The 109,225-nt window shown below is 75.0% G+C and carries 125 protein-coding genes, 1 other RNA gene and 1 pseudogene (2 of these 127 running past the window's edge); 49 read left to right on the forward strand and 78 right to left on the reverse strand.

Going from position 1 to position 109,225, the window contains the following annotated elements; translation table 11 throughout:
• Both ACI798_RS00920 and ACI798_RS00925 read left to right on the forward strand, forming a co-directional pair.
• Nucleotides 1-885 carry the 3' portion of an anion permease gene (locus tag ACI798_RS00920; RefSeq protein WP_456941331.1) on the forward strand. Its footprint begins 117 nt before the window's first position, so 885 of the gene's 1,002 nt are visible here — the last part of the coding sequence; its start codon lies beyond the left edge, outside the window; it ends in the stop codon at nt 883-885.
• Nucleotides 886-1,187: 302 nt separating this feature from the next.
• On the forward strand, nt 1,188-2,201 hold the full coding sequence (locus ACI798_RS00925) for a sulfite exporter TauE/SafE family protein (protein WP_457046941.1): 1,014 nt from the start codon (nt 1,188-1,190) through the stop codon (nt 2,199-2,201).
• Between the two features lie 55 nt (nt 2,202-2,256).
• On the opposite strand, the gene ACI798_RS00930 is transcribed toward ACI798_RS00925, so the two are convergent.
• Both ACI798_RS00930 and ACI798_RS00935 read right to left on the reverse strand, forming a co-directional pair.
• A complete protein-coding gene (locus tag ACI798_RS00930; RefSeq protein WP_457046942.1) occupies nt 2,257-3,234 on the reverse strand; it encodes an NAD-dependent epimerase/dehydratase family protein in 978 nt (325 codons plus the stop codon).
• A 62-nt stretch (nt 3,235-3,296) separates the two neighbouring features.
• Nucleotides 3,297-3,797, reverse strand: coding sequence for a DUF5994 family protein (locus tag ACI798_RS00935; protein WP_456941328.1), 501 nt, complete (start codon nt 3,795-3,797; stop codon nt 3,297-3,299).
• Between the two features lie 214 nt (nt 3,798-4,011).
• On the opposite strand from ACI798_RS00935, the gene ACI798_RS00940 reads away from it, so the two are divergent.
• Nucleotides 4,012-4,479, forward strand: a complete 468-nt coding sequence (locus ACI798_RS00940; RefSeq protein ID WP_456941327.1) for a YdeI/OmpD-associated family protein — start codon at nt 4,012-4,014, stop codon at nt 4,477-4,479.
• A gap of 73 nt (nt 4,480-4,552) precedes the next feature.
• Here ACI798_RS00940 and typA read toward each other — a convergent pair whose 3' ends face one another.
• The 3 genes from typA to ACI798_RS00955 form a co-directional block, all read right to left on the reverse strand.
• Nucleotides 4,553-6,442: a translational GTPase TypA gene (typA, locus tag ACI798_RS00945; protein WP_457046943.1), complete on the reverse strand. Its 1,890-nt coding sequence runs from the start codon at nt 6,440-6,442 to the stop codon at nt 4,553-4,555.
• A 107-nt stretch (nt 6,443-6,549) separates the two neighbouring features.
• The gene (locus tag ACI798_RS00950) at nt 6,550-6,903 is read right to left on the reverse strand and encodes a hypothetical protein (protein ID WP_456941325.1); all 354 of its coding nucleotides are present in this window, start codon (nt 6,901-6,903) and stop codon (nt 6,550-6,552) included.
• A gap of 67 nt (nt 6,904-6,970) precedes the next feature.
• Nucleotides 6,971-7,534 (reverse strand): YceI family protein, encoded by a 564-nt coding sequence (locus ACI798_RS00955; protein ID WP_456941324.1) that lies wholly within the window; start codon nt 7,532-7,534, stop codon nt 6,971-6,973.
• Nucleotides 7,535-7,624: 90 nt separating this feature from the next.
• On the opposite strand from ACI798_RS00955, the gene ACI798_RS00960 reads away from it, so the two are divergent.
• From ACI798_RS00960 to ACI798_RS00980, 5 genes are all read left to right on the forward strand, one after another.
• Nucleotides 7,625-8,131: a MarR family winged helix-turn-helix transcriptional regulator gene (locus tag ACI798_RS00960; protein WP_456941323.1), complete on the forward strand. Its 507-nt coding sequence runs from the start codon at nt 7,625-7,627 to the stop codon at nt 8,129-8,131.
• A gap of 149 nt (nt 8,132-8,280) precedes the next feature.
• The gene (locus tag ACI798_RS00965; RefSeq protein WP_457046944.1) at nt 8,281-9,459 is read left to right on the forward strand and encodes a sensor histidine kinase; all 1,179 of its coding nucleotides are present in this window, start codon (nt 8,281-8,283) and stop codon (nt 9,457-9,459) included.
• Complete coding sequence (locus ACI798_RS00970) at nt 9,456-10,136, forward strand: response regulator (RefSeq protein ID WP_457046945.1); 681 nt, start codon at nt 9,456-9,458, stop codon at nt 10,134-10,136. The genes ACI798_RS00965 and ACI798_RS00970 overlap by 4 nt, the downstream gene beginning before the upstream one ends.
• Before the next feature lie 529 nt (nt 10,137-10,665).
• Nucleotides 10,666-11,439: an ABC transporter ATP-binding protein gene (locus tag ACI798_RS00975; protein ID WP_457046946.1), complete on the forward strand. Its 774-nt coding sequence runs from the start codon at nt 10,666-10,668 to the stop codon at nt 11,437-11,439.
• Nucleotides 11,440-11,442: 3 nt separating this feature from the next.
• Nucleotides 11,443-13,911: an FtsX-like permease family protein gene (locus tag ACI798_RS00980; RefSeq protein ID WP_457046947.1), complete on the forward strand. Its 2,469-nt coding sequence runs from the start codon at nt 11,443-11,445 to the stop codon at nt 13,909-13,911.
• 75 nt (nt 13,912-13,986) lie between these two features.
• Here ACI798_RS00980 and ACI798_RS00985 read toward each other — a convergent pair whose 3' ends face one another.
• Genes ACI798_RS00985 through ACI798_RS00995 form a run of 3 tightly spaced genes read right to left on the reverse strand, consistent with a single transcriptional unit; the run spans nt 13,987 to nt 17,074 of the window.
• The gene (locus ACI798_RS00985; protein WP_456941318.1) at nt 13,987-14,871 is read right to left on the reverse strand and encodes an enoyl-CoA hydratase-related protein; all 885 of its coding nucleotides are present in this window, start codon (nt 14,869-14,871) and stop codon (nt 13,987-13,989) included.
• Nucleotides 14,868-15,860, reverse strand: a complete 993-nt coding sequence (locus ACI798_RS00990) for an acyl-CoA dehydrogenase family protein (protein WP_457046948.1) — start codon at nt 15,858-15,860, stop codon at nt 14,868-14,870. Before ACI798_RS00990 ends, ACI798_RS00985 begins: the two co-directional genes overlap by 4 nt.
• Nucleotides 15,857-17,074: an acyl-CoA dehydrogenase family protein gene (locus ACI798_RS00995; protein WP_457046949.1), complete on the reverse strand. Its 1,218-nt coding sequence runs from the start codon at nt 17,072-17,074 to the stop codon at nt 15,857-15,859. The genes ACI798_RS00990 and ACI798_RS00995 overlap by 4 nt, the downstream gene beginning before the upstream one ends.
• 108 nt (nt 17,075-17,182) lie before the next feature.
• On the opposite strand from ACI798_RS00995, the gene ACI798_RS01000 reads away from it, so the two are divergent.
• The 5 genes from ACI798_RS01000 to ACI798_RS01020 all read left to right on the forward strand — a co-directional run bounded on the left by ACI798_RS01000 (nt 17,183) and on the right by ACI798_RS01020 (nt 23,356).
• On the forward strand, nt 17,183-17,827 hold the full coding sequence (locus tag ACI798_RS01000; protein ID WP_456941315.1) for a TetR/AcrR family transcriptional regulator: 645 nt from the start codon (nt 17,183-17,185) through the stop codon (nt 17,825-17,827).
• Nucleotides 17,828-17,860: 33 nt separating this feature from the next.
• Nucleotides 17,861-18,697 carry a class I SAM-dependent methyltransferase gene (locus ACI798_RS01005; RefSeq protein WP_456941314.1) on the forward strand — a complete coding sequence of 279 codons (837 nt, stop codon included), beginning with the start codon at nt 17,861-17,863 and terminating at the stop codon, nt 18,695-18,697.
• Nucleotides 18,698-18,773: 76 nt separating this feature from the next.
• Nucleotides 18,774-20,345: a long-chain-fatty-acid--CoA ligase gene (locus ACI798_RS01010; RefSeq protein ID WP_456941313.1), complete on the forward strand. Its 1,572-nt coding sequence runs from the start codon at nt 18,774-18,776 to the stop codon at nt 20,343-20,345.
• Between the two features lie 106 nt (nt 20,346-20,451).
• The gene (locus ACI798_RS01015) at nt 20,452-22,227 is read left to right on the forward strand and encodes a class I adenylate-forming enzyme family protein (RefSeq protein WP_457046950.1); all 1,776 of its coding nucleotides are present in this window, start codon (nt 20,452-20,454) and stop codon (nt 22,225-22,227) included.
• A gap of 70 nt (nt 22,228-22,297) precedes the next feature.
• On the forward strand, nt 22,298-23,356 hold the full coding sequence (locus ACI798_RS01020) for a potassium channel family protein (RefSeq protein WP_456941362.1): 1,059 nt from the start codon (nt 22,298-22,300) through the stop codon (nt 23,354-23,356).
• On the opposite strand, the gene ACI798_RS01025 is transcribed toward ACI798_RS01020, so the two are convergent.
• The 9 genes from ACI798_RS01025 to ACI798_RS01065 all read right to left on the reverse strand — a co-directional run bounded on the left by ACI798_RS01025 (nt 23,329) and on the right by ACI798_RS01065 (nt 31,465).
• Nucleotides 23,329-23,943: a hypothetical protein gene (locus tag ACI798_RS01025; protein ID WP_457046951.1), complete on the reverse strand. Its 615-nt coding sequence runs from the start codon at nt 23,941-23,943 to the stop codon at nt 23,329-23,331. The two genes, ACI798_RS01020 and ACI798_RS01025, sit on opposite strands and share 28 nt — an antisense overlap.
• Nucleotides 23,944-23,951: 8 nt before the next feature.
• Nucleotides 23,952-24,908: a hypothetical protein gene (locus tag ACI798_RS01030; RefSeq protein WP_456941310.1), complete on the reverse strand. Its 957-nt coding sequence runs from the start codon at nt 24,906-24,908 to the stop codon at nt 23,952-23,954.
• Entirely contained in the window at nt 24,905-25,768 is an 864-nt protein-coding gene (locus ACI798_RS01035; protein ID WP_456941309.1) for an ATP-binding cassette domain-containing protein, read from the reverse strand. The genes ACI798_RS01030 and ACI798_RS01035 overlap by 4 nt, the downstream gene beginning before the upstream one ends.
• A complete protein-coding gene (locus tag ACI798_RS01040) occupies nt 25,765-26,619 on the reverse strand; it encodes a hypothetical protein (RefSeq protein WP_456941308.1) in 855 nt (284 codons plus the stop codon). The genes ACI798_RS01035 and ACI798_RS01040 overlap by 4 nt, the downstream gene beginning before the upstream one ends.
• The gene (locus ACI798_RS01045; protein WP_456941307.1) at nt 26,616-27,158 is read right to left on the reverse strand and encodes an RNA polymerase sigma factor; all 543 of its coding nucleotides are present in this window, start codon (nt 27,156-27,158) and stop codon (nt 26,616-26,618) included. Before ACI798_RS01045 ends, ACI798_RS01040 begins: the two co-directional genes overlap by 4 nt.
• 104 nt (nt 27,159-27,262) lie before the next feature.
• Nucleotides 27,263-28,783, reverse strand: coding sequence for an adenylate/guanylate cyclase domain-containing protein (locus ACI798_RS01050; RefSeq protein ID WP_457046952.1), 1,521 nt, complete (start codon nt 28,781-28,783; stop codon nt 27,263-27,265).
• Between the two features lie 66 nt (nt 28,784-28,849).
• Nucleotides 28,850-29,737 carry an alpha/beta fold hydrolase gene (locus ACI798_RS01055; RefSeq protein WP_456941305.1) on the reverse strand — a complete coding sequence of 296 codons (888 nt, stop codon included), beginning with the start codon at nt 29,735-29,737 and terminating at the stop codon, nt 28,850-28,852.
• 9 nt (nt 29,738-29,746) lie between these two features.
• Nucleotides 29,747-31,198, reverse strand: coding sequence for an FAD-dependent oxidoreductase (locus ACI798_RS01060; RefSeq protein ID WP_457046953.1), 1,452 nt, complete (start codon nt 31,196-31,198; stop codon nt 29,747-29,749).
• 90 nt (nt 31,199-31,288) lie between these two features.
• Nucleotides 31,289-31,465, reverse strand: coding sequence for a hypothetical protein (locus tag ACI798_RS01065; RefSeq protein ID WP_456941303.1), 177 nt, complete (start codon nt 31,463-31,465; stop codon nt 31,289-31,291).
• Between the two features lie 95 nt (nt 31,466-31,560).
• Between ACI798_RS01065 and ACI798_RS01070 the strand changes: the two genes are divergently transcribed.
• A complete protein-coding gene (locus tag ACI798_RS01070; protein WP_457046954.1) occupies nt 31,561-31,938 on the forward strand; it encodes a YybH family protein in 378 nt (125 codons plus the stop codon).
• Between the two features lie 62 nt (nt 31,939-32,000).
• Here the strand turns inward: ACI798_RS01070 and ACI798_RS01075 are convergent, their stop codons facing one another.
• Nucleotides 32,001-32,858 carry an SDR family oxidoreductase gene (locus tag ACI798_RS01075; RefSeq protein WP_457046955.1) on the reverse strand — a complete coding sequence of 286 codons (858 nt, stop codon included), beginning with the start codon at nt 32,856-32,858 and terminating at the stop codon, nt 32,001-32,003.
• Nucleotides 32,859-33,129: 271 nt separating this feature from the next.
• On the opposite strand from ACI798_RS01075, the gene ACI798_RS01080 reads away from it, so the two are divergent.
• From ACI798_RS01080 to ACI798_RS01095, 4 genes are all read left to right on the forward strand, one after another.
• Complete coding sequence (locus ACI798_RS01080; RefSeq protein WP_456941300.1) at nt 33,130-34,965, forward strand: BCCT family transporter; 1,836 nt, start codon at nt 33,130-33,132, stop codon at nt 34,963-34,965.
• A 10-nt stretch (nt 34,966-34,975) separates the two neighbouring features.
• Nucleotides 34,976-36,070 carry an FUSC family protein gene (locus tag ACI798_RS01085; RefSeq protein ID WP_456941299.1) on the forward strand — a complete coding sequence of 365 codons (1,095 nt, stop codon included), beginning with the start codon at nt 34,976-34,978 and terminating at the stop codon, nt 36,068-36,070.
• Between the two features lie 137 nt (nt 36,071-36,207).
• On the forward strand, nt 36,208-37,332 hold the full coding sequence (locus tag ACI798_RS01090) for a hypothetical protein (RefSeq protein ID WP_457046956.1): 1,125 nt from the start codon (nt 36,208-36,210) through the stop codon (nt 37,330-37,332).
• Between the two features lie 65 nt (nt 37,333-37,397).
• Nucleotides 37,398-39,053: an FAD-dependent oxidoreductase gene (locus ACI798_RS01095; protein WP_456941297.1), complete on the forward strand. Its 1,656-nt coding sequence runs from the start codon at nt 37,398-37,400 to the stop codon at nt 39,051-39,053.
• Between the two features lie 15 nt (nt 39,054-39,068).
• On the opposite strand, the gene ACI798_RS01100 is transcribed toward ACI798_RS01095, so the two are convergent.
• On the reverse strand, nt 39,069-39,755 hold the full coding sequence (locus tag ACI798_RS01100) for a TetR/AcrR family transcriptional regulator (protein ID WP_456941296.1): 687 nt from the start codon (nt 39,753-39,755) through the stop codon (nt 39,069-39,071).
• Between the two features lie 93 nt (nt 39,756-39,848).
• On the opposite strand from ACI798_RS01100, the gene ACI798_RS01105 reads away from it, so the two are divergent.
• Nucleotides 39,849-40,550, forward strand: coding sequence for a DUF4386 domain-containing protein (locus ACI798_RS01105; protein WP_456941295.1), 702 nt, complete (start codon nt 39,849-39,851; stop codon nt 40,548-40,550).
• Between the two features lie 6 nt (nt 40,551-40,556).
• Here ACI798_RS01105 and ACI798_RS01110 read toward each other — a convergent pair whose 3' ends face one another.
• From ACI798_RS01110 to ACI798_RS01130, 5 genes are all read right to left on the reverse strand, one after another.
• Nucleotides 40,557-41,003: an SRPBCC family protein gene (locus ACI798_RS01110; RefSeq protein WP_457046957.1), complete on the reverse strand. Its 447-nt coding sequence runs from the start codon at nt 41,001-41,003 to the stop codon at nt 40,557-40,559.
• Nucleotides 41,004-41,103: 100 nt separating this feature from the next.
• Nucleotides 41,104-42,021: an oxygen-binding di-iron domain-containing protein gene (locus tag ACI798_RS01115; RefSeq protein ID WP_456941293.1), complete on the reverse strand. Its 918-nt coding sequence runs from the start codon at nt 42,019-42,021 to the stop codon at nt 41,104-41,106.
• Nucleotides 42,022-42,138: 117 nt separating this feature from the next.
• Complete coding sequence (locus ACI798_RS01120; protein WP_457046958.1) at nt 42,139-43,317, reverse strand: anti-sigma factor RsbA family regulatory protein; 1,179 nt, start codon at nt 43,315-43,317, stop codon at nt 42,139-42,141.
• Nucleotides 43,314-44,162: an MEDS domain-containing protein gene (locus ACI798_RS01125; protein ID WP_456941291.1), complete on the reverse strand. Its 849-nt coding sequence runs from the start codon at nt 44,160-44,162 to the stop codon at nt 43,314-43,316. Before ACI798_RS01125 ends, ACI798_RS01120 begins: the two co-directional genes overlap by 4 nt.
• A 75-nt stretch (nt 44,163-44,237) precedes the next feature.
• Nucleotides 44,238-44,858 (reverse strand): hypothetical protein, encoded by a 621-nt coding sequence (locus ACI798_RS01130; protein ID WP_457046959.1) that lies wholly within the window; start codon nt 44,856-44,858, stop codon nt 44,238-44,240.
• A 345-nt stretch (nt 44,859-45,203) separates the two neighbouring features.
• Here ACI798_RS01130 and ACI798_RS01135 point away from each other — a divergent pair, with 345 nt between their 5' ends.
• The 4 genes from ACI798_RS01135 to ACI798_RS01150 all read left to right on the forward strand — a co-directional run bounded on the left by ACI798_RS01135 (nt 45,204) and on the right by ACI798_RS01150 (nt 48,541).
• Nucleotides 45,204-45,683, forward strand: a complete 480-nt coding sequence (locus ACI798_RS01135; protein WP_457046960.1) for a hypothetical protein — start codon at nt 45,204-45,206, stop codon at nt 45,681-45,683.
• A 104-nt stretch (nt 45,684-45,787) separates the two neighbouring features.
• The gene (locus ACI798_RS01140; protein WP_457046961.1) at nt 45,788-47,191 is read left to right on the forward strand and encodes an MFS transporter; all 1,404 of its coding nucleotides are present in this window, start codon (nt 45,788-45,790) and stop codon (nt 47,189-47,191) included.
• A gap of 52 nt (nt 47,192-47,243) precedes the next feature.
• Nucleotides 47,244-47,993 carry a hypothetical protein gene (locus ACI798_RS01145; RefSeq protein ID WP_457046962.1) on the forward strand — a complete coding sequence of 250 codons (750 nt, stop codon included), beginning with the start codon at nt 47,244-47,246 and terminating at the stop codon, nt 47,991-47,993.
• Nucleotides 47,994-48,040: 47 nt separating this feature from the next.
• A complete protein-coding gene (locus tag ACI798_RS01150; protein WP_457046963.1) occupies nt 48,041-48,541 on the forward strand; it encodes a methyltransferase family protein in 501 nt (166 codons plus the stop codon).
• A gap of 113 nt (nt 48,542-48,654) precedes the next feature.
• On the opposite strand, the gene ssrA is transcribed toward ACI798_RS01150, so the two are convergent.
• The 12 genes from ssrA to smpB form a co-directional block, all read right to left on the reverse strand.
• Nucleotides 48,655-49,030: a transfer-messenger RNA gene (gene ssrA, locus ACI798_RS01155) on the reverse strand.
• 89 nt (nt 49,031-49,119) lie between these two features.
• Nucleotides 49,120-50,262 (reverse strand): magnesium and cobalt transport protein CorA, encoded by a 1,143-nt coding sequence (locus ACI798_RS01160; RefSeq protein ID WP_456941285.1) that lies wholly within the window; start codon nt 50,260-50,262, stop codon nt 49,120-49,122.
• 327 nt (nt 50,263-50,589) lie between these two features.
• Nucleotides 50,590-52,194 carry an SLC13 family permease gene (locus ACI798_RS01165; RefSeq protein WP_456941284.1) on the reverse strand — a complete coding sequence of 535 codons (1,605 nt, stop codon included), beginning with the start codon at nt 52,192-52,194 and terminating at the stop codon, nt 50,590-50,592.
• 49 nt (nt 52,195-52,243) lie between these two features.
• The gene (locus ACI798_RS01170; RefSeq protein ID WP_456941283.1) at nt 52,244-52,777 is read right to left on the reverse strand and encodes a carboxymuconolactone decarboxylase family protein; all 534 of its coding nucleotides are present in this window, start codon (nt 52,775-52,777) and stop codon (nt 52,244-52,246) included.
• A complete protein-coding gene (locus ACI798_RS01175) occupies nt 52,774-53,652 on the reverse strand; it encodes an SCO6745 family protein (RefSeq protein ID WP_457046964.1) in 879 nt (292 codons plus the stop codon). The genes ACI798_RS01170 and ACI798_RS01175 overlap by 4 nt, the downstream gene beginning before the upstream one ends.
• Before the next feature lie 10 nt (nt 53,653-53,662).
• On the reverse strand, nt 53,663-54,106 hold the full coding sequence (locus ACI798_RS01180) for a GNAT family N-acetyltransferase (RefSeq protein ID WP_456941281.1): 444 nt from the start codon (nt 54,104-54,106) through the stop codon (nt 53,663-53,665).
• Nucleotides 54,103-55,119 carry a GNAT family N-acetyltransferase gene (locus ACI798_RS01185; RefSeq protein WP_457046965.1) on the reverse strand — a complete coding sequence of 339 codons (1,017 nt, stop codon included), beginning with the start codon at nt 55,117-55,119 and terminating at the stop codon, nt 54,103-54,105. The genes ACI798_RS01180 and ACI798_RS01185 overlap by 4 nt, the downstream gene beginning before the upstream one ends.
• 11 nt (nt 55,120-55,130) lie before the next feature.
• Nucleotides 55,131-55,535 (reverse strand): VOC family protein, encoded by a 405-nt coding sequence (locus ACI798_RS01190; RefSeq protein ID WP_456941279.1) that lies wholly within the window; start codon nt 55,533-55,535, stop codon nt 55,131-55,133.
• The gene (locus ACI798_RS01195) at nt 55,532-56,428 is read right to left on the reverse strand and encodes an amidohydrolase family protein (RefSeq protein ID WP_456941278.1); all 897 of its coding nucleotides are present in this window, start codon (nt 56,426-56,428) and stop codon (nt 55,532-55,534) included. The genes ACI798_RS01190 and ACI798_RS01195 overlap by 4 nt, the downstream gene beginning before the upstream one ends.
• A gap of 34 nt (nt 56,429-56,462) precedes the next feature.
• The gene (locus ACI798_RS01200; RefSeq protein ID WP_456941277.1) at nt 56,463-57,626 is read right to left on the reverse strand and encodes a serine hydrolase domain-containing protein; all 1,164 of its coding nucleotides are present in this window, start codon (nt 57,624-57,626) and stop codon (nt 56,463-56,465) included.
• A gap of 75 nt (nt 57,627-57,701) precedes the next feature.
• Entirely contained in the window at nt 57,702-58,625 is a 924-nt protein-coding gene (locus ACI798_RS01205; RefSeq protein ID WP_456941276.1) for an NADP-dependent oxidoreductase, read from the reverse strand.
• A gap of 24 nt (nt 58,626-58,649) precedes the next feature.
• Nucleotides 58,650-59,126 carry an SsrA-binding protein SmpB gene (smpB, locus tag ACI798_RS01210; protein ID WP_456888337.1) on the reverse strand — a complete coding sequence of 159 codons (477 nt, stop codon included), beginning with the start codon at nt 59,124-59,126 and terminating at the stop codon, nt 58,650-58,652.
• Nucleotides 59,127-59,257: 131 nt separating this feature from the next.
• Here smpB and ACI798_RS01215 point away from each other — a divergent pair.
• Nucleotides 59,258-59,620 (forward strand): annotated as a pseudogene (locus tag ACI798_RS01215) (MBL fold metallo-hydrolase); the annotation flags it as partial.
• A gap of 183 nt (nt 59,621-59,803) precedes the next feature.
• The gene (locus ACI798_RS01220) at nt 59,804-60,499 is read left to right on the forward strand and encodes a hypothetical protein (RefSeq protein WP_457047036.1); all 696 of its coding nucleotides are present in this window, start codon (nt 59,804-59,806) and stop codon (nt 60,497-60,499) included.
• A gap of 84 nt (nt 60,500-60,583) precedes the next feature.
• On the opposite strand, the gene ACI798_RS01225 is transcribed toward ACI798_RS01220, so the two are convergent.
• From ACI798_RS01225 to ACI798_RS01245, 5 genes are all read right to left on the reverse strand, one after another.
• The gene (locus ACI798_RS01225) at nt 60,584-61,606 is read right to left on the reverse strand and encodes a hypothetical protein (protein ID WP_457046966.1); all 1,023 of its coding nucleotides are present in this window, start codon (nt 61,604-61,606) and stop codon (nt 60,584-60,586) included.
• Between the two features lie 110 nt (nt 61,607-61,716).
• Nucleotides 61,717-62,601 (reverse strand): permease-like cell division protein FtsX, encoded by an 885-nt coding sequence (gene ftsX / locus ACI798_RS01230; RefSeq protein WP_456941274.1) that lies wholly within the window; start codon nt 62,599-62,601, stop codon nt 61,717-61,719.
• A 46-nt stretch (nt 62,602-62,647) separates the two neighbouring features.
• Nucleotides 62,648-63,337 carry a cell division ATP-binding protein FtsE gene (ftsE, locus tag ACI798_RS01235; RefSeq protein ID WP_456938721.1) on the reverse strand — a complete coding sequence of 230 codons (690 nt, stop codon included), beginning with the start codon at nt 63,335-63,337 and terminating at the stop codon, nt 62,648-62,650.
• Between the two features lie 137 nt (nt 63,338-63,474).
• Entirely contained in the window at nt 63,475-64,587 is a 1,113-nt protein-coding gene (gene prfB / locus ACI798_RS01240; RefSeq protein WP_456941273.1) for a peptide chain release factor 2, read from the reverse strand.
• Nucleotides 64,588-64,633: 46 nt separating this feature from the next.
• Complete coding sequence (locus ACI798_RS01245) at nt 64,634-65,053, reverse strand: hypothetical protein (RefSeq protein ID WP_457046967.1); 420 nt, start codon at nt 65,051-65,053, stop codon at nt 64,634-64,636.
• A gap of 60 nt (nt 65,054-65,113) precedes the next feature.
• On the opposite strand from ACI798_RS01245, the gene ACI798_RS01250 reads away from it, so the two are divergent.
• Both ACI798_RS01250 and ACI798_RS01255 read left to right on the forward strand, forming a co-directional pair.
• Nucleotides 65,114-65,401, forward strand: a complete 288-nt coding sequence (locus ACI798_RS01250; protein WP_456941271.1) for a DUF6343 family protein — start codon at nt 65,114-65,116, stop codon at nt 65,399-65,401.
• Between the two features lie 69 nt (nt 65,402-65,470).
• Nucleotides 65,471-66,370 (forward strand): NADP-dependent oxidoreductase, encoded by a 900-nt coding sequence (locus ACI798_RS01255; protein WP_456941270.1) that lies wholly within the window; start codon nt 65,471-65,473, stop codon nt 66,368-66,370.
• Here ACI798_RS01255 and cutA read toward each other — a convergent pair.
• Entirely contained in the window at nt 66,367-66,687 is a 321-nt protein-coding gene (cutA, locus tag ACI798_RS01260; protein ID WP_456941269.1) for a divalent-cation tolerance protein CutA, read from the reverse strand. The two genes, ACI798_RS01255 and cutA, sit on opposite strands and share 4 nt — an antisense overlap.
• 52 nt (nt 66,688-66,739) lie before the next feature.
• Here cutA and ACI798_RS01265 point away from each other — a divergent pair, with 52 nt between their 5' ends.
• Nucleotides 66,740-66,976 (forward strand): hypothetical protein, encoded by a 237-nt coding sequence (locus tag ACI798_RS01265; protein WP_456941268.1) that lies wholly within the window; start codon nt 66,740-66,742, stop codon nt 66,974-66,976.
• Nucleotides 66,977-67,017: 41 nt separating this feature from the next.
• Here the strand turns inward: ACI798_RS01265 and ACI798_RS01270 are convergent, their stop codons facing one another.
• Nucleotides 67,018-68,046, reverse strand: coding sequence for a lipase family alpha/beta hydrolase (locus ACI798_RS01270; RefSeq protein ID WP_457046968.1), 1,029 nt, complete (start codon nt 68,044-68,046; stop codon nt 67,018-67,020).
• Nucleotides 68,047-68,270: 224 nt separating this feature from the next.
• Between ACI798_RS01270 and ACI798_RS01275 the strand changes: the two genes are divergently transcribed.
• Nucleotides 68,271-68,522, forward strand: a complete 252-nt coding sequence (locus ACI798_RS01275; protein ID WP_456941266.1) for a hypothetical protein — start codon at nt 68,271-68,273, stop codon at nt 68,520-68,522.
• Nucleotides 68,523-68,534: 12 nt separating this feature from the next.
• On the opposite strand, the gene ACI798_RS01280 is transcribed toward ACI798_RS01275, so the two are convergent.
• Nucleotides 68,535-69,008, reverse strand: a complete 474-nt coding sequence (locus ACI798_RS01280) for a MarR family winged helix-turn-helix transcriptional regulator (protein ID WP_457046969.1) — start codon at nt 69,006-69,008, stop codon at nt 68,535-68,537.
• A gap of 28 nt (nt 69,009-69,036) precedes the next feature.
• On the opposite strand from ACI798_RS01280, the gene ACI798_RS01285 reads away from it, so the two are divergent.
• The gene (locus tag ACI798_RS01285; protein ID WP_457046970.1) at nt 69,037-69,456 is read left to right on the forward strand and encodes a nuclear transport factor 2 family protein; all 420 of its coding nucleotides are present in this window, start codon (nt 69,037-69,039) and stop codon (nt 69,454-69,456) included.
• Nucleotides 69,457-69,461: 5 nt separating this feature from the next.
• Here ACI798_RS01285 and ACI798_RS01290 read toward each other — a convergent pair whose 3' ends face one another.
• The 3 genes from ACI798_RS01290 to ACI798_RS01300 form a co-directional block, all read right to left on the reverse strand.
• The gene (locus ACI798_RS01290) at nt 69,462-69,749 is read right to left on the reverse strand and encodes a hypothetical protein (protein WP_457046971.1); all 288 of its coding nucleotides are present in this window, start codon (nt 69,747-69,749) and stop codon (nt 69,462-69,464) included.
• Nucleotides 69,746-69,961, reverse strand: a complete 216-nt coding sequence (locus ACI798_RS01295) for a hypothetical protein (RefSeq protein ID WP_457046972.1) — start codon at nt 69,959-69,961, stop codon at nt 69,746-69,748. Before ACI798_RS01295 ends, ACI798_RS01290 begins: the two co-directional genes overlap by 4 nt.
• Before the next feature lie 128 nt (nt 69,962-70,089).
• A complete protein-coding gene (locus tag ACI798_RS01300) occupies nt 70,090-70,272 on the reverse strand; it encodes a hypothetical protein (protein WP_456926199.1) in 183 nt (60 codons plus the stop codon).
• Between the two features lie 160 nt (nt 70,273-70,432).
• Here ACI798_RS01300 and ACI798_RS01305 point away from each other — a divergent pair, with 160 nt between their 5' ends.
• The 3 genes from ACI798_RS01305 to ACI798_RS01315 all read left to right on the forward strand — a co-directional run bounded on the left by ACI798_RS01305 (nt 70,433) and on the right by ACI798_RS01315 (nt 73,203).
• On the forward strand, nt 70,433-70,945 hold the full coding sequence (locus ACI798_RS01305; protein ID WP_457046973.1) for a DinB family protein: 513 nt from the start codon (nt 70,433-70,435) through the stop codon (nt 70,943-70,945).
• 1,047 nt (nt 70,946-71,992) lie between these two features.
• A complete protein-coding gene (locus tag ACI798_RS01310) occupies nt 71,993-72,523 on the forward strand; it encodes a hypothetical protein (RefSeq protein ID WP_457046974.1) in 531 nt (176 codons plus the stop codon).
• A 338-nt stretch (nt 72,524-72,861) separates the two neighbouring features.
• Nucleotides 72,862-73,203, forward strand: coding sequence for a hypothetical protein (locus ACI798_RS01315; protein ID WP_457046975.1), 342 nt, complete (start codon nt 72,862-72,864; stop codon nt 73,201-73,203).
• A 200-nt stretch (nt 73,204-73,403) separates the two neighbouring features.
• Here the strand turns inward: ACI798_RS01315 and ACI798_RS01320 are convergent, their stop codons facing one another.
• The 10 genes from ACI798_RS01320 to ACI798_RS01365 form a co-directional block, all read right to left on the reverse strand.
• Nucleotides 73,404-73,700, reverse strand: coding sequence for a hypothetical protein (locus ACI798_RS01320; RefSeq protein WP_457046976.1), 297 nt, complete (start codon nt 73,698-73,700; stop codon nt 73,404-73,406).
• A gap of 136 nt (nt 73,701-73,836) precedes the next feature.
• Nucleotides 73,837-74,295, reverse strand: coding sequence for a hypothetical protein (locus ACI798_RS01325; protein WP_456941261.1), 459 nt, complete (start codon nt 74,293-74,295; stop codon nt 73,837-73,839).
• The gene (locus ACI798_RS01330; protein ID WP_456941260.1) at nt 74,292-74,705 is read right to left on the reverse strand and encodes a TadE/TadG family type IV pilus assembly protein; all 414 of its coding nucleotides are present in this window, start codon (nt 74,703-74,705) and stop codon (nt 74,292-74,294) included. The genes ACI798_RS01325 and ACI798_RS01330 overlap by 4 nt, the downstream gene beginning before the upstream one ends.
• Nucleotides 74,695-74,901 (reverse strand): hypothetical protein, encoded by a 207-nt coding sequence (locus ACI798_RS01335; RefSeq protein ID WP_456941259.1) that lies wholly within the window; start codon nt 74,899-74,901, stop codon nt 74,695-74,697. The genes ACI798_RS01330 and ACI798_RS01335 overlap by 11 nt, the downstream gene beginning before the upstream one ends.
• Before the next feature lie 30 nt (nt 74,902-74,931).
• On the reverse strand, nt 74,932-75,867 hold the full coding sequence (locus tag ACI798_RS01340) for a type II secretion system F family protein (protein WP_456941258.1): 936 nt from the start codon (nt 75,865-75,867) through the stop codon (nt 74,932-74,934).
• Nucleotides 75,868-75,937: 70 nt separating this feature from the next.
• Nucleotides 75,938-76,801, reverse strand: coding sequence for a type II secretion system F family protein (locus ACI798_RS01345; RefSeq protein ID WP_457046977.1), 864 nt, complete (start codon nt 76,799-76,801; stop codon nt 75,938-75,940).
• The gene (locus tag ACI798_RS01350) at nt 76,792-77,775 is read right to left on the reverse strand and encodes a CpaF family protein (RefSeq protein ID WP_457047033.1); all 984 of its coding nucleotides are present in this window, start codon (nt 77,773-77,775) and stop codon (nt 76,792-76,794) included. Before ACI798_RS01350 ends, ACI798_RS01345 begins: the two co-directional genes overlap by 10 nt.
• A 934-nt stretch (nt 77,776-78,709) precedes the next feature.
• Nucleotides 78,710-79,630 (reverse strand): class F sortase, encoded by a 921-nt coding sequence (locus ACI798_RS01355; RefSeq protein WP_457046978.1) that lies wholly within the window; start codon nt 79,628-79,630, stop codon nt 78,710-78,712.
• On the reverse strand, nt 79,584-80,027 hold the full coding sequence (locus tag ACI798_RS01360) for a hypothetical protein (protein WP_457046979.1): 444 nt from the start codon (nt 80,025-80,027) through the stop codon (nt 79,584-79,586). Before ACI798_RS01360 ends, ACI798_RS01355 begins: the two co-directional genes overlap by 47 nt.
• Nucleotides 80,028-80,206: 179 nt before the next feature.
• The gene (locus ACI798_RS01365) at nt 80,207-80,428 is read right to left on the reverse strand and encodes a hypothetical protein (protein ID WP_457046980.1); all 222 of its coding nucleotides are present in this window, start codon (nt 80,426-80,428) and stop codon (nt 80,207-80,209) included.
• A 107-nt stretch (nt 80,429-80,535) separates the two neighbouring features.
• On the opposite strand from ACI798_RS01365, the gene ACI798_RS01370 reads away from it, so the two are divergent.
• From ACI798_RS01370 to ACI798_RS01380, 3 genes are all read left to right on the forward strand, one after another.
• Nucleotides 80,536-80,748, forward strand: a complete 213-nt coding sequence (locus ACI798_RS01370; protein WP_457046981.1) for a hypothetical protein — start codon at nt 80,536-80,538, stop codon at nt 80,746-80,748.
• Between the two features lie 497 nt (nt 80,749-81,245).
• On the forward strand, nt 81,246-81,884 hold the full coding sequence (locus tag ACI798_RS01375; RefSeq protein ID WP_457046982.1) for a hypothetical protein: 639 nt from the start codon (nt 81,246-81,248) through the stop codon (nt 81,882-81,884).
• Between the two features lie 189 nt (nt 81,885-82,073).
• A complete protein-coding gene (locus ACI798_RS01380; RefSeq protein ID WP_457046983.1) occupies nt 82,074-82,328 on the forward strand; it encodes a hypothetical protein in 255 nt (84 codons plus the stop codon).
• On the opposite strand, the gene ACI798_RS01385 is transcribed toward ACI798_RS01380, so the two are convergent.
• The 8 genes from ACI798_RS01385 to ACI798_RS01420 form a co-directional block, all read right to left on the reverse strand.
• Nucleotides 82,310-82,654, reverse strand: coding sequence for a hypothetical protein (locus tag ACI798_RS01385; RefSeq protein WP_457046984.1), 345 nt, complete (start codon nt 82,652-82,654; stop codon nt 82,310-82,312). The genes ACI798_RS01380 and ACI798_RS01385 overlap by 19 nt on opposite strands.
• Nucleotides 82,654-83,016, reverse strand: a complete 363-nt coding sequence (locus ACI798_RS01390) for a P27 family phage terminase small subunit (RefSeq protein ID WP_457046985.1) — start codon at nt 83,014-83,016, stop codon at nt 82,654-82,656. Before ACI798_RS01390 ends, ACI798_RS01385 begins: the two co-directional genes overlap by 1 nt.
• Nucleotides 83,017-83,128: 112 nt before the next feature.
• Nucleotides 83,129-84,010: a hypothetical protein gene (locus ACI798_RS01395; protein ID WP_457046986.1), complete on the reverse strand. Its 882-nt coding sequence runs from the start codon at nt 84,008-84,010 to the stop codon at nt 83,129-83,131.
• Nucleotides 84,011-84,170: 160 nt separating this feature from the next.
• Nucleotides 84,171-84,365 (reverse strand): hypothetical protein, encoded by a 195-nt coding sequence (locus ACI798_RS01400; RefSeq protein WP_457046987.1) that lies wholly within the window; start codon nt 84,363-84,365, stop codon nt 84,171-84,173.
• Complete coding sequence (locus ACI798_RS01405) at nt 84,362-84,922, reverse strand: hypothetical protein (RefSeq protein ID WP_457046988.1); 561 nt, start codon at nt 84,920-84,922, stop codon at nt 84,362-84,364. The genes ACI798_RS01400 and ACI798_RS01405 overlap by 4 nt, the downstream gene beginning before the upstream one ends.
• The gene (locus ACI798_RS01410) at nt 84,919-85,179 is read right to left on the reverse strand and encodes a hypothetical protein (protein WP_457046989.1); all 261 of its coding nucleotides are present in this window, start codon (nt 85,177-85,179) and stop codon (nt 84,919-84,921) included. The genes ACI798_RS01405 and ACI798_RS01410 overlap by 4 nt, the downstream gene beginning before the upstream one ends.
• Nucleotides 85,179-85,568, reverse strand: a complete 390-nt coding sequence (locus ACI798_RS01415) for a hypothetical protein (protein WP_457046990.1) — start codon at nt 85,566-85,568, stop codon at nt 85,179-85,181. Before ACI798_RS01415 ends, ACI798_RS01410 begins: the two co-directional genes overlap by 1 nt.
• Before the next feature lie 139 nt (nt 85,569-85,707).
• Nucleotides 85,708-85,908 (reverse strand): helix-turn-helix transcriptional regulator, encoded by a 201-nt coding sequence (locus ACI798_RS01420; protein ID WP_457046991.1) that lies wholly within the window; start codon nt 85,906-85,908, stop codon nt 85,708-85,710.
• A 108-nt stretch (nt 85,909-86,016) separates the two neighbouring features.
• Between ACI798_RS01420 and ACI798_RS01425 the strand changes: the two genes are divergently transcribed.
• Nucleotides 86,017-86,610 (forward strand): helix-turn-helix domain-containing protein, encoded by a 594-nt coding sequence (locus ACI798_RS01425; RefSeq protein ID WP_457046992.1) that lies wholly within the window; start codon nt 86,017-86,019, stop codon nt 86,608-86,610.
• A gap of 1 nt (nt 86,611) precedes the next feature.
• Complete coding sequence (locus ACI798_RS01430) at nt 86,612-87,724, forward strand: tyrosine-type recombinase/integrase (RefSeq protein WP_457046993.1); 1,113 nt, start codon at nt 86,612-86,614, stop codon at nt 87,722-87,724.
• A gap of 30 nt (nt 87,725-87,754) precedes the next feature.
• On the opposite strand, the gene ACI798_RS01435 is transcribed toward ACI798_RS01430, so the two are convergent.
• Entirely contained in the window at nt 87,755-88,030 is a 276-nt protein-coding gene (locus tag ACI798_RS01435; protein ID WP_457046994.1) for a hypothetical protein, read from the reverse strand.
• A gap of 400 nt (nt 88,031-88,430) precedes the next feature.
• On the opposite strand from ACI798_RS01435, the gene ACI798_RS01440 reads away from it, so the two are divergent.
• Nucleotides 88,431-89,012 (forward strand): DUF4230 domain-containing protein, encoded by a 582-nt coding sequence (locus ACI798_RS01440; protein ID WP_456941254.1) that lies wholly within the window; start codon nt 88,431-88,433, stop codon nt 89,010-89,012.
• Between the two features lie 11 nt (nt 89,013-89,023).
• On the opposite strand, the gene ACI798_RS01445 is transcribed toward ACI798_RS01440, so the two are convergent.
• The 5 genes from ACI798_RS01445 to ACI798_RS01465 all read right to left on the reverse strand — a co-directional run bounded on the left by ACI798_RS01445 (nt 89,024) and on the right by ACI798_RS01465 (nt 95,816).
• A complete protein-coding gene (locus ACI798_RS01445; protein ID WP_457046995.1) occupies nt 89,024-91,729 on the reverse strand; it encodes a putative bifunctional diguanylate cyclase/phosphodiesterase in 2,706 nt (901 codons plus the stop codon).
• Between the two features lie 83 nt (nt 91,730-91,812).
• Entirely contained in the window at nt 91,813-93,363 is a 1,551-nt protein-coding gene (locus ACI798_RS01450; RefSeq protein WP_457046996.1) for an acetolactate synthase large subunit, read from the reverse strand.
• Complete coding sequence (locus ACI798_RS01455) at nt 93,360-93,680, reverse strand: EthD family reductase (RefSeq protein WP_457046997.1); 321 nt, start codon at nt 93,678-93,680, stop codon at nt 93,360-93,362. The genes ACI798_RS01450 and ACI798_RS01455 overlap by 4 nt, the downstream gene beginning before the upstream one ends.
• Before the next feature lie 80 nt (nt 93,681-93,760).
• On the reverse strand, nt 93,761-94,696 hold the full coding sequence (locus tag ACI798_RS01460; protein ID WP_457046998.1) for an NADP-dependent oxidoreductase: 936 nt from the start codon (nt 94,694-94,696) through the stop codon (nt 93,761-93,763).
• Nucleotides 94,697-94,760: 64 nt separating this feature from the next.
• Complete coding sequence (locus ACI798_RS01465) at nt 94,761-95,816, reverse strand: LacI family DNA-binding transcriptional regulator (protein WP_457046999.1); 1,056 nt, start codon at nt 95,814-95,816, stop codon at nt 94,761-94,763.
• 15 nt (nt 95,817-95,831) lie between these two features.
• Between ACI798_RS01465 and ACI798_RS01470 the strand changes: the two genes are divergently transcribed.
• The 5 genes from ACI798_RS01470 to ACI798_RS01490 all read left to right on the forward strand — a co-directional run bounded on the left by ACI798_RS01470 (nt 95,832) and on the right by ACI798_RS01490 (nt 100,210).
• Nucleotides 95,832-97,034: an MFS transporter gene (locus tag ACI798_RS01470; protein ID WP_457047000.1), complete on the forward strand. Its 1,203-nt coding sequence runs from the start codon at nt 95,832-95,834 to the stop codon at nt 97,032-97,034.
• Between the two features lie 47 nt (nt 97,035-97,081).
• Complete coding sequence (locus ACI798_RS01475; RefSeq protein WP_456941247.1) at nt 97,082-97,591, forward strand: hypothetical protein; 510 nt, start codon at nt 97,082-97,084, stop codon at nt 97,589-97,591.
• Nucleotides 97,592-97,679: 88 nt separating this feature from the next.
• Nucleotides 97,680-98,471, forward strand: coding sequence for a DUF4097 family beta strand repeat-containing protein (locus ACI798_RS01480; RefSeq protein ID WP_456941246.1), 792 nt, complete (start codon nt 97,680-97,682; stop codon nt 98,469-98,471).
• Between the two features lie 12 nt (nt 98,472-98,483).
• Complete coding sequence (locus tag ACI798_RS01485) at nt 98,484-99,425, forward strand: ATP-binding cassette domain-containing protein (RefSeq protein ID WP_456941245.1); 942 nt, start codon at nt 98,484-98,486, stop codon at nt 99,423-99,425.
• Nucleotides 99,422-100,210 (forward strand): ABC transporter permease, encoded by a 789-nt coding sequence (locus ACI798_RS01490; RefSeq protein ID WP_457047001.1) that lies wholly within the window; start codon nt 99,422-99,424, stop codon nt 100,208-100,210. Before ACI798_RS01485 ends, ACI798_RS01490 begins: the two co-directional genes overlap by 4 nt.
• Before the next feature lie 54 nt (nt 100,211-100,264).
• On the opposite strand, the gene ACI798_RS01495 is transcribed toward ACI798_RS01490, so the two are convergent.
• The 4 genes from ACI798_RS01495 to ACI798_RS01510 all read right to left on the reverse strand — a co-directional run bounded on the left by ACI798_RS01495 (nt 100,265) and on the right by ACI798_RS01510 (nt 104,448).
• The gene (locus ACI798_RS01495; protein ID WP_457047002.1) at nt 100,265-101,461 is read right to left on the reverse strand and encodes an acyl-CoA dehydrogenase family protein; all 1,197 of its coding nucleotides are present in this window, start codon (nt 101,459-101,461) and stop codon (nt 100,265-100,267) included.
• A gap of 146 nt (nt 101,462-101,607) precedes the next feature.
• The gene (locus tag ACI798_RS01500) at nt 101,608-102,564 is read right to left on the reverse strand and encodes an HpcH/HpaI aldolase/citrate lyase family protein (RefSeq protein ID WP_456941242.1); all 957 of its coding nucleotides are present in this window, start codon (nt 102,562-102,564) and stop codon (nt 101,608-101,610) included.
• 76 nt (nt 102,565-102,640) lie between these two features.
• Nucleotides 102,641-103,573, reverse strand: coding sequence for a DMT family transporter (locus ACI798_RS01505; RefSeq protein WP_456941241.1), 933 nt, complete (start codon nt 103,571-103,573; stop codon nt 102,641-102,643).
• Nucleotides 103,570-104,448: a PhzF family phenazine biosynthesis protein gene (locus ACI798_RS01510; RefSeq protein ID WP_457047003.1), complete on the reverse strand. Its 879-nt coding sequence runs from the start codon at nt 104,446-104,448 to the stop codon at nt 103,570-103,572. The genes ACI798_RS01505 and ACI798_RS01510 overlap by 4 nt, the downstream gene beginning before the upstream one ends.
• 25 nt (nt 104,449-104,473) lie before the next feature.
• On the opposite strand from ACI798_RS01510, the gene ACI798_RS01515 reads away from it, so the two are divergent.
• From ACI798_RS01515 to ACI798_RS01525, 3 genes are read left to right on the forward strand one after another with little or no spacing between them, the layout of a single operon-like run.
• Nucleotides 104,474-105,712, forward strand: a complete 1,239-nt coding sequence (locus tag ACI798_RS01515; protein ID WP_456941239.1) for a magnesium transporter MgtE N-terminal domain-containing protein — start codon at nt 104,474-104,476, stop codon at nt 105,710-105,712.
• Entirely contained in the window at nt 105,705-106,244 is a 540-nt protein-coding gene (locus ACI798_RS01520; RefSeq protein WP_456941238.1) for a DUF1003 domain-containing protein, read from the forward strand. Before ACI798_RS01515 ends, ACI798_RS01520 begins: the two co-directional genes overlap by 8 nt.
• A gap of 48 nt (nt 106,245-106,292) precedes the next feature.
• Entirely contained in the window at nt 106,293-106,769 is a 477-nt protein-coding gene (locus ACI798_RS01525) for a methylated-DNA--[protein]-cysteine S-methyltransferase (protein WP_457047004.1), read from the forward strand.
• Between the two features lie 26 nt (nt 106,770-106,795).
• On the opposite strand, the gene ACI798_RS01530 is transcribed toward ACI798_RS01525, so the two are convergent.
• From ACI798_RS01530 to ACI798_RS01540, 3 genes are read right to left on the reverse strand one after another with little or no spacing between them, the layout of a single operon-like run.
• Entirely contained in the window at nt 106,796-107,383 is a 588-nt protein-coding gene (locus tag ACI798_RS01530) for a hypothetical protein (RefSeq protein ID WP_457047005.1), read from the reverse strand.
• Nucleotides 107,380-107,697 (reverse strand): AzlD domain-containing protein, encoded by a 318-nt coding sequence (locus ACI798_RS01535; protein WP_456941235.1) that lies wholly within the window; start codon nt 107,695-107,697, stop codon nt 107,380-107,382. The genes ACI798_RS01530 and ACI798_RS01535 overlap by 4 nt, the downstream gene beginning before the upstream one ends.
• Nucleotides 107,694-108,383: an AzlC family ABC transporter permease gene (locus ACI798_RS01540; protein ID WP_457047006.1), complete on the reverse strand. Its 690-nt coding sequence runs from the start codon at nt 108,381-108,383 to the stop codon at nt 107,694-107,696. The genes ACI798_RS01535 and ACI798_RS01540 overlap by 4 nt, the downstream gene beginning before the upstream one ends.
• 40 nt (nt 108,384-108,423) lie before the next feature.
• Between ACI798_RS01540 and ACI798_RS01545 the strand changes: the two genes are divergently transcribed.
• Together ACI798_RS01545 and ACI798_RS01550 are read left to right on the forward strand one after the other, a co-directional pair.
• The gene (locus ACI798_RS01545; protein ID WP_457047007.1) at nt 108,424-108,765 is read left to right on the forward strand and encodes a hypothetical protein; all 342 of its coding nucleotides are present in this window, start codon (nt 108,424-108,426) and stop codon (nt 108,763-108,765) included.
• Between the two features lie 157 nt (nt 108,766-108,922).
• Nucleotides 108,923-109,225, forward strand: partial view of an Mrp/NBP35 family ATP-binding protein gene (locus ACI798_RS01550; protein ID WP_457047008.1) — the beginning only. 858 nt of this gene lie beyond the right edge of the window; the window shows 303 of its 1,161 coding nt (coding positions 1-303); it begins with the start codon at nt 108,923-108,925; the stop codon falls past the right edge of the window.

Genomic DNA, 109,225 nt, shown 5'->3' on the forward strand with positions numbered 1-109,225 from the left:
CTGACGCCGCGGGTGGCGCTGGCGCTGGCGGCGGTGATGAACCTGGTCGGCGCCCTGCTGTCCACCGAGGTCGCCAAGACCGTCGGCGCCGGGATCATCGAGGCGCCGACCGGGACCGGCGGGCTGGAGATCGTCTTCGCCGCGCTGGTCGGCGCGATCGCCTGGAACCTGATCACCTGGTACTTCGGGCTGCCGTCGTCGTCCTCGCACGCGCTGATCGGCGGCCTGGTGGGCGCCGCGCTGGCCGCGGCCCACGACGTCCAGTGGCTGGGCGTCGTCGACAAGGTCGTCATCCCGATGGTCGTGTCGCCGCTGGTCGGCTTCGGCCTCGGCTACCTGTTCATGCTGGCCCTCCTGTGGACCTTCCGGAGCGCCAACGTCACCCGCGCCAACCGCGGGTTCCGCTACGCGCAGATCGTCAGCTCCGCGACCATGGCGCTCGGCCACGGCCTGCAGGACGCCCAGAAGACGATGGGGATCATCACGCTGGCGCTGTTCACCGCCGGGGAGATCGACGGCTTCGAGGTGCCGCTGTGGGTCGTGCTCGCCGCGGCCCTCGCGATCAGCGCGGGCACCTACGCCGGCGGGTTCCGCATCATGCGCACGATGGGCCGGCGGATCATCCAGCTCACCCCGGCCGGCGGCTTCGCCGCCCAGACCGTGGCCTCCGGCGTCATGGTGACGACGGCGACCGTGTTCGCCGTGCCGGTCTCGACCACCCACATCACGACGACGTCGATCATGGGCGTCGGGTCGACGCGGCGGCTGTCGGCGGTCCGCTGGGGCGTGGCCGGCAACATCGTCGTCGCGTGGATCGTCACCCTGCCGGCCGCCGGTGCGGTGGCCGCGCTGGCGTACTTCCTCACCGGCCTCGTCGTCGGCTGACGCCGCCGCTCCCCTGACCGGGGAGGTCACCCCGCGAGGCGCTCGCGGGGTGACCTCCGTCTCGTCGACCCCCCTGCTGGCATATCCCGATCGATCTGGTAGACATAGTCCTCGTGGCGGCGACGGCGGTGCTCCTGGTGGGGCGGATCCACGTCGACCTGCTGCGCGTCTGCACGGCCACCTGTCCGGGCCGCTGACGCCCGCGCCCTCCTGGGCGCCCCTCTCCTCGCACGACCCGCGTCGAGTCGCGCCCTGACGCGCGCCCGCGGCCCGTCTCCCAGCCGGACAGGAGCCCCACCCCCGTGAAGACCTTGATCGTGCTCGCCCTCGCCGGGCTGGGCGCCCAGCTCGTCGACGGCAGCCTGGGCATGGCCTACGGCGTCACCTCGACGACGCTGCTGCTCGCCTTCGGCACCAACCCCGCCGCCGCGTCGGCGACCGTGCACTTCGCCGAGATCGGCACCAGCCTGATGTCGGGCGTCGCCCACTGGAAGTTCGGCAACGTCGACTGGAAGGTGGTCGCCAAGGTCGGCGTCCCCGGCGCCGTCGGCGCCTTCGTCGGCGCGAACGTCCTCTCCAGCCTCTCCACCGAGGTCGCCGCCCCGGTGATGTCGCTCATCCTGCTGTCCCTGGGCGTCTACCTGCTCGTCCGCTTCACCCTGCGCGGCATCGACCGCCGCAACATCGGCCGGCCGGTGCGCAAGCGCTTCCTCGCCCCGCTCGGTCTGGTGGCCGGCTTCGTCGATGCCACCGGCGGTGGCGGCTGGGGCCCGGTCGGCACCCCGGCGCTGCTGGCCAGCGGCCGCATGGAGCCGCGCAAGGTCATCGGCTCGATCGACACCTCCGAGTTCCTCGTCGCGCTGGCCGCCAGCCTGGGCTTCCTCCTCGCGCTCGGGTCGCAGGGCATCGACTTCGTGTGGGCGCTGGGCCTGCTCGCCGGCGGCCTGGTCGCCGCGCCGATCGCCGCCTGGCTGGTCCGGCACGTGCCGCCGCGGCTGCTCGGCTCCCTGGTCGGCGGCATGATCATCCTGACCAACACCCGCACGCTGCTGCGGAGCGACTGGATCGACGCCTCCGACCCGGTCCGCTACTCGGTCTACGCGGTCATCTACCTGGTCTGGGCCGCCGCCGTCGCCCACTCCTTCCGCCAGTACCGCAAGGACCGCGTGCAGGAGTCGGCCGACGCCCTCGCCGCCGAGGCCGCCCTGCTGGCCGAGGAGGAGCACCTGCACACGCCGGACGCGGCGGACGCCGCGGACGCCGCGGACCTCGAGCGCAGCCTCCGCGCCGGCCGCCCCGCCGACCCGCGCGACTAGGGGCACCTCACGGGAGGCCCCGTCCGGCACCTGCTGGGCGGGGCCTCCCGTCGTCTCAGCGGCGGCCCAGCAGCGTCGCCTCGAGCTCCTCGGGGAGGCCGGGCTCGGGCAGGCCGTGCGGGGTGGGCAGCCGCTCGGGGTCCTGCTGCAGCCAGGCCCAGGTGTCGGCGACGGTCTCGCGCACCGGCCGGCTGGGCAGCCCCAGCGCCCGCGCGCGGGCCGTGTCGACGTCCCACGCCGTCGCCGCCGTCTCCCGCGGCAGCCAGAACGGCAGGTGCAGCCAGGGCTCGACGCCTGCGGCCAGCAGGTCCTCCTCCGGCACCGGGACGAGCTCCGCGTCGCTGCCGGTGACCTCCCGGCACGTCTCCAGCAGCCCGCCCAGGGTCGTCATCCCGGCCGGGCCGGTGGCGTTGACCGGACCGTCCTGCCCGCGCTCGGCCATCCCGACCAGCCAGTCGACCAGGTCACGGACGTCGACCAGCGCGATCGGCTGCTCCAGCGCGTCGGGGACGACGACCCGGCCGCCGCGGGCGATCCGCGCCAGCCACCACGGCAGCCGGCGGACGTTGTCGTGCGGGCCGAGGACGAGGCCGGCGCGGGCGGTGAGGAACCGCCCCGGCAGCGCCGCGCCGAGCACCCGCTCGGCGTACGCCTTGTTCGGGCCGTAGTCGTCGTCGGGGGTGTCCCAGGTGGGGTCGTCCTCGCCGCGGACCGGGCCCGGCGGCCAGGTCGAGTAGGCGTTGAGGCTGCTGACGAACGCGTAGGCCCGCACGCCGGCCAGGGCGGCCGCGGCGTGGCCGGCGGCGGCGCGGGTCTGGCAGGAGGTGTCGACGACGGCCTCCGGCGTCCAGCCGTCCAGCGCGCGCGGGAGGGCGGCGGGGTCGTCGCGGTCGCCGTGCAGCGGGCGGACGCCGTCCGGCGGCGCCCCGGTGAGGCCGCGGCTGAACGTGGCCACCTCGTGGCCGCGGTCGAGGGCCGCCGTCGCCACGTGCCGGCCGAGGAAGTGGGTGCCGCCGAGGACGAGGAGTCGCACGGGCCCACCCCAGCCGAGGCGCTCCCCCGCCGTCCACCCGGTTCGCGGACGGCGGAAGCGCGCTACACCGCGCGGGTGACCACCGGGAGGTCGGGGACCTGCGGCAGCGGCTGGGAGCGGGCCGCGGCGAGCACCATCTGCGGCGAGCGCGGCAGGCCCCGCCGGGTGCACAGCCGCAGCGCGCGCACGCCGGTGATGACGTCGGTCTCCGGCGGGACGACCAGCAGGTCCGCCCGCCGGTTGCCGCCCGCCCAGCTCAGGCACACGACACCGGGGTCCATGCTGCGGAACCCGCCGGTGCGCACCACCCGGCCGTCGACGACGACCTTGCGCGGCGCCGGCAGCCACGAGTCCAGCGCGTAGGTGAAGCGCTCGACGCGCACGCCGCGGCGGTCGAGCGCGGCGATCAGCTCGGGCACCTCGACGGCGAGGTCGCGGGTCCGCGGGAACCAGGCCCCGTCGAAGGCGTTCTCCCCCGACCCGGCGTCGGCCCGCAGGCTCACGCGGACGTCGATGCCCCCGCGGAAGCCCCCCGTGGTCCCCGTCGCCTCCGTCGTCGTCATCAGCAGTCCCGCCTCCCGCTCAGCGCGCTGCGGACCCGCGTCCGGGCCCACCGGGCGACGGTAGGTCGGCGCACCGCGCGATCCCCGCGCGCCACGGGTGGGCCTGTCGCGCCCACACGGCTCGCCGTCACGCGAGGTCACGATGCCGTCACGAGGCATCCGCCCGGGCAGCGTCCCACGAAGCTCCCGTGAGGAACGTGCCGGAGGAGGCCCCATGACCCGCGAGTTCGTGTTCGACGGCGTCCTCGAGCCCCTGCCGTGGGGACGGAACGTCTACGTGGTCATCCGGGTCCCGGCCGGGCTGGAGGAGGCGGCCCGGGCGTGGCCGACCCGGCGGGTCGAGGGCCGCATCGACGACGTCGCGGTCAACCTGGGTCTGAACCGGGCCCAGCCGGCCGTGCTGGCCGACGCCTTCGTCTACGCGGGACCGGGCCTGCGGCGCCGGCTGGGGCTCGACCCCGGGGACGCGGCGGCGTGCCGGCTGCGCCCGGCCGGCCCCGACGCCGTCCTGGTCCCGGATGACGTGCGTACGGCGCTGGAGGACGGCGGGCGCCTGCCCGCCTTCGAGCGGCTGACGCCCGGCCGGCGCAGGCGACTGCTCACGCCCGTCGAGAACGCCGTCCGCGAGGCGACCCGCGCGCAGCGGATCGCCGCCCTCGTGCGGGAACTGGCGGCCGGATAGCACGGGAGCCCCCGCCCGGCGGACCGGACGGGGGCTCCCGAGGCGTGCACCTCCGCGGAAGTGCACGGGTGGCTCACGCCTTGGGCTTGCGGTTCTTCGCCTTGCCGCGCTCGTTCTGGTCGAGGATGACCTTGCGCACCCGGACGGCGGCCGGCGTCACCTCGACGCACTCGTCCTCGGCACAGAACTCCAGCGCCTGCTCGAGGTTGAGCACCTTCGGCGGCACCAGGCGCTCGAGCTCCTCCGCGGTCGAGGACCGCATGTTGGTGAGCTTCTTCTCCTTGGTGATGTTGACGTCCATGTCGTCGGGCCGGGAGTTCTCCCCGACGATCATGCCCTCGTACACCTCGGTGCCCGGGGCGACCATCATCTGGCCGCGCTCCTGCAGCGAGAACATCGCGTACGACGTCGCCACGCCCTGCCGGTCGGCGACCAGCGAGCCGGTCGGCCGGGCGCGCATGTCGCCCATCCAGGGCTCGTAGCCCTCGAGGTTGTGGTTGAGGACGCCGGTGCCGCGGGTCTCGGTGAGGAACTCGGTGCGGAACCCGATGAGGCCGCGCGAGGGGACGACGTACTCCATCCGCGCCCAGCCGGTGTCGTGGTGCACCAGGTTCTCCATGCGCCCGCGGCGGGAGGCCAGCGCCTGGGTCAGCGTGCCGACGTACTCGCCCGGGGTGTCGATGGTGACCCGCTCGACCGGCTCGTGCAGCTTGCCGTCGATCTCCTTGGTGACCACCTGCGGTCGGCCGACGGTGAGCTCGAACTCCTCGCGGCGCAGCTGCTCGACGAGGATGGCCAGCGCCAGCTCGCCGCGGCCCTGCATCTCCCAGGTGTCGGGGCGCTCGGTGGGCAGCATGCGCACCGACACGTTGCCGACCAGCTCCTGGTCGAGGCGGTTCTTGATCAGCCGGGCGGTGAGCTTCTTGCCGCTCTTGCCCGAGATCGGCGAGGTGTTGATGCCGATGGTGATCGAGATCGACGGCTCGTCGACGGTCAGCGGCGGCAGCGGGCGCGGGTCGTTCGGGTCGGCGAGGGTGTCGCCGATCATGACGTCCTCGATGCCGGCGATGGCGACCAGGTCGCCGGGGCCGGCGCTGTCGGCCGGGGTGCGGGTGAGGCCCTCGGTGACCAGCAGCTCGGTGATCTTGACGTTCTTGACGCTGCCGTCGGTGCGGCACCAGGCGACGGTCTGGCCGTTCTTCATCGTGCCGGAGTGGATGCGCAGCAGCGCCAGCCGGCCGAGGTAGGGCGAGGCATCGAGGTTGGTGACCTGCGCGCGCAGCGGCTCCTCGGCGTCGTAGGTCGGCGCCGGGATGGTCTCCAGCAGCGTCGTGACCAGCGGCGCGAGGTCGGGGCTGTCCGGCGAGGTGCCGTCGGCAGGACGGGTGAGCGACGCCCGCCCCTCCTTGCCGTTGCAGTAGACGATCGGGAACTCGAGGGCGTCGGTGTCCAGGCCGTTGTCCTCGAGCAGCTCCATGAACAGCTCGTAGGTCTCGTCGACGACCTCGGCGATGCGCGCGTCGGACCGGTCGGTCTTGTTGACCACGAGGATGACCGGCATCCCCTTGCCGAGCGCCTTGCGGAGCACGAAGCGGGTCTGCGGCAGCGGACCCTCGGAGGAGTCCACGAGCAGCACGACGCCGTCGACCATCGACAGGCCGCGCTCGACCTCGCCACCGAAGTCGGCGTGGCCGGGGGTGTCGACGATGTTCACCGTCACCGGGTTGCCGTTCTCGTCGGCCAGCCGGATGGCGGTGTTCTTGGCCAGGATGGTGATGCCGCGCTCGCGCTCGAGGTCCATCGAGTCCATGACGCGGTCCTGCGTCGTGTCGGCGTCGGTGCCCTCGCCCTTGGCGCGGCCGAGTGCACCGGCCTGGCGGAGGAGGGCGTCGACCAGGGTGGTCTTGCCGTGGTCGACGTGGGCGATGATCGCCACGTTGCGCAGGTCGTCGCGGGTGGGCATGCGGAAGGGCACCTCGGGGAGAGTCAGGGGGATCCCGCGGCGGCAGCGCTCGCGGTGCTCCGTACAACGGCCGCCGGGGTCGCGACCTTCCCACCCAGCTTAGGGGCTCAGCGCGCGGTGACCTGCGCCTGCGGCCGGTCCGCCACCGCGTACGTCACTCCTGCGGCGGCGATCGTGACCAGACTCACCGCCAGCCAGGCCGGCAGGCCGGCACCGAGGGCCAGCACGTGCGCCAGGACGAACGCGCCGACGTAGAGCGCGCCGAGGCCGAGGGCGACCGCCACGCCGCGGCGCTGCACCCACAGCCAGGCCGCGCCCAGCCCGCCGGCGAGGAACACCGCCCCGCCCAGGGCCCGGATGCCGGTGCCCTGCGCGACGCCGAAGCCGGCCGCCAGCCCGGCGGCGACGAGGACGGCGGAGGACAGCCGGGTGCGGGCGCGGGTGAGCACGGACGTCGTCATGACCCCAGTGTCCCCGGACGCGCGAGGGCCCCGGACGCAGCGCACGTCCGGGGCCCTCGCGAGTGGATCAGGCGGTGCGGAGCACGGCCTCGATCTCGAGCTCGACGTCGATCTTGTCGCCGACGACGACGCCGCCGCCGTCCATCGGCAGGTCGATGTCGACGCCGAAGGCCTTGCGGGAGATGGAGGTCTTGGCGCTGAAGCCGGCGCGGTAGCCGCCGTAGGCGTCGGGGCCGAAGCCGTTGAGCTCGAGGGCCAGCGTGACCGGCTTGGTGATGCCCTTGATGGTCAGGTCGCCCTGGACGGTCCAGTCCTCGCCGTCGGCGACGACGCCGGTCGAGCGGAAGGTCATGACCGTGTGGTTGCCGACGTCGAAGAAGTCGGCGGAGCGGATGTGCGCGTCGCGCTGCTCCTGGCGGGTGTCGATCGAGTCCATGTCGACGGTGGCGTTCACCGAGGAGGCGGCCGGGTCCTCGGCGGTGACGATCTCGCCCGAGAACTCCGTGAAGTAGCCGCGGACCTTGCTCACCATCATGTGGCGGACGGAGAAGCCGACGGTGGAGTGGGTGGCGTCGATGTCCCAGGTGCCGGCGACGTAGCCGGGGATCTGGACGGCGGTGGTGCTGGTCATGGGAGGGACCTCTCGGTGGTTGAGCGTTTGAGCTTCCGCGCCTCGTAGCGTAGTTGAGCGCTTGACTATTCCGCCAGTACCCTGACGGACATGACGACACAGGTGTCACCCGGAGCGGGGGCTGCCGCCGGGCCGCCCACCGGGGAGCCGCGCTGGCTCGACGCCGAGGAGCAGAAGGCCTGGCGGGCCTGGCTCTACAGCACCCAGCTGCTCAACGACCGGCTCGACCGCGAGCTCATGCGGGCGACCGGCATCCCGCACGCCTACTACGAGATCCTCGTCCAGCTGTCGGAGACGCCCGGCCGGCAGATGCGGATGAGCGAGCTGGCCGACCGCTGCCTGTCCTCCCGCAGCCGGCTGTCGCACGCGGTGTCCCGGCTCGAGGAACGCGGCTGGGTGCGCCGCCAGGTCTGCGCCGAGGACGGGCGCGGGCTGCTCGCCGTCCTCACCGACGAGGGGTTCGCGGCCCTGGAGGGCGCCGCGCCGATCCACGTCGAGGGCGTGCGCACCCACCTGTTCGACCAGCTGACCCCCGAGCAGGTCGCGGCGATGCGCGACATCGGCGAGACCCTGCTGCGGCACCTCGACCCCGAGTAGCCGGAGGACCCCCTGCCCCCACCGCTCGCACGCTCGCGGCGGGCCGCTGCAGGGGGCCGTGAGTACGGGCCTCATGCCATGGCAGGACCGGCGGGTCCTCCCCCGGGTGGACGACGCGGCGTGCCGTGCTGCCTAGATTCGGGGCCGACATGGACGGCCCCCTGCTCGAGCGCGTGACGACGGAGCTGCGCGCCCGGCCGTTCGCCGTCGACGTCACCCTCACGATCGCCCTGGCGCTCGTGCCCCTCGTGACGTTCAGCGGCTCCCCCGGCGAGGGCCCGGCGTTCGTCGTCAGCCTCCTGCTGCTGGCCCCGCTGGCCTGGCGCCGCCGGGCCCCGGTCCCGGCCGCCGCCGCGGTGACCGCCGCCGGGCTGGTCGAGCTGGCCACCGTCGACGTGTTCCTGCCGGCCAACGTCGCCGCGCTGGTCCTGGTGCACGCCCTCTCCGCCTACGGCCCGTCCTGGGCCGGCCGCGCCGGGCTGGTCCTCGGCCTCGTCGGTGCCGTCCTCGCGGCGCTGCGCTACTGCTCGTGGGACTCCGCCGAGGCGCTCGTGTCCGCCGCGGGCGCGATCGCGGTGTCGGTGGTCGCGGCATGGGCCCTGGGCCGGCTGCGCCGCTCCCGGCTCGGCGAGGTGGCCGGGCTCGCGGAGCGCGCCCGCCTGCTGGAGGTCGAGCGCGACCAGGAGATGCGGCTGGCCGCCGGCGCCGAGCGGGCCCGGATCGCCCGCGAGATGCACGACGTCGTGGCGCACTCCCTGTCGGTGGTCATCGCCCAGGCCGACGGCGGCCGCTACGCCGGGCGCACCGACCCCGAGGCGGCCACCGGCGCGCTCGAGGCGATCGCCGCCACCGGCCGCCAGGCGCTCACCGACATGCGCGCCCTGCTCGGGGTCCTGCGGGAGGACCGGCGCGAGGAGTACGCGCCGCAGCCCGACGTCGCCGCCGTCCCGGCCCTCGTCGACGACGTCCGGGCCAGCGGGCTCGACGTCGACCTGCTGGTGGAGGGCGAGCCGCGGCCGATGGCGGCCGGTCCGCAGCTGGCCGCCTACCGGATCGTGCAGGAGTCGCTGACCAACGTGCTCAAGCACGCCGGGCCCAGCGGGCGGGCGTGGGTGCGGCTGCACTGGCGCCCGGACTCCCTCGAGCTGTCGGTGCTCGACGACGGCCGCGGCGCCGCAGCGGCGGTGGCCGAGGGCGACGGGCACGGGCAGGGGCTGCGCGGCATGCACGAGCGGGCGCAGCTGCACCGCGGGCGGCTGGAGGCCGGCCCGCGCGCCGGCGGCGGCTGGCGGGTGCACGCGGTCCTGCCGCTCGGGGGCGCGCGGTGATCCGGGTGGTGCTGGTCGACGACCAGCAGATGGTCCGCGCCGGGTTCCGCATGGTCATCGACTCCCAGCCCGACCTGACCGTCGTCGGCGAGGCCGGCGACGGCGCCGCCGCGGTCGGGCTGCTGCGGGCCACGGCGGCCGACGTCGTGCTCATGGACGTCCGCATGCCCGGCACCGACGGCATCGAGGCGACCCGGCAGGTGACCGCGCTGCCCGACCCGCCGCGGGTGGTCGTGCTGACCACCTTCGACCTGGACGAGTACGTCGTCGCCGCGATCGGCGCCGGGGCCAGCGGCTTCCTGCTCAAGGACGCGCCGCCGGAGGAGATGCTCGACGCCGTCCGCACGGTGCACGCCGGCGACTCGGTGATCGCGGCCAGCTCCACCCGGCGGCTGCTGCAGCACGTGGCGCCGATGCTGCGCGGGGCCGGCTCGACCCCCGCGCCGGCGGGGGAGCTGGCCGAGCTCACGCCGCGCGAGCGCGAGGTCCTCGTGCAGATGGCGCTCGGCGCCACCAACACCGAGATCGCGCAGCGGCTGTTCGTCAGCGAGGCGACGGTGAAGACGCACGTCGGGCGGGTGCTGGCGAAGACCGGCTCGCGCGACCGCGTGCAGGCCGTCGTCCTCGCCTACCGGACGGGGCTGGTCTCCCCCGCCGACCTGCTCCGCGACGCCTGAGCGGCAGGGATGGCATTCCTGCCGCCCGAGGGCCCACAGGGCCAGGCCGAGGACGAGCCCGACGACCGCACCGCCGCCGAAGACCGCCGCCGCCCTGCGACGCCACCACGCCGCCAGCGCGGCGCCCGCCAGCGGGATCCCCGTGGCGGTCGCGGCCAGGACGAGGGCGTCGTCCTGCGCCTCCGCGGGTGAGTACGCGGGGGTGGTGAACGGCCAGAGGAAGGAGGTGTCCGAGAGCCGGTCGGTCAGGTGACCGGCCGCCGCCCACCCGGTGTGCCAGCCGGCGACCGCCCGGACCAGCACGACGACCAGCAGCAGCGGCGCCGACCACCGCGGGGGCACGCCAGGTGGCGGGCGGCTCCGCCGTGCCGGTCATCCGCCCACCCCGTGTCCGACCGGAGGATGACACGCCCTCCGCCCGCGGGCGCACCGGCGCGGCCGCGGGAACCGGCCCCCGCTCCGACGCGGGGGGACGGCCACGACGGCGAGGGTCTGCGGCGTCCCCAGAAGCGATCCGCGGAGGTCCCCCGTGTCCGTCCCCGTCCTGACCGTCCCCGGCGAGCCGCCGACGCCGGTGTCGTCCGCCGCCGTCCGCGCCACCGGCCTGACCAAGGTGTACGGGTCCGGCGAGACCGCCGTGCGCGCGCTGGACGGCGTCGACGTCGCCTTCGCGCGCGGTGAGTTCACGGCGATCATGGGCCCGTCCGGTTCGGGCAAGTCGACGCTCATGCACTGCCTCGCCGGCCTGGACACCGCCACCTCCGGCCGGGTCTTCCTCGGCGACACCGAGCTGACCCGCCTGCGCGACGACGAGCTGACCCGGCTGCGCCGCGACCGCCTCGGCTTCGTCTTCCAGGCGTTCAACCTGTTGCCGGTGCTCGACGCGCGGGAGAACGTCGTGCTGCCGATGCAGCTGGCCGGCCGCCGCCCCGACCCGGCCTGGTTCGACGCCGTGATCGCCCGGCTCGGCCTGCGCGAGCGGCTGCGGCACCGCCCGCCGGAGCTCTCCGGCGGCCAGCAGCAGCGCGTGGCCATCGCCCGGGCGCTGCTCCCCCGCCCCGACGTCGTCTTCGCCGACGAGCCCACCGGCAACCTCGACTCCCGCGCCGGCGCGGAGGTGCTCGCCCTGCTGCGCAGCAGCGTCCGCGAGACCGGCCAGACCGTCGTCATGGTCACCCACGACCCGACCGCGGCCTCCTACGCCGACCGCGTCGTCCTCCTGGCCGACGGCCGCCCGGCCGGCGAGGTCGAGCGGCCCACCGCCGCGTCCGTGCTCGAGGCGCTGCGCGGGCTCGGGGGCTGACCGGTGCTGTCCACCACGCTGGCGAGCCTGCGCGCGCACCTGCCGCGGCTGGTCGCCGCCACCCTCGCTGTCGTCATCGCGGTCGCCTTCGTCGTCGCGACCCTGGTCCTCAACGAGACCTCCCGCGCCACGCTGCTGCGCGCCGCGGGCGCCGAGTACGTCGGCACCGACGTCGTCGTCACCACCACCGACGGCTCCTCGCTGGCCGGGGCGGCCGGTGCCGTCGCGGCCGTGCCCGGCGTCCGCGCCGTCGACCCGACCACGTCCGCGGACGTGCAGGCCCGCTTCCCCGGCCGGTCCGAGGCGTACCTGCAGGTGCAGTCGGTCGCCGCGGACCCCGCGCTGCGCTGGCAGCGGGTCACCGACGGCGCGCTCCCCGACCGGCCGGGCGAGATCGCGGTCGCGACGACGACCGGGGCGGCCGTGGGCGACGTCGTGGCCGTCACCGTGTACGACCCCGTCACCGGCGAGGTGGTCACGACCGCCGCGGCCACCGTCACCGGCCGGGTCGACCTCGGCGGCGACCCGAGCGCCGGGCTGTTCGCGCGCGCCTTCGCCGTCCCGGACCAGGTGGCGGCCTGGGGCGCCGCCGAGCCGACCGAGCTGCGGGTCGCCGGCGGGCCGGGCACCGACCCGGAGGCGCTGGCCGCGTCCCTGGCGCCCGCGCTGGGCTTCGCGGCGGTGGAGGTCCGCACCGGCGAGCAGGCCGCCGAGGACGCCGTCGCCGACGTCACCGGCAACCGGCTGGCCCTCGCCGCCGTGCTGCTCGTGTTCGCCACCGTCGCGGTCCTGGTGGCCGGCCTGGTCATCGCCAACACGCTGGCCGTCCTGGTCGCCCAGCGCACCCGCGACCTGGCGCTGCTGCGCTGCGTGGGCGCCACCTCCCGGCAGGTGCGGCGCGGCGTCCTGGCCGAGGCCGCCGCCACCGGCCTGGCCGCCTCGGCGCTCGGGGTCGGCGCCGGCGTGGGGCTCGCCGCGCTCGTCTCGGCGCTGGTCGGCACCGACTCGCCGCTGCCGCTGGAGGGCGTCACGGTGCCGCTGTACGCGGTCGGTGCCGGGCTGGCGGTCGGCACGCTGACCACCCTGCTCGCGGCGCTGGGCCCGGCCCGCGCGGCGACCCGCGTGGCGCCGCTGGCCGCGCTGCGGCCGCAGGACCCCGCGCCGCTGCGCAGCCGGGGCGGCCTGCTCCGGTTCACCGCCGGGCTGCTGCTCGTGCTCGGCGGCGCCGCGCTCATGGCGCTGGGCGTCCTGCAGGTGACCGTGTACGCCACGCTGGCCGGCGGCGTGGCGAGCTTCCTCGGCGTCGTGCTGCTCGCCCAGCGGGCGGTGCCGCCGGTGGTGGCCGCGGCCGGCCGGGCCCTGGGCCGCCTCGGCGGGGTGCCCGGCCGGATGGCCGCGGGCAACGCCTCGCGCAACCCGCGGCGGACGGCGGCGACCGCGACCGCGCTGCTCATCGGGGTCACGCTGACCACCGCGATGGTCGTCGGCGCGGCGTCCACCCGGGCCACCGCCCAGGCGGGACTGGACGCCGCGTACCCCGCCGACGTCGAGATCGGCGCGTACGCCGAGCTGCCGGGGTCGCTGCTGCCGCGGCTGCAGGAGGTCGACGGCGTGGCGGGCGGGACGGCCCTGCTCGGCGCGGACGTGACCGCGCCGGACGGGCAGCCGCTGTGGGTGCAGGGCGTCGACCCCGCCACGGCCGCGCCGGTGCTGCGCAGCACCGCGGGCCTGACGCTGCCCGCGTTCGGCGAGGCGGTGCTGCCGCAGTGGGCCGCCGACACCCACGGCCTGCGCGCCGGGGACACGCTGACGCTGCGCGCCGGCGACCGCACCCGGGCGCTCACGGTCGTCCTCGGCGCGGGCGACGCCGGAACGCCGCTGGTCACGGCCGCGGACCTGCACGCCCTGGTGCCCGGCGCGGCGCCCGCGACGCTGTGGCTGCGGCTCGACGACGGCGCCGGCCAGCGGGCCGCGATCGACGAGGTCACCGAGCTGACCGGCGCGGCGGCCCCGGACGCCTACGTCACCGGCCTGGCGAGCGAGCGCGCCGCGATCGACTCGGTGCTCGACGTGCTGCTGCTGGTGGTCACCGGTCTGCTCGGGGTCGCGGTGCTCATCGCGCTGATCGGCGTCGGCAACACGCTGGCGCTGTCGGTGGTCGAGCGGCGGCAGGAGAACGGCCTGCTGCGGGCGCTCGGGCTGACCCGCGGCCAGCTGCGCGCGCTGCTGGCCTGGGAGGCGGTGCTGGTCGCCGGCGTCGCCGCGGTGCTCGGCGTGCTGCTCGGCGGTGGCTACGGGCTGATCGGGACGGCATCGGTGCTCGGCGGGCAGGACGAGGTGCTGCTCGACGTCCCGTGGCTGCAGGTCGGCGGGATCATCGTCGTCGCGGCCCTCGCCGGGCTGCTGTCCTCGGTGCTGCCCGCCCGCCGCGCGGCCCGCACCGCCCCCGTCGCCGCCATCGCGGCGGTCTAGTCCGCGATCACGGCGCCGTGACCATCCGTGGAGGTGCGGAGGTGGTCATGGCGCCGTGATCGCGGGGACCTGGCGCTAGGGGCGGACGTCGTCCGGTGGTGCGGGCCAGGGCGGGACGCCGGCCGGCAGCCCCTCCCCCAGCGGCGTGGCGAACGCCGGCGGGCGCTTGGCGAGGAAGGCGGCCACGCCCTCGGCGGCGTCGGGACCGGGGCCGAGCTCGGCCAGCGCCCGCGACTCGAGCCGGTGCGCGTCCCAGGGCGAGGGCGCCCCGAGCATCGACCACAGCATCTGCCGGGCCGCGGCGACCGCCACCCCGGAGGTGTTGTCGGCGATCTCGCGGGCCAGGTCGAGCGCGGTGGGCAGCAGGTCGGCGTCGGGGACCACCCGGCTGACCAGCCGGCCGCGCAGCGCCTCGTCGGCACCGAAGACCCGGCCGGTGGCCACCCACTCCACCGCCTGGCTGATCCCGACCACCCGCGGCAGGAACCACGTCGACGCCGCCTCCGGCGTGATGCCGCGGCGGGCGAAGACGAAGCCGAACCGGGCGGACGCCGCGGCGATCCGCACGTCCATCGGCAGCACCATCGTCGCGCCGATGCCGACCGCCGGGCCGTTGACCGCGGCGATCACCGGCTTGCGCAGCGCGGCGAACGGCAGCGACGCGACGCCGCCCCAGTCCCGCGCGACGCCGTCGACGGTCCCCTGCACCGGCGGGCCCCCGCCGCGGTCGCGGTCGGCGAAGGTCCCCGAGCCCGCGCCCAGGTCGGCGCCGGCGCAGAACGCCCGCCCCTCCCCCGTGACGACGACGACCCGCACCGCCTCGTCGGCGTCGGCGGCCGCCGCGGCGCGGCCGAGCTCGGCGGCCATCCCCGGCGTGAAGGCGTTGAGCCGGTCGGGCCGGGACAGCGTGATGGTGGCGACGCGGTCGGCGACCTCGTACCGGAGCTGCTCGAACGTCATCCCAGGGCGCCGGCCTCGGCGAGCCGGGCCACGGTGTCCAGGTGCTCGGCGGCGTCCCCGAGCAGCAGCCGGTCCACCTTGGCGCGGCGCCAGTACAGGTGCGCGTCGTGCTCCCAGGTGAACCCGGTGCCGCCGTGGACCTGGATCGCCGTCTCGGTGGCCCGCTCGGCGACCTCGGCGGCGTAGGCCTTGGCGGCGGCCGCGGCCAGCGGCAGCTCGGCCGGCGAGGAGTCGGCCGCCCACGCCGCCCACCACACCAGCGAGCGCAGCTGGTCCACACCCACCCACGCGTCGACCAGCATGTGCTTGACCGCCTGGTAGGAGCCGATGACCCGGCCGAAGGCCTCCCGCTGGCGGGCGTACTCCACGCCCATCAGCACCGCGCGGTCGGCCGCGCCGAGGTCCTCGGCCGCGAGGACCACCGCGCCCACCTGGCGGGCCCGCGCCCACAGCTGCCCGGCGTCCTCGGCGAGCACCCGGCGGGAGGTCATCCGCACCGAGGCCAGCCCGCGGGTGGCGTCCATCGGCCGGCCGGGGGTCACCTCGCCCTCGCCGACGACGAGCGCGCCGCCGTCCAGGCCGAGGAACAGCGTGGCGTCGGCGGCGTCCAGCGACGGCGTCGAGCCGGTGACCGGCCCGTCGAGGACGGCGAGCGCGGCCGACCCGTCGGCCAGCTGCGCGGCGAGGTCGGGTGCGGACTCCAGCAGCACCGCGGCGCGCGCGGCGGTGACCAGCGAGGGCCCGGCCAGCACGGCGCCCGCCTGCTCGGCGACGACGGCGAGGTCGAGCACGCTCCCGCCGGCGCCGCCCGCGGACTCCGGCACCGTGATGCCGAGGAAGCCGATGTCGGCCAGCGCCTTGCGCCCCGGGCCGGGGACGCCGGCGCCCTCGAGCGCCGCGCGGGCGGCGGCCGGGGTGACCGAGCCGGTGAAGAACTCGCGCGCACCGGCGGCGGCCGCCCGCTGGTCGTCGGACAGGTCGAAGTTCACCGGGCACCTCCGGAGAACGGCGCGGTCTTGTCGGTGCGGGGTTCCGGCGGCAGGCCGAGCACCCGCTCGCCGAGGATGTTGCGCAGCACCTGGTCGGTGCCGCCGGCGATCGCGATGCCCGGCACGTAGGCCTGCGCCCGCTGCCAGGTGTCGTCGCCGTCGGCGGTGGCGCCGTACACGGCGTCGTCGCCGAGCAGCCGGACGCCGGCGTCGGCGACCAGCCGGGCCGCGGCCGTGCCGCCGAGCTTGCCGGCGCTGGCCTCCGGGCCGGGCACGCCGCCCTGGGACAGCGTGGTGAACCGGCGGTAGCCGGTGTAGCGGGCGGCCAGCGAGGCGACCAGCGCCCGCCCGACCGCCTGCCGGGCCAGCGCCTGCCGCTCCGGGTCGAGCGCGGGCAGCCGGTCGCGGGCGTGCGCGGCCAGCGACTCCGGCGCCGGGCCGATGTCGCTGCCGGCGCCGCCGATCGCGACCCGCTCGTTCATCAGCGTGGTGAGCGCGACCCGCCAGCCCTCGCCGGGCTCGCCGAGCCGCTCGGAGTCGGGGATGCGGACGTCGTCGAAGAACACCTCGTTGAAGTCCGCGCCACCGCTCATCTGGCGCAGCGGCCGGACGGTCACGCCCGGGGCGCGCATGTCGACGACGAACATCGTCAGCCCGGCGTGCTTGGGCCGGGCCGGGTCGGTGCGGGTGAGGAGGATGCCGAGGTCGGCGACGTGCGCGAGCGTCGTCCACACCTTCTGGCCGTTGACCACCCAGTCCTCGCCGTCGCGGACGGCCGAGGTGCGCAGCGCCGCGAGGTCCGAGCCGGAGCCCGGCTCGCTGAACAGCTGGCACCAGACGTCGTCGGCGCGCAGCAGCCGGGCCAGGTAGCGGGACCGCTGGTCGTCACTGCCGTGCGCGATGACCGTGGGCCCGCACATGCCGATGCCGATGTGGTTGACCAGCGTGGGGACCCGGGCGCGGGCGAGCTCCTGGGCCACGATCGCCTGCTGCACCAGCGTGCCGCCCTGCCCGCCGTACTCCCGCGACCACGTGACGCCGACCAGCCCCGCCTCGGCCAGCACCCGCTGGGTGGCCCGCAGCTCCGCCTCGCGGGAGCGCGCGTCGACCGGCTCCCCCGGGGAGACGTGCAGCAGCTCGGACGCGTGCTCGTCGAGCACGGTGCGGACGTGCGCCCGGTAGGACGCCTCCTCGGGGGTGTCGTCGAAGTCCACCCGGTCCCTCCTCGTCGTCGAGCGGTACGCGCCGCAGCGTGACAGCGGTCACCCTCGACGGTCAACGGTGACTGTTCAGCGGGGCGCCGGGGCCCTAGCCTGCGGCGCGTGAGCGCCGACCCCCTCCCGGACGACGGCCCCCGCCGCCGGTCGACCCGCACGGCCGACAGCCGCGCGCTGATCCTCGACGCCGCCGTCGCCTGCCTGGTCGAGTCCGGCTACGCCGGGGCCTCCACCCTCGCCGTCCAGGCCCGGGCCGGGGTGTCCCGCGGCCGGCTGCTGCACCACTTCCCGTCGCGGGCGGAGCTGCTGGTCGCCGCCGCCGGGCACCTGTCGAGCACGCTGCTCACCGAGGTGGAGGAGCGCGCGGCGGCGGTCATGGCCGACGAGCCGGCCGGGCCCGAGCGGATCGACCGGGCCATCGACCTGATGTGGGCGACGTTCCAGGAGCCGCCGTTCTGGGCGGCGATGGAACTGTGGCTGGCCGCCCGCACCGACCCGCAGCTGCGGGCGGCGCTGCGGGTCGAGGAGCGCCGGCTGCGCGCGGCGATCCGCCGGGTGGCCGACGGGATCTGGGGCCCGCGGATCGCCTCGGCCCCGCGCTACGCCGAGGTCTGCGAGCTGCTGTTCACCAGCATGCGCGGGGTGGCCTGCGTGTACGCCTTCGAGGAGCGGCCCGCCGCCACCGACCCGCACCTCACGCTCTGGAAGGGGCTCGCCGCGCGGATGCTGACGCCGCCCGCGGAGGGCTGACGGCGCGGTCGCCCCGGGCCACGATGCGGGTGCATGACCGGCGACACCCGCGACGGACCCGGCACCGGCTACGTCCTCGGCGACACCGACCCCGAGCTGGCCCGGCTGGACGTGCTCGCCCGCCTCTACGCCCCGGCCACCGGCGCCTGGCTGGACAGCGCGGGCCTGGCCCCCGGCGCGTCGGTCGTCGACCTCGGCTGCGGTCCCGGCGTGGCCGCGCTGGCCGCCGCGGAGCGGGTGGGGCCCACGGGCCGGGTGGTCGGCGTCGACGCCTCGGACCGCCACCTGGCGGTGGCCCGGCGACGGGCGGAGGCCGCCGGGTACGCCCACGCCGAGTTCGTGCGGGCCGACGTCACGACCTGGTCCCCGGCCGGGCCGGTGGACGCCGTCCTCGGGCGGCTCGTGCTGCTGCACCTGCCCGACCCGGTCGCGCTCGTCGCCCGCACGGCCGGGCTGGTGCGCCCGGGCGGGGTGGTCGCCTTCCAGGACGTCGTCCTCACCAGCCGGGCCGCGCACCCGCCGCTGCCGCTGCTGACCGCCTACGACCGGTGGCTGCGCACCGCGCTCGGCCGGTCCGGCGTCCCCCTCGACGCCGGCCTGCGGCTGACCGGCGTCTTCCGCGCCGCCGGGCTGCCCGACCCCGTGCTCACCTCCGCCCAGCCGCTGGAGCGGGGCGGCGACGCGGCCGGGTGGGCAGTCGTCGCCGGCGACCTCACCAGCCTGCTGCCGGTCCTCGAGCGCACCGGCACGGCCACCGCCGCGGAGGTGGGACCGGAGGACTTCGAGCGGCGGCTGCGTGCCGAGGCCGCCGCCGCGGACGCCGTCCTGGTCAACCCGATGCTCGTCGGCGCGGCCGCCCGGGTGCCCTGACGGTCAGGGTTGACCGCCCCCCGCCACCCCGCCAGCATGACGCAGGTCACACCCGGCGGCGGCGCAGGAGGAACACGTGGACGACCCGACCCCCCGGCTGCAGGGGCGCGGCATGACGACGGCCGACCAGCTCGCCCGCTGGGCCCGCCGCACCCCCGACGCGGTGGCCGTGCGCTTCTCGGGCACCGGCCGCACCTACGCCGAGCTCGACGAGCGGGTCACCCGGCTGGCGCGGGCGCTGGCGGGCCGGGGCGTGGCCGCGGGCGACCGCGTGGCCGTGCTGGGGCTCAACTCGATCGAGGTGTGGGAGTCCTACCTCGCCGGCGTGCGGCTGGGCGCGATCGTCGTCCCGGTCAACTTCCGCCTGGTCGCCGACGAGGTGGCCTACGTGCTCACCGACAGCGGGGCCGCCGCGCTGGTGGTCGACCCCGCGCTGGCCGGCGTCGCGGCCAAGGCGCGCGAGCAGGCGCCCGGCGTGCACACCGTCCTGACGATCGGCCAGGACTACGAGGACGCGCTGGCGGCGGCGTCGGCCGAGCCGCTCGACGTCGAGGTCGACGAGGCGGCGCCGGCGTTCGTCATGTACACCTCCGGCACCACCGGGCGGCCCAAGGGCGCCGTCCTCACCCACCACAACCTGCTGATGCACGTGTTCAGCCAAGTGGCCACCCTCGGGGTGGGCCCGGACGACCGGGTCGGCGCGCCGGGGGCGCCGCTGTTCCACATCGCCGGGCTGGCCGGCGGGCTGCCGTCGCTGCTGCTCGGCGGCACGCACGTCATCCTCACCTCGGGCGGCTTCGACCCGGTGGCCACGCTCGACCTCATCGAGCGGGAGCGGATCTCCAACCTCTTCCTCGTGCCGGCGATGTGGGCGGCGGTGGTGGCGGTGCCGGGGATCGCCGAGCGCGACCTGTCCTGCCTCAAGCGGATCTCCTGGGGCGCCGCGCCGGCGTCGACCACCCTGCTGCGCACGATGATCGACACCTTCCCGCAGGCCGAGGTGGTCACCGCGTTCGGCCAGACCGAGTGCAGCCCGGTCACCTGCCTGCTCCGCGGCGAGGACTCGATCCGCAAGATCGGCTCGGTCGGGACGCCGATGCTCAACGTCGAGGTCCGCGTCGTCGACGACGCCATGCAGGACGTGCCGCGCGGCGAGGTGGGCGAGATCGTCTACCGCAGCCCGATGGTCATGAAGGAGTACTGGGGCAAGCCCGAGGCGACGGCGGAGGCGTTCGCCGGCGGCTGGTTCCACTCCGGGGACCTCGTGCGCGAGGACGAGGACGGCTACTTCTACGTCGTCGACCGCAAGAAGGACATGATCATCACCGGCGGCGAGAACGTGTACTGCGCCGAGGTGGAGGACGCCCTCGCGGCGCACCCCGGCGTCGCCGAGGTCGCGCTGATCGGGGTGCCCGACCCGCGCTGGGGCGAGGCGCCGCTGGCGGTGATCGCGCCGCGGGACCCGGAGAACCCGCCCAGCCCCGCCGAGCTGTCGGCCTGGTGCGGCGAGCGGCTGGCCCGCTACAAGCACCCGCGGGAGTACTCGGTCGTGTCCGCGCTGCCGCGCAACCCGAGCGGCAAGGTGCTCAAGACCGCGCTGCGCGAGGAGCACCGCGCCGGCTCGCTGGTCTCCGACCCCGCCGTCTGAGCGCCCGCCTGTGCGCTGTGCACATCCGCGGGTGTGCACAGCGCTGCTCGACAGCGGATGTGAGCTGTACCACCCTGACGGCACCGATCCGGACGGAAGGACACGCATGACCGCCACGCACCCTGCGCCCACCGACGCCGCGCAGGCGCCCGACCCGACGCGCCAGGCCGCCGCCGGCTGGCCGCCGGGACTGCCGCGCTCGCTGGAGTACCCGCTGGTGCCGGTCGGGTCGATCCTGCGTGCCGCGGTGCGTCGCTGGGGCACGCGGACGGCGTTCGTCGACCACGACGTCGAACTCACCTTCGAGGAGCTGGGGCAGCGGGCCGCCGCGGTCGCCAACTGGCTGGCCGACCACGGCGTCGGCCGCGGCGACGTCGTGGCGGTGCACATCCCGAACTGCCGCCAGTACCCGGCCGTCTACTACGGCGTGGTGATGGCCGGCGCCGTCTTCTCCCCCACCAACCCGCTGCTGCCCGCGGCCGACCTCGCCGCGCAGCTCACCGACGCCGGCGCGAAGGTCCTGGTCACCTGGGACCAGGTGCTGCCCTTCGTCCGCGGCGCGCTCGAGGCCACGCCGGTGCAGACGGTGGTCGTCACCGGCGAGGCGCACACCCTCGACTTCGCCGCCCGGCTCGAGGGCCTGCAGGACCCCGACGTCGACCTGGCCGACCTGCTGGCCGCCGACCCCACCGACCGGCACCTCGACGCCGGGCTCGACCCCGCCGCCGACCTCGCGCACCTGGCCTACACCGGCGGCACGACCGGGGTGAGCAAGGGCGTGGAGCTGCCGCACCGCAACGTGGTCACCAACGTGCTGCAGTCGTCGTGCTGGACCTCGGGCTCGCTGCCCGAGCTCGACGAGGCCGGCGACGTCACGATCCGCCAGGTGCTCGGCGAGGACGAGTGCCCGACCCGGCTGGGCGAGGCCGTCCTGATCAACCTGACGCCGTGGTTCCACGCCATGGGCGCGATCGGCTACCTCAACGGCATGGTCATGGGTGGCACCACCACCGTGATCCACATGCGCTTCGACCCGGTCAGGTACGTCGAGGACGCCCAGCGCTACCGGGTGACCAGCATCGGCGGCGCACCGCCGGTGTTCGTGGCGCTGCTGCAGGTGCCCGGGTTCGCCGAGCAGGACTGGTCGCACGTCCGCGGCGTCTCCAGCGGCGCCGCACCGCTGCCGGTGTCGCTCATCGAGCGGCTGCAGGCGCTGCTGCCCAACGCCGTCATCGGCGAGGGCTACGGGCTGACCGAGGTCACGATGATGGCCACCGGCAACCCGACGTTCCGCTCCGGCACCCGCAAGGCCGGCACGGTCGGGCTGCCGATCTTCGACACCGAGATCAGCATCCGGCCGCTCGGCGGCGGCGACCCGCTGCCCGCCGGCGAGCGCGGCGAGGTGTGCATCCGCGGGCCGCAGGTCATGCGCGGCTACGCGCACCGGCCCGAGGCCACCGCCGAGGCGATCGACGGTGACGGCTGGTTCCACAGCGGCGACGTCGGGATCCTCGACGAGGATGGCTACCTGTCGATCGTCGACCGCACCAAGGACATGCTGCTCTACAAGGGCTACAACGTGTTCCCGCGCGAGCTGGAGGAGATCCTCTTCGGCGTGCCCGGCGTGGCCGGCGCCGCGGTCGTCGGCCGGCCCGACGAGGCGGCCGGGGAGCTGCCGGTGGCCTACGTCGTCCGGAAGGCCGACGACGCCGGGGCGGCGCTGACCGCCGAGTCGCTGATGGCCGCGGTCAACGAGCGGGTCACCCACTACAAGCGGCTGCGCGACGTCGTCTTCATCGACGCCATCCCCGTGTCGGCGGCGGGCAAGGTGCTCAAGCGCGAGCTGGCCGCCCGCGAGCGGGAGGCCGTGTCCGGATCGTGACGCGTCCGGGTGGTGGCCGTGCCGGGATCCCGGTGCGGCCACCACCCGGTCGCTATCGTCGCCGGACGTGATGGGCGGACACGGGCCGGGCGACGACCCGCACACCGGGGTGCAGATCGCGCACGTCGAGCAGTCCCCGGTCCGCCAGGTGTGGCAGCGGGTGGTGCTGGCGGCGTTCTTCCTGGCGCTCACCGTGTTCATCGTCTGGCTGGACCGCGACTCCTACCGCGACGGCGACGAGGTCGGCATCTCGCTGCTCGACGCCGTCTACTACTCCACGGTCACCCTCTCGACCACCGGCTACGGCGACATCACGCCGATCACCGAGGGCGCGCGGCTGGTGAACATCCTGTTCATCACGCCGCTGCGCGTCATGTTCCTGATCGTCCTCATCGGGACCACGCTCGAGGCGCTCACCGCGCGCTCGCGCGAGGAGTTCCGGATCCGACGCTGGAGGTCCCGCGTGCGTCAGCACGTCATCGTGTGCGGCTACGGCACGAAGGGCCGCAGCGCCGTCCGCTCGCTGCGGGCCACCGGCACGCCGCTGGAGAACATCGTCATCGTCGACGGCGACCAGCGGGCCATCGACGAGGCCAACTCGATCGGCCTGACCGGCATCGTCGGCGACGCCGGGCGCACCGACGTGCTGCGGCGGGCGCACGTCGAGCGGGCCCGCGCGGTGATCGTGGCGGCCAACCGCGACGACGCCTCGGTGCTGATCACCCTCACCGTCCGCCAGCTCAACCCGAGCGTGCCGATCACCACCTCCGTGCGCGAGGAGGAGAACGCGCAGCTGCTGCGGCAGTCCGGCGCCGACACCGTCATCACCACGTCGGCGACGTCGGGGCGGCTGCTGGGCCTGTCCACCGACAGCCCGCGGGTGGTGTCCGTCGTCGAGGACCTGCTCACCGGCGGGCAGGGGCTGGACCTCTCCCAGCGGACGGTCCGCTCCGGCGAGGTCGGCCTGGGCCCGCGCGACCTGCGCGACATCGTGCTGTCGGTGACCCGGGGCGGGCGCACGCTGCGCTTCGACGACCCGCTGATCGGCACGCTGCAGAGCGAGGACGTGCTCGTCGTCGTCCGCTCGCACGGCCCCGACGGTCAGGTGTTCGCCCGCTCCCAGGCCTGACCCGGCCACCGCGCGGCGGGGTCCCGGGTCGCCGACGCCACGGCCGTCCCGGCGACGGCCAGGACGAGCGCGGTCCGCTCGCCGGCGGAGTCCCACGGGGCGGCGTGCAGCACCGACTCCGGCAGTGCCGTCTGCGCGACCAGCCCGGCGCCGAGCAGCACCGTCGCCGTGACCGCCCCGGGGACCCCCGCCCGGCGGCCGACCGCCCCCGCGGCCAGCGCGAGCAGGCCCAGCACCGCCCACAGCCGGACCAGATCCCACCCCGGGTCGGCCCCCGCCGCGGCGGCGAGGAGGACGACGCCGGCCAGCGATCCGGCCGACACCGGCAGCGCCAGCGCCACCCGGGCCAGCAGGCGCCGGCGGACCGTCACGGGGGTGGCCGCGGTCAGCCCCGCGGTCCCGTCGTCGGCGACCCCGCCGAGGCCGCAGGCGAGCACGAGCACCGCCGTGCCCGCCACCTGGGCGTCGGCGGGTGCCGGCAGGACGGTGAGCAGGGCCGTCACCGCCAGCGCGGCGCCGCCCGACGCGGCCAGCGTGCGCCACGGGACCACGGGCCGGGTGGTGGCGAGCAGGGCCGGCCAGGGCACGCCGGTGCTCACAGCGGGGCCAGCCAGCCGAGGTCGCCGTCGTGGGTCCCGAGCTCCCCGGCGAGGCCGAGCGCGACGAGGGCCAGGCCGACCGTGAGCACCCGCCGCGTGCGGCGGTCCCGGCCACTGAGCGCCAGCGCGAGGCCGGCGAGGGTGAGCGTGACGCCGGCGACGTAGACCAGGTGCGTCCCGTAGAAGGCCAGCGAGCGGTCCAGCGCGAGGAACCCGTCGACGAACCCGCCCGGTGGCTCGCCGGCCTGGTGCGCCGCCAGCTGCGCCGCCGGCGGGTCCACGCCGAGGTCCGTCGCGACCACCGACGAGCGCGTCACGGCGAACAGGCCGAAGGGGGCGTACAGCCACGTGTAGTACATGGTGGAGAAGGCCGCCCAGCCGACGACGCCGAGCACGGCGCCGGCTGCCCGCGAGCGCACCAGCCGGGCCACGGCCACCCCGGCGGCGGACGAGCACGCGACCGCCAGCGGCCCGCCCAGCAGCTCCACCGGTGCCGGGTCGAACGTGCTGGTCCAGCGCCCGTCGCCCAGCACCGCGCCGTCTCCCGCCAGGACGGTCAGGTACTGGCCGGTGAGGACGGCCAGGGCCATGACGGCGGGCACCACCGCGGCGGGGAGCAACCCCGCCGTCCGCTCCCACCCGCGGGCCGGGGTGCTGCCGAACAGCTCCGCGGTCGGGGCGGGCCGGTCCCGGAGGGCGGCTGCATTCGCCGCGAGGAAGGCGGCGAACGCGAGCGGCGCCACGGGGTACTCCCACAGCACGTAGCCGTCGACCATGGGCCCCGGCTCCGAGAAGCCGCCGTCCGCACCGGCCCAGACGGCCAGGGCCACCGAGCCGGCCCACCCTGCCCACAGCAGCGGGCTCCGGGCGGCGTGGCCGAGCTCGGCCCGGGCCAGCGCCGCGACGGTGGAGCGACCGACGACGACGTCGCGGGTCGCGGTCGCGGCGGTCACGACGCCACCTGCTCGGCGGTCGCGGCGCCGGTGAGCAGCAGGTAGCCGTGCTCGGGACCGGCAGGGACCAGGTCGGCCCCCGCGGGCGGCGACCCCACGTTGCGGAAGCGGCCCTCCGGCGTGCGCCAGGAGACGGCGGCCCGCGGGTCCGGACCGTCGGCGTCCCACACCCGTCCGTCGGCCAGCGCCGCCAGGGCGGAGGTCTCCCCGTGGAACAGCACCCGGCCGGCGTCGAGGACGACCACGCGGGGGCACAGCGCGGCGACGTCCTCGGTGAGGTGCGTGGACAGCAGGACCGTGCAGTCGGCGGGCAGCCCGGCGAGGACCTCGCGGAAGCGCAGCCGCTGCTCCGGGTCCAGGCCCACCGTCGGCTCGTCGAGGACCAGCAGGTCCGGGCGGCCGAGCAGGGCCTGCGCCAGGCCGACGCGGCGGCGCATCCCGCCGGAGAGCGCGCGGATGCGCCGGTGCGCACGGTCCCCGAGCCCGACGACGTCCAGCACGCGGCGGACCTCCGCGTGCCGGGCGGCCCGGTCGGTCATCTCCTTGAGGACGGCCACGTAGTCGACGAAGGCGAACGCGGTGAACCCGCCGTAGGCGCCGGACTCCTGCGGCAGGTAGCCGAGCCGCCGGCGGATCGCCAGCCGTCCCGCCGGGTCGGCCGGGTCGTGGCCGAGCACCCGCACCACGCCGGTGCCGGGCGACAGCGCGGTCGCGACGATCCGCAGCAGGGTGGTCTTCCCGGCGCCGTTGGGGCCGAGCAGCCCGGTCACCCCCGGGGTGAGGTCGAGGGTGACCTCGTGCAGCGCGGTGGTGCCGCGGAAGCGCTTGCCGACGCCGGCGAGCGCGACGGGGAGGGTCATCTCCTGCTCCTGTCCTCGAAGGTGGCGCGGCGGGTGACGGCGGCGACCAGGGCGAGCGCGGCCACGCACAGCAGCGCGGCCTGGCCCGCGGGGCGGAAGGCGAGCGAGCGGTCGAGCACCTCGTCGACCGCGAGCCGCGACCGCGGCGGGCGGAGGGCTCCCCACGAGGCGGCCAGCCACAGGACGGTCAGGACGGCGGCCACCCGGCGTGGGTCGGTGCGGGCCGACAGGGCCAGGGTCAGCGCGCACAGCGCGAGGGCGGGCGCCAGCCACAGGACCGCCGGCCGCGTCCCACCCGGCAGTGCCGACGCCAGCGCCGCGGTGACCGGCAGGGTGGCCGCCGCGACCGCCGTGGTCCGCATGAGCAGCAGCCGGAACCGGGAGAACGGCGTGGTGCCCGCGACCTCCCCGGCCAGGTCGTCGACCCCGCCGTAGGCGAGCGCGACCCCGGCCAGCGGCAGCAGCGGGGCGGAGACGACGAAGACGGCCGTCCCGAGGGCACCGCTGCCCAGCTGGGCGGCCAGCAGGGCCACCACCAGCAGCCCGGTCCCCGCCGCCCACCAGGCGCGCTGCAGCGCGGGCGCTGCAGCCAGCAGCCGGACGACGTGCGTGGGCAGCACGCGGCCGAGCAGCCGCTCGCCCGCGGACGCCGGTCGGTCGTCGAGGGCCGTGGCCAGCGCGTCCCAGGTGCGCTCGTGGGCGGCCCGGTCCGCCCCGGGCGGCGCGGCGGCGAGGCCGGCCCGGCACGCCGCGCAGTCCAGCAGGTGCGCCTCGACCGAGGCCGCCGCGGCGTCGGTCAGGGCACCGGCGCGGTACCCGGCCGACGTCCCGGGGTCGACGTGCCAGCTCATGTCCGTGCCTCCTGGGTGAGTGCCGCCTGCATCTGGGCGCGGGCGCGGGCCATCCGGGTGCGCACCGTGCCCGGCGGCACGCCGAGCAGGCGGGCGGCCTCCCTGCTGGTCAGCCCGTCGAGCACGACGGCCCGCACGACGGCGCGCAGCTCCGGGGACAGGCCGCCGACCGCGGCGGCGAGGTCGCCGTGCTCCACGGCGAGCAGCACCTCGTCCTCGGCGGAGGGGGCCGGCGGCGGCACCAGCAGCCGCAGGGGCAGCGGACGCCGCGGCCGGACCGCGGCCAGCAGGCGGCGGACGCCGATGCCCCACAGCCACGCGGGGACGTCCCCGGAGCCGCGGTACCCCGCGGGCCTGCGCCAGACGGCGAGGAAGGTGTCCTGCAGGACCTCCTCGACCACGCCCCCGTCACCGCAGCGGCGGGCCAGGCGCGCCCGCAGCCACGGGGCGTGCCGGTCGTACAGCTCCCGCAGCGCTGCCCGGTCCCGTTCGGCGACGGCCTGCAGCAGGTCACCGTCCGAGCGCGGCTCCTGCCTCATGCTGCACCTGTAGCTCCGGGGTGCCCGAGCTGTTCACCGGCCCCCCATGCCGGCCCGTCCCGGAGTGTCCCGGTGGCCGCGCCGCGGCAGAAGGACTCCGGGCGTCACGACGTGCGGGGCACCCAGGTGCGGGTCGGCTCGCCGCGGCCGCGCAGCTCCACCTCCGCGTCGGGCGCCCAGTGCGCGGCCTCGCCCCCGCCGGCGGCGCGGACCGCGGCCTCGCTGGCCACCGCCCGCCCGGGCCGGTCCTTGGCCAGCTCGGTGAGCCGGGCGGCCTCGTTCACCGGGTCGCCGATGACGGTGTACTCCATCCGGCTGGCGGTGCCGACCTGCCCGGCCCACGCCGGCCCGCAGGCCACGCCGACGCCGACGTCGACCTCCCCGGCGCGCGCGACGTCGTCGCAGATCCGGCGGGCGGCGCGCAGCGCGGCGCCGGAGGCGTCGGGGTGACCGGTGGGCGCGCCGAACACGCACAGCGCGGCGTCGCCCTCGAACTTGTCCACCAGCCCGCCCTCGGCCTCGACCGCGTCGACGACGACGGCGAAGAACCGGTTGAGCAGGCCGACCATCCCCTCCGGCCCGGTGCGCCGCACCAGCGCCGTCGACCCGACGACGTCGACGAACAGCGCCGCCACCGGCCGCAGCTCCCCGCCCAGCGAGGCGCCCTCGGCCAGCGCCCGTGCGGCGACCGTCGTCCCGACGTGCCGGCCGAACAGGTCGCGCAGCCGCTCCCGCTCGGCGAGCCCGGCGGCCATCGTGTTGACGCCCTCCTGCAGCAGGCCGATCTCGCCGGCGTCGTCGACGGTGACGCTCGCGCCGTAGTCGCCGGCGCCGACCCGCTGCACCACCTGCCGCAGGTCGCGCAGCGGCTGCCCGACCGCGCGGGCGGTGAGCAGGGTGGCCAGCCCGCCGACGAGCACGGCGACGACGGCGAGGAAGACGACGGCGGCGCGGCCGGGCCCGCCGGGGTTGCTCGGGTCGGCGAACAGCAGCACCACCCCGAGCAGCGGGACCGCGCTGGTCAGGCCCCAGGTGAGCAGCAGGCGCGGGCGGACGCCGAGGGCGAGGCGGCCGGACGGCGGGTGCGCGGCCAGCGCGCGGGTGGTGAGCGCGCGGGCGGCGCGGGCGACGAGCAGGTAGACCACACCGGCGGTGACCGCGCCGCCGAGCAGCGCGACGACGCCGACCCGCAGGCCGACCAGCGGGTCGGGGAAGGCGGCCGCCGCGACGGCGCCGGTCAGGACGGCCCCGGCCAGCCACACCACGGCGGCGATCAGCGCGGCGTCCACCGGCAGCCGCAGCGCGCGGGCGGCCTCGGCCGGGGTGGGGTCGCGGCCGGCGACCAGCCACGCGGTGGTGGCCCGCTGCCGGCGCAGCCCGGCGAGGGTGGCCGCGGGCAGCGCGACGAGCAGGTAGGCCAGCGCGGCGAGCAGGGTGGGGCCGCGGCCGGCGTCGTCCCCGTCGTCGGAGACGCCGAGCAGCAGCAGGGTGACGGTGCCGACGCCGACCAGGTCGGCGACGACGACCAGCGCGACGATGAGCGGGACGGCGATCCGGCCGCTCGGGGCCCAGGCCAGCACGTCGTCGGCGCGGCGGGCGGCCGTGCGGGCGCTGTCCGGGATCACGGAGGGCTCAACGAGGACCGGCCCACCCGGACACGCAGGCACCCTCCGCCGCGGGAGGCGCGGCCGTCAGGGCGCGGCGGGCACCCGGCCGGCCGCGGTCACCTCCCGGAGGAACGGGAGGACGGCGTGCTCGAAGGCGACGGGGTCGTCGAGCATCGGCCAGTGCCCGCTGTCGTCGAGGACCACGACCCGCGCAGACGGGAAGGTCTCACGCTGCCGCTCCGCCCAGGCGACGGGCAGGTACGGATCGTGCCGTCCCCAGACCACCAGCACCGGCCGGTCGAGGTCACCCAGCCGGCGGTGCAGGTCCTCGCCGTGGGCGGCGATGTCCGTGGCGCGGTAGAGCCGGAGCACCGCGCGCTGGCAGCCGGGATCCCGGGCGCTGCGGTACATGCGCTGGACGGCCTCCTCGGGCAGTCCCCGGGGGCAGCCGCGGCCCAGGATCATCCGCATGCCCCGCAGCGACGTCGTCCGCATGAACAGCTCGCCCAGCCCCGACGTCCGCCAGATCCGGGCCAGGGAGTGCCACGGGTAGTCCCGCATGACGCCGATGTTCACGAGCGTCAGGCTGCCCACGCGGTCGGGGTGGTCGGCCGCCCAGGCCAGACCCCACGGCCCGCCGAAGTCGTGCAGGACCAGGTGCGCGCGGGTGACGCCGAGGGCGTCCAGCATCGCCGCGAGGTGCCGGGCGTAGCCGTCCACGGTGTAGACGAACCGCTCCGGTTTGTCCGCCTCGCCGTACCCCGGCATGTCGGGGGCGACGGCGCGGGCGAAGACCCCCGTGCGGGCGACCAGCCGACGCCAGTCGTCGGCCGGGCCCGGGTTGCCGTGGACGAACACCACGGCCTCCGCGGCGTCCTCGGGACCGGCGGACAGGACCCGGCTGCGGATCCCGGCGACGGCGACGGTGCCCTCGGTCACCTCTGCCAGCTGCTCGGTCGTGGGAGTGGTCACGACGGCCTCCTAGGCGTCCGCACCGGCGAGTGCTGCCTCCGCCGGCCTCCGGGGCAGGACCCCGCCCTCCCGGTCGAGGCGGGCGCGCAGGGCCGCGGCGACCACGTGCGGGCGGAAGACGGCGGTCGCCGGCTCCAGCATCCCGAGCGTCCGGGCGAAGAGATCGGCGACCCGGGGGTCCTGCGTGGACGCGGCGAGCACGCGGTCCAGGTACCGGTGCATCAGCCGGCTCGTGCGCGTCACCTCCGTGCCCGTGGTCGTCGGGAAGCGCAGGTCCTCACCGGTCGAGAACATCCACGGGTCGGCGAGGGCGCGGGCGAGCCGGCGCTGGAAGCGGGTCGCCAGACCGTCGAGGTCCCCGGCCCGCTGCCGGCGGCGCTGCTCGCAGAGGCAGGCGTCGAGGATCTCGGCCTCGACGGCGGCCATGCTCATGCCCTGGCCGTACACGGGGTCGAAGGCGCACACGGCGTCGCCCACGACGACGAACCGCTCGGGCCGGCGGGGCATCCGCTCGAAGTGCCACCGCCGGTTGGCCGTCCCCCGGTGGCTCCGGACAGGGGTGACCGGCTCGGCGCGCTCGACGGCGTCCGCGAGGACGGGGTGGCGCAGGCTGCGCAGGAAGGCGGCGAAGCCCGCGTCGTCGGTCGGCGGGTGGTCACCGGCGGCGCCCATCGCCGCGACGTGCCACTGGCGTCCCTCGATCGGGAAGACGTACCCGGTCCGCAGGACCGTCGGTGGCTTGGAGGTGAGCATCACGGCCTTCCAGTCCGCCGTGAACCCCTCCGGGATGCGGACCAGCCGGCTGGCGTAGGCGATGTCGGGGTCGACCTCGCTGCGTTCCGGTTCGGGGTAGCCGAGGGCGGTCAGCCAGGCGACCGCGCGGGAGCCCCGGCCGGAGGCGTCGACGACGAGGTCGGCGTCGAGCCGGGTGGTCTCCCCGGTGTCCAGCCGTCGGACCGTGACGCCGCTGACCGCCCGTCCGTCCTCGGACGCGCGGACGCCGGTGACCTCGCAGCCCTCGCGCACGGTCACCCCCGGGAGCTGCCGCACCCGGCGGCGCACCGTGGCCTCGATCAGCGGGCGGCTCGCGAACAGCCCCGTCCAGCCGGCCGCCCGCCGGTCGATCCACCCGAAGGGACCGAGGAGAGCGAAGTCGGCGGGCATCCGCGCCCACACGGCCCCGGCCGCCTCGAGTTCGGCGCTGAAGCCGGGGAACAGCCGGTCGAGACTGCCTCGGCCGCGGGCCAGGAGCGCGTGCAACTGCCGGTCCTGCGGCACCCCCTTGCGGTGCCCGGGCCCCTCGGGGAGCACGTCCCGCTCGACGACGGTGACCCGGTCGAGGTGCCCGGCCAGGGCACGTGCGGCCAGCAGACCGGCCATGCTGCCGCCGACGACGACCGCGTGCCCGCCACCTCCCGCGCGATCCGCAGCCGGTACGGATCGGACGGACGTCTCGGTCATCGGGTCCTCCCCGCGGGCAGACCGGTGAGGTGTGGAGCGACCCTCCACCCGGACCGCGGGAAGCGGACAGGGCCCAAGGGCTCCGGGCGGTCAGACCGGCAGGGCGGCGAGCTCCGCGGTCAGCCGGGCGTCGGCCGGCACGAGGTCGGCGGCGGTGGTGTGCCGGCCGGCCACCAGCAGCAGCGGCCAGGGGCGCTCGTCGTCGGCCGAGGCGGTGGCCGCGACCAGGCCCGCCTGCGCCACGGCGCGGCACGCGATCGGGTTCATGCCCCGGGGATCGGCACCGCCGCGGGCCGGGTGCAGCCGGGCGGCGGACCTCACCCCGGGGGACGAGATCCGGGGCCCGGGGCAGTCTGCCCTGCATGGACTCCGACGAGGTGCAGGTCCGCCAGGTGCTGGAGGCGTGGGCGCAGGCCGTGCGGCGCGCCGACGTCGACGCGGTGACGGCCGTGCACACCGGCGACGTCGTGCTGTTCGACGTCCCGCCGCCGATGGTGGTGACCGGGATCGGTGACTACCTGGAGCAGTGGCGGCTGTTCTGGGAGGCGCAGGGCGAGGGCCTGTTCGACGTCTCGCGGCTGACGGTGGTGGCCGGGGACGGCGTCGCCTTCGCGCACGGCCTGCTGCGGGTCGGCGCGGTCGGCACCGAGGGCTTCGACGTGCGGCTGACCGTGGGGCTGCGCCGGGTGGACGGGCGCTGGCTGGTCACCCACGAGCACCACTCGGTGCCCGCGGACTGACCGGACGGCCGCGGGCACGTCCGCGGCCGCCCGGGGTCGACCCGGGCGGCCGCGGGACGGGCTCAGGCGCGGGTGGCGCGGACGGCGTCGGCCTGCGGGGTCACCGGCCGGCCGAGCAGCGCGACGAGGTCGGCGTCGCCGGTGTCGAGCTCGCCGTTCGCGATCGAGGTGTCGATGGCGGCGACGAACCCGGCGGTGCCGGCGTCGAGGCCGGCGCCCTGCAGGGTCGCGACGAGCTCGTCGGCCGGGAGGTCGCGGTAACGGACCGTCGTCCCGGTGGCCTCGGTGACGGCGGCGGCGAGGTCGGCGAGGGTCACGCCGGGCCCGCCGACCTCCAGGACGACGGTGCCCTCCTCGTCGGTCAGCAGCGCGGCCGCGGCGGCGACGGCGTAGTCGTCCCGCGGGGCGATCGACACCCGGCCCGCCCCCGCGGCGCCGACGATCTCGCCGGTGGCGAGGTACCGGTCCAGCTGCGCGGTGTAGTTCTCGAGGTACCAGCTGTTGCGCAGGACGGTCGCCGGGACGTCCGCCTTGAGCAGCACCTCCTCGGTCCCGCGGTGCTCGGGAGCGAGCGGGTTGGCCGAGGTGTCGGCGTGCGCGATCGACGTGTAGACGACCCGCTGCACCCCGGCGGCCACCGCCGCGTCGATGACGGCCTCGTGCTGGGCGACCCGCTGCCCCGGCTCGCTGCCGGACACCAGCAGCAGCCGGTCGACGCCGGCCAGGGCCGCGGGCAGGGTGTCCGGCCTCGAGTAGTCGCCGTGGCGGACCTGCACGCCGCGCCCGGCCAGGTCGGCGGCGGCCTCGGGACGGCGGGCGACGACGACGACGTCGGGCGCCGGGACGCCGCGGTCGAGCAGCTCCTCGACGGCGCGGCGGCCGAGGTGGCCGGTGGCTCCGGTGACGGCGTAGGTGGTCATGCGGGCGCTCTCCTCGTGCGGGGGTGAAGTGCTTGCACGTTCAACAACCCGGCGCCCCCGCCCCGTCATCCCGGCGCGGCGCACGTCCCCCGTCCGGCGGACCCGGGAGCTGTGGGGCGACCGGCCCGTTTGCGCGACCGCCGGATCGCGTCGACCCTGGATCCGCGGGGCCTGCGCGCTGACCGTGCGCGCACACCTCCCCGCCGGGGACACCGTCCCCCACCGCACACCGAACGGAGGTTCGCCCGCGCCTGCGCGCGGACGGGTACCAGTGAGCTCCCCCGCACCGCCCGGACACCCCGACGGCGCGACGGCCGCACCGGCCCTCGTCCCGTCCCCCGCAGACCCGCACCCCGCGATCGCCGAGCCGCCTCGCCCGGCGGCCGACGCGCACGGCCGGCTGGACCGCGTCGTGTTCGCCGTCGCCGCGGTCCTGGCCCTCGCGTTCCTCGCCTGGGGGTTCGTCAGCCCGACCGGCCTGGGCTCGGCCAGCAGCAGCGCGCTGGTGTGGATCGAGTCGAACCTCGGCTGGCTGTTCGTGACGCTGGCCTCGACGTTCGTCGTCTTCGTGCTGTGGCTGGCGGCCAGCCGGTACGGCCGCATCCCGCTCGGCCGCGACGACGAGACGCCGGAGTTCCGCACCGTCTCGTGGATCGCGATGATGTTCAGCGCCGGGATGGGCATCGGGCTGATGTTCTACGGCGTCGCCGAGCCACTCGCGCACTACGTGACGCCGCCGCCGCGCACGGTGGCCGCCGAGACCCCCGAGGCCGTGCAGACCGCCATGGCCACGACGCTGTTCCACTGGACGCTGCACCCCTGGGCGATCTACGCCGTGGTGGGACTGGCCATCGCCTACGGCACGTTCCGCCGCGGCCGCCGGCAGCTGGTCAGCGCGGCGTTCGAGCCGCTGTTCGGCCGGCGCCGCACCGAGGGCTGGGCCGGCCGGGTCGTCGACGTCCTGGCCATCTTCGCCACGCTGTTCGGCTCGGCGGCCTCGCTGGGCCTGGGCGCGCTGCAGATCGGCAGCGGCGTGGAGATCCTGGGCTGGGCCGGCGACGTCGGCAACGGCGTCCTGGTCGGGATCATCGCCGTGCTGACCGCCGCGTTCGTCGCGTCCGCGGTCTCCGGGGTCGCCCGGGGCATCCAGTGGCTGTCCAACGTCAACATGGTGCTGGCCCTCGTCCTCGCCGTCTTCGTCTTCGTCGCAGGACCGACCGTGCTGATCCTCAACCTGGTCCCCGGCGCGGTCGGCAACTACGCCGCGGACCTCGCCCGGATGGCCGCGCGCACCGAGGCCAGCGGCGGTGAGGCGACGGCGACGTGGCTGCGCGGCTGGACGGTCTTCTACTGGGCCTGGTGGATCTCGTGGACGCCGTTCGTCGGCGTCTTCCTCGCCCGGATCAGCCGCGGCCGCACCATCCGCCAGTTCGTCACCGGCGTCCTGCTGGTGCCGAGCGGGGTCAGCCTCGTGTGGTTCGCCGTCTTCGGCGGGGCCGGCATCGCCGCGCAGCGGTCCGGCGCGGACGTCGCCGGGCAGGCCACCTCCGAGGGGCAGCTGTTCGGGGTGCTGGAGCAGTACCCGCTGGCCACCGCCACGACGGTGCTGGTCATGGTGCTGGTGGCGGTCTTCTTCGTCTCCGGGGCCGACGCCGCCTCGATCGTCATGGGCTCGCTGTCCGAGCGCGGCACGCTGCGGCCGCGCCGCGGGACGGTGGTCTTCTGGGGCGTGGTCATGGGCGCCGTCGCGGCGGTGATGCTGCTGGTCGGCGGCGGGGAGGCGCTCACCGGCCTGCAGAACCTGACGATCATCGCGGCGCTGCCCTTCGCGCTGGTCATGGTCGGCCTGGCCGTGTCGCTCGCGAAGGACGTGCGCACCGACCCGATGGTGCTGCGCCGCACCTACGCCGTCGAGGCGGTCGAGCAGGCCGTCGTCGAGGGCATCACCCGGCACGGCGAGGACTTCGCGCTGGTCGTGGAGGCCGGCGGGGACGGCGCGGACGGCACGCCGGAGGTCCCGTCGGTGCGGGTCACCGGGAACACGGCCGGGCCGGCGCCCGCGGGCGACGGGGTGGAACCCGCCGCCCGCGCCCGGCCGGGCGGGTAGCCGCACCGCGGTGCGGACACCGGGAACGGGGGCCCGGACGGGCGAGCTGCTGCGCAGGCCCTGGGTGCAGCGTGCGGTGCGGGCGGCGCTGGCCGCCGCGCTCGCCTGGCAGGTGGCGGTGCTGCTGCCGCCGCCGTTCCCCCAGTACGCGTACTACGCCCCGCTCGGCGCGGTCGTCGCCGTGCACCCCACGGTCGCCGACTCCGCCGGCGCGGCCTGGCGGACGGTCCTCGCCATCCTGCTGGGCTTCGGCCTGGGCGTCACGGTGCACCAGCTCACCGCCGAGGCGCTGCCCGGCGCGCTCACCATCGCGCTGATCGTGGCGCTGGCCGTGGGCGTCGAGCAGTGGCGGGTGCTGCAGGAGCACGCCAGCTGGGTGAGCTTCGCCGCCGTCCTCATGCTCACCGTCGGGACGGCGGCCGACCCCGCGCGCTACGCCGTCGCCTACGCCGGGCTGACCCTGCTCGGCGCGGCGATCGGCGTCCTGGTCACCACCGTCCTGTTCCCGCCGATGCAGCTCACCGCGGCCGTCCGGGCGATCGCGACCACGCGGGCGCTGCTGGCCCGGCACCTGCACGACATCGCCGGCGGCCTGCGGCACGGTGAGCTGCCCGCGCCGGGGGCGTGGGAGGGGCCCCGCCGGGACCTGGACGCCGCGCTGGACCGGATGCGGGCGGCCGAGGCCGTCGTCGAGCGCGCCCGGCTGGCCAACCCGCGGGCGCGGCGCTGGGGCGGCACCGCGGCGCGGGTCCGGGAGGAGTCGCGGGCCCTGGACCGGGTCGCCGTCCTCGTCGACGACCTGACCACGCTCGTCGCCCACCTGCCCCCGCACCGCCGGGGCATCGACCGCATCGACGGCGGGACCGGCTGGCTGCTGGCCGACGCCCTCGACGGCCTCGCCCGGCTGGTCCGCGCCCCCGGTGGTGCGGGGGGCGGGGACGACGCGGTCCGGGACGCCGGTGACGCACTGCGGCGGCTCACCGCCCTGCTCCGCGACTCCGCCACGGCCGACGACGAGGGGGTCGTCGCCCTCGGCGCGGTCGCCGTCGGCGTCTACCGCTCGCTGGACACGCTGCGCGGCCGGACACACGCCGTCGACGCCTGAGTCCCGTCGGGCGTGGCGGTCGCAGGCCGTACCGCCACGCCGCGGAGCCGGAACGCGGACGACCCGGGGGCTGGACCGCCGCCGCGCCGTCCCCCTGGGATGAGCCGCGCCGGACTCCCGAGACCGCGGAGGACGCCGTGCGCCCGACCCCGCTCCCCCGCCGCACGCTGGTCGGCGCCGTCCTCGCCGGGAGCCTTGCGGCCGTGCTGCTCGCGTCCCCCGCCTCCGCCACCGCCGCGGGGCCGACCGCCCCGGCGGCCGCGCCGCCGACGGTCGAGGCGCCCGCCCCCTACGTCGCCCAGGCGGTCTGCGACCCCGCACCGAAGCCCGGCACGCGCGACCTGGCCGACGCGCTGCTGGCCCACTACGGCGCCGGCAGCGTCGGCATCTCCCGCGACTGCGCCGTCGGCGGGCCCAGCGAGCACAAGGAGGGCCGCGCCCTCGACTGGATGCTCGACGCGGGCGTCCCGGCGCAGCGGGCCGTCGCCGAGGGGTTCCTGGCGTGGCTCGCCGCGCCCGGCCCCTCCGGCGAGTCCGCCTGGGCGGCGCGGCGGCTCGGCGTCATGTACGTCATCTGGGACCGGGAGATCTGGTCGCCGGGCCGGGGGTGGCAGCCGTACGACGGCGCCAGCCCGCACACCGACCACGTGCACGTCTCGCTGTCGTGGGCCGGGGCCATGGGTGCCACCTCGTGGTGGACCGGCGTCGCCGCCCGCGTCGACACCGGCCCGTGCACGCCCGTCCCGGCGCGCGGCGACCTGCCGCCGTGCGCGCCCGGCGCCGAGCAGCCCGCACCGAGCACCGCCGCGGCCGCCGAGCCGCAGGAGGACGCGGGAGAGCCCGAGGCGGAGGCCCGCGCGCTGGCCGAGCTCGCGGCGCTGCGGGAGGAGTCGCTGGCCCGGGTGCCCCTGGACGGCCGGTGGGTCGCCCAGCTCGCGTCCAAGGACGTCGGCACCACCGACCCGCTGCAGACCGCGCAGGACGGCTCGCACACCTTCTCCGCCGTCGACGTCCTGGCCGAGAGCCGGGCCGGGCTGGCCACGGTGACCGACCCGTCGGCGCTGTACGTCCTGCAGGGCACCGACTTCGGGCGGCGGTCGACCGCACCCGACGGCGACCCCTGGTGGATCACCGTGGTCGACACCGGCGCCGCCGGGCGGGCCGACGTCGAGGCGTGGTGCGCGGCCACCTACCCCCAGCTGCACGGCGCGGAACTGGTCAACGCCTGCGTGCCGCGCCGGCTCACCCCGCCGCACGACTGACCCCGGCCGGTCCCGGGTCCCACGACCCTGGGCCGCCCGGCGTCGGCTCCCTACGCTCCGCCCGCATGAGCGGTCCGGTGCTGATGGCCGTCGACGACGACCCGGCCCTGCTGGGCGCCGTCGGGCGGGAGCTGTGCAGCCGGTACGAGCGGGACTACCGCGTCCTGTGCCTGGGGTCGGCGGACGAGGCACTCGCCTCGCTGGACGAGCTCGCGCAGGCCGGCGAGGAGGTCGCCCTCGTCCTCGCGGGCGAGACGGTCTCCGGCGCCCCGGGCACGGAGCTGCTGGCGGAGGTGCGCAGCCGGTTCCCGGACGCCGAGCGCGCGCTGCTCGTCCCGTGGGGGCACGTCGGGGACCCGGGCACCGGGGACGCGGTCCTCGAGGCGATCGCCCGCGGCCGCATCGACCACTACCTGGTGCGGCCGGCGTCGCCGCCGGACGAGCAGTTCCACCAGGCGGTCTCGGGGTTCCTGCTCGCGTGGGCGCAGACGCGGCACCGCGCGCCGCACACCATCGACGTCGTCGGGGAGACCTGGAGCGGGCGGGCGTACGAGCTGCGCGAGGTGCTCGGCCGCTGCGCGATGCCGCACCGCTTCTGCCTGGCGGACTCCGACGAGGGCCGCGCCCTGCTCACCGACCGGGAGCACCGGAGGCTGCCGCTGCTGGTCATGCCCGACGGGACGGTGCTCGAGGACCCCACCGACCTCGACATCGCGCAGTCGGCGGGGACGGCGATCGACCCGTCCGGCGACCGGTACGACCTGGTGATCGTCGGGTGCGGGCCCGCCGGCCTGTCCGCGGGCGTGTACGGCGCCTCCGAGGGCCTGCGCACGATCGTCGTCGACTCCGGCAGCATCGGCGGCCAGGCGACCTCCAGCTCGGCGATCCGCAACTACCTGGGCTTCCCCCGCGGCGTGACCGGCGGGGAGCTGGCGCGCCGCGCCTACGAGCAGGCGTGGCTGTTCGGGGCCCGGTTCGCGTTCATGCAGGAGGTCACGGACCTGGTGCGGGAGTCCGACGGCATCGTCGTCTCGCTCGCCACCGGCGGGGTCGTGGTCGCCCGTGCGGTGGTCCTCGCCCCGGGCGCGAGCTACCGCCGCCTCGGGGTGGAGTCGCTCGAGGCGCTGCGCGGGGCCGGCGTCTCCTACGGCGCCGCGGCGTCGGAGGCCCCGCTGGTGGCGGGCGAGGAGGTCTACGTCGTCGGGGGCGCCAACTCGGCCGGGCAGGCGGCGCTGCACCTGGCCCGGTTCGCGGCGCGGGTCACGCTCGTGGTCCGGGCCGCGTCGCTGGACGCCGGGATGTCGCACTACCTCGTGCGCCAGGTCGAGGGCACCCCCGGCATCGAGGTGCGGACCGGCACCGAGGTCGTCGGCGGGGGCGGCGACGGCCGGCTCGACCACCTCGTGCTGCGCGACCGGGCCAGTGGCGCGGTGGAGACGGTGCGCGCGCACGCGCTGTTCCTCCTGATCGGCGCCCGGCCGCACACCGACTGGCTGCCGCCGGCCGTCGAGCGCGACCCCGGGGGCTTCGTCATGACCGGGCCGGACGTGAGCGCCGGCGCGGCCCGCGCCCTCGGCCGTCCCCCGCTGCCGCTGGAGACCAGCGTCCCGGGCGTCCTCGCGGCCGGCGACGCCCGGCACGGGTCGGTCAAGCGCGTGGCCTCCGCCGTCGGCGAGGGCTCGATCGCGATCCGGCTGGTCCACCAGCTCCTCGCCGCCTGAGCCGCCGCGCACCCGTCAGGACGGCGAGCTGCGCCAGCCCCGCGCGTGCAGCCGCTCGGCGCCGTCGAGCAGCAGGTCGAGGGCGAAGGCGAACTCGAAGTCCTCGTCGCACCCCTGCCCGACGCCGGACAGGTCGCCGCCGGTGGCCGCCGTGGCGATCTCCAGCACGTGCGGGAACCGCCGCGCGAACTCGGCGGCCACCGCCTGCCGCTCCTCCGGGGTCGGCTCCGGCGCCTCGTCGTCGCGCGGTGCGTCGAACAGCTCCGGGCTGAAGCCCCAGATGCGGTTGCCGAGGGCGTGCATGAGGTGGTGGGTGAGGTCGACGGAGAACCCGCCGGCCCGGAAGGTGCCGGCGACGGCGTCCATGTGGCCGAGGACGGCGGGCGTCCGGTGGGTGCGCGACTCGATCGCCTGCCGCGCCCAGGCGTGCCGGAGCACCGCCCGGCGGGCGGAGAGCAGCCGCTGCCGGACCGCGGTCCGCCAGTCCGAGCCCGGGCCGGGCTCCTCGAACTCCCCGATGACGACGTCGACCATCCCGTCGAGCAGCTCGTCCTTGTCGGCGACGTGCTTGTACAGCGCCATGGGGACGACGCCGAGCTCCTGGGCCAGCCGCCGCATGCTCACCGCGGCCAGGCCGGCCTCGTCGGCGAGCGCCACCGCGGCCGCGAGGACGCGCGCCCGGTTCAGGGGCTCCCGTGCCATCCGACCCTCCTGCTTGACGGGTGTACGGCGTACACCGTACCGTCCCCGCCGTCGGTGTACGCCGTACACCACCATCGGAGGGAGCAGCAGGTCGTGAGGGAGTCCCGCGGAGCCGCCGTCGTCACGGGCGTGTTCTTCCTGGTCGCCGCGGTCACCGCGGTCGCGGCGCTGGCGCTGTACCAGCCGCTGCTCGGCGACCCCGGGTACGTGCTGGGCGCCGGCGCCGACACGCAGGTGCGCTGGGGCGCGCTGCTGGAGGTCGGACTGGCCGCGGCGTGCATCGGCACCGCGGTCACGGCCTACCCGGTCGTCGAGCGGCACGGCCGGGCGCTGGCCCTCGGCTACGTGTGCGGGCGGCTGCTCGAGGCGGCGGTGATCGTCACCGGGATCGTCAGCGTCCTCGCGGTGGTCGCGCTGCGGCAGGGCGACCACGACGCGTCCCTGGTCGGCGTCGCCCGCGGGCTGGTGGCCCTGCACGACGCGACGTTCCTCGTCGGCCCCGGCCTGGTCATCGGCGTCAACACGCTGCTGCTGGCCACGCTGGTGTACCGGGGCCGCCTGGCACCCCGGTGGATCGCGGTGACCGGCCTGGTCGGCGGCCCGGTGGTGTTCCTCTCCTCGACCGCGGTCCTGTTCGGCCTCCACGACCAGGTGTCCGCCGTGGCCGGGCTCGCCGCCCTCCCCGTGACCGTCTGGGAGATGGGCCTCGCGGTGTACCTGATCGCGCGGGGCTTCCGCAGCCCCGCGGCCCCCGTGCAGTCCGGCCCCGCCCGGCCGGTGCCGGTCCCGGCCTGACGTCGGTCAGTGCACTTCCAGCACTGCCCGCAGCCGGGCGAGGTCGGCGCGGTTGGCCCGGCGGACGGCGCCCGCCAGGAGCGGCGCCACCCACTGGGAGAACCCGTGCGGCCGGCCGCGGTTGCGCAGCACCATCCGGGTCCGGCCGTCGTCCAGCGCCTCCCAGGCGTAGGTCGTCTCCATGGGGAAGGGCCCCTGAGCCGTCCGCATGACCAGTCGCTCGCCGGGCACCAGCTCGGTGACCTCGTAGGTGTAGGCGAGCCGGCGGCCGAGGAAGCGGGCGACGAAGTCCACCCGGGACCCGACCGCGACCGGCGGCGCGGTCCGCCAGTCGACCGACTCGATGTTCGCGTACCACCCGGGGGCGTTCGCGGGGTCCCCGGCGTAGGCGGCCACCTCCGCCCGGGGACGGCGGATGACCGTCTCGGTACGGACGTCGACCTGCCGGCCCACGCCCGGCATGATCCCGCCGCACCGGACCGGGCGCGAGGGGTCCGGCCGCCGGCCGGAGCCGCCCGGGGGTCCTGCGGCCACGGGACCCCTGGGTGTGCGGCTACGGGCTCCGGACGGTCTCGCCCGCCGGCGACGTGGGCCCTCGCGGCGCCGGCGGGGACACGCCCGGCCCGGGTGCCGCGTCGGCCACCGTCGGGGTCGCGGGGACCTGCTCGCCGGCGCGCTGCATCTCCGCCATGGCCTTGATCATGTCGGTGAACTGCTCGGCGTCCGGTGGCACGAACCGCTCGGCGGTGGGGACCTGTGCCAGCACGCGCAGGAACTCCTCCAGCTCCGTCCCGCTCGCGACGGGGAGGTGCGAGGAGAAGATCCGCCGGGGCTGGATCTGCCGGACGCGGTCGAGGACCCGGCCGAACTCGGCCTCGTCCGTGATGTGCACCCAGGGCGAGTCCGCCGTGGCCCAGCCGATCATGCCGCCCGCGAGGGCCTCCGGGGACACGTCGGCCGCGTCCTGCGTGGGCTCGGGGAGCAGCGCCCCGAAGGCGTCGACGGTGAACAGCGCCCCGGTGGAGCGGTCCAGGATCCCGAGGGACATCGGGTTGTCGAACAGCGGCGGGGCGACCGCGGTGAGCGTGCGGTCCCCCACGTGGATCTCGTCGCCGGCCCGGATGGCGTGCACGCGCTCCATCGGGACGGGCCACCACGTCGACATGCGCAGGGCGGAGAACCCGTGCGTGACCAGCCGCGCGTTCGGGGCCGCCTCCATGATGCGCTGGACGTTCCCGGTGTGGTCGGCGTCGTCGTGGGTGAGCCACACCCACTTCAGGGCCTCCAGGTCGACGATCGAGCCGACCGCGTCGAGGAACTGGTCCGCGTCGACGGCCAGGCCGCTGTCGATGAGGACCGGTTCCTCGGACGTGATCAGGTAGGCGTTGATCGGGAGGACGCCGACCCCCGGCAGGGAGAGGTTGGTGGGCAGGACGTGGACGTCGGCCTGACCCCGGTAGGGGCTGTCCATGGGACGCCTCCGGTGGTCGCGCTCGGTGGCCGCCTCCTCGGCCGCCCCGAACGTAGGGCGGCTCCCCCGGCACCCACCAGGGTCCTTGTCCTCGGAGGACGCACGGGAGGGACGCCGCTAGCCGAGGCCGTGGTGGTCCACCAGGAGCCCGCACCGGCGGCACCGCTCCTCGGGAGGGACGTCGGACCAGGAGCGGTCCCCGACCGGGTCGAGTCGGTCGGCGGGCACGCTCCCGCAGAACGACGAGCCGTCGCCGTCGACGGCGTGGACGGCGCCCGGACCGCGGAGTTCCCCGCGCGCGGTGCCGGGACGCAGGACCGGGACGCCCCCGGCCTCCGGCGCGGGGGCGGGCGGCCGGCCGGTGCGGACCCGGACGGTGCAGCCGTCGGTGGTGAGGAGCGCGACGTCGACCTCGGCGAGCCGGCAGCTGAGCCACAGGCCGAGCCCGGCGCCGGCCGCGCTGTCGGGGGCGGGGACCAGACCGGTGAGGGGGTCGGCGGGCCCGGGGCCGGTGTCGTGCACGTGCACGACGACGCGGCCGTCCCCGGTCCAGGCCCGGACGGTGGTGGGCGGCCGGCCGTACAGCTGCGCGTTGACGACGGCCTCGGACAGCGCGAACAGCAGCTCGTCGAGCGCCGTGGCGCCGACCAGGTCCTGCACGGCGTCGCGGACGCGGCGCCGGGTCTGCTTCAGCGAGACGTCGGTCAGGTCGACGACCGGCGCCGTCCGCTCCAGCGGGTCGACGGCCGGCGGCAGCCCCTCGAACTCGGCGACGTCCTGGTACCGCGGGCTGGCGCCGGCGCCGCCGTCCGGGGTGACCAGGCGGGGGTGGGTGCGGCCGACGACCTCGCGCACGGCGTCCGGCACGGTGGTGGCGTCGTACAGGCAGCGGCTCCACACCGGGTAGTCCTGCCAGACGACGTTGACCGCCGACTCGTACCGGTCCCAGCCCTCGAACCGCCCGCCGTTGCCCTCGTGCGGGACGTCGCCGGCGATCCGGACCTGCCCCGCGCCGGCGGCCACGTGCCGCTCGAACTGCTGGCGGTACGCCTCGATGGCGCGCGCGGGCGAGGCGTAGAGGCTCGCGTCCTCGATGAAGGTGACCCCGTCCGGCCGGGGCAGCGCCGCCCGGAGCAGGTCGCACTTGCGGCTGTCGTACCCGATGACCACCGGCTCGCCGACGGTGGTGCCCTGGGTCACGAAGGGCACGATGAGCGCCAGGAACTCGTCGTCCGACGAGTAGAAGCCGGCCTCGTGGAAGTTGCCGGTCCGGCCCCGTGCGGCACCCGTTCTCATGACTCCGCTCCCACGTCTGCGAGCCGCAGGTAGGACGCCGGCAACAGGTCCAGCAGCCGGGCCGCGAACGGCGGGGTCGATCTGATGGTCAGACGTACCCCGGTCCGGCGGACGTAGTCGTCGAGGGTCCGCAGCAACCGGTGGTCGACGTACTCGACGTCGCCCATGTCGACGACCAGCGTCCCGGTGTCGGCTCCCGCCCCCAGGCGGGCCAGCACCCGCCCGAGCGCGGTGACGGCGACCGGGTCGGTCTCCCCGGTGAGGCCGAGCGCGCCGTCGGTGCGGGCGGAGACCCCCAGGGCCGGCTGCCCGGACGGATCGGGGGCGTGCAGTGCGGCGAACTCGGTCACGAGGTCGATCCCGAGGTCGGTCGAGAAGCCGCACAGGGCCGACATCGGGTGGTCGGCCATGTAGCGCCCCACGAGGAACTCGTACCGGGCGAAGGCGTCCCGCTGGTGCGGGGGGCGGAGCAGCTCAGAACCCTCCGCGCTGACCCGCAGCCCCCGGAAGCCGTCGGCCAGGGCCCGCTCGGTCGCCGCCGCCCAGTGCCGTACCACCTCGCCGGCCCGCACCGGACCGCCGGATCCGTACACGTCACCGAGCGTCAGGACCTGGAGGCTGCCGCCACGCTGCAGCCGTTCGAGGTCCCCGAGCCCGGCGAGGTCCTCCGCCGCTCCCTCGGGGGACCCGGAGGCGACGTAGACCACGCGCAGGCCGTCGCGCAGGCCCTCGGCGAAGAAGGCGACGACGCGGCGGCGGTACTCCGCGACGTCGTCGTGGAGGACGCAGAGGTGACCTCGTGCACCACGGCTCCGGACGGAGCCGGCGTGACCCGATCCGGGCACGGGTCCACGCTACGCCGCACGACCCCGCCCGGCCTCCCGGCCGGGGCCCTCGCTCGGGCCCGCGCGGCAGGCCGCTCAGACGGTCTCGGGTACCCGCAGGTGGGCGAGGACGAGCTCCATCTCGGCGACGTCGACCACCTCCCGGCCCATCGCACGGACGGACTCCTCGCGGAGGGACCGGGCCTGTTCCCGGGAGGCCTCGAGCGCGTCGCGGTCGTCGAAGGTGACGGTGCCCACCGCCAGGTCGCTGTCGTGGTCGACCAGGAGGCTGAGGCTGCAGAAGCCCGGCATCTGCTCGATCCGCGGCATCGTCGTCGAGCGGTAGACCTCGAGTGCCCGGTCGATGCCCGCGAGGTCCCCGCGCGTCCAGGTCAGCCGCGCCCAGGCGCCGTCGTGGGTCTCGTGCGCGCGGTGCAGGACCGCGATCTGCCACTCCCGGACCTCCGGCTCACCGCCGAACACCCCGACCAGTTGCACGCGCATCGGGCGCACCTGCGCGGCGCTGGAGCGCATGGCCCGTTCGTCCTCCCAGGCGGAGGTGACGATGCAGCGGCCGGCGTCCCGGTCGACGAGCATCGAGAGGCCGACGAAACCGTCCACGTGCCGCATCACGGGCAGCACCTCGTTGCGCGTGTAGGTGATGCCGGCGTCGACGCGCTCCGGGTTGCCGCGGATGGTGGTGGTCCGGGCGTACATGCCACCGCTCCTCTCTCGAGCAGGCGGCGGTGCCCCTGCGGCATCGCCGCGCGGCCCACTGTCCCCGCCTCCCGCCGCGCACGACAGAGCCGAGCGTCCCGCCCGGCGGGCCCCTGGCCGTCGACGGGGCCCGCGACAGCCGTGCGACGGAGCCCCTCCCGTCCTGCCCACGCGGCACGGTCGCCGACGACCGGCTCGGCTCTGCCGGCCTGGAGGACGTGATCCGCCCCGTGGTGGCGGCCCCCGCGGCCGTCCCCCCGGAGCCGGGGGCGGCTCTCCCTCCCCCGGAGCCCCTCGTGGTGCGAGCATGACGCCGGCTGCGCCGGTAGCGCACAGGGAGATCCCATGGCAGATCCCGAGGTCCTCGAGCCCCTGGTCCTGACCGCGATCGAGGACTACTTCCGCCTCCTCCAGGCGCACGTGCCCGCGGAGGAGATGCTGGCGGAGGTCCTGACGGAGGACTTCGAGACGGGGTTCGTCGGCGGCCGTGTGTGGCGCGGGCCGGACGGGCTGGCCGACTTCCTCGCCTCCCGGTCGGTGTTCTTCGACGAGTCCCACGAGGTCCTGCAGGTGATGGACGCCCGGCGTACCTCCGAGGACGAGCTGACGGCACGGACCCGGCTGCGCTTCTTCCTGCGCCGCCGGCTCCCCGAGGCCGCGGTGAGCGAGGAGTTCACCGGGCAGGCCTTCCACACGTGGCGGTTCCGCCGGGACGCGGCCCCCGGACGCTGGCGGGTGAGCGCCCAGATGGTCGACGGCTTCGCCCTCCTCGACGACAACGCGGCCGCCCTGTTCTCCGCGCCCGCGGAGGGCCTGCGCACGTGACGCCGCCCCGGCGGTCCTGACCGGGCGCGGCCGCGGTCGAGGTCGTTGTCGCCCGCGCCTCCGCGCTGCGACACTGGCCGGGCGCGACGAGGGGGCGGTCGTTCATGACGACACCCGGGACCCTGCGGCGGACGCTGCCGTTCCTGCCCGTGGCCGGGGCGCTGTTCTGCATCCAGCTGGACTTCTTCTCGCTCGCCCTGGCGCTCCCGACCATCGCGGCCGACCTCGGGTCGACCACGACGGACCTGCAGTGGCTGCTGAGCGGTTACATGATCGCCCTGGGGTCGCTGCTGATCCCGGCCGGACGATCGGGTGACGTGCTGGGACGGCGTCGCGTGCTGCTGCTCGGCACCACCGTGTTCGCGCTGACGTCGCTGGTGTGCGGGCTCACCTCGGCGGTCCCGGTGCTGATCGCCGCCCGCGTGGCGCAGGGCCTCGGCGCCGCCATGATCATGCCGACGGCGCTGGCGCTGGTGACCAACGCGACGACCGAGGGCGAGCGGCCGCGGGTCACCGGCACCCTGCTGGGCATCGCCGGCGTCGGGACGGCGCTGGGCCCGGTCGTCGGCGGCGTGCTGGCCTCGGAGGTCAGCTGGCGGTGGGTGTTCCTGCTCAACGTCCCCATCGCCGCGCTGGCGTTCTGGGGGGTCCGGCGACTGCCCGAGTCCCGCGACGAGACCGGGCCCCGCACGCTCCGGCAGCTGGACTGGTGGGGCGTGGTCTCGGTGGTCGGGGGGCTCGCCCTCGTCAGCGTCGCCATCGACGACGTCGGCGCCGAGGGCTGGGCGAGCCCGGTCACGATCGTGCCGCTGGTGGCCGGCTCCGCGCTGCTCGCGGTGTTCGCGGTGGTGGAGACGCGGGTCCCGGCACCCCTGGTGCGCCCGTCGCTGGTGCGCGACCGGGTGTTCGTGGTGCTCACCGTCGCCGGCACCGTCGCCAACATCGGGGCCTGCGTGTTCATCGTCCTCGCGACCCTCGAGCTGCAGGACGTCCGGGGGCTGTCCGCGGCCGCCGCGGGACTGGTCTTCCTCGCCTCCTCGGTCGGGCTGGCCTCGTGCGGGCCCCTGGCCGGGCCGCTCTCCGTGCACTTCCCGGCGGGGATCGTCATGGGGGTGGCCGTCCTGCTGGCCGCGCCGGCGCTGGTGCTGCTGGCCGTGGCCGGCCCGCTGCCGCTCTACGTCGTCGCGCTCGCGCTCTGCGGCGTCACCACCGGCATGGGCTTCTCCCTCGGCCAGGTCGCCGTGCAGAACGTCCTGCCGCCCGCGCGCTCCGCGGAGGGCACGAGCGTGCTCCTCACCGTCCTCATCAGCGTCGGCGGCGTCGGCGTGGTGGCCGCCACGGCCGTCGTGGAGGCCACCGGGGACGGCCGGGCCACGAGCGGCGGCATCGAGCTCGTCCTCGGCGTCCTCGCCGCCGTGCTGCTCGTGACCGGGATCGTCACGCTCGTCACCGAGTCGCGGAGGCTCCTCGCGGCGCGAGCGACCGGTCGCACCCCGCTCCCGACGTAGCGCCGGCCGCGCCGGGCCGCGGCACGGACCCGAACCCCCTCGAGGAGCGCAGATGTCCCTTCCCGACGCCGTCGCACCGCCGGACCCCCAGCACGGGCCGGCCGCCGTCGCCCCGAGGACGCCGCCCTCGTCCCGCGCGCGACCGCCGTCGTACCGCGACACCGCGGCAGACCTGCCCCGCCAGCTGGCGAACGCCGTCGTCGACCTGCCGCTCTGCCTGGTCGCCCCGCTGTTCCGGCGCCGGCACCGCACGTGGGGGGCCCGTCCCGAGGAGGTCGCGGCGCCGATGCCCGGGGACGACCTGCTCCCCCGCGCCCAGTACGTCGCCACCCGGGCGATCACCGTCTCCGCCCCTCCGGAGGAGGTGTGGCCGTGGCTGGTGCAGGTGGGGTACCGGCGCGGCGGCTGGTACGCCGACGACCTGCTCGACGACTTCGCGCTCCCCAGCGCCCGGGACGTCGTCCCCGAGCTGCAGGACATCCACGTCGGCCAGCGGCTGGCGATGGTCCCGCGGCCGTCGGAGCGGACGGCGTTCGTCGTCGACGGCTTCGTCGCCCCGGAGTGGCTGCTGTGGCGGACCCCGAACCGGACCTTCGCCTGGCGCCTGGTGCCGCTCCCCGGCGGACGGACGAGGCTGGTCACCCGGCTGGCCACCGTCTACGAGTGGTCGCGGCCGCTGGTCCTGGGCACGGTCGTGTTGATGGAGTTCGGGGACTACCCGATGATGCGGCGCATGCTGCGCGGGATCCGGAAGCGGGCGGAGGCCAGGCACCGGCGCCTGGCACGGGAGTCGCACCGGTAGGGCGGCGGACCCGGCAGCGCACCGGGCGCCGTGGCCACCCTCGGCCGGTGGATCGCGTGCGGGTCCGGGCACGGGCCGGCACGCTCGTGTTCCTCGTGCTCACACCGGGCGTGGTGGCCGGGCTGGTCCCGGGGCTGATCACCGGCTGGCGGATCCCGTGGACGGGCGCCTGGGTCTGGCCGGTCGCGATCGTGGCGGCCGTCGCCGTCCTCGGCGGGGTCGTCGTGCTGCTCGACGCCTTCGCCCGTTTCGCGCGTGCCGACGGGACGCCCGCGCCACCGGTGCCGACCGCGCGTCTCGTCGTCGTGGGGCCGTACCGGCACGTGCGCAACCCCATGTACCTGGCGGTGCTGGCGATCGTCCTCGGGCAGGCACTGCTGTTCGGGAGCTGGGGTGCCCTGCTCCACGCGGGCGTCGTGCTCCTCGCGGTGGTGGCGTTCGTGCGGGGCTACGAGGAGCCGACCCGGGAGCTCCAGTACGGCGACCAGTACCGGGAGTACCGGCGGAACGTCCGGGGGTGGATCCCGCGGCTGCGGCCCTGGAGCTGACGGGCGGAAGGAGGTCTCCAGCCCGCGGACGGCGGAGAGCCGGGGGGCACGACTGTTCGCCGTGTCCCCCGGCTCTCCGCCGGCAGCGGGCCCCGGCATCGGCCGGGACCCAGGGGTGGAGGTGGCGGGAATCGAACCCGCGTCCTGCGACGCATCACCAGGGCTTCTCCGAGCGCAGTCCGCTGCGCCTCTGCTCGACCCTCCCGATCTCACGGACGAGACGGGATGACGGGCCCAGTCGCTGTGAGGTGTCCCGTGCGCGCCCGCGACCGGCACGCACGGTGAGTCATCTAGCTGATGCCAGACACCGGGCCGATGACGGAACCCGGGCTGACAGCGTCACACTCGCTGATCAGGCAGCGAGGGCGTACGCGCGCTGACTCTTGTCGGCGCTTGTGTGTTTTCCGACGCGTGGTTAACGAGCTCATCGTCGGCTTCCTCGGCTCGCTTCCCCTGGTCACCCGACCGCAGTCGAGACCATTCACCCCCTGTGTAGTTGTGCACCCATCGTAACCGGCCTGGCCACCGGGTTGTTCCCCCGACGCCACGGGACGTCGACCACCGGGTGGCGCCGGTCGTCAGATCCAGTCGCGGCGCTTGAAGACGGCGTACAGCGTCAGGCTCACGCCCAGCATCAGCACCAGCGCGAACGGGTAGCCCAGGTGCCACGACAGCTCGGGCATGTCGTCGAAGTTCATCCCGTAGACCGTGCCCACCAGCGTCGGCGCGAACAGGATGGCCGCCCACGCGGAGATCTTCTTGACCTCCTCGCCCTGCGCGATCGAGGCCTCGGTCAGCTCGCGGATCTCGTCGTTTTGCCGCTGCGCCACCAGGGTCGCGTTCACGGTGAGGATGTCGCGCAGCTGCAGCCGGAACGCCTCGATGCGCTCGTTGACCTGCGTGACGTGGTCGGCGACGTCGCGCAGGTAGCTGCGCAGCTCCTCGTCGACGCCGTACTTGTCGAACCCGGCGGTGATCGCGGCGAGGATCCCGGTCAGCGGCTGGGCGGCCCGCTGGAACTCCAGGACCTCCTGCGACAGCTCGTAGATGCGCCGCGAGACCCCGGGGTCCCCGCGGAAGACCTCGGTCTCGATCTCGTCGATGTCGTTGGCGAGGCCCGCGACGACCGGCGAGTACCCGTCGACGACGGCGTCGAGGATCGCGTACAGCACCGCCTCGCTGCCCTTGGCCAGCAGCGCCGGCTCGCTCTCCAGCCGCCGCCGGACGCGGGCCAGGTCCGGCGACTCGGCGTGCCGGACGGTGATCGCGAACTGCCGGCCGAGGAACAGGTGCAGCTCGCCGAACTCGACCTCCTCGGCCGCGTCCAGGTACCGCGCGGCCTTGAGGACGACGAACAGCGTGTCGCCGTAGCGCTCGAACTTGGGCCGCTGGTGGGCCTGGATGGCGTCCTCGACGGCGAGCTCGGGCAGGTCGTACTGCTCGGCGAGCTCCCCCAGCTCCGCGGGCTCGGGCCGGTACAGGCCCAGCCACACCAGCCGGTCCTCGAAGCCCTCGGTCAGCCAGTCGTGGCTCTCCTCCGCCGACGGCGGGGTGGCGATGCGCCGGCCGCTCGCGTAGACGGCGTTGTCGACCAGGCGCGACTGGCGCTCGGGCCGGGGCGGCGCCGGCGGCGGGGACGGCACCGGCCGCAGGACCTGCGGCCGCGGACGGCGGCCGAGGGTGGACAGGGCGGTGAGGGGCGCGAGGCGACGGTCGGCCATGACGGGCTCCCGGGGGACGCTGGGCGGCGGGACTCAGCGGAGGCCCTCCACGCAGCACCGCCCCGGCGCGCGCGGCACGACCGGGAGCTAGGCGGGGAGGGCCTCGGGACTGGGACTGGGGGGCTCGCTGCGCACGGCTCGCCCTCCCTCCCGTCGACCGGTGCCCGGCATCGCTCGGGCCGTCGTCCATCGTGACACGTGCCCGCGCGGGAGTGCTCGCCGGAGAGGGAGACTTCCCTCTCCGTTCACCCGTCGGACGTCGAGGACCCGGACGTCGAGGACCCGGACGTCGAGGACCCGGACGTCGAGGACCCGGACGTCGAGGACTCAGACGTTGAGGACGAGGTCCACCATCACCGGCAGCAGGACCACGATCAGCAGGGCGCCCAGGACGTCGAAGGAGATGCCCGAGCGGATCATCTTGGTGATCGGCACGACGCCGGAGCCGTAGACGATGGCGTTCTGCGGCGTCGACACCGGCAGCATGAACCCGAAGGACGCCGCGAAGGTCGCCGCCAGGGCGGGCACGAACGGGTTGATGCTCGCCGCCACGGCCACCGGGATGATGATCGGCACGACGACCGCGGCCGAGGCGGTGTTCGACGTCGTCTCGCTGATGACGATCGCCAGGATCACCGCGAAGACCGTGATGGCGAACGTGCTGGTCAGGCCGAGCCAGTCGGCGGAGCTGTTCCCGATGGTCTCGGCCAGGCCGGTGTCGGCGAGCAGCGAGCCGAAGATGATCCCGGTGCCGAACAGCAGGATCGTGCCCCAGTCGATCTTCGCGGCGTCGGACCAGTTGAGGGTGAACTCCCGCCGCTTCCAGTCGGTGGGCAGCAGGAACAGCAGCGACGCCCCGAGGACGGCGATGACGCCCTCGTCCATCCGGTCGCTGATCGTCGTGTAGAGGTCGGACTCCGTGCCGGCGGTCAACGCGATGACGCCGGGGAAGATCCAGCACGCGACGGTGATGCCGAAGGCGGTCAGCGTGTTCTTCTCCGCCCGCGAGACGGGGCCGAGCTGCGCGCGCTCCTGCTGCACGTACTCGTGCACGCCCTCGATCCGCTTGATCTCCGGCCGGTTGAGCAGCAGCAGGACCGCGGCCAGCGCGACGAACATGAGCGCGCAGATCGGCAGCGCCATGAGCATCCAGTCGAGGAACCCGATCCGCTCCCCCGTCGCCTCCTCGATCAGCCCGCGGCCGATCAGGTTCGGCGGCGTGCCGACCGGGGTGATCAGCCCGCCGACGCTCGCGCCGTAGGCCAGCATGAGCATCAGCGCGACGCCGACCCGCAGCCGCAGCGGGTCGAAGTCCGGCCGGACCAGACCCTTGTCCTGCATGAGCTTGGCGATCACGGAGAGGATGCCGATCGCCGTGGGCAGCAGCATCGCCACGGTGGCGGTGTTGGAGACGAACGCCGACAGCAGCGCCGTGATCAACCCGAACGCGATGATCACCCGCGCGGTCGAGGCGCCGACCCACTGCATCGACAGGATCGCCATCGCGAACCGCCGCGCGACGCCGTGCTTGAGCATGGCGGCGGCCAGGATGAACGCGCCGATGAAGGTGAACACCGTCGTCGAGCCGAGCGGCGCCACCGCGTCGTCGGCCGGCACCACCCCGAGGACGACGATCGCGCCGACGCCGATGAGGCCGCCCACCGGGATGGGCACCGGCTCGGTGATCCACAGGACGATGACGCCCAGCAGGATCGCGGCGAGCATGTGCTGGTCACGGGGCAGGTCCAGCGGCAGCAGCGCGAAGACGATCGTCACGACCGGGGCGAGGAACAGCCCGACGGTCCGGCGGCCCTTCTCGAAGCGCTCCTCGGCGGGGCTGAGCTGCTGCTCGCCCAGGCTGCGGTAGGTCGCCGTGCCGCGGAAGGCGGCGTCGACGTCGGTGCGCTGCGGAGGACGGTCGGTCGTGGTCATGGCAGCTCCCCGGTGGTGTGACCTGGAGCACACGATAGGGAGCAACGGGTCAGCCGGGAACCTCCCCGTCCGGTGGGGGCACCTGCAGCGCGACCAGGAAGCGGGCGACCATCGCGTAGCCGCCCACCAGCGCGGTGAGCTCGACGACCCCGCGGTCGTCGAGGTGCGCGCGCACCGCGGCGAACACCGGGTCGGGGACGGTGACGGCGCGGGCCGAGGCGTCGGTGAAGGCCAGCACGGCGGCCTGCGCCGGCGTCCACACCGGCTCGGCGGTGGCGTCGTCGGCGCGCAGCACGCGCAGGTGCAGGTCGGTGAGCCCGGCACGGCGGGCGATCGGCTCGTGCGCGGCCCACTCGAACTCCGCGCCGGCGAGCACGGCGATCCGCAGGACCACCAGTTCCCGCAGGTCGGCGGGGAGCGTGGTGGCGCCCCGCAGCGCGCCGAGCAGCGCGTTCCAGCCCTCGGCCACCGGCGGGCTGTGCAGCAGCAGCCGGTCGAGGGTGGAGAGGTCGCCGCCGCGCCGGGCGCGCAGCAGGTCCGCCGTCGGCCCCTCGCCGGGCGCCTCGGGCAGCCGCGGGGTCACCGGCCGGCGAAGACGCCGGAGGGGTAGGCGCCGTTGGCGACGAGCGTGGCCGACAGCCGCTTGCCGAGCTCGACCACCCGCGCCGTCCGCTCCGGGCCCAGGTGCGCCCACGGCGTGGTCCCCAGGGCGTCGGTCTCGGCCTCGAGGTCGGCGCGCAGCCGCTGCCCGGCCTCGGTGAGGCGGTCGCCGTCGAGCAGGCCGCGGCCGGCCAGCCGCGCGGCCGCGGCGGCCCAGTCCTCGTCGCTCCAGCCGCGGGTGGCCTTCGCCGACGCGGGCAGGAAGCCGCGACCGGTGGCGGTGTGGGTGACCAGCGCCTCCAGGCCCGACAGGCCGTGGCGGACCAGGACGGCGACGTGCCCGTCGCCGCGCCACTCGCGCAGCAGCGACGCGGCGTGCCAGAGCCGGGTGACCGGGTCCTCCGGCCAGGGCAGGTCGGCGTGGCCGGCGTACAGCGGCCGCCCCTGCGCGGGGAGCACCGAGCAGGCGTCGGCGAGCAGGTCGCCGAGCTCGGTGACCTCCGGGGCGGCCGCGGCCTCCTCGCCGCCGAGCAGCCGGGTCAGCGAGGCGCGGGCGGAGGCGAACCGGGTCTCCACCACCTGCGCGGGCGAGGCCAGCGTCCAGGCCCGCGGGATGTGGCGGGCCACGATGGCCGGGGAGAAGTTGGAGAAGGTCGCCGTCACCACGCCCGGGCCGACGGCGCCCATCGGGGCCGCGCGGCCGGCGAAGTAGACCATCCGCCCGGGCCGCAGGCCGATCGCCGTCAGGTGCTGCTCCGTCTCCGGCACGAAGTACACGTGGTTGTGCAGCGGCTCGACGGCGCGGTGCGCACGGCCGACGAGGGCGGGGTCCAGGACGGGCTGATCGGCGGTGACCATGCGGGCGACCCTAGCGAGCGGCCCGGGCCGCCCGGCGGTAGAGCAGGTAGTCGCCGTCCTCCCCCGCCGGCGCGAAGCCCGCGGTCTCGTAGAGGGCGCGGGCCGGGTTGTCCCGGTGCACGCCCAGCCGCACCTCGGCCAGGCCGGCGGCCGCGGCGTCGGCGGCGCAGGCCTCGAGCAGCCGCCGCCCGTGGCCGCGCCGGCGGAACGGCGGCAGCACCTGCACGGTCACCACCAGCGCGGCCCCGTCGTCCGGGGTCCACATGACGAACCCGGCGGGCTCTCCCTCCACCTCCAGCACGGTGGTGCGGGCCAGGTTGGCCCGCCACAGCGCCCGGTTGCGGTCCAGCGCGGCGGTCCAGGCCGCCTCCTGGGCCGGCTCGACGTCCCGGACGTACGCCCGCTCGGCCGCCTCGACCAGCGGCAGGTCCGCCTCCCGCGCCGGGCGCGTCACCCGGCGACCGGCGGGACCGGGAACGCCCAGGCGTGGTGGGTGCGGGTGACCCGGAAGCCGACCCGCTCGTAGAGCGCGAACGCGCCGGTCGTGTTCTCGGTGTCGACGTCGAGACGGGCGGCGCGGCAGCCGCCGGCCGCGGCGCCGGCCAGCGCGGCGGCGATGGTCGTGCCCGCCACGCCGCGCCCGCGGGCGCCGGGCAGCACGCCGATCTGGCCGAGGTGGACGGTGGGGATCCCGGTGGCGCGGGTGTCGGCCTCGTACACGTACGCGAGGACGTACCCGGCGACGGCGCCGTCGCCGTCCAGCGCGAGCACCGAGAGGTCGGGCCGGAACGCCCGCACGCCGGTGAACCAGGTGCGCCAGGCGGTCTCGTCGCGCTCGGTGGAGCCGTGGTGCTCGGTGAACGCGGCGTTGTGCGCGCGGCGCACCTCGTCGTCACGGTCCCAGGTGAAGGGCACCAGCTCGATCCCGGCGGGCGGGACGGCGGCGGGCAGCGCGTCGAGCGGGCGCTCCATGGTGGCGAACAGCCGCTCGACCGCGAAGCCCCGGCGCTGCAGCAGCCGCTCGAGCGAGGTCATCGCGGGCCAGGCGCTGACGACGAGCCGGCCGGGCAGCCCGGGCGGCGCGAACGCCGCGTGCTGTGCGGTGCCGCGGCGCACCTGCCAGTCGACCAGCGCCCGGCCGATGCCGCGCCCGCGCCAGTCCGGGTGCACCCGGCCCTCGGCCCAGACGCGCAGCGCCTCGCGGCCGCCGCGCTGGGAGATCGACGTCGTCCAGGCCACCAGCCGCCCGTCCCCGGTGACCACGGCCCGGCCGTCGGAGGGCAGGTCGACCAGCTCCCGGCCCCACCACTCGGCCAGGTCGCCGGTGTCCTCGTGCTCGCCGGTGTCGTCGACGGCCTCGGCGGCCGCGAGCAGGTCGGCCGCGGCGGGGGCGTCGTCGAGGGTGAGCGGGCGGGCGGTCAGCCCGCCGGGCAGGCCGGTCACGTCGGCGGCGAGCACGTCGGTCACGGGCGGTCAGGCTAGGCGGGCTCCCCCGGCGCGGGCGAGCGGGTTTCCACGTGGGTGAACAGGCAGAAGGGGTGGCCGGCGGGGTCGGCGTAGATCCGCACGAGCTCGTCCGGGTCGTCGTAGCCGCCGATGCGCCGGGCGCCGGCCTCCTCGGCGAGCGCGCAGGCCGCGTCGAGGTCGTCGACCTCCAGGTCGAGGTGGACCTGCATCTGCTGGGTGCCCGGCTCCGGCGGCCAGACCGGCGGGACGTGGTCGCGCTCGAGCTGGAAGGACAGCCCGGTGCCGCCGTCGTCCGGGCGCAGCGTGGCCCACTCGGGCCCGTCGTCGCGGATCGGCCAGCCGAGCAGCCGCTGGTAGAAGCGGGCCAGCCCGCGCGGGTCCGGGGTGCCGAGGACGGGGGCGGTCAGCCGGATCACCGGGCACCGATCCCGAACAGCCGGGCGCCGTTGTCGTGCAGCACCGCGCGCAGCCAGTCGTCGCCGAGGTCGAGCCGGGCCAGCGCGGCCAACTGCTCGGCGTAGGGGTACGGGATGGACGGGAAGTCGCTGCCGAGCAGCACCTTGTCCCGCAGCGCGGCCAGCCGCGGCAGGTCGACGCGGTCGAAGGGCATGAGCCGCTCGGTGAAGGCGGTGGCGAACATCGTGGTGTCCAGGTGCACCCGCTCGTACGCCTCGGCGAGGTCGAGGAAGTCCCGGTACTCGGGCATGCCGAGGTGCGCGATCACCAGCTGCAGCCGCGGGTGGCGCTCGAGCAGGCCGGCCGCGGGCCCGGGGCCGGTGTGCTCGCCGCGCAACGGACCGGAGCCGCAGTGGATGACGACCGGGGTGCCGGTCTCCTCCAGCCGCGCCCACACCGGGTCCAGCAGCGGGTCGCGCGGGTCGAACGCGCCGACCTGCACGTGCACCTTGAACACCCGCACCCCGCGGTCGAGCGCCTCGGCGACGTAGTACGGCGCCTCGGGCTCCGGGAAGAACGTGGCCGAGCGCAGCACCTGCGGGTGGGCGTCGGCGAAGTCCGAGGACCAGTCGTTGAGCCAGGCGGCCATCCCGGGCTTGTGCGGGTACGGCAGCGTGGGGAAGGCGCGGACGCCGAGCCGGTCCAGGACGGCGAGCCGCTCGTCCTCGGGCAGCGCGTAGGCCACCGGCCACCCGGTGCCGTAGTGCGTCTCCGCCGCCTCGAAGTACGACCACACCTTGGCCTGCACCCGCGGCGGCAGGAAGTGCACGTGGACGTCGACCAGGCCGGGCAGTCCCAGCTCGCGCCAGAACCGCGGGACGTCGTCGTCGTCGACCGGGGGATCGCAGCTCACCCGAGCGAACGTAGCGCCGGCCCGGGGACCGGGCTCACCGGTGCGGTCCGACGGCGGCGCAGGTGGCCAGCTCGAACACCGCGCGCAGCCGCGGGAACAGGTCCGGCGCGCTGTCCGGCGTGAGCTGCCCGGTGACCGAGACGGTGACCGTCCGGGCGCCGTCGGCGGTGGCGGCGGCGAACTGGGTGTAGCCGGCGGTGTTGCCGGTGTGCCCGAAGACGGTGCCGCAGCGGGTGTCGTACCGGAACAGCCCGAGGCCCGCGGCGTTCTCCCCCGGTCCGGGCGGCTCCGACGACCCCGGGCGGAAGGTGGACTGCTCGGCCCGGGTCGCCGGGTCGGTGAACGCGCCGCGGACGTCGGCGCCGACGAACCGGGCGAGGTCGGCCGGGGTGGACACGACCCCGCCCGAGGCCCACGACCAGCCCGCCGCGATCGCCGTGCTCACGTCCTCGGGCGGCTGCTCGGAGACGTCGTAGCCGTGCAGGTACGGGCTCGGCAGGTCCGGGCCGACGGGGAGGCCCGTGGCGGTCAGGCCGGCGGGCCGCAGCACCAGCGCGGCCAGCACCTCGGCGTAGGGGCGGCCGGTCCCCGCCTCGACCACGAGGCCGGCCAGGACGTTGTCGGAGTTCGAGTACCGGTACTCCGTGCCGGGGGCGAACAGCAGCGGCTCGTCCTCGACGTACGAGAGGAGCTCCCGGGGCGGGGGTGGGTCCTGCAGCGACGCCAGCAGCGCGTCCACGAAGGCCTCGCTCCGGCTGAAGTCCGGGAGGCCGCTGGTGTGCCCGAGCAGCTGGCGCAGGGTCAGCGCCTGCCAGGCCGGGGGCAGGTCGTGCCGCCAGGTGCCGACGGGCTCGTCCAGGGAGAGGACGCCGCGGGACACCAGGGCCAGCACCGTGGCGGCGTTGTACGCCTTGGCCACGCTGGCGACCCGCATGGCGTCCCCGGCCGCGGGCGGGCGCCCGGTGGCGAGGTCGGCGACGCCGGCGGTGAGGACGTCGAGGTCCCCGCCGCGGCCCAGCGTCACGACGGCCCCGGGCGGGCCGCCGGGCTGCTGGACCAGGTCGGTCAGCGCGGCCCGCAGCGCCCCGGCGTGCGGCGCCGGCGCGGGATCGGCGACCGCCGTCGCCGGCACACCGGCCAGCGCCACCGCCGTGACCAGCGGGACCAGCAGGGACAGCGCACGCCGCGACCCGGGCATGCGGGCAGGCTGCTCCGCGTCCGCGCCACCCCGGTAGGCCGCCGCCCGGGGAGCCGGCCGCCACGCCGGGTGCACTCAGCGGAGCGTGACGACGACCTTCCCGCGGACGTGCCCGCCGGCCACCAGGTCGTGGGCCTCGGCGGTGCGCTCGAGCGGGAACGCCCGGGCGATCGACACCCGCAGCTGGCCGGCGTCGGCCATCCGGCCGAGCTCCTCGAGGTCGTGCCGCTCCGGCCGGACGAACACGTACCGCCCGCCCATCTCGTTCACCGCCGGGTCGACGACGCCGGCGATCCGAGCGACGTCACGCACCTGCTTGGGGGCGTCGGTGAGCGCGTCGCCGCCGTTGAGGTCGAGGACGGCGTCGACCGGCTCCGACAGCTGCGCGCTGATCGGCCCGGCCGAGTAGTCGAGCACCTCGGCGGCGCCGGCGTCGCGGAGGAAGCCGTGGTTGCGCGGGCTGGCGGTGCCGATGACGTGCGCGCCGAGCGCGACGGCGATCTGGACGGCGAAGAAGCCGACCCCGCCCGCCGCGCGGTGCACCAGGACCCGGTCCCCCTCGCCGACGTCGAGCGTCTCGGTGAGCGCCTGGTAGGCGGTCAGCCCGGCCAGCGGCAGCGCCCCCGCCTCGGCGAACGACAGCGACTCCGGCTTGCGCGCCACGCAGCGCTGCGGCGCGGGCACCAGGTCGGCGGCGGTCCCCCACTGCACGTCGTCGCGGCGCAGGTAGCCGAACACCTCGTCCCCGGGGGCGAGGTCGTGCACCGCGGGCCCGACCGCCTCGACGGTGCCGGCGAGGTCCCATCCCGGCACGATCGGGAAGTGGTGCGGGAAGGCCCCGGCCAGGTGCCCCTCGCGGATGGCGACGTCGACCGGGTTGACCCCGGCGGCGTGCGTGCGGACGAGCACCGTGTCCGGCCCGACCGGGGGCTCGGGCAGGTCGTCGCGCAGGGTCAGGACCTCGGACCCGCCGAACCGGTCGTACGCGACGCCCCTCAACGCATTCCCCTCATGCCTGCCCGATCACCTGCGTCCCTTCACGTAGCGGCCGAACGCCCGCTGGATCTCCCGCCGCGAGTCGCGCTCGGCGAGGTCCTGGCGCTTGTCGTAGGACTTCTTGCCCTTGGCCAGCGCGAGCGTGGCCTTGACCTTCCCGTCCTTGAAGTACAGGTCCAGCGGCACGAGCGTCAGGCCACCCTCGCGGGTCTTGCCGATCAGCTTGTCGATCTCCTCGCGGTGCATGAGCACCTTGCGCTTGCGGCGCGGGGCGTGGTTGGTCCAGGTCCCCTGCGTGTACTCGGGGATGTGCACGTGCTGGAGCCACACCTCGCCGTCGTCGACGGTGGCGAAGCCGTCGACCAGCGACGCCCGGCCGGCGCGGAGGCTCTTCACCTCGGTGCCGGTGAGCACCAGGCCGACCTCGTAGGTGTCGAGGATCGAGTAGTCGTGCCGCGCCTTCTTGTTCTGGGCGATGAGCTTGCGCCCCTGTTCACGCGGCATGTCCCCAGGTTACTGCCGGTGCCCGGCCGCGGAGATCTCGCGGCGCAGGTGGGCCGCAGTGCACAACAGCGCCCTCGGCCGGCTCGCAAGCAACGGTGAGTCGGCATCGGCGATGCGCGCTCCGCTGCAGCATGACGCCTCCTAATGTCTGCGGGGTGCCGAGAGTGACCGTGGTGGATGCTGGCGACGGCGCGTCGACTGTGCTGCGGTGTGGATGCATCGGAGCCGGCTGCGACTGTCCGGTCGCCGTCCTGGACTGTGGTGTGCGCCGCGACTCAGCGGCAGTCGCTGCGGAGCGCGTGGCTAACGTGCTCGGTCCCAACAAGCGCTCGGTCGACTCCTTGATTGTTTCCCACTTCGACGTCGACCACTGGAACGGCTTCCCTGCGCTGGCAGCACACCTGTCCGCAGCGTCAGTCAAGACACTTGATTTGTACTACCCGGGACTACCGACCACTACGAGCCAGCCCGCGCGGCGCAGAGGTGGACCACCGCGGACGCTTCCAGCAACCGCGTTGGCTCTCGTAATGACTTCACGTGGCACTCGAGTCACCGCTTTAGAGTTGCAGAGCGCACTTAAGTCATACGGGCTGCAGGTACGGGGCTTCCCCTTGTTCGCGGGTCAACGCTTCCAAGTCGCCGGGCGTCACTTCACTGTCCACTGGCCCCCGCCCCACTTGGACGCGACGACAGCACGCTTGCTCGCTAGGGCTATCCATGAGACGAATGACCTTGCTGATGAACTGGAACGAGCCGGTTCTCCTCAGCTGCGCGAGAACCTGGACGCCGCCTACGATCTCGCCCCTTTCTCCCCTCAACCCGATGACTTTGCATGGATCGACGACCTGATTGACGACGACGATCTACAGGGAGAGGTCAGCCGCCTTCCGAAGACCGTCGAGGCCTTCGAGGACGACCTAGAGGGCGAGGATGTTGGCGGCACGGTGCCACACCTAGAGGACACGTCTCTCCTCGATGCCGACATCCCTGAGGAGTTTCAGGAGCGCTTCAAGAAAGTCCTCCAGCTCGGCCGTCGGGCCAGCAACGACCTTTCGCTCATCCTTAGTGAAGGATATGGGTTTGATGAACCCCTGGCCACTCGGCGGAGGCGGCGAGGATTCTTCGCCGCCTTCGGCGATGCGCGCTGGAGCATTCAGAGGGCAGCTATTGCCACAATGCACTCTGACTACGACGTCTTACTCGCGCCACACCACGGCACATTCAGCCTTCCCCCGGGGTTTCCTAAGGCTCACATGTGCATTGCTCAAGCGGGCTCTGACCATTTCGAGCGATGGAACCGCCACCTTGGCCCCCATAATCAGGCGCGATCATGCATCAACACCCACCTGGTTGGCACCGTGAGCGTTTGGTGATCTCGCGAATCACCGAGTTCACAGCAAGTACTTACATCTAGCTGCCCGTGGGATGGGGCCATGAGTGCCGGCGAACGGCCACACTCATCTGGCCCCTCCCTTCGCTGCAGTGATCTCGCGGCGGAGCTGCGCGTACGTGGGCGCCTGCACCGGCAGGAACGCCACCTCGCGCACCCGCCGCGCGGTGTCGCTGGCGGCGAGGTAGCCCTGCCCACCGCTGACGGCCGACTCCAGCCGCACCGCCTCGGCGGCGAGGTCGAGCGCGGCCAGCCGCAGCCGCGCCAGGTCGCCGGGGCCCACGCCCACCCGGTCGCCGGCGAGGTCCTCCAGCCGCCGGGCGGCGTCGTCGCGGCGCTCGGACAGCGCGTCGGCGTCGGCCCGCAGGACGCCGGGGACGTGCTCGGCCGCCGCGTCCAGCGCGGCGTCGGCGACGCCGAGGGCCAGGGAGGTCTGCAGCAGCAGCATCGCCGGCCGGCACACCGCCACGAAGGAGGACAGGTCGTCGCTGAGCACCTGTCCCGGCCCGACGGCGACGCCGTCGAGGTGCAGCCCGCCGGTGCCGGTGCCGTTGAGGCCGAGCAGGTGGAAGTGCCCGGTCGGCGTCACGCCGGGGTCGGTCAGCCGGAACAGCACGACGACGCGGCCCTCGTCCGGGGTGCGCGCGGGGGTCACGACGACGGCGTCGTCGAAGAGGTTGGACGCCCAGCCGACGGTGCCCGACAGCCGCCAGCCGGCGCCGTCGCGGGTGGCGGTGACCGGCAGCGTGCCGGTGCCGGCGAGGTCGGCGACCGCCGGGGCGAGCGCGGTGGCCCCCGGGACGGTGCCCGCCCGCAGCCCCGCGACCAGCTCGGGCTGCGGCTGCGGCGGCGGGCAGCAGCGCAGGTACTCGAGGACCATCCGCTGCGACCAGGCGGCGAAGGCGGTGGCCAGCGACACCGACGCGAGCTCCCGGACCATCCGCACCGAGGCCAGCAGCGCCTCGGTCGGGTCGTCGTCGTCCCGCTCGAACGCGCCGATCGCGCCCAGCCGCCGCAGCGCCGGCCGCACGTCGGCCCGCCCGGTGTCGACGTCCCCGGCCCGCCCCAGCGCCTCGCCCGTCGTCGTCATGCCCGGTCCCTACCCCCGAGCGGCCCCTCACGCGCGAGATCCCGCGATCTCGTCCGCTCCGGCTCCGCCGGCGGACGAGATCGCGGGATCTCGACGAGGGTGTGTGGGGGCTACAGCCGGACGTAGAGGCGCAGCGTGACGTAGGCGGCGATCGCGGCCAGGCCCACGCCGGCGGCGCCGATGATCGGGCTGATCGTGGCGATCGCGCCCCAGTCGACCGGCGGGATGATCCCGGCCTTGATCGGGCCGGCCAGCGTCTTGTCGACGAACAGCACCTTGGTCAGCACCAGGCCGCCGACGGCGAGCAGCGCACCGATGAGCCCGGCCAGCGCGGCCTCGAGGATGAACGGCAGCTGGGTGTACCAGCGGGAGGCGCCGACCAGCCGCATGATGTTGGTCTCGTTGCGGCGGTTGAACGCGGCCAGCTGGATCGTGTTGGAGATCAGCAGCAACGCCGCGAGTGCCTGCACCACCGCGACGGCGATCGTCGCGTTGCGGGCGCCGTTGAGCAGGCTGAACAGGCGGTCGAGGAAGTCGCCCTCGTCGCGCACCTGGTCGACGCCCTCCTGCCCGTTCGGGAACTCCGCGGCGATGACCTCGTAGCGCTCGGGGTTGACCAGCTCGACCCGGAAGCTCTCCGGCAGCGCGTCCTGCGGCGTGTTCTCGACCAGCTCGGGCTGCTGGGAGAACTGCTGCCGGAAGCGCTCGTAGGCCTCCTCCTTGGACTCGTAGATGAAGCTCTTCACCTCCGACGAGTCCGACAGCTGCTGCTCGATCGTGCTGCGCTGCTCGTCGGTGACGTCGTCGGCCAGGAAGATGGAGACCTGCACCTTGTCGTAGTAGATCTCCTTCATGTCGGAGATCATCCCGGCGATGAGCAGGCCGGTCCCCATGAGACCGAGCGAGATGGCCGTCGTCAGGATCATCGCGACCGTCATGGTCAGGTTGCGACGCAGCCCGGTGGCCACCTCGGAGAGGACGAAGTTGACGCGCATGGATTCCCTGTCGTGAGGTGCAGGTCCGAGGAGGGGTGACCGACCGTCAGCGGCCGACGCCGTAGACGCCGCGCGACTGGTCGCGGGTGATCTGGCCCCCGTTGAGCTCGATGACGCGACGGCGCATGGAGTCGACGATGTGGTAGTCGTGCGTCGCCATGATCACGGTGGTGCCGGTGCGGTTGATCCGCTCCAGCAGCAGCATGATCCCCTCGCTGGTCTCCGGGTCGAGGTTGCCGGTGGGCTCGTCGGCGAGCAGCACCAGCGGCCGGTTGACGAACGCGCGGGCGATCGCGACCCGCTGCTGCTCACCACCGGACAGCTCGTGCGGCAGCCGGTTGGCCTTGCCGTCGAGGCCGACCATCTCCAGCACCTCGGGCACGACCCGCTTGATCGTGCGGTGCGGCTTGTTGATGACCTCGAGGGCGAAGGCCACGTTCTCGGCCACGGTGCGGTTGCGCAGCAGCCGGAAGTCCTGGAAGACGCAGCCCATGGTGCGGCGGAGCTTGGGCACCTGCCACTTGCTCATGCCGTTGAGGGTCTTGCCGTTGACGGTGACCGTGCCGCGGGTGGGGTCGTCCTCCTTGAGCAGCAGCCGGAGGAAGGTCGACTTGCCGGAGCCGGAGGAGCCGATGAGGAAGACGAACTCGCCCTTGTCGATCTCCGTCGACACGTCATCGAGGGCCGGCCGGGAGCTGGCCGGGTAGAGCTTGGTGACGTGTTGCAATTCGATCACGAGGGGCCACGGTACCTGCCCGGCGACCCACCATGGTCGGTTCACGCGGAGACGCACCGGGAGCAGTTCCCCGGCCCGCGCACCCACCCAGCGGGATCTCCCGGCGAACTGCTCCGCGGTGTGACCGACCCGACGCCTCAGCCGGCGGCGACGGTCTCCTGCTGACGACGCCAGCGGATGCCGGCCTCGATGAACGAGTCGATGTCGCCGTCGAGGACCGCCGAGGTGTTGCCGGTCTCCTGCTCGGTCCGCAGGTCCTTGACCATCTGGTACGGGTGCAGCACGTAGGAGCGCATCTGGTTGCCCCAGCTGGAGCCCTCGCCCTTGAGCGCGTCCATGGCGGCGCGCTGCTCCTCCTGCCGCTTGGCCAGCAGCCGCGCCTGGAGCACGCGCATCGCCGCCGCCCGGTTCTGGATCTGCGACTTCTCGTTCTGGCAGGACACCACGATGCCGGTGGGCAGGTGGGTGATCCGGACGGCGGAGTCGGTGGTGTTCACGCTCTGCCCGCCGGGGCCGGAGGACCGGAAGACGTCGATGCGGATCTCGTTCTCCGGGATGTCGACGTGGTCGGTCTGCTCGACGACCGGCAGCACCTCGACGCCGGCGAACGACGTCTGCCGGCGGCCCTGGTTGTCGAACGGCGAGATCCGCACCAGCCGGTGCGTGCCCTGCTCGACCGACAGCGTCCCGTAGGCGTAGGGCTGCTTGACCGCGAAGGTGGCCGACTTGATCCCGGCCTCCTCGGCGTAGGAGGTGTCGTAGACCTCGACCGGGTAGCGGTGCCGCTCCGCCCAGCGCAGGTACATGCGCATGAGCATCTCGGCGAAGTCCGCGGCATCGACGCCGCCGGCCTCCGAGCGGATGGTCACCAGCGCCTCGCGGGCGTCGTACTCGCCGTTGAGCAGCGTACGGACCTCGAGCTCGTCGATCTCCTTGCGCAGCGCGGCGAGCTCGCGCTCGGCCTCGGCCGCGGTGGCCTCGTCGGACTCCTCCTCGGCCATCTCGTGCAGCACGCCGACGTCGTCGAGCCGGCGGCGCAGCTCCTCGACCCGGCGCAGGTCGCCCTGCAGGTAGGACAGCCGGGACGTCAGCGCCTGGGCGGCCTCGACGTCGTTCCAGAGGTCCGGCGCGGCGGCCTGCTCCTCGAGCTCGGCCACCTCGCGGCGGAGCCGGTCGACGTCGAGGACGGACTCGATGCTCGAGAGGGTCGTGTCGAGTTCGTCGAGGACGACGGGGAAGTCAGCGGCCACGTCGATCCAGGGTAGTGCGCCGCCCGTCCGGGAGCGCCGGGCGCTGTCAGCCGATCCGGTCGGCCATCCACCGGGGGACGGCGTCCGGCGGCCGCGGGTGGTCGCGCAGCTCGGCGAGCAGCGCCTCCCGCGGCAGCGGCGGCCCCTCGGGCTCGGCGTCGGCGTTGAAGATCGGCAGCAGCCGGCTCGTGGCCCGGTCGAGGGTCATGTCGGTCTGCAGCCAGGTGCCCCGCTCCGGCGTCCACATGACCCGCTTGAGCTCCTCGACGGCGGTCCGGACGGCGGCGGTGGCCGGCACCGGCACCGGCTCCCCGTCGGCGGGCCCGGCGGTGAGCAGGTCGCGGCGGACGTCGCCGACGACCGTGGCGCGGTAGCGGACGCGGGCCGCGTCGGCCGGCGCGGCGGCGAGCAGGGCGGCGCCGAGGTCGCGGAGGACGGCGGTGGTGTCGCGGGCGGGCGGGGTCACGCCCGCCATCCTCGCAGCGGCCCGCCGGGTGACCGGGCCGGCACCGGGTACCCCTCCGGCATGAGCGAGCCGCGGCGCAGACGCACCCGCGAGGAGTACGCGCGGGGCCTGCCCGACCACCACGACCCGACGGCGGGCATCGGCGGCGCGGCGCCGGCGCAGTCGGCGCTCACCCTCCGGCTGGTGCTGGCCGCCTTCGGGCTGGTCACCTGCACGGTGTTCGGCGTCCTGTGGTGGCGCACCGACCTGCCCGCGTGGCCCGCGGTGGTGCTGTTCGTCCTCGCCGCGGTCGCGCTGGTCGACCTGGTGGTCGTCGCCCGGCGCAAGCGGCGCGGCGAGCCGGGCTGACGGCGGGAACGGGCGCGCGCCCACGGCGGTTGCAGCGCCACGTCGACCGCCGAGCGGGAGGAGCGCGGCATGCGCGCCGTCGTCTACACCGAGTACGGGGAGCCCGACGTCCTGCACGTCGCCGAGGTCGAGGAGCCGCACGCCGGGCCGGGGCAGGTCCGGATCGCCGTCCGCGCGGCGAGCGTGAACCAGTTCGACTGGAAGCAGGTCACCGGCCTGATGGCCCGCGGTGAGCGGCCGGCCGGGCCGGCCGTGCCCGGCGTGGACGCGGCCGGGGTGGTGGACGAGGTCGGCGAGGGCGTGACCGGGGTGCGGGTCGGCGACGCGGTGCTCGGCCTGGGCCGGCGGACCGCCGCCGAGCACGCCGTCCTCACCGGGTGGGTGCCCAAGCCACCGGAGGTGTCGTTCGAGGTCGCCGCCGGGCTGGGGGTGGCCGGGGAGACCGCCGTCCGGGTGCTCGACCTGCTCGGGCTGGACGCCGGCCGCACGGTCGTCGTCGACGGCGCGAGCGGCGGCGTGGGCAGCGTGACCGTGCAGGTCGCCGTCAGCCGCGGGCTGACGGTCGTCGGGACGTCGTCGCCGGCCAACGCCGACTTCGTCCGCTCGCTCGGCGCGCTGCCGACCACCTACGGCGCGGGCCTCGTCGACCGGGTGCACGAGCTCGCCCCCGACGGGGTGGACGGCGCGGTCGACACCGCCGGGCGGGGGTCGGTGCCTGACCTGATCACGCTCACCGGCGACCCGGGGCGGGTGGTCACCATCGCCGACTTCGGCGCGGCCGGGCTCGGGGTGCACGTGACGTCGTCCAGCTCCGGCGCCGCGCCCCGCCTGGCCGAGGTCGCCGGGCTGGTGCGGCAGGGCCGGCTGCAGCTGCCGGTCGCCGGCACCTATCCGTTCGAGCGGGCGGCCGAGGCGTTCGCGCGCAGCCGCGAGGGCCACGTCCGCGGCAAGCTCGTGCTCGTGCCCTAGGGCTCGCGGGTCTCGGCGACCACCCAGCGCAGGTAGTCGGGACCGCCGCCGGCCAGCGGCAGCGCGATGACGCACGGGACGTCGTAGGGGTGCAGCTCGGCGGTGCGGGCGACGATCGCCGGCACCAGCGCGGCGCGGGTGTGCAGCGCGACGCGAGCCTCCGGGTCGTCGTGCACCTCCCCCGCCCACCGGTACACCGACCGGATCGCGGTCAGCTGGTGGCCGCAGGCGGCCAGCCGCTCCTCCACCAGGGTCCGCGTGTAGCCGGCCAGCCAGTCGGCGTCCGGCCCGGTGACGACCACCTCGACGACGTCCACGACGGCCATCCTCCGGGTGCGTGCGCCGGGCCGCGCCGGGTAGGGGCCGCCCATGAGCGACGACCTGACACTCGAGATCGACGGCGAGACGTACGTGCTGCGGCAGGGCGACGACGGGCTGCAGGTGGGCCGCCGCAACGGCGACGACGTGAGCTGGCTCGACGACGTCGACCCGTCCCTGCTGCCCGAGGACGCCCGCACCGCGCTCGCCGAGGGTGACACCGCGAACGCGGCGCTGCGCACCGCGATCGGCGGCATCGTCCAGGCCGAGGTCGAGCGCGGCGGCTGACCCTCCGGGGTGGCCGCCCGGTGCCCGGGCGGCCACCCCGGTCAGCGGTACACGTACGGCGCGAGCGCCGGCTCCTCCGGGACGTCGGGCGCGTTGCCCGCGCTGTCGCCCGCGTAGGCGAGGAACGCGGCGTGGTCGGTGGGGAAGGTGAGCGGGTCGACGCCGGGCTGGAACGGCTGCAGGCAGGTGGTCGCCGGGATCCGCGAGCGCACCGCCGGCCCGTCGTGGGTCAGCGCGTCGGCGACGATCGCGTAGCCCACGGCGTCGTAGCTGCCGATGGCGAAGTGGTCGGCCGCGTCCGCCGGGCAGACCTCCTGGACGGCGATGTTCGCGACCGCGCCGGCGCCGGTGCGCAGCGGCGAGCTCGGCGTCAGGGCGTTGGGGACGACGACCTCGTCGGCTAGCGTGTAGGCGACGGTGTAGTCGACGCCGGCGAAGGTCTCCGCGCCGCTGTTGAGCGCCTGCAGGAACCGCGACCCGACCGCCTGCTGGTGGAACGCCGGGTTGCAGTCCCCGCAGGTGACCCCGGAGAGCACGGTGCCGTGGTTGGACGGCGACAGGCCCACGACGTCGTCGACGAGGGCGCGGGTGTCGGGCCAGAACCGCAGCGCCCAGCGCGGCACCATCCCGCCCTGGCTCCAGCCGACGACGTCGACGTCGCGGCGCGACTGCTGCGCCATCGTGCGGATGGCGTGGACCAGGTACTCGCCGGCGACCTGGACGTCGCCGGTGGCGTCGGAGGGCAGCGTGACCGTGCACCAGCGCCAGCCGTTGCGGTCGAACGCGCGGGTGTAGTTCCAGCCGAAGCCGACCTGCGGGTCCATGGTCGTGCCGGGCACCAGCAGGACGGGGTCCTGCGCCAGGCCGCGCAGGGAGCCGTTGCAGGACAGGCTCGCGTCGAGGTCGACCCGCGGCACCGACAACCTCGGGCCGGGCCGGTCGAGCGGGGCGAACTCGCCCGTGTCGGCGGGAGCGGGCGCGGCGCCGGCGGTGCCGGTGCCCAGGAGGACGGCGGCCGCGGCGGTGGCCAGGGCCGTGGTCAGGGCGGTCAGCAGTCGGGACCTCGTCATCGAGGGTCACGTCTCCCCACGGTTCCGGCGCGCACCGGTCACGCGCTCGTGGAACACAACGAGCGACCGTCCCAGGAGGTGTGGGGCCCGCCGCGGGCCGGCTCCGCTGACCGAGGGCCGCGGCGGCAGGGCCCAAGGACCCTCCGCGGCGCCGGGCGGCGGTCCTAGCGTCGGGGCCGGACGCCGATCACGCGGCGCCCGAGGCGCCACCCCAGGGAGTCGCCATGACCGCCTCCACCGATCGTCCGCCCGCCGCCGAGCAGCCCGCCGTCGCCGGCGCGCCCGCCCCGGCCGAGGAGGTCCAGCGGCCCTCCGACGCCCCGGCCACCCCGCTCACCCCGGAGAAGCGCGGCATCGAGGAACGCGGCTGGCTGCTGTTCGCGATCGTGGTCACCTTCATCGCGCTGGCCTTCGCCGGGATGATCGTGCTCACCGCGCTGGGTGGCGGCACCGACTACGCGCCCTGGGGCGGCTGACCGCCCTCCCCTCTACAGCGCGCCGTCGGGCGGCCGCACCGCCCGGCGGCGCACCTGCTCGCCCAGGCCGAGGACGTCGAGCGCGTCGAGCAGTACGTCCCGGCACGCCTCGAACCGCTCGTCGCCGACCGCCGCGCGCACCCGCGCGTCGACGTCGGCGCGGGTCTCCCGGGCCACCTGCACCACCCGCCGCCCGGCCGGCGTCAGCGCCACCGGGCGCCGCCGCCGGTCCTCGGCGTCCCCGGCCGGCCCGACGTAGCCGAGGTCGGCCAGCTCCCGGAGCGTCTTCGACACCGCCTGCTGGCTGACGCCCAGCTCGGCGGCCACCTCCGTCGCGGTGGCGGGGCCGGCCAGCAGGCGCTGCACGAGGTAGCCGTGCCCGCGGCGCAGCCCGGTGCCGTCGAATGCCCGGAGGACGGCGTCGTCGACCGCGGCGCCGAGCAGGGAGAGGACGGAGGCGAGGTCGAGCTCCGGGGACCTGGACACACAACCATGGTTGTGCAAGCGTGCGGTCATGACAACCACGGCACCGGACACGGACGTCGCCACGGTCGTCCGCCGCTACTACGCCACCGTCTCCGACCTCACCGCGACCGAGGACGACCTGCGCCCGCTGCTCGGCGCGCAGTTGCGGGTGGTGGAGCACCCGAACGCCGTCACGCCGCGCGGCGCCGTCCGCGACCTCGAGGGGACGCTCGCCGGCTTCCGCGCCGGCAAGGCGCTGCTGCGGGAGCAGGTGTTCGACGTGCACGAGGTGGTCACTGCCGGCCCGCGGGCCGCCGTCCGGGCCACGTGGCGCGGGACCGTCGGCGCCGACGCCGGCCCCCACCGCGCCGGCCAGGAGCTGGTCGCGCACGTGGCCGCGCTGCTCACCGTCCGGGACGGCCGGGTCGTCGACCACGAGACCTTCGACTGCTACGAGCCCCTGCCGTAGGCCGGTCAGTCCATCTGCCGGCTGATCAGCGTTTCGGACGTCGGCCCGAGGAACCACGCCAGGACGGCGACGCACCCCCGGGCGACGGCGGCGTGGGCGAGCGCCGTGCCGCCGATGACGGGCACGGTCGCCGGCCACAGGTCCTCCGGGTCGTGGGAGCCGCCTGCCACCTCGGCGAGCGGCAGGTGGTGCAGGCTGTTCGCGACGAAGGGGACGACGACCCCGAGCACGTGGACGAGGGCGGCAGCGAGGGCGACGGCGCCCGTGCGGACGGCGCCACGCGTCGTCGTCACCGCTCCTCCCCCTCCGCCTTCCTGCGGCGCGACGGGTCGATCGTGAGCTCGCCGTCGAGGATCCGCAGTTGACCCTCCGTCAACGGCTTCGCGTCTCTGTCGGCCTCTCGGTACACCGTGTACTTCTCGGTCAACTCGTACAGCACGCGACGCTCCTCGCGGGCATCGGCCATGTCCTGGCGGTCCCGATCCGTGAACCAGACGATCGCCACGGGTCCCCCTCGGCCGCACGGCAGTCCCTGCGCACGAGTAGACACCCGACGACGGGCCGGAGCCGGGCGTCCCGGGCGGAGAGGCCCGCACCGCCCTCGTCAGGCGACGGGGCACTCCTCGCGGCGGGTCACTGCTGGGCCGCGAACCGCTCGTCGAGCAGACGGTTCACGCAGGCCTCCGCCTCGTCGACGGCCCGGGCGTTCTCCCCGCTCGGGCACCGGTCCCACGAGGTGCGGGCGACGCCGAGCGCGATGTAGGCGACCGAGATGTCGAGGTCGATCTGGTCGATGCTGGTGATGGTCGGGCTCATCGCGACCTCCGCGTCCTGTGCCTGTGAGCTGCACGTTAGGTCGCGGGTGTGACAGTTCGGTTGCCCCCGAGGACGTCGGCGGATGCCGATCCGTCCCATGCGGCCCTCCCTCCCCCTAGCGTCGCCGTCGACCCACCGGACGACGACGGAAGGCGATCCCATGACCGGTTCGACCACCCTCACGCGCGAGCGGGCCGACCTGATCGAGTCGCTGCGGCGGCACCGGGCCTTCCTGCGGTTCACCGTCCGCGGGCTGACCGACGAGCAGGCGACCCGGCGGCCGACCGCCAGCGCGCTGAACCTGGCCGGGCTCATCAAGCACGTGGCGGGCACGGAGGCGTCGTGGGTGCGCTTCGCCGAGGGCGGGGCCGAGGCGATGCACCGCAACTGGGGCCCGGACGTCGTCAGCCGCCACTGGCACCTCGAGCGCGGGGAGACGCTGGAGAGCGTGCTGGCGGGCTACGAGGAGGTGGCGCGGCACACCGACGAGGTGATCGCCTCGATGCCCGACCTGGACGTCGACCACGAGCTGCCGGAGGCACCCTGGTTCGAGCCGGGCGCCCGCTGGTCGGCCCGACGGGTGTTCCTGCACGTCATCGCCGAGACCGCGCAGCACGCCGGCCACGCCGACATCCTGCGGGAGTCCATCGACGGCCAGAAGACGATGGGCTGACCCGCCCTCCGTCGAGACGACCGGGGCCGGTCCTCAGCGGTCGACGTACCGGTCGGTCTCGACGACGAACCGCCCGGTGGCGGTGTTGGCGTCGATCCACTCCGGCAGCAGCGGGATCCGCACGGTGACCGTGGCGCAGACAGCGAACTCCTCCCCCGGCCCGAGGTAGGCGGCGGTAAGTCAGCAGGCCCGCATTGGAAACTCCTCCGGCGAGACGGGTTGACTCTGACCCGGCCCAGGTTGGCCGGTCGACGTCCAAAGGCCCCCACAGGGCCGCATCCGCAGCGCCTCCTTGACCAGCCGACGCAGCGGGATCCCCCAACCCTCGAGATTGGACTGCGGGTCTGCATTGCGACGACGTCGGGCAGCGGCATCCGGAGCAGGAACACGACCGAACTGCACATCTGGCTTGCGATAGAGCTTCGGCTTAGATCCCCCGAAATCGGGCCGATGCTGTCTCCGACTAGACGACAGGAACGAGCGCCCACAGGAGATCTCGTTGCGCCGCGGCATCCTCTCTGCGTCCGCCCTCTGCTTGCTTGCGCTCCCCGCGTGTGATGGCTCGAACGACGCACCGTTCCAAGGACAGCGCGCGGAAGCGGTCGCCTCACAGCCCACGGCACTGGACACCGAGAGCACCTATGCCAGCGTGGAGGACCTCGCGGAGGACCTCACTGCCGTCGGCGTCACCTGCAACATGAACACCAACAGCCCGCCGGTCGGCGGGTGCGATGTCCTAGGCGGCCACCTCACCTTCTACGTCGAGCCACGGAGCGCCTCCGAGCGGCGCTTGGCTGTCCACCGCAGCAATCCCGCCGGCTGCGGCTCAGCGGCTGTTCCTGGCCTCACCGCTCAGGGACGCATACTCAGGGGCAACGATTGGATGTTGATGGACACCCAGGGGTCCCCAGCGATGGCGGCGGTCGAGTTAGCTACGGGTCGGACATCAGAAGCCATATGCCCGTGATGCAGTGAGGGGAGCTGTTCGAGCACTGGGACGACTGCCAGTCAGCTTGATCTCAACCCAAGCCTGCCGATGCACAAGACATGAGGAGTGCGGCGCTCATCGCCTTGACAGGGGCGGCGTTGTTGGCGCTTGCAGGCTGCAACACCGAGGTCTCAGGTGTGGCGAGCGCTGCAGGCGAGGCGAGTGCTACGGCCACCCCAAGGACGACGACCGCTCCACAACCGGTGGTGCGGACCCCAACGCCAGTTGAGCTGGCAGAAGCTAATCTCATCAATCATTGCAATCAGTATTGCGACATCCTGGCCGCGAGTGACCCGCTATGCCGGGGTGGGGTAAACGAATGTCTCACCGTAGACGATCTGGCGGCGGCATTGACGAACTTGCGGCTCGGTGCTGCCGACTTGGTGAACCTGGGCGAGACGCGCTTTTCCGCAGTCGTCGAGGCGATCGATTCCGCACACGACAGCCTCGATGATGTGCGCGCCAACGGGTGCGACGGCATCGACTGGCAGCTCGGCGGGTTGCCCGGAAGCATCTGCCAGCTGATCATCACCACCGCCTCACTGTCAGCTGCAACGGTGCCCCTGGCAATCGAGAACACGCTCCGGTGATGGCGCTCAGGTAGTCGCCGCAAGCGGTGACTGTCACAGCATGCGGGCCGCCCAACTGCAGAGACTTGCCCCGCCCGGTCAGGGCCAAGTAAGGCGGGGCTGGCGGAGCGGATCCACCACGAAGCTGATCTGATCAGGGCCCTGAGAGCTCGGCTGATCACCTCGCGCGACCCCCGCGGCCGGTCCATGCAAGCGCGGTCTGAGTGATCAGCACCGCTCGTATCGAGAGTTCCACACCAAGTCGCCCACTCTGATGTTGGAACCAACATCCACGACCAACCACCGATACCAGAAGCGGCCAGCAGCACTGCTGCACTAAAACGACTCACGGAACCCACATGGCATCGCGCAACAACACCGCCCTGCTCCTCGGCATCGTCGCCTGTTTGCTCGGCTTCATCTTCCTCTTTGTGCCGGTCAAAGCCGCGATCGGCGCCGATTGCGGCAGCGTGTTCGGCGGTGGCGATCTCGAGAACATGAACATGTTCGATAGCGGCTATGACATGGTCGAGGACGCCTGCTCAGCCGCTCGCACTGACCGTTGGCAGTACAGCGCACCCTTGATTGCACTCGGTGGGGCTCTCTGGCTGGGCGCTTCGATGTCCGTTGGCCAGTCGTCCGCCGGCCAGCCGTCGCAGGCGCTCAAGCAAGACGAGCAGGTTGCTGCCGGAGAGGACTGACCGTCCGGTCAATGCTGCGGATTGCGAACACAGCACCGCCCCGCCCGGGGAGTTTGACCACCAGGGCGGGGCGGGTTCGCGGGCGTCGTTACCGCGACTCCGTCTCGGTCAGACCCTAGAGGCTCACACCGATTGCCTCGCGCAGCGCCCGCAGTCGGTTGACGTCAGCACGGTGGCGCGTCCAGTCGCGGAACGGCGAGTCACGTGCTGAGCACGGCGCTGGGCCTCTTCGAGAACCGGCCGGCCCACATCGCCATGGATGAGCTTCCCTCGCACCCAGCCGCCGACGCGGCTTCCGTCCCGGCGAAGGCATTGCTCGAGGTAGGCGGCGCCACGCGGGCTGAGAACGCGGACAGCGATGCGCGGCCCGTCGGCGCGGACGACGCTGCCTGCGGGGTTCCGCGGCTGGCCGGTTCGGCGCCGGTTTCGATGACGACTGCGTCACCGGGCGCCAGCACGGCTAGCTGCTCGACGGCCAGACGGTTCTCGACGCTCATTGCCTTCGTCCTCGGTCTTTCGTTTGCACGGGGGCGAGCTGGCATGTACGCCGGACGCGTCAGGTAGAAGCCACGGCTCCTCCAAGGTGGATAGCGCTCAATACTGCGGCCCTTACGTCACACTCGACGGCAGGTGTCAGCGGTCGACGTAGCGGTCGGTCTCGACGACGAACCGCCCGGTGGCGGTGTTGGCGTCGATCCACTCCGGCAGCAGCGGGATCCGCACGGTCACCGTGGCGCACACGGCGAACTCCTCCCCCGGTGCGAGGGTGGGCGCGTAGCTCGCCGTCCCGCACTCGGCGCCCGGAGGAGAGAAGGACAGACGCACGTCGGTGGCGTCGACCGACTGGTCGGCCACCGCCAACAGCGCCGCCCGCTCCGCCCGCGCCAGCCCGGTGGAGACGTCGGGCGCGGTGGCCAGCGCGCGGCCGGCCTCCCGTGCGGCCGCGGTCGCGGCGAACACCCCGCGCTGCACCGCGGAGAACCCGGCGACGACGTAGACCAGCGGCACGAAGACCACCAGCGCGACGAAGACGAACTCCACGACCGCCGACCCGCGTTCCCCGGACCCGAGCCGGGCGCGCAGCCACCTCACGCGGCCTCCTCCACCGCGCGGCCGGTGACGTCCAGCGGCAGCAGGTCGCCCAGGCCCGCCAGCAGCGTCGGTACCGCGCCGCTGCAGCGCACGCTGACCAGCACCAGCCCGGTGTCGTCGACCTCCTCGGCCGCGGTGCACACCAGCCCCTCGGCGGTGCCGGCCGTGGTCGCCCGCGCCACCGCCTCCAGCGCCCGCCCGGTCGCGGCCTCGGCGGGCACGTCCGCGTTGGCCGCGTACCGGGCGCCCTCCTGCGCGCTCGCCGTCACCACGTTGCGGACGTGCACGTAGACCGCGACCTGCAGCACCGCCAGCAGCAGCACGACGACCAGCACCGACACCAGCACGAAGTCGACGACGGCGCTGCCCCGCTCGCGGTCGGCCGCGGTGTCAGGAGCGTCAGCCGCCATTCGTGACGGAGGCCAGCGCGTTCTGCACCGCCGACACGATCGCCTCGCGGAACGGCACCAGGATGGCCAGCACCAGGGCCGCCGTCATCACGGTGATCATCACCCAGCCGGGGACGTCGCCCCGCTCGGGATCCTCGTCCCGCAGGCGTGCAGCAACCGCCGCCGTCACCGTGAGCAGCCAGGCCAGCGCCCGCATCCGTCGTCCTCCTCCGTTGTGCACCGGCGCTCACCGCGCCAGCGAGACGATGCTGATCAGCCCCGGGAACAGGGCGAACAGGACGGTGACCGGCAGCACCAGGAAGACGACCGGCACCATCATCTGGATCTCCTTGCGGCCGCCGGCCTCGAGCAGCCGGCGCTTGCCGGCCTCGCGGACGTCGGCCGCCTGGGCGCGCAGCACCTCGGCGAGCGGGGTGCCGCGCTCGATGGCCACGAGCAGGCCGTCGACGAAGCGGGCCAGCGCGTCGACCGAGGTCCGGTCGGCCACCTGCTGCAGTGCCGCCGTCAGCGGGACGCCGGCCCGCGCCCGCCCGAGCGCGCCGCCGAGCTCGCGGGCCAGCTCGCCGCCGGAGAGGCGCGTGACCCGGGCGATCGCCGCCGCCGGCCCCTCGCCCGCCGTCACCGCCAGCGCGAGCAGCTCGGCGACGACGGGGAACTCCGCGAGCAGCAGGTCCTCGCGCCTGCGCACCTGCTGGGTCAGCCACCAGTCGCGGCCGAGCACACCGCCGAGCAGGCCGGCCAGGCACAGCAGCGCCACCGACAGCACGTTGACGCTGCCGGCCACCAGCGCGCCGAGCGCCGCCAGCAGCGCCGCACCCAGCAGGCCGACCCCGCCCCACACGACCTGCTCGACGCGCAGGTCCTCCACGGACCGCTCGCCGCCGAGCGCGTCCAGCCGGCGCCGGACGGCGGAGCGGCCGCCGAGCACGCGGTCGACGAACCGGGCGCCGTCGGTCACCACCGGCCCGAACACCCGGCGCGCGGCGGTGAGCAGCCCGGGCTCGGTCGCCGTCCCGAGCAGCCGCGACGGCGGCGGGGTGTCGTGCACGTAGGGCGCCAGCCGGTCGACCAGCCGCACCGAGCGGAACGGCGGCGCGAAGGTGACCACGAGCAGCACGCCGGCCGCGGCCGCGCCGCCCAGCAGCATCCCGAGCAGCGTCACCGTGACTCCCCGCCGCTCCGCGGCCCGTTCGCTCCGCTCCTCGCTCGCTGGCGCTCGCTGCGGTGCTCGCTCACTGGAGCACCCGCACGTCCTGCGGCAGCCGCCCGATCCGCAGCATCACCCGGTAGGCCACCAGGCACACCGCGCCCCCGCCGAGCAGCAGCGCGGTGCCCGGCGGCGAGTCGTAGGCGGCCAGCGTCGTCGACTGGGTCGCCAGCAGCAGGAGCACCGCCCACGGCGCGGCGACGGCGAGCCGCGCGGCCTGGACGACCCAGCCCTGGCGGGTCTCCAGCTCGGCGCGGGCGCGGGCGTCCTCGCGGAGGAAGCCGGCCAGCGTGCGCAGCACCCGGCCGAGGTCGCTGCCGCCGACCTCCCGGGCCACCCGCAGCGTCTCGACGATCCGGTCGCCCACCGGGTCGGCCAGGTCGGCCTTGAGCCGGTCGAGGCTCTCGCCGAAGCGGCCGGTGGAGCGGTGGTCGGCGGCGAACCGGGCGAACGGCGGGCGCAGCACCTCCGGGCCGCGGGTGGCCAGCGCCGCCAGCGACTCCGGCAGCGACAGCCCCGCGCGCACGGCCGAGGCCAGGTTGTCGACCACCTCGGGCCACACCTCGCGCAGGTCGGCGCGGCGGCGGGCGGCCAGCCGGCGCACCTGCACGTGCGGCAGGGCGGCGGCGAACACGCCGAACGCGAGGCTGACCGTCACCGTGCCGGTGGTCAGCAGGACGACGACGAGCGCCAGCAGCCCGAGGCCGATCTGCAGCGCGACCAGTTGCGCCGGGTTGATCCCGGTCAGGCCCGCCTCGGCCAGCAGCCGCGCCCGGCGGCCGGGACGGCGCGGGCCGGCGGACCGCTGCGGCGCCCGCGGCCCGCTGCGCCAGACGAGCAGCAGGCCGACGCCGAGCAGCAGCCCGAGCAGCGCGCCGGTCAGCTCCACGCGGGCGCCCCGAGGAGTGCGGCCAGGTCGTACCCGGCGGCGGCGAACCGCTCGGCGTGCGGCGGGAAGCCCTCGGCGCGGACCAGCCGCCCGTCGCGGGTGGTGAAGACGTCCGCCAGCTCGACGACGCCGTCCTCGGCGCGGCCGGGCACCGCCACGACCTCCCGCACCCGGCGCTGGCCGGAGGCCTCCGTGGCCACGTGCACCACCAGGTCCACGCTGGCCGCGACCGTGGGGACGACGAAGGCGTGGCCGATGTTGTCCCCGGCCAGCAGCGGCAGCGTGCACATCTTCACCACGGCCTCGCGGGCGCTGTTCGCGTGCAGCGTGCACATCCCGGGCAGGCCTGAGTTGAGCGCGATGAGCAGGTCCAGGCACTCCTCCTGCCGCACCTCGCCGACGACGATCCGCGAGGGCCGCATCCGCAGCGCCTCCTTGACCAGCCGGCGCAGCGGGATCTCCCCGGCGCCCTCGAGGTTGGGCTGGCGGGTCTGCATCGCGACGACGTCGGGCAGCGGGACGCGGAGCTCGAAGACCTCCTCGCAGGTGATCACCCGCTCCCGCGCCGGGATCGCCGCGCACAGGGTGTTCAGCAGCGTCGTCTTCCCCGCCTGCGTCCCGCCGGAGACCAGGACGTTGAGGCCCGCGGCGACGGCGGCCTCGAGGAAGCGGGCGGCCTGCGGCGTCAGCGTCCCGGTGGCGACCAGCTCGTCGAGGCCGTGTGCCCGCAGCACGAACTTGCGGATGTTGACCGCCATGTGCCGCCGGGTGATGTCCGGGATGACCACGTGCAGCCGGGAGCCGTCGGGCAGCATCGCGTCGACGAAGGGCTGGCTCATGTCGATGCGCCGGCCTGAGCTGCGCAGCATCCGCTCGACGAGGTCGGCCAGCTCGCCGGCGCCGAGGATCGTCGTCGTCAGCTCGCTGCGGCCGCGGCGGGCCACGAACACCCGGCCGGGCTCGTTGACCCAGATCTAGCCATGCGTGCGGACCGCCTGCGTGACACTGGGCGCATCGGCGTGGCGACCTGCGAAGACGCCGTTGGAGAACGTGGGTTGTCGTGGACCGTTTACGGACCTCTTGCGGACTCAGCGCGGACCGCGAGCCGCGGTGCATGGACGATGCCTTCCGCGCGCGGATACAGCCTGCACCTCCACCGCCCACTGGGTTGGGCGCAGCGGCACGAGCGCGTGGGTGAGGACGATGGCGGCGTTGGCCCCAGACGTAGACACCTAGTGGGATGGGCTGTCCCGACCGTAAGACCCCGGCTATGAGGTTGAGGTGACAGAGCGGTGACGCCTCCCAGGGCACCGTGGACCACGTCCCATGTCGGGTCCTCTAGAGAGGCAGAAGGCGATGGTCCTCCGTCAAGTAACTCACTACGCTGTAAGTTGGGACGAGAACAGCAACCAAGGGACCTTCAGCCTCTTCGACGGCGCCAGCTTCATCACTAACGTGGTACCCACCTCCACGGGAGAGTTTCAAGTAATCATCGATCTGCTTCGAAACGAGAGGCCTGTCAGGTTCGAAACCACCTCCAGGCAATTCCGGGTAGGAACCTTCCCGGATCGTGAACCCGTCGGGGAAGAAGAGACATGACGCCCCGGAAGTCGAGAATTTTTTACCTCTGAGAACCCGCAAGCCGCTCCCCCCGCGCCACCCCGGGACTTCACGACCAGGGCGGGGCGGGTTCGCGGGCGTCCTGCTGCGACGCTGTTTCGGTCAAACTCTCGAGGCAGTCACCGATCGCCTCAGGCAGCGCACGCAGCCGGTCGATGTCGGGGTTGACGACCGCATCGCCACTATCGTCACAGCGATAAGCACGTTGCGTAGGCGAAGCACCACGCACCCTAGAGCGACCCACCACTGCGCGCCGGTGTCCTGAGCCACCTAGGCTGTACTGCCTGATCAGCCGACCGCTGCGAGGCTGGCGAACACGATGATGTTGTCCTCGTAGTCCCCCGAGTCCTCGTCGAACGCTCCGCCGCACGTGATGAGGCGGAGACCGGCGTGGTCGATGTCGCCGTAGACCTCCTCGGTCGGGAAGTCGTCCTTGGCGTGCTCCTCAACGCGGTCGACGCGGAAGGTCGCAACGGTGCCATCGGCGCGGTCGACGACGACGGTATCCCCGGGGCGCAGCTCCCGTAGCCCGTAGAAGGCTCCCGGTTTGCCCTCCCAGTCCACATGGCCGGCGAGGACAGCGGGCCCGAGCTGGCCGGGTGTGGGGCTGCCGTCGTACCAGCCCACGGGATAGGCCCCCGGCGGAACCTCCATGGAGCCGTCCCGCTCCAGGCCGAGCTCCATAATCCGGGATGCGACTCCGAGGGCCGGTATCTGGACCCGAGTGGGAGTGCTTGCCGGCAGTTGCGGTGTAGTGACCGTCGCACTGGCCAGCTCGGCAGTTGGCACGGACGGGGTCGCGGTCGCGGGGACCGGCGGGGCGACCACGGCGAGGGGAACGTCGAGTCGGACGGGGTCATTCGCGCCCTGGGGCAGGGCGACGATCGCGGCGATTCCTGCGGCGGCAAGCACCGCCGATGTGCACCCCCAGACACGGGCGGCACGTGGCCGGGCGCTCCGCACAGCCCGGCGACTGGGCTGTCCGTAGCGGGTGACTCGGGGCGGCCGGGCGAGCAGGGCCTCAAGCTCGGCCTCGATGCTCGACGCTTGCGCCGAAGGGAGTGGCGGGGGGTACGCCCCGACGATGCGCACCGCACCACCCGCCCCGGCCACGGTGTGGCCGGGGCGGGTGTCGGGTGCGCGGTGCCGCACGTCGCGAAGGTCAGACGGTCGCGCGGGAGCTACGCCGGGCAGCGAACGCGGCCCCACCGGCCGCGGTCAGAGCGACGCCGCCCAGGACGTAGGGCAGGGCGCCAGCGTCGTCGCCGGACGAGCTGCCGTCGCCGGCGGCGACGGCGCCCGCCGGACGGCTGGTCACCTGGCTCGTGGTGCTGGGGGCCACCTGGTTCGTGGTGCCGAGGGCCATGGCGGCGGTGACGGTCCCCGGGTTGGCGACGTAGTCGTGGTCCTCGCAGGCCTGGGCGTCGTTGTCGCGGTCCAGCTGGTTCGGGTCGCTCGGGTTGGCGTTGTAGACAGCCTGAGCGTCCGCCTGCGAGACGAAGTCCGGGCAGTTATAGGTGTCGGCGGCCTGGGCGGTGCCTGCGAAGCCGAAGGACAGGGCGGCCGTCATGAGGATGCCGGCGGCGGCGGTGGTGCGGAGACGCATGTTCTCTCCCGGTGAGGGGTGTTGAGGTCCTCGTCACCCTCTCCCGCTGCACTTCTCGACCCGGGCATCCGTCGCGGCGTGCTCAAACGGAACAGGTTCTCCTCCATTAGCAACCCTTGCCTGCGGAGTCACTTCCGTCACTGGAGTCCCTGCGCCGGACCGCAGCAGAGTCGTGGCGGTTACGGCAGGCGCACCTCCTCGGGCCGCACCGACGTGATGTGCCGGCCCCAGCCGTAGTCGTGCAACTGCCGCCAGGTGACCGCGGCGCGCCACCCGAACCCGTCGTCACATAGCCGCCATGCGGTCTGCTCGCCGGGCCACCACTGCCCGTCGTTGAAGACGAGGACGTCGCGAGGCGGGTCGAACAGTTGCTGGTGGATGAGGCGTGGCGGTTGGAACACACGTTCGATGTAGCCGCTGAAGGTGGGTAAGCCATGCCCCGACCCACGCGAGTGACGTGCCGTGATCAACCCGTGCTCGGGGGCGTGCACTGCGCGACGCTCCCACGGTGACCTACCGGGCGACGACGGCGCTGCCGTACGACGACCGCGAGCGGGCAACCGCCGGCCTACGCGGGCAGCTTCGGCTCATCGCCATCGCGGACGAGGCCGTGCCCGACTGGTCGTCGTTGACCGTTGAGGGGCCGACGAAGGCAGTCGGCCGGCACGGCGTCGTGTGGTTCGAGTGGGCCGCCACAGCTGAAGCGCAGGACGCGGGCTAGGGCCTGTCCTGCGGATCTTGTGCGCCGCCGCCCCTGTCCCTGAAGGCGGCTTTAGGGCCACGTTCTGGCCGCTTACCCCTCCGCCACCACCGCTGAGAACATCACCCGGGAAAGACGTGCGGCGCCCACGCGAACGGGGCGCCCGTGCGCTTCCCGCACCTCCGGCAGATCTTGTCGTCCACACTCAAGGGCTGCTCGCCGTCCGGATGTCGCTGGACGTAGGAGTGAAACCCGAACCGGCACCGCAGTGGCTTCCGAGTCATGGGCCGAGGCTAAGAGTCGTCGATCCCGCCCAGGAGGGGACTACGGCCCTGCGCGCCCCAATCGCCCAAAGTGGGCCGCTCAGGGACACCGGCAGCAGTGACGGCGCACATGATCCGTAGGACAGGCCCTAGTCCCGACCGGTCGACTGAAGGCCAATCTGCGTTGCAACTGCCGATATGGAACTCCAACGACCCCACATCAGTCGCAGTCGGCTATGCCGACCGGAGGAGACCATGTTCCGCCGCACCATCCCCGCCGTCCTTGCCGGCGCGTCGCTGCTGCTCACCGGATGCAGCAGCGCCGACAGCAGTCAGGAGGAGGCCACGGCGAGCAGTAAGGCCAAGGCGAGCAGCCCGGCGCTGCCGCCGACGAGCACCAGCGCCGCACCCAGCACCGCAGAAGCCACTGGCCCTGCGAGGAGCGCCCGCGGGAACATCATCAAGCAGCTTGGCGAGGAGGGGGGGTTCACCGCTTCCGAGGCCCCCGATGCACCGCGAGTGTTCACCTTCGCGGTGGACAGCATCACGGTGGACCCACAGTGCAGCAGCGACTACGCCAGCGAGCCAGCCAACGGGCACTACATCGCGATCTCGCTGCGGGCATCCACCAGCGCCGAGTTTGACCCCAGCACGTACCTCACCATCAGTCAGTACGACTTTCAGGTCATTGGCCCTGACGGCCTGACGGTCAACGACGTCAGCGGTAACGCGTACAGCTGCCTTGCTCCAAACGAGCAGTTCACCAGCGACCCTGTCGGGCCTGGGCAGCAGTACGTCGGCACGATCGTCATCGACGCGCCTGTGACCAGCGGCACGCTTGCGTTCATTCCTGGCGCCTTGGGCGCTCCTACCGGCTGGGAGTGGAGCTTCTAGTTCGCGGCGACCGCATTGTGCCGCATTAGGCAGCACCATCAGGGCAGGTGGCCGAGTATCCGCAGACGCTCGGCCACCTGCTGCTGCAACAGAGGCGCGCTCGACACTCGGCCCCGTCCCGTTTCGGAACCTCTGGTCAACTAAGCCCAGCCCGGGTGAGACTGCGGCCCTCACGAACGGGGGCACATCATGGGACTGCGTTTCGGTGTGGGCATCGGGCCCTTCTACGCATCCGCCGGACTGCCAAAGCTCGGCCTCGGCCGCGCCGCAAGCCGCGGCCTGAGCGCCTGGATCAGCCTGTCGATCGCGATGATGATCTGGATGCTCAAGCTGACGGTCCTGCTCTGCTGGTGGACGGTCAAGCTGCTGATCATCGCCTGCATCTGGGCCGACACGACCACCGCGACCTTCATGCAGTCCCGGCGTCAGTCGCCCCCCAGGTAGAGAAGCTGCCCCGGGTCGACGACCGGGCCCGGACTTCGGTACGGCAGCCGGGGACCTTGAGGGGCCGCCTCCTCTCCCGCGACGAGTGCCGGGTCGACGTCTCGCTGCGCGATGCGGGCACGGGTCGTCGCATCGAGGGGTGGTAGCGGGACCGACGGTCGCTCTTCACGCCACTGCCGCCGAGCCCGAAGGAAGTCCTCGATTTCCGCGGCGGTGACGAAGCCGCGCGGGTGCTCCGCCAGCCGCCATCGGATGCGCAGCAGTTCCTCGGGGGGCTCGGCGCCGGTGAACACGACCGGCGCCGAGGCGACCTTGCGACGGGCCATCACGCCCCCCGCTTCACATGACCGGCCCACCGCTTTGCCGCTCCCTGCCGGCCGCGGACCTGCAGCGGCGACGCCAACGTCTCGTCGTCCTCGTCAGGCAGCGCGAGCTGGGCCAGCAGCTTGCCCAGCGCCAGGCGGTGCTGCCGCAACTCACCGAGCGCCGGATGCACCCGTGTCTGCCCCGTCGACCCGGCGACCGTCGTGCCGTCCCGGGTGACCGCCTGTCGCAGCTCCTCGCACTCGTCGAGCAGCCGGCACACCTCGGTCAGCAGCGACAGCTCCGACTCCGACAGCTCGTAGCTGGCGACGGCCTGATCCCAGAACGCCCGGCCGCGGGCTGAGAGCCCGCTGGGGCGCCTCACAGCTCCTCCCGGGGGCAGATCGACCCGCAGGCACACGTCGGGCCGCGCCTCTCCTCTCCGGCGGTCATCCGGGGGGCGGGCGCCGGGGCCCACCCCCCACGCGCGCGGGCGGTCACGCGTCCGCCTCAGCGGTCGGCCGGGCCGGCCGCGCGTCGTCGAACATGTGCCGGTAGGCCTCGAGGTGGCTGCGGTTGGCGGCGGCCTGCCGGACTCGCTCCCCGAACACCTCGTGCCAGCGGTGGTCCTGCTCCTGCGCGGTGGGCATCCACGGCTGGGCCTCGTGCGCGAAAAACCAAGCGAGCCGGTCGCGGGTGCTGGTGGTCGGCCACGGGATGTCGCTCGGGGTGACGGCGAACAGTCCGGTGATGCCGGGCCAGACCTGCTCGGTGTTGCGGATCTCGAAGAAGAAGCCGTAGCCGTCGTCGGTCTCGCGTTGGGTGCCGAGCTTGCGGGCGAGGCTGTACGCGGCGCGGAGCGTGTCGTACTCGGCGACGGCGGTGTCGATGCGGATGGCCGCCTCACGCACCGGCTTGGGCTGAGTGAGCACGACCGACAGCGGCGCGTCGGCGGGGATGTGCGCGATGGCGGCGAAGTCCCGCTTGAGCTGGTCGACCAGCTCGGCGAGCACCGGCTGCAGGTGGTCGGCGATGACGGAGCCGGCCTGGTCGTGGAGTTCGCCGGCGAGTCGGTTGCCGGCGATCTCCTGCGCGCGGCGGATCAGCGCCATCCGCTCGTCGTGGTCGGTGACGGCCTGCTGCGCGGTGTGGATCGGCCCGAGGTCGACATCGGCGCCGGCGGCGATCTGTGCGGCAACGCGGTCGCGGATGGCGTGCGGCTGCTCGGGCGCCTGGTCCCAGGCCTGGGCGGCGAGACCGCCGAGGCGGACGACGGCGTCGCGGGCCTCGACCAGGCTGGCCGGCAGGGTCCAGCGGTTGTCCTCGGCGCCGGCGAACAGGGTGGCGGAGAAGGAGAGGGGGTTGCGGATCTCGAACATGGGGGTGGGTCCTTTCGATCAGGTCAGTGGGAGAGGGGTGCCGCAGCCGGCGCAGGGCGGTCGTCGCGCGGAGGTCTGCACTCGCGCCCTTCCGTCCGGCGTGCGCAGGCCCGTGCCATGGCTGGGCCCGTCCGGTGAGGTTGACGCCGGCTGCGGCTGGTCACTGGCTCGCGCGGTGGGTGGCGACGAACCGCGCGAAGCTGGTCCGCGGGTGGGTGGGCCGAGGCTGGGAGTGCTGGCGCTTGGGCCGGCATCCGCGGCAGCGGCCCTCCTTGGCGTGCAGCGGCGCCCGGACGGGGCCGTAGCAGACGGGGCAGCAGATGCGCGCGTACCAGGTGCGCAACTCGGTGGTCATGCGGACTTCCGTCCTCGAGACGAGAGATAGGCGATTACCGGGAGTGGGTCGTCACTCCCGTAAGTGCTGGTTTGTGCGGTGACGTCGTGGTCACCGCTCGGCGCGGCTGACGACCGGTGCGGGTCGGGTGTCGCGGGTTCTGGAAGTAGCGCGCGCGCACGTATGGGTGCCGCGTCACGACACCCAGACCCCGGATCCAGGGTGTCGTTCTGAGGGTGTCGTTTTCCCGATACCTCAACCTCGGGTCGAGGGTGTCGTGATGCGGCACCCTGACCGCTGGGGAAGCTGGCCGCGTACTGCATCGTCTGGCCGTTTTTGCCGCCACCCGTCCGCGCGAGCAGGCCGGCCTTGACCGCCTCCCCGATGCGGACGGTCACCCGCTGCTCGGCGATGTCCAGCGCCGCCGCCAGCTCGGCCCGGGGCACCTTCACGTGCCCGAGGTCGGTCATGTGGCAGACGGCCATGTGCGCCAGCAGTTCCCGGCAGGACCCACTCACCTCGTGGCAGCGGATCACCGTGCGGTACCAGCGGTCGCGGACGGTCAGACGCCGCGTCACCGATCGACAGTGGTCAGCTCGACCACCCGGCGGTCCCGGTGCTCGAGGAGCGCCAGGAGGTCGCCGGCCCGATCGACGGGGCACATGAGCACGCCCCTGCGATCCGGATGCCAGTCGCGTGCGCGGGGGATGCCGAGCTCGTCGAGCATCCGGGCGATGCCGGTGCCGTGCAGCCAGCAGGTGCGGCGCCCGACCTCGACGCGGACGGTCGCCCGCTGGTGCGGCTCCTCGAACAGCCGGAGCGGCCGGGCCCCCATCACGCCACCTCTCGCCACTGCTGGGCCCGCAGGCGGGCGCTAGTGGCCTTCTCCTGCTCGCCCCGGCGGTCGGACAGCTCGGCGAAGCTGGGGCGTCCGGCGGCGTAGGACTCGCGCTCGGTCAACGTCAGGGTCGGCGTCCAGGTCTCGTCGAGGTCGGCTTCGGCCGCGTCGATCCGGGCACGCTCGTCCAGCTCGAGGCGGAGGCGCAGGGCCTGCTCCTCGGGAAGCCAGTACGTGCGCCAGCTCTCCGCGGCGATGGCGATCGACGCCGACCTAGCCCAGGACTTGAGCGGCAGGGCGTCGAACTCGGGCGACCCGTACGCAGGGATGTCCTCGCCCTTCGCGGCGGCGATGACCTCGGCTGCCCAGGGCAGCGGCTCCGACATCACGGCGCACCCCGAACGAGGGAAGCCGTCCGGACCGCCGGGGCGGTATCGTCGGCGGCGAGACCTGCAGTCACGTAGTTCTCGCCAACGCCCTCGTCCTGCGCCAACAGGACGGGGGCGGTCTCGTTCCGGGGCATGGTCACGCAGCCCCCGCTCCGACGCCGGCGGCGTACTGCTGGGCGATCCACGCGTCGACGTCGCTCTGCTTGTAGACCACTCGCCGGCCGAGCCGGAAGCTGCGCGGGCCGAGGTCGCCGCGGTGCCGGTACCAGCGCAGCGTCGGGACCGGGATGCCGGTCCGCTCCGACACCTCGGGGATGGTCAGAAGTGTGTCCTTCATCGGTCACCTTTGCGTCGTGGTGGCGCAGGAACTCCGCCTCCTGCGTCCTGGTGATGAACGTAGCGGGTAGTTGCGTGGCGGCGCAACCCCGGCCTAAACTGCATCACCATGAAGCAACCCGACGCCGGCATCGAGTGGGCGAAGCGGCTAACCCAGGTGATCGCAGATGGGATCCGTGCGGCCCGCGGGAGGGTGAGCGCCCAGAAGCTCGCCGACCGCTGCACCGAGTTGGGCTATCCGATCCCGCGCTCGACGATCTCGAACCTGGAGAGCGGCCGGAAAGAGACGATCTCCGTCCAGGAGCTGCTGGTGCTTGCCCGCGCCCTCGAGATCCCGCCGCTGCTGTTGCTGTTCCCTCTCGGCCGGGTGGACCGGGTGCCGCTTCTACCGGAGGTTGACGCGCCGACGTGGCCAGCGGCCCGCTGGTTCACCGGGGAGTTCGGCTTCCCGACGACCCTCGATGACGGGCGCTGGGAAGTGGTCGACCGGGATCACTACGCATTCATCAACGCCGTGACCCACGACTTCCGCAGCCAAGAGGAGGTTGTCGAGGAGTGGCGTCGAGCACGGCAGCGCGGAGACGGCGACCAGCAGCGAAGCGAAGAGCGATCGCTGCAACTCATCCGGCGTCGCATCCGGGAGCAGGGCCTCGACCCGGGAGAGCTGCCCGCCGAGCTGGCTTTCGTCGACGCGGAGGGCTGACGTGGCGAGCATCGCGAAGAGGCCTGACGGCCGCTGGCGGGCCCGCTACCGGGACGAGGCCGGCAAGGAGCACGCCAAGCACTTCGACCGGAAGGTCGATGCGCAGCGGTGGCTGGATGAGGTCACAGCCAGCGTCGTCACAGGGCAGTACGTCGACCCGGCGGCAGGGCGGATCACCTTCAAGTCGTTCTTCGACGACTGGTCGCAGCGGCAGGTCTGGGCGCCCGGCACGGTCACGCACATGAACCTGGTGGCCCGGTCCGTCCCGTTCGGTGCGATGCCGCTGCGCGCGATCCGCGGGTCGCACGTCGAGGCGTGGGTCAAGCAGATGCACGTCGAAGGCATGGCACCGCTGACCATCGCCAACCGGTTCACCGCAGCCCGCACGGTGTTCCGCGCTGCGGTGAAGGACCGACGCATCTCGTCGGACCCGACCGCGGACGTCAGCCGGCCACCGAAGAAGCCGAGCAGCCGCGAGCAACAGATCGAGGTCCCGAGCACCGAGGATGTCGCGAAGTTGCTGGCGGCCACCGAGCCGAGGATGCGCGCCTACATCGGCGTGTGCGCCTTTGCCGGCGTCCGCCTGGGTGAGGCATCGGCGCTGCGGATCGACGCGGTCGACTTCCTCAAGCGAACGCTGAAGGTCGAGCGGCAGGTGCAGTACAAGCCCGGGTTCGGCGCCCAGGTGAAGGACCCGAAGCACGGCTCCCGCCGCGAGGTCTACATCGGCGACAACCTGGTCGAGATGCTGGCCCGGCACGTCGAGGAGTTCGGTACGTCGCCGTCGGGCTGGCTGTTCCACAACGGCGCCGACCGGCCACTCCCCCCGTCCACCGTGGACTCGTGGTGGCAGCGCACCGTGAAGGCGGCCGGCGTCACCGGGCTGCACATCCATGGGCTGCGGCACTTCTACGCCAGCGGCCTGATCGCGGCCGGCTGCGACGTGGTCACCGTGCAGCGCGCCCTCGGGCACGCCAAGCCGTCGCTGACCCTGGACGTCTACAGCCACCTGTGGCCGACGGCCGAGGACCGCACCCGGCGGGCAGCTGCCGACCTACTGCGGGACGTCCTCGAGCACGGCGCGGACCGAGTGCGGACTGAGGAGGTCAACTGATGCCCTGACCTGCGGATTCTTCCGAGCGGCCTAGTTGACCCAGATCTCCTCGACCTCGGGGTCGTCCAGGTGCCGCTGCAGCGGCCCGAACCCGGCCACCCGGTCGAGCACGTCGCGGACCACCGACTCGGGGTCGCCGATCGGCGGCAGCGCCGAGGTCAGCGACCGCTCGGAGTAGTCGGCGACGACGTCGCGCACCAGCACGCGGACCGGCGCGGGGTCGCTGAACGGGTCCAGCCCGCGGCGCCGGATGAGCTCGCGCACCTCGCCGTCGACGACGTCCAGGGCGCTCGTCGCAGTCGGCACCGCACCCCCGTCTCACCTGCCCCGACCCCGTTCGGGACGACGGGACGATAGGGAGACGGAGGCGTTCCGCGGGAGGCCGGTCAGCCGATCTGTGGACAGTGCGTGCGCGGCCGCGGGCGCACGCCACCCGGGCGGGTGACCCGCGGGTGTCCTCCGAGCGGGTGCGCCGACGCAGCGTTCCCGGACGCTGGATGCGGCCCGAGCGCACCCGCCCGGCGGGAACAGATACGGCGCGCGGGGTGCTGTACGGCACATCCCCCACGACCGCGAGGAGATCGCGCGCATGCCGGTCCTGCTCCCGTCCCGTGTCCCCGCTCCCTCCGCCGCGCCGGCACGGCGCCGCCGCGGATGGTTGAAGGCGGGGATCGCCGCCGCCGTCGTCGTCCCGGTAGGTGTCGTCGTGGCCGACAGGGTGGGCGACTGGACGGCGCCGTTCGGGCAGGAGACCGTCGACCGCAGCACGAGGCCGCTGCTGCTGGCGATCGCCGACCTCGACGAGTACCACGCCGCCACCGGCACCTTCCAGGTCGTCGTCGACCAGGAGACCGACACCGCCTGGGTGCCCTCGGCGATCAGCGGCGAGCGGGTGCAGTTCCTCGCCACCGGCGACGTCGACGCCTACGTCGACTTCGGCGCCCTCGGCGAGGACGGCGTCGACCTCTCCCCCGACGGCACGGCGGCCACCATCACCCTCCCGGCCCCGCAGCTCGGCGAGGCCCGGATCGACCCGGACGAGAGCCGCGTGCTCGACCGCGACCGCGGCCTCGTGGAGCGGCTGGGCGACGCGTTCGCCGACGACCCGACCGACGAGAGCGCGCTGTTCGCGCTCGCCGAGCACCGGCTGGAGTCGGCCGCCGCGGACAGCGACCTGCTCGACCGCGCCGAGGACGGCACCCGCGACATGCTGACCACGCTGGCCCGGTCCCTCGGCGTCGACGACGTCACGGTCACCTTCGAGCCCGCGCCCGGGGCCGCCGGCTGACCGTCCCGGCGTCAGACCGGGGACGTCAGCGCCCGCGGCGCGCGGGGCAGCGGCACGATCGCCGGCCTCCCGCCGCGCGCCGCGGCCTGCTCGAGGAGCAGCGCCTCGGCGTCGCAGCGCTCCAGCGGCTTCGCGAACAGCCAGCCCTGCGCGCTGTCGCAGCGGCCCTCGGCCAGCAGCCGCGCCTGGTGCTCGTGCTCGACGCCCTCGGCGAGGACCTCCAGGCCCAGCGTGCGGCCCAGGTCGATGGTGCCGCGCACGATCGCCGGCAGCGGCTCGCCCTCGGCGATCGCGCCCACGAACGAGCGGTCGATCTTGAGCACGTCCACGGTGAACTGCCGCAGGTGGGCCAGTGACGAGTAGCCGGTGCCGAAGTCGTCCAGCGCCAGTCGCACGCCCAGCGCGCGCAGCGCGGTGAGGCAGGCGGCCGCTCGCTCGGGGTCGCCGACCAGCGCGGTCTCGGTCACCTCGAGCATGAGCGCACCGGCCGGCAGCCCGCTCCGGGCCAGGGCCGCGGCGACGGAGCCGACCAGGTCCGGCGAGGTCAGCTGGGTGGCCGACACGTTGACCGCCATCATTGGGTCACCGGCGCCGAGGTGCCGCCAGGCGGCCGCGGTCGCGCACGCCTCCTGCAGCACCCACGCGCCGATCTCGTCGATGAGGCCCGCCGCCTCGGCGACCGGCACGAACCGGTCGGGGCCGACCGGGCCCAGCCGCGGGCTGTCCCAGCGCAGCAGGGCCTCGAAGCCGGTCACCCGGCGGTCGGCCAGGGCGACCACCGGCTGGTAGACCAGCCGGAACTCGCCGCGCGTCACCGCGCCGCGCAGCTCCTGCTCCAGCTCGCGGGCGGCCACCGCCGCCGCGCGCATGCCGGGCTCGAACCGCTGCACCCGGTTGCGGCCGTCGAGCTCGGCCGCGTACAGCGCGAGGTCGGCGTCGCGGATCAGCGCGTCGGCGGCCACGGCCCCGCGGCCGACGGCCACGCCGATGCTGGCCGACACGGTCACCGGGCCGCCGGGCAGTGCCACGGGCCGGGAGAGCACCTCGAGCACGCGGGTGGCGGTCACCAGCGCCTGGTCGTCGCCGACGCCGGTCTGCTCGACCAGCACGGCGAACTCGTCGCCGCCCAGGCGGGCCACGGTGTCGTCGGCGCGGACGGTGGTGCGCAGCCGTGTCGCCACCTCGCGCAGCAGCGCGTCGCCGGCGGTGTGGCCGAGGGCGTCGTTGACGGCCTTGAAGCCGTCGATGTCGAGGGAGAGCACGGCCGCCGAGCCGCCGCCGCGGACGGTGCGGCGCAGCGCCTGGCCCACGCGGTCGGTGAACAGCGCGCGGTTGGCGAGGCCGGTGAGCCCGTCGTGCAGCACCGAGTGGGCCAGCGCCTCCTCCGCGCGGCGGCGGCCGGTCACGTCGGTGACGTGGACGACGACGCCGCCGACGTCGGGATCGTCCCCGAGGTCGACCATGCGGACGCCGATCCAGCGGTCCTCCCCGCGGTGGCGGGCGGGCAGCTCGGCGTCGACGACGCTGCCGCCGGCGGCCCGGGCCCGCGCGAACAGCGCGCCGGTCAGCTCGGGGTCCACCCCGGCCAGGCGGACGGCGTCCGCGGGGGTGGCGACGCCGGTGGTCACGGTCCCGAGCAGCGCGGCCAGCGGCGCGGGGTCGCTGAGCAGCCGGCCGTCGCGGGAGACGACGAGCACCGCGTCGGAGGAGTGCGCGGTGAGCTTGGCGGCGAACCGCTCCCGCGAGCGCACCAGCGCCCGGGCGGTGGCCTCGCTGCGCAGCAGCAGCGCGGCGCGGACGAAGACCAGCGCGGTCAGCGCGCCCATCGCGACGACCACCGCGCCCGAGGCGTCCTCGACGCCGGCCAGGTCGGTGACCAGCTCGCTCGCGGGCGGCACCATGAGCGCGGCCAGGCACACGGCCAGGCGGGCCAGGCCCGACCGGCCGTCCTCGCCGGGGCCGCCCGTGGTGGCGGTGCCGGCGGCGGACCACCGGACGGCGAGCGCGAGCAGCGCGCTGCCCAGCAGCCAGCCGGCGTCCAGCCAGCTGCCGATGCTCTCGGCATCGGCGTCGAGCAGGTAGGCGACGTCGGAGACCAGCCAGCAGGCGCAGGCGGCGGCCACGGCGAGCGAGGTCCGCTCCCCCTGCCGGCGGGTGGCCAGCAGCCGCACGACCAGGCCGATGAGCGCCGCGTCCAGCGCCGGGTAGAGCGCGAGGACGACGCGGTCGACGACGGGGAGGCCGGCGTCGAGGACCGTCGTGGCGATCGACAGCTCCCAGACGACGAGCATCGCGGCCACGAACACGACCAGCGCGTCGATCCAGCCGGCCGCGCGCCGGTCGCGGTCGACGTGCCGGTCCCGGGCCAGCAGCGCGAGCCCGACGGCGAGGACGACGTAACTGCCCAGGTACACGAGGTCGGCGATCCCGACGTCCGCACCCGACCCGGTCAGCGACACCTGCACCTGCCAGACGACGTCCGCGAGCGCGGACAGGCTGACGCCCGAGGCGAGCAGGACGGCGACCGGCCGCCGTCCCGCGCGGTGCACCCCGGCCCACGCGGCGACGACGGTCAGCCCGATGACGGCGAAGTAGAGCGCGGTGCCGGCGGCCGTCCCGTGCAGCAGCCCCTGCAGCGCGACCACCGCGAGCAGGAGGGCGCACGCGACGACGGCCACCGGCCGGCCGCCCACGACTCCGGCAGTGCCGCTGGTCATCAACACACGCCGGACATCGGTCCGAAACGGATGCGTCTGGAACGGATGCGGTGGGTGTTCCCCCGCGGGGGTGAGCCCGTGTGTCAGCCGGTCGGCCGCAGCACCGCCTGCACCAGGTGCGGACCGGGCTCACGCAGCGCCGTGCCCAGCTGCTCGGCCAGCTCCTCCGCGGTCTCGGCGCGGGTGGCCGGCACGCCCATCCCGGTGGCCAGCGCCACGAAGTCCAGCGCCGGGCCGCCCAGGTCGAGCAGCTGCCCGGCCCGCTCCCCGCCGCCGGCGGCCCCCACCCGCGCCAGCTCCCCCTGGAGGATCGCGTAGGACGCGTTGTCGTAGAGGAGGACGGTGACGTCGAGCTGCTCGCGGGCCATCGTCCACAGCGCCTGCAGCGTGTACATCGCACTGCCGTCGGCCTGCAGGACCACCACCGGCCGGTCCGGGCAGGCCACCGCCGCGCCGACCGCCATCGGCAGGCCGTCGCCGATCGCCCCGCCGGTCAGGGCGAGCCAGTCGTGCCGGGGTGCGCCCGCGGTCTGCTCGACGATGCCGATCCCGGAGGTGATCGCCTCGTCGACCACGATCGCCCGCTCGGGCAGCAGCGCGCCGACCACCGCGGAGACGCCCCGCGGCGTCAGGCGCCCCGTCGGCTGCTCCGGGCGGGAGGCCTCGCGCAGCTCCGGCTCGGCGCCGGCGGCCACCTTCGCGGCGAGCTCCTCGAGCGCCGCCACGCCGTCGTCCCCGGGCGCCGACAGCACGTGAACGGTGCAGTCCTCCGGCACCGGCGTGCCCGGCGTGCCGGGGTAGGCGAAGAAGTGCACCGGCGAGGTCGCCCCGGCCAGCACCAGGTGCCGGGTGCCGGCCAGCGCCTTGATCGCCACCTCGGGCGGGTAGGGCAGCTTGCCGACGGCGGGCAGCCCCGCGCCCCGCACCATCCGCGCCGGGAACGTCTCGGTCATCAGCCGGACGCCGGTGCCGGCGGCCACCCGCGCCGCGGCCAGCAGCCCCGCCTCCGACGCGACGACGTCGTCGCCGAGCAGCAGCACGGTGGGCTCGCCGGCCCGGACCACCGCGGCGGTGTCGTCCACCACCGACGGCGCCACCTGCGGCCGCGGTCGCACCGGCCGGGGCTCGGCGACGGCCGCGCCCTCGGACCAGGACACGTCGGCCGGCAGCACCAGCGTGGTGACCTGCCCGCGGGCGGCGGCGGCGACGGCGTCCGCGGCGTCGGCGGCGACGTCCTCGGGGGCCAGCGACCGGCGCACCCAGCCGGAGACCGTGCCGGCGAGGGCGTCGATGTCGGACTCCAGCGGCGCGTCCAGCCGCTTGTGCGAGCGGCCGTGGTCGCCGACGACGTTCACCATCGGCGTCCGGCCGCGGCGGGCGTTGTGCAGGTTGGCCAGGCCGTTGCCCATGCCCGGGCCGAGGTGCAGCAGCGTGGCGGCGGGCCGGCCGGCCATCCGCGCGAAGCCGTCGGCGGCGCCGGTGGCCACGCCCTCGAACAGGGTGAGGACGCCGCGCATCTCGGGGACGTCGTCGAGGGCGGCGACGAAGTGCATCTCGGACGTGCCGGGGTTGGCGAAGCAGACGTCGACCCCGGCGTCGACGAGCGTGCGGATCAGTGCCTGGGCGCCGTTCACCGGGAGACGTGCACCTCGTTCACCTCGTAGTGCGTCATGGTCACGCCGCCGCTGGCGAAGCTGCGGACGTCGGCAGCACTCGCCTTGCCCGCCTCGGAGGCGAACGCCGCGCCCATCGCCTGCTCGGAGTCGAAGTCCAGGTGGGCGACCAGGTAGGGCGCGGACTGGCGCGGGTCGAGCGGCTGCGGGCTGCCGGTGGTGAACCGGATCAGGCCGGGCATCTGCACGGTCAGCGGGACGTGGGTGTCCCGGTAGTGGACGTCGAACGCCGCCGGGTCCTCCGGCTGCCCGTAGCTGACCACCAGCCTGTGCACCATCTGCCGCTCCTCCGCGCTCCTCCCCGGGCACCGTTGCCGGGGGCTCCCCCACCCTGGCACACGGGCCCGGGCGCGCGACTTCAGAAGGTGATCACCAGCCGGCCGCGCACACCGCCGGCGGCCAGCGCCCGGTGCGCCTCGGGCGCCTCCTCCGGCGTGAAGGTGCGGGCCACCCGCAGCGTCAGCGCGCCCGACCCGACCTGCTCGCGCAGCCGGTCGAGCGCGGCGCCGTTCTCGGCGTAGTGGCGCACCCTCGTGGGCAGCACGTCGACCCGGCCGGTCCCGTCGCCGCGGTAGCCGCGCACGGTGGCCACCTTCCCGCCGTCGCGCACGGCGGGCAGCACCAGCGCGTCCTGCACCGACCCGTCGGCCAGCCCGTCGACGCCGTCGGGGAACTCGGCGCGGATCCGCCCGGCCACGTCGTCGCCCCGCCGCACGACGACGTCGGCGCCGAGGTCGCGGACGAGCTGCTCGTCGGCCTCGGAGGCGTCGGCGACGACGGTGTGCCCGTCGGCCTTCGCCAGCTGGACGACGTAGCCGCCGAAGGCGCCCGCCGCGCCGGTCACCGCGACGACCGAGCCGGGCGGCAGGGCCATCTGGTCCAGCGCCAGCCGGGCGGTGAGCGCGTTCATCGGCAGCGTGCACGCGGCGACGGCGCCGGCGCCCGCGGGCACCCGGGCCACCGAGCCGGCCGGCAGCACGAGGTCCTCGCGGTAGCCGCCGTGCGCGCCGGTGGGGACGACGATCGCCATGACCGCGTCGCCGGCGGCCACCCGGTCGACGCCCTCGCCCACCTCGACGACCTCGCCGGCGGCGTCCATGCCGGGCACCCACGGCGGGGTCTTCACCGGGTCGCGGCCGGCGTAGGCGCCCTCGCGCAGGTGGGTGTCGGTCGGGCTCACCGCGGCGGCGCGCACGCGCAGCCGCACCTGCCCCGGCCCGAGGGGCTCGTCGGGCACGTCGACGACGGTGAGGGCCTCGGGCCCGCCGAACTCGGTCACTCCCACGGCTCGCACGCCCCGACCCTAGGAGGCCTCCCCACCTCCCCGCCCGGCGCCGGCCGGGCGCGGGCCGGCGCGCTCAACGGGTGCTCGCCCGCTCCACCACGCGCCACGCGTCCGGTGCCGGGACCTCCGGCGCGCGCCCGAGCGCGACGAGGGCGCACGCGGCCCCCTGACGGCGCAGCGACTGGGCGACGGTGGTCAGCCCGGCCGGCTCCGCGGCGTCGCTGTCGTCCCAGCCGGTGACCGCCACGTCGCCGGGGACGGCCAGGCCCGCCGCCGCCACCGCCCGCAGCGCCCCGAGCGCCAGCTCGTCGCTCATCGCGGCGATCGCGTCCGGCCGGTCCGACCCGGCGAGCAGCTCGGCGGCGAAGGCCTCGCCCTCCTCGGCGTCGTTGACCGGGCACACGGCCAGCCGCAACTCCCCCGCCGCGTGCCCGGCCCCGGTCCAGGCGCCGAGCAGGCCCTCCCACCGGTTGCGCGTCACCGGGAACCGGACCGCCCCCACCTCGGGGCCGGCGAGCAGCCGGCGGGCGCGGTCGCGGTCGAGCGGGAAGCCGAGGACCACCGGGCGCCGGGCCCCGGCGAAGGCCACCCGCCCGATCGCCGCGGCGGCGGCGCGGTCGTCGATGCCGACCACCGGCAGGCCGCGGCGGTGCGGGCCGGCGTGGACGACGGCGGGCAGGCCGGTGTCGGCCACCGCGTCGAGCACCGGATCGTCGTCGCTGGTGGTCCAGACGACGAAGCCGTCGACGACGGCCCGCGCGACCCGCTCGGGATCGCTGGGCGCCCCGGTGGTCGGGACGAGCGTGAGGCCGACCCCCTCGGCGGCGCAGACGTCCGCCACCCCGGCGAGGAATCGGGCCGCCTGCGGGTCGTCGAAGGCGTAGCCCAGCCGCTCCCCCAGCACGACGCCGAGGCTGCCGACCCGCCCCCGCCGCAGCGAGCGGGCGGCCGGGTGCGGCCCGGGATAGCCGAGCTCCTGCGCCGCCGCCCGCACCCGCGCCGCCGCCTCGGCCGAGACCCGGCCGGGCCGCGAGTAGACGTAGGACACCGTCATCGGCGAGACGCCGGCGGCGCGGGCCACCTCGCGCATCGTCGGCCGGCGCGACCGGTGGTCCGGAGGACTGGCCACCCGTACAGTCTAGGTGTGTATCGATACACAAGGGCCGAGGAGCAGGCGGTCACTCCCTCCGGGGCGGGCGGGGACGGCGGCTTCGTCCGGGACGCGCCGACCGTGCTGGCCTACGCGGTGCTCGGGTGCTTCACCGGCTGGCTGTACGCCTTCGGCCCGGCGCTGTCGCTGCTGCGCGAGGAGCTGGGCTTCTCGTACACGCTGCTGGGCGTCTACTCCCTGCTGTGGTCCGGCGGTGCGGCCGCGGCCGGCGCCGGGTTCGCGGCCGTGGCCCGCCGGCTGTCGCGCTCGGCGCTGCTGTGGTCCTCGGCCCTGGGCACCGCCGCCGGCGCCGCGCTGTTCACCCTCGGGAACGGGCTCGCGCCGACCCTGGCCGGGGCCGCGGTCATGGGCACGGCCGGCACCGTGCTGCTGACGGCGACGCAGGCCGTCCTCTCCGACCGGCACGGCGCCCGGCGCGACCGGGCGCTCACCGAGGCCAACGTCGGCGCCGGGGCGTGCGCGGTCCTCGCACCCCTCGCCCTCGGCGCGCTCGCCGCGGGGCCGGCCGGCTGGCGGGCGGCGTTCGCCCTGCCGGCGCTGGTCCTCGCCGGGCTGTACCTGTGGTCCCGCGGCCGGCCACTGCCGGCGCCGGCCGACCGCCGGGTCGCCGGGCGGCCCGGACCGCTGCCCCTGGCCGCCTGGCTGTTCGCCGCCCTGACCGCGATCGCCACGGCCGTGGAGTTCTGCCTCGTCTACTTCGGCACCGAGGTGCTCGTCGGCACGGGACTCGCGACCACCACCGCCGCGACGGCGCTGGGCAGCAACTACCTGGGCCTGCTCGTCGGCCGCCTCGGCGGGGCGGCGCTCACCCGGCGCCCGGGCCGTACCATCCCCCTCCTGCACGCCTCCCTGGCAGTGACCGCGGCCGGCTTCGTGCCGTTCTGGCTCACCGACAGCCCGGCCGTCGCCGTCCTCGGCCTGTTCGTCTGCGGGGTCGGCATCGCCAACCTCTACCCCCTGGCCCTGGCGCTCACCCTGGGCGCCGCCCGCGGGCACGAGGACCGGGCCAACGCCCACACCCAGCTGCTGGGCGGCCTGGTCACGGCCGCCGCTCCGTTCCTGCTCGGCGCCCTGGCCGACGCGCACGGCCTCACCGTGGCCTTCGTGCTCGAGCCTGCGCTGCTCCTGGCGGCGCTCCTGCTCCTGCTCGGCGGGGCCCGCGCGACACCACGGTGACATCACCGGGGTTGCGTATGGCGTCATGATGGTGTCATCGTGACGTCATGGACCTCACCCCGTTCGTCGAGCAGCTCCGCCGGGAGCTGGTGCTGGCCGCCGCTCCCGGGGGCGAGGAGGCGCGCGAGCTGGCCGAGCGCCTCACCGCGCCGTTGGAGTCCTCGGTCCGGCTGGCCCTGCTGAGCGCGCTGTCGGCCGCGGCCGAGGAGCTGACCGGCCAGCTCGCGCCCGGCTCGGTCGACGTGCGGCTGCGCGGCAGCGAGCTCGGCTTCGTCGTCACCCCGCCCCCGGCGGCCACCGAGCCGCACGACGCCCCCGCGCCGGAGGCCGTCCTCGACGGCGACGACGGCGGCACCATCCGCATCACCCTCCGGCTGCCCGAGCAGCTGAAGGTCCGCGTCGAGGAGGCGGCCGCCCGCCTCGGCTCGTCGGTCAACACGTGGCTGGTCCGGGCCGTCAGCGACGCGGTGACGCGAGCCGACCGTCCCCGCCCCGCCGACGACGGCCGCCGGTCCCGGTGGACCGGCGGCTCGAGCTACACGGGCTGGGCGCGCTAGCCCGTCCCGTCCCGCACCTGGACACGGCACCGCGACCCCGGCCGACCGGCCCGGGGGCGATCCCCCTGCCCCGAGGAGGGCGCAGACCATGCCCACGTTCGACACCCCCCACCCGATCAGCGCCCGCATCGAGATCGCGGCGGGCACCGTCCGCGTCCGGGCCGCCGAGCGGACCGACACGGTGGTCACCGTCCGGCCGCGCAGCGAGCGCAGCTCCGCCGACGTCGCGGCCGCCGGGCACTGCGTCGTCGAGTACACCGCCGGCGAGCTGCTGGTCCGCTCGACCGGCCGGCCCCGGCTGCTGTTCTTCGGCTCCGGCCCGGAGATCGACGTCGACGTCGCCCTGCCCGAGGGCTCGTCCCTCGTCGCCCGGTCCGCCGCCGGGTCGATCACCTGCACCGGGCGGCTGGGCACCGTCGAGGTCGAGAGCCGCTACGGCGACCTCGAGCTCGACCGCGCCGGGAGCGTGCGGGCCCGCACCTCCAGCGGCGACGTCACCGCGGCGGTCCTCGACGGCGAGGCCGAGGTGCACACCGCCTACGGCGACGTCCGGGTCGGCGAGGTCACCGGGACCGCGCGGCTGGAGACCGCCTGCGGGGACGTCGTCGTCGACCGCGCGCTCGGCTCGGTCACGGGCACCACCAAGTACGGCCAGGTGCGCGTCGGCCAGGCGGTCCGCGGGTCGCTGGTGCTCGAGACCGCGTACGGCGAGGTCGAGGCCGGCGTGCGCGCGGGGACGGCGGCCTGGCTCGACGTGCAGTCGGGCTCCGGCCGCATCCGCAACCTGCTCGGCGAGGCCGAGGGGCCCGGCGACGCGGAGGAGACCGTGGAGATCCACGCCCGCACCGCGTACGGCGACGTCCTCGTCCGCCGGGCCTGAGGGGAGCCGACCGTGACCGCCGCCGTCTCCGTCGCCGGCCTGCGCAAGGCCTTCGGCGCCACCGTCGTCCTCGACGGCCTGGACCTCACCGTGCCCGAGGGCACGGTGTACGCGCTGCTCGGCCCCAACGGGGCCGGCAAGACCACCACCGTCGACGTCCTGTCCACGCTCACCCCCGCCGACGCCGGGGAGGTCACCGTCGCCGGGTGCGACCTCGCCACCGACCCCGCCGGGGTGCGCGCCGCGATCGCGGTGACCGGTCAGTTCTCCGCCGTGGACGGCCTGCTCACCGGCCGGGAGAACCTCCGGCTCATGGCCGACCTGCACCACCTCGGCCGCCGGGAGGGGCAGCGCCGCGCCGCCGGCCTGCTCGAGCGCTTCGACCTCGTCGAGGCGGCCGACCGGCTGCCGGCCACGTACTCCGGCGGCATGCGCCGCCGGCTGGACCTGGCGATGGGCCTGATGGGCGACCCGCGGGTGGTCTTCCTCGACGAGCCCACCACCGGCCTGGACCCGCGCAGCCGCCGGGCGGTGTGGGACGTCGTCCGCGGGCTGGTCGCCGAGGGTGTGACGATCCTGCTCACCACGCAGTACCTGGAGGAGGCCGACCAGCTGGCCGACCGGATCGGCCTGCTCGACGGCGGTCGGCTGGTCGCCGAGGGCACCGCCGACGAGCTCAAGCGGCTGGTCCCCGGCGGGTCGGTGCGGCTGCGGTTCGCCGACGTCGCCGCGCTCGACCGGGCCGCCCGCGTCCTCGGCACCGGGACGGCCGACCCCGCCGGGCTCCAGCTCGAGGTGCCCTCCGACGGCAGCGTTCCCGCGCTGCGGTCCGTGCTCGCCCGCCTCGACGACGCCCGCGTCGACGTCGCCGCGCTCAGCGTCGAGACGCCCGGTCTCGACGACGTCTTCCTGGCCCTCACCGGCCGCCCGACCCCCGAGGAGGTGCCGGCGTGAGCCTCGCCCACACCCTGACCGACAGCCGCACGATGCTGCGCCGCGACCTGCGGCACGCGGTGCGCTACCCGTCGCTGACCCTGATCGTGGCCGCGGTCCCGATCGTGTTCCTGCTGCTGTTCGTCTACGTCCTCGGCGGCACGCTCGGCGCCGGGCTGGGCGGGTCGGCCGGCGGCCGCGCCGAGTACGTCACCTACGTGGTGCCCGGCGTGCTGCTGCTGGCGGTGACCGGCAGCGCGCAGGGCACCGCGATCGCGATGGCCATGGACATGACCGAGGGCATCGTCGGCCGGTTCCGGACCATGTCGATCGCCCGCGCGTCGGTGCTCACCGGGCACGTCCTCGGCGCCGTCGTCCAGACGCTGGTGGGCCTGGCCGTCGTCGTCGGGGTCGCGCTGCTGGTCGGCTTCCGGCCCGACGCCGGCGTGGCCGAGTGGCTCGCCGCGGTCGGCGTCCTGGCCATGACGGCGTTCGCGCTGGCGTGGCTCGCGGTCGCGATGGGCCTGGCCACGAAGACCGTGGAGGGCGCGAGCAACCTGCCGATGCCGCTGATGCTGCTGCCCTTCCTCGCCAGCAGCTTCGTGCCGGTGGAGTCGATGCCGGCCGGGCTGCGGGAGTTCGCCGAGCACCAGCCGTTCACCCCGCTGACCGAGACGCTGCGCGGCCTGCTCACCGGCACCGCGATCGGCTCCAGCGCCTGGGTGGCGACGGCGTGGTGCGCCGGGATCGCGCTGGCCGGCTACCTCTGGGCGCGGCGGAACTACGAGCGCCGTCCGGCCCGCTGAGCACGCGCGTGGCCCGGGACCGAACCGGTCCCGGGCCCCGCGACGTCCGATCGGTCAGCGCTTGAGGCCGTACTCCTTGAGCAGGCCGCGGCTGATGATCGTCTTCTGGATCTCGCTGGTGCCCTCGCCGATGAGCAGGAACGGCGCCTCGCGCATGAGCCGCTCGATCTCGTACTCCTTGGAGTAGCCGTAGCCGCCGTGGATGCGGAAGGACTGCGTGGTCACCTCGGCGCAGTACTCGCTGGCGATCAGCTTGGCCATGCCGGCCTCGACGTCGTTGCGCTTGCCGGCGTCCTTGAGCCGGGCGGCGTTGACCATCATCAGGTGCGCCGCCTCGACCTTGGTGGCCATCTCGGCGAGCTGGAAGGCGATCGCCTGGTGCTGCACGATCGGCTTGCCGAAGGTCTCCCGCTGCTGGGCGTACTCGACGGCCAGCTCGAACGCCCGGATGGAGATGCCGCAGGCGCGGGCGGCGACGTTCACCCGGCCGACCTCGACGCCGTCCATCATCTGCGCGAAGCCGCGGCCGGGCTCCCCGCCCAGGACCATGTCCGCGCCGATGCGGTAGCCGTCGAACACCAGCTCGGTGGTGTCGACGCCCTTGTAGCCCATCTTGTCGATCTTGCCCGGGATGGTCAGGCCCGGGGCGACGGTGCCGAAGCCGGCCGGCTTCTCGACCAGGAACGTCGTCAGGTTCTGGTGCGGCTTGTCGGCGCCCAGGTCGGTGCGCACCAGCGCGGCCACCAGCGTGGAGGAGCCGCCGTTGGTCAGCCACATCTTCTGGCCGTCGATGACGTACTCGTCGCCGTCCCTGACCGCCTTGGTGCGGATGCCGGCGACGTCGGAGCCCAGGCCCGGCTCGGACATCGAGAAGGCGCCGCGGACCTCGCCGGTGGCCATGCGCGGGAGGAAGTGGTCCTTCTGCTCCTGCGTGCCGTGCTGGCGGATCATGTAGGCGACGATGAAGTGCGTGTTGATGACGCCGGAGACGCTCATCCAGCCGCGGGCGATCTCCTCGACCACCAGCGCGTAGGTCAGCAGCGACTCCCCGAGGCCGCCGTACTCCTCGGGGATCATCAGCCCGAAGATGCCGAGCTCCTTGAGCCCGTCGACGATCTCCTGCGGGTACTCGTCGGCGTGCTCGAGCTCCTGCGCGTGCGGGATGATCTCCTTGTCCACGAAGCTCCTGACCGTCGACAGGATCTCCTGCTGGACGTCGGTCAGGTCGGCGGTCTGCGCCAGTCGGGCCACGCTCACTCCTCGGGGACTCCGGTGTCCGTTGCTACCGGGGAGTATGGGCGACCGCTCGCGACGAGTCGCCGTGTCCCCGGTCACCCCCTCCCGGAACGACGACGGCCCGCCCGGGAGTGCCCGGGCGGGCCGTGCGACGCGGTTGCTCAGGCGGCGTCGGGCGGGGTGAACGACGACGTGCGGCCCATGCCCGCGGCGCGGCCCTTGCCCGCGATGACCAGCGCCATCTTGCGGCTGGCCTCGTCGATCATCTCGTCGCCGAGCATGGCCGAGCCCTTCTTGCCGCCGGCCTCGGACGTGTACCAGTCGTAGGCGTCGAGGATGAGCTCGGCGTGGTCGTAGTCCTCCTGCGACGGCGCGTAGATCTCGTTGGCGGCGTCGATCTGGCCCGGGTGCAGCACCCACTTGCCGTCGAAGCCGAGCACGGCCGAGCGCTTGGCGACCTCCTTGAAGGCCTCGACGTCGCGCACCTGCAGGAAGGGGCCGTCGATGGCCTGCACGCCGCGGGCGCGGGCGGCCATGAGGATCTGCATGAGGATGTAGTGGAAGGGGTCGCCCGGATAGTCGGGGTGCAGGGCGCCGACCACCAGCGACTTCATGTTGATGCTGGCCATGAAGTCGGCCGGGCCGAAGATGATCGTCTCGATCCGCGGGCTGGCGAACGCGATGTCGTTGACGTTGATCAGGCCCTGCGCGGTCTCGATCTGCGCCTCGATGCCGATCCGCCCGACCTCCAGGCCGTTGGCCTTCTCGATCTGGGTGAGCAGGAAGTCCAGCGCCGCCACCTGACGGGCGTCGACGACCTTCGGCAGCATGATGCAGTCGAGGTCCGCGCCGGCGCCCTCGACCACCTCGATGACGTCGCGGTAGGTCCACTCCGTCGTCCAGTCGTTGACCCGGACCGTGCGGATCTTCTCGCCCCAGCCGCCCTCGTTGAGCGCCGCCACGATGTTCTTCCGGGCGCCGGGCTTGGCCAGCGGCGCGCAGGCGTCCTCCAGGTCCAGGAACACCTGGTCGGCCGGGAGACCCTTGGCCTTCTCCAGGAAGCGCGGGTTGCTGCCCGGCACGGCGAGGTTGGAACGGCGGGATCGGAGCTCGGCCACGGTGCCTCCGCTGGTGATCGGGATCTTCGGCTACCGGAGGGTAGCCAGGCGGCGGGAACGGCCGTTCCTGCCGGGGTCAGGTCACCGGCTCGACCGGCACCTGCGGCCGGCCGGCCCGCACCACCAGCGCCACCCCGGCGACGACGGCGACCATCCCCGGCAGCGCGAGCAGCGGCGGGGTCTGGCCGAGCAGGGCCAGCGCCACGAGCAGCGCGCCGGGCACCTCCAGCAGCACCGCGAGCCCGACGACGGTCGGCCCGACGCTGGAGAGCACCAGGTTGAGCAGCGTGTGCCCGAGGATCTGCGCGCACACGGTGATCGCCAGGATCAGCCACCAGTCGCGGGCGGGGAACCCGGCGAGCGGGGTGGTGGTCACCAGCGCCGCGACGGCGAGCACGGCCGCGCAGGTCGAGTAGCAGACCACCGAGTACGCCGACGTCGCCAGGCGCGTGCGGGCGCGGGCCCCGGCGAGCATGTAGCCACCGGCGCAGACGGCCCCGAGCAGCGCGAGCCCGTCCCCGGCCAGCGCCTCCAGGCTGACCGCGACGTCCACCCCGGCGATCAGCGCGGCGCCGACGACGGCCAGCGCCAGCCCGGCCCACACCTGCGCGGGCAGCCGGACGCCGGACACCCGCGCGGCCAGCGCCGTCCAGATCGGCGTGGTGGTGACCAGCGCCGTCGACGCGGCGACCGTGGTCATCGACAGGCTGGGCAGCCAGGCGGCGAAGTGCGCGGCGAGGAACAGCCCGGCCACGACCGAGCTGCCCAGGTGCCGCGGCCGCAGCCCGGCGAGGGTGGCGCGCTCGCGGCCCAGCAGCACCGGCACCAGCAGCGCGGCCCCGGCGGCGTTGCGCCAGAACGCCAGCGCCAGGAACGAGGCGCCGACCAGCGCGGTCAGCGGGCCGGAGAAGGAGACCCCGACGACGGCGACCGCCATGAGCGCGACGTCGCGGGAGCCCGGGCGGTGGACCGCCCACGGCGAGACGGCCGCCGTCGACCCGGCGCTCACGGCACGCGGATGCGCCCGGAGGCCACCGGCACGACCGCCCCGGACACCGTGGCCGCCGTCGCCCGGCCGCCGTCGGCGGTGACCGTGCACGACAGCACCGACGGCCGGCCCATCGCCTCGCCCTGCCGCACGGTGTACGACGACGTCCCGTCCGGGGTGACGAGGCCGGTGGCGGCCAGCCAGACGCCGGCGCCCAGCGCCGCCGAGCCGGTGGCCGGGTCCTCGCCCCAGCGCAGGTCGCCCGCGAACACGCGGGCGTAGGCGGTGGAGCCGTCCCACGACAGCACCGAGACGCCCTCCCCCACGCCGAACGCGGCCAGCGCGGCGGGGTCCGGGACGGCGCGGTCGACCACGTCCGGGTGCACGGCGAGGAAGGCGAAGGGCAGGCCGCAGCCGGCCACGTGCGCGGGCAGCCCGACGACGTCGGCCGCCGACAGGCCCAGCGCCGCGGCCAGCGCCGCCGGGTCGGGGCCGTCCTCCACCGTCGGCCGCCCGCCGGTCAGCGTCGCGCCGTCGCCGGTGACCTCGATCGGCAGGACACCGGCGCCGCACTCCTGGTGCAGCGGGCCCGGGGCCAGCCGGCCGGTGCGCACCAGCGTGTGCGCGGCCCCGACGCTCGGGTGCCCGGCGAAGGGCAGCTCGGCGAACGGGGTGAAGATCCGGACCCGGTAGTCGGCGCCGGGCTCGGTCGGTGCGCAGAGGAAGGAGGTCTCCGACAGCGCGAACTCGTTGGCCAGCGCCTGGCACTGCTCCGTGGTCAGCGCGTCGGCGTCGAACACCACCGCCAGCGGGTTGCCGGCGAACGCCCGCGGGGCGAACACGTCGACGACCTCGTACTCGACGGACGCCGATCCGACGGACACAGGGCTCGCCACGGCCCCGACGGTAGCCTCACCCAGTGTGAGCACGGTGACCAGGGCGTACGTCTCGCGGCTCGCCGGCCTGCCCGTCTTCGACCCCAACGGGGACCGGGTCGGGCGGCTGCGCGACGTCGTCGTGGCGCTGCGCGTGGGCACCGCCAGCCCCCGGGTGCTGGGCCTGGTCGTGGAGGTCGTGGCCCGCCGCCGCATCTTCGTGCCGATGGGCCGGGTGACCAGCATCGACCCGGGCGCGGTGGTGCTCGCCTCGGGCACGCTCAACCTCAAGCGCTTCGAGCAGCGGCGCGGCGAGACGCTGGTCCTCGGCGAGCTGCTGGACCGGACCGTGACCATCACGGAGTCGGGCCGGCCGGCCGCCGTCGTCGACGCGGGGATCGAGCAGACCCGCACCGGCGAGTGGCAGGTCACCCGCCTCGCCGTGCAGGAGCCGGGCCGGCTCGGCCGCCGCGGGCAGCTGCACCAGCTGGCGTGGGACGAGGTCGCCGGGCTCGCGCTGCCGGAGAGCGGGCAGGGCGCCGAGACGCTGATCGCCACCTACCGCGAGCTGAACGCCGCCGACCTCGCGCACGCCCTGCAGGACCTGCCGATCAAGCGGCGGCACGAGGTGGCCGAGGCCCTCGACGACGAGCGGCTGGCCGACGTGCTCGGCGAGCTGCCGGAGGCCGAGCAGGTCACCATCCTCGGCACGCTGGACGAGTCCCGGGCCGCCGACGTGCTCGAGGTCATGGACCCCGACGACGCCGCCGACGTGCTCGCCGAGCTGTCCAACGTCGACCGCAACCGGCTGCTGGAGCTGATGGAGCCCGACGAGGCCGAACCGGTGCGCCAGCTGCTGCAGTACTCCGAGGACACCGCCGGCGGGATCATGACCAGCGAGCCGGTGATCCTCGCCCCGGACGCGACCATCGCCGAGGCGCTGGCCCGGGTGCGCGAGCCCGAGCTGACCCCGGCGCTGGCCAGCCAGGTGTACGTCTGCCGGCCGCCGTCGGCCACCCCGACGGGGCGCTACCTGGGCCTGGCGCACATCCAGCGGCTGCTGCGCGAGCCGCCGTCCAGCCTCGTGAGCGGCGTGCTCGACGACCTGGACCCGCTGCGGCCGGAGGCGCCGCTGGGCGAGGTCACCCGCTACTTCGCCACCTACAACCTGGTCGCCGCGCCGGTGGTCGACGACCGGGGCCGGCTGGTGGGCGCGGTGAGCGTCGACGACGTCCTCGACCACCTGCTGCCCGAGGACTGGCGCGAGCGGGCCCGCCGTGGCTGACGGCCGCCGCCTCGACGTCCCCCGCGGCTCGTCCCGCGGGATCACCGGCTACCTGCGGCTGGACCCCGACGCGGTCGGCCGGTTCGCCGAGGGGATCGCCCGCTTCCTCGGCACCGGGCGGTTCCTCGCCGTCCAGACGGTGATCGTGGTGCTGTGGATCGGCCTCAACGTCTTCGCCGTCCGGCTGCGCTGGGACCCCTATCCGTTCATCCTGCTCAACCTGGCCTTCTCCACCCAGGCCGCCTACGCCGCGCCGCTGATCCTGCTGGCGCAGAACCGGCAGGCCGACCGCGACCGCGTGCAGGCCGAGGAGGACCGCGCCCGCGCCGCGCAGACCCGCGCGGACACCGAGTACCTGGCCCGTGAGCTCGCCGCGCTGCGGGTGGCCATCGGCGAGCTCGCCACCCGTGACTTCATCCGCGGCGAGCTGAACCGCCTCGCCGAGAGCCGCTCGCCCGAGGAGCGGGAGAAGAAGGCCAAGAAGAAGCCGAAGGACGCCGTCCAGCCGGCGCTCGCGGACCCCACGGCGTAGCGCACCGGGCCGCCCGGACCGTCGTCCCCCCGCGGCACACTCCCGGGCATGCGCACGCACGCGGTGGTGGCCTCGCCCATCGGGCCGCTGACCGTCGTCGCCGACGACGGGGTGCTCGGCCGGCTGTACCTCTCGCCCCCGGGCCCGCAGGCCGACCTCGGCGCGCGGGACGACACCGCGCTCGCCGACGTGACCGGCCAGCTCGGCGAGTACCTCGCCGGTGAGCGGGAGGCGTTCGACCTGCCGCTGCGCCCACGCGGCAGCGACTTCGAGCTGGCCGTCTGGGAGCAGCTCACCCGCATCCCCTACGGCCGGACAACCACCTACGGGGCGGTGGCGCGGGCCGTCGGCGAGCCCGGCGGCGCGCAGGCCGTCGGCCTGGCGTGCGGGCGGAACCCGCTGGCGATCGTCGTCCCGTGCCACCGGGTGGTCGGCGCCGACGGCAGCCTGGTCGGCTTCGGCGGCGGGCTGTCCCGCAAGCGCTTCCTGCTCGACCTGGAGCAGCGGGACGCCCGGCTGTTCTGACCCTGCGGGCAGGGTCGGCCGAGGGCTCAGCCCAGCACCGCGCGCAGCACGTGCAGCCCGGCGGCGGCCGCCGCCGTCGCCGGGACGACCAGCGCGAGCGCCCACGCCCGCGTGCCCCGGCACCGCGGCAGCACGGCGGTGAGCAGCACCGCGGTGACGACGTCGGCAGCCGCCTGCACCGGGCGCGGGTCCGCCCCGCCCGGCCACAGCGCGGGCGCGTCCCCGCCGGCCAGCGCGATGCCCGCGATCCCGGCCATCAGCGCCCCGGGCAGCGGCCCGTCCGCGCGGGTGCCCCGCCACGCGGCCGCCGCGGTCGCCGGGACGGCGGTGGCCGACAGGACCAGCCAGGCGGCGAGGAGCCCCGGCGTCCAGCCGAACCCGAGCACGACCGCGGCCCAGGAGTAGTAGGCGATGGTCATGGCGGCGAAGAACGTGGCCGCGCGGACCGCCGCGGCCCGGACCGACGGCGCCCAGCGGCCGAGCGCGGCGACGGCCAGCACCCACGCGGCCGGCTGGCTGCCCAGCGCGGCGGCCCAGGCGACCCCCGACTCGTCGGCCGCCTTCGCGGCGACCCCGGCCAGCAGTCCCAGCAACGCGGCCCGCAGCGGCGTCACGTGGTCAGGACGTGCACCAGCGCGCCGGTGGCGCCGGCCAGCACGAGCACCACGATGAACGGCGCCCGCAGCGCGAGGGCGACCGCGGCGACCGCGACCCCGGCCAGCCGGCCGTCCAGCACGAGGTCCTGCCCGGAGGTCAGCGTCTGCACCGCGACCAGCGCGGCCAGCAGCGCCGCGGGCACGAAGGTGACCAGCCGGGTCACCCACGGCCGCTCGACCCAGGCCGCGGGCACCGACAGCCCGGCCAGCTTGAGCAGGTAGCAGCCCAGCGACCCGACGACGACCACCACCCAGAGCGTCCCGGTGCTCACGCCGCCTCCTCCCGCGGCCGCCCGGCCAGCACCACCGCGACGACGGCGGCCACCACCTGCACGCCCGGCGGCACGAACGGCGTCAGCGCCAGCGCCACGGCCGCGCCGCCCAGCGCCACCCGGCGGGCGACGGCCGGCTCCTCGGCACCGCCACGCAGCCGCGGCCACAGCAGGGCCAGGAACGCGGCCGGGACGACGGCGTCCAGCGCCGCCTCCGCGGTCTCCCCCAGCGCCCCCGCCCCCAGCGCGCCGGCCAGCGTGGTCGCGTTCCACACCGTGAAGATCGACGCCCCGCCGGCAAGGAAGGCCAGCCGGGACAGGCCGCGGTCGGGGGCGGCCACGGCCAGCGCGGTCGTCTCGTCGATCACCCAGTGCGCCAGGCCCAGCCGGCGCAGCAGGCCGCGCGGGGACAGCAGTGGCGCCAGGCGGACGCCGTAGACGGTGTTGCGGGTGCCCAGCAGCAGCGCGCTGCCGATCGCGGCCGCGCCCCCGCCGCCGGCGCCGAGCACGCCGACCAGCGCGAACTGCGAGGCGCCGGTGAACATCAGCAGCGACAGGGTCAGCGCCTGCCAGGGGTCCAGGCCCGCGGCGTCGGCGGCCGCGCCGAAGGCGACGCCGTAGAGGCCGACGGCCACCCCCAGGCCGATGGCGTCGCGGAGGACGGCGGCACGGGCGGGAGCGGGCACGTCGCCGCAGCCTACGGCCCGGCTGCGTACGGTCGGGCCCGTGACCGGGGCCGCGGGCGACCACCGGGTGGTGCTGCGGGACGACCGGGGGCCGCAGGGCACGTGGTCCGAGCGGGCCACGCTGTCCGGCGCCGGCCTGCGGGTCGAGGGCCAGAGCCTGAGGGTCGAGGGCCAGAGCCTGCGCGGCGACGACGGGTACGAGTTCGCCGTCGACGTCGCGCCCGGGCAGTTCCCGGCCCTGCTCGCCGCCCTCGGCGCGCCCGCGCACGCCGACGTCCTCGACGCGCTGGCGGCCTGGTCCCGGGGCGGGGGCCGCGGGCTCACCCGCCTGCTGCAGGACGCCGGCGTCGAGCACCGCCTCTGGAACCGCGTGGGCGGCTGACCGCCCCGTACGGCACCCCCGGGTGCGCAGCACATCACCTCCGCGCCGGGCGGCACCCGGTGCCCGTCGCCGTACAGTGGCAGGTGGACCGGAGTGCAGGTCGCCGCCGTGTGGTGCCGCGGACCGGGTCCCCCCGTCGAAGGAGACACATCCCCCCATGTCCGACACGCTGACCGGCTCGCCGGCGCTCGACGCCGTCAACGCCGCTCTGGCCACCGTCCAGGACCCGGAGATCAACCGTCCGCTGACCGACCTCGGGATGGTCAAGGACGTGCAGATCGGCGTCGGCGGCGACCCGGGCGCCGTGCGCGTCGAGGTCTACCTGACCGTGGCCGGCTGCCCGATGCGCGAGACGATTACCAACCGGGTGACCGCCGCCGTCTCCGCCGTCCCCGGCGTGACGTCGGTGCAGGTCGGCCTGGACGTGATGAGCGACGAGCAGCGCGCCGAGCTGCGCCGC

Source organism: Geodermatophilus sp. SYSU D01045 (genome assembly GCF_054050295.1).

What these genes read in the sequence shown, in the direction of transcription:
- ACI798_RS00935 (WP_456941328.1), bottom strand. Translation starts at nt 3,797, where the DNA reads ATGACGACGACGGAGGCGACGGGGACCACGGGGGGCTTCCGCGGGGGC.
- ACI798_RS00940 (WP_456941327.1), top strand. Translation starts at nt 4,012, where the DNA reads ATGACCCGCGAGTTCGTGTTCGACGGCGTCCTCGAGCCCCTGCCGTGG.
- typA (WP_457046943.1), bottom strand. Translation starts at nt 6,442, where the DNA reads ATGCCCACCCGCGACGACCTGCGCAACGTGGCGATCATCGCCCACGTC.
- ACI798_RS00950 (WP_456941325.1), bottom strand. Translation starts at nt 6,903, where the DNA reads ATGACGACGTCCGTGCTCACCCGCGCCCGCACCCGGCTGTCCTCCGCC.
- ACI798_RS00955 (WP_456941324.1), bottom strand. Translation starts at nt 7,534, where the DNA reads ATGACCAGCACCACCGCCGTCCAGATCCCCGGCTACGTCGCCGGCACC.
- ACI798_RS00960 (WP_456941323.1), top strand. Translation starts at nt 7,625, where the DNA reads ATGACGACACAGGTGTCACCCGGAGCGGGGGCTGCCGCCGGGCCGCCC.
- ACI798_RS00965 (WP_457046944.1), top strand. Translation starts at nt 8,281, where the DNA reads ATGGACGGCCCCCTGCTCGAGCGCGTGACGACGGAGCTGCGCGCCCGG.
- ACI798_RS00985 (WP_456941318.1), bottom strand. Translation starts at nt 14,871, where the DNA reads ATGACGTTCGAGCAGCTCCGGTACGAGGTCGCCGACCGCGTCGCCACC.
- ACI798_RS01005 (WP_456941314.1), top strand. Translation starts at nt 17,861, where the DNA reads ATGACCGGCGACACCCGCGACGGACCCGGCACCGGCTACGTCCTCGGC.
- ACI798_RS01015 (WP_457046950.1), top strand. Translation starts at nt 20,452, where the DNA reads ATGACCGCCACGCACCCTGCGCCCACCGACGCCGCGCAGGCGCCCGAC.
- ACI798_RS01020 (WP_456941362.1), top strand. Translation starts at nt 22,298, where the DNA reads ATGGGCGGACACGGGCCGGGCGACGACCCGCACACCGGGGTGCAGATC.
- ACI798_RS01035 (WP_456941309.1), bottom strand. Translation starts at nt 25,768, where the DNA reads ATGACCCTCCCCGTCGCGCTCGCCGGCGTCGGCAAGCGCTTCCGCGGC.
- ACI798_RS01040 (WP_456941308.1), bottom strand. Translation starts at nt 26,619, where the DNA reads ATGAGCTGGCACGTCGACCCCGGGACGTCGGCCGGGTACCGCGCCGGT.
- ACI798_RS01045 (WP_456941307.1), bottom strand. Translation starts at nt 27,158, where the DNA reads ATGAGGCAGGAGCCGCGCTCGGACGGTGACCTGCTGCAGGCCGTCGCC.
- ACI798_RS01060 (WP_457046953.1), bottom strand. Translation starts at nt 31,198, where the DNA reads ATGACCGAGACGTCCGTCCGATCCGTACCGGCTGCGGATCGCGCGGGA.
- ACI798_RS01065 (WP_456941303.1), bottom strand. Translation starts at nt 31,465, where the DNA reads ATGAACCCGATCGCGTGCCGCGCCGTGGCGCAGGCGGGCCTGGTCGCG.
- ACI798_RS01070 (WP_457046954.1), top strand. Translation starts at nt 31,561, where the DNA reads ATGGACTCCGACGAGGTGCAGGTCCGCCAGGTGCTGGAGGCGTGGGCG.
- ACI798_RS01075 (WP_457046955.1), bottom strand. Translation starts at nt 32,858, where the DNA reads ATGACCACCTACGCCGTCACCGGAGCCACCGGCCACCTCGGCCGCCGC.
- ACI798_RS01095 (WP_456941297.1), top strand. Translation starts at nt 37,398, where the DNA reads ATGAGCGGTCCGGTGCTGATGGCCGTCGACGACGACCCGGCCCTGCTG.
- ACI798_RS01100 (WP_456941296.1), bottom strand. Translation starts at nt 39,755, where the DNA reads ATGGCACGGGAGCCCCTGAACCGGGCGCGCGTCCTCGCGGCCGCGGTG.
- ACI798_RS01115 (WP_456941293.1), bottom strand. Translation starts at nt 42,021, where the DNA reads ATGGACAGCCCCTACCGGGGTCAGGCCGACGTCCACGTCCTGCCCACC.
- ACI798_RS01120 (WP_457046958.1), bottom strand. Translation starts at nt 43,317, where the DNA reads ATGAGAACGGGTGCCGCACGGGGCCGGACCGGCAACTTCCACGAGGCC.
- ACI798_RS01130 (WP_457046959.1), bottom strand. Translation starts at nt 44,858, where the DNA reads ATGTACGCCCGGACCACCACCATCCGCGGCAACCCGGAGCGCGTCGAC.
- ACI798_RS01135 (WP_457046960.1), top strand. Translation starts at nt 45,204, where the DNA reads ATGGCAGATCCCGAGGTCCTCGAGCCCCTGGTCCTGACCGCGATCGAG.
- ACI798_RS01140 (WP_457046961.1), top strand. Translation starts at nt 45,788, where the DNA reads ATGACGACACCCGGGACCCTGCGGCGGACGCTGCCGTTCCTGCCCGTG.
- ACI798_RS01145 (WP_457046962.1), top strand. Translation starts at nt 47,244, where the DNA reads ATGTCCCTTCCCGACGCCGTCGCACCGCCGGACCCCCAGCACGGGCCG.
- ACI798_RS01160 (WP_456941285.1), bottom strand. Translation starts at nt 50,262, where the DNA reads ATGGCCGACCGTCGCCTCGCGCCCCTCACCGCCCTGTCCACCCTCGGC.
- ACI798_RS01165 (WP_456941284.1), bottom strand. Translation starts at nt 52,194, where the DNA reads ATGACCACGACCGACCGTCCTCCGCAGCGCACCGACGTCGACGCCGCC.
- ACI798_RS01175 (WP_457046964.1), bottom strand. Translation starts at nt 53,652, where the DNA reads ATGGTCACCGCCGATCAGCCCGTCCTGGACCCCGCCCTCGTCGGCCGT.
- ACI798_RS01200 (WP_456941277.1), bottom strand. Translation starts at nt 57,626, where the DNA reads ATGCCCGGGTCGCGGCGTGCGCTGTCCCTGCTGGTCCCGCTGGTCACG.
- smpB (WP_456888337.1), bottom strand. Translation starts at nt 59,126, where the DNA reads ATGCCGCGTGAACAGGGGCGCAAGCTCATCGCCCAGAACAAGAAGGCG.
- ACI798_RS01225 (WP_457046966.1), bottom strand. Translation starts at nt 61,606, where the DNA reads ATGACGACGACGGGCGAGGCGCTGGGGCGGGCCGGGGACGTCGACACC.
- ftsX (WP_456941274.1), bottom strand. Translation starts at nt 62,601, where the DNA reads ATGCGCGTCAACTTCGTCCTCTCCGAGGTGGCCACCGGGCTGCGTCGC.
- ACI798_RS01250 (WP_456941271.1), top strand. Translation starts at nt 65,114, where the DNA reads ATGAGCGAGCCGCGGCGCAGACGCACCCGCGAGGAGTACGCGCGGGGC.
- ACI798_RS01255 (WP_456941270.1), top strand. Translation starts at nt 65,471, where the DNA reads ATGCGCGCCGTCGTCTACACCGAGTACGGGGAGCCCGACGTCCTGCAC.
- ACI798_RS01265 (WP_456941268.1), top strand. Translation starts at nt 66,740, where the DNA reads ATGAGCGACGACCTGACACTCGAGATCGACGGCGAGACGTACGTGCTG.
- ACI798_RS01270 (WP_457046968.1), bottom strand. Translation starts at nt 68,046, where the DNA reads ATGACGAGGTCCCGACTGCTGACCGCCCTGACCACGGCCCTGGCCACC.
- ACI798_RS01275 (WP_456941266.1), top strand. Translation starts at nt 68,271, where the DNA reads ATGACCGCCTCCACCGATCGTCCGCCCGCCGCCGAGCAGCCCGCCGTC.
- ACI798_RS01285 (WP_457046970.1), top strand. Translation starts at nt 69,037, where the DNA reads ATGACAACCACGGCACCGGACACGGACGTCGCCACGGTCGTCCGCCGC.
- ACI798_RS01300 (WP_456926199.1), bottom strand. Translation starts at nt 70,272, where the DNA reads ATGAGCCCGACCATCACCAGCATCGACCAGATCGACCTCGACATCTCG.
- ACI798_RS01305 (WP_457046973.1), top strand. Translation starts at nt 70,433, where the DNA reads ATGACCGGTTCGACCACCCTCACGCGCGAGCGGGCCGACCTGATCGAG.
- ACI798_RS01310 (WP_457046974.1), top strand. Translation starts at nt 71,993, where the DNA reads ATGAGGAGTGCGGCGCTCATCGCCTTGACAGGGGCGGCGTTGTTGGCG.
- ACI798_RS01315 (WP_457046975.1), top strand. Translation starts at nt 72,862, where the DNA reads ATGGCATCGCGCAACAACACCGCCCTGCTCCTCGGCATCGTCGCCTGT.
- ACI798_RS01320 (WP_457046976.1), bottom strand. Translation starts at nt 73,700, where the DNA reads ATGAGCGTCGAGAACCGTCTGGCCGTCGAGCAGCTAGCCGTGCTGGCG.
- ACI798_RS01330 (WP_456941260.1), bottom strand. Translation starts at nt 74,705, where the DNA reads ATGGCGGCTGACGCTCCTGACACCGCGGCCGACCGCGAGCGGGGCAGC.
- ACI798_RS01335 (WP_456941259.1), bottom strand. Translation starts at nt 74,901, where the DNA reads ATGCGGGCGCTGGCCTGGCTGCTCACGGTGACGGCGGCGGTTGCTGCA.
- ACI798_RS01360 (WP_457046979.1), bottom strand. Translation starts at nt 80,027, where the DNA reads ATGCGTCTCCGCACCACCGCCGCCGCCGGCATCCTCATGACGGCCGCC.
- ACI798_RS01375 (WP_457046982.1), top strand. Translation starts at nt 81,246, where the DNA reads ATGTTCCGCCGCACCATCCCCGCCGTCCTTGCCGGCGCGTCGCTGCTG.
- ACI798_RS01380 (WP_457046983.1), top strand. Translation starts at nt 82,074, where the DNA reads ATGGGACTGCGTTTCGGTGTGGGCATCGGGCCCTTCTACGCATCCGCC.
- ACI798_RS01385 (WP_457046984.1), bottom strand. Translation starts at nt 82,654, where the DNA reads ATGGCCCGTCGCAAGGTCGCCTCGGCGCCGGTCGTGTTCACCGGCGCC.
- ACI798_RS01395 (WP_457046986.1), bottom strand. Translation starts at nt 84,010, where the DNA reads ATGTTCGAGATCCGCAACCCCCTCTCCTTCTCCGCCACCCTGTTCGCC.
- ACI798_RS01400 (WP_457046987.1), bottom strand. Translation starts at nt 84,365, where the DNA reads ATGACCACCGAGTTGCGCACCTGGTACGCGCGCATCTGCTGCCCCGTC.
- ACI798_RS01410 (WP_457046989.1), bottom strand. Translation starts at nt 85,179, where the DNA reads ATGGGGGCCCGGCCGCTCCGGCTGTTCGAGGAGCCGCACCAGCGGGCG.
- ACI798_RS01415 (WP_457046990.1), bottom strand. Translation starts at nt 85,568, where the DNA reads ATGTCGGAGCCGCTGCCCTGGGCAGCCGAGGTCATCGCCGCCGCGAAG.
- ACI798_RS01420 (WP_457046991.1), bottom strand. Translation starts at nt 85,908, where the DNA reads ATGAAGGACACACTTCTGACCATCCCCGAGGTGTCGGAGCGGACCGGC.
- ACI798_RS01425 (WP_457046992.1), top strand. Translation starts at nt 86,017, where the DNA reads ATGAAGCAACCCGACGCCGGCATCGAGTGGGCGAAGCGGCTAACCCAG.
- ACI798_RS01445 (WP_457046995.1), bottom strand. Translation starts at nt 91,729, where the DNA reads ATGACCAGCGGCACTGCCGGAGTCGTGGGCGGCCGGCCGGTGGCCGTC.
- ACI798_RS01455 (WP_457046997.1), bottom strand. Translation starts at nt 93,680, where the DNA reads ATGGTGCACAGGCTGGTGGTCAGCTACGGGCAGCCGGAGGACCCGGCG.
- ACI798_RS01475 (WP_456941247.1), top strand. Translation starts at nt 97,082, where the DNA reads ATGGACCTCACCCCGTTCGTCGAGCAGCTCCGCCGGGAGCTGGTGCTG.
- ACI798_RS01480 (WP_456941246.1), top strand. Translation starts at nt 97,680, where the DNA reads ATGCCCACGTTCGACACCCCCCACCCGATCAGCGCCCGCATCGAGATC.
- ACI798_RS01525 (WP_457047004.1), top strand. Translation starts at nt 106,293, where the DNA reads ATGCGCACGCACGCGGTGGTGGCCTCGCCCATCGGGCCGCTGACCGTC.